This is a genomic window from Burkholderia mayonis (assembly GCF_001523745.2).
GTDB classification, from domain to species: Bacteria; Pseudomonadota; Gammaproteobacteria; order Burkholderiales; family Burkholderiaceae; genus Burkholderia; species Burkholderia mayonis.
The window spans coordinates 1772623-1887965 of sequence record NZ_CP013386.1 but is presented as its reverse complement, the minus strand read 5'-3'; the positions used below and the strand labels follow the sequence as shown (position 1 = coordinate 1887965).

Annotated in this window: 84 protein-coding genes, 3 pseudogenes and 3 riboswitches (2 of these 90 only partly in view); of the genes and pseudogenes, 38 read left to right on the top strand and 49 right to left on the bottom strand. The window is 69.4% G+C overall.

The genetic code is table 11. The features are described 5' to 3' along the window. Together WS70_RS09315 and WS70_RS09310 are read left to right on the top strand one after the other, a co-directional pair. Positions 1 to 1330: the 3' portion of a DUF3772 domain-containing protein gene (locus WS70_RS09315; protein ID WP_059470027.1), read on the top strand. It extends 1100 nt beyond the left edge of the window; only the last 1330 of its 2430 coding nucleotides appear in the window; its start codon lies beyond the left edge, outside the window; its stop codon occupies positions 1328 to 1330. 304 nt (positions 1331 to 1634) lie between these two features. Beyond that, on the top strand, positions 1635 to 1928 hold the full coding sequence (locus WS70_RS09310; RefSeq protein WP_059470156.1) for a hypothetical protein: 294 nt from the start codon (positions 1635 to 1637) through the stop codon (positions 1926 to 1928). A 988-nt stretch (positions 1929 to 2916) separates the two neighbouring features. On the opposite strand, the gene WS70_RS09305 is transcribed toward WS70_RS09310, so the two are convergent. The 5 genes from WS70_RS09305 to WS70_RS09285 form a co-directional block, all read right to left on the bottom strand. Next, on the bottom strand, positions 2917 to 4206 hold the full coding sequence (locus WS70_RS09305; protein ID WP_059597010.1) for an ATP-binding protein: 1290 nt from the start codon (positions 4204 to 4206) through the stop codon (positions 2917 to 2919). Next, the gene (locus WS70_RS09300) at positions 4203 to 4970 is read right to left on the bottom strand and encodes a response regulator (protein WP_059470029.1); all 768 of its coding nucleotides are present in this window, start codon (positions 4968 to 4970) and stop codon (positions 4203 to 4205) included. The genes WS70_RS09305 and WS70_RS09300 overlap by 4 nt, the downstream gene beginning before the upstream one ends. A gap of 54 nt (positions 4971 to 5024) precedes the next feature. Beyond that, positions 5025 to 5297, bottom strand: coding sequence for an EF-hand domain-containing protein (locus WS70_RS09295; protein WP_059470030.1), 273 nt, complete (start codon positions 5295 to 5297; stop codon positions 5025 to 5027). 136 nt (positions 5298 to 5433) lie between these two features. Beyond that, positions 5434 to 6060 (bottom strand): MipA/OmpV family protein, encoded by a 627-nt coding sequence (locus tag WS70_RS09290; RefSeq protein WP_231747084.1) that lies wholly within the window; start codon positions 6058 to 6060, stop codon positions 5434 to 5436. 356 nt (positions 6061 to 6416) lie between these two features. Continuing rightward, positions 6417 to 7211, bottom strand: coding sequence for a hypothetical protein (locus WS70_RS09285; RefSeq protein WP_059597011.1), 795 nt, complete (start codon positions 7209 to 7211; stop codon positions 6417 to 6419). A 214-nt stretch (positions 7212 to 7425) separates the two neighbouring features. Here WS70_RS09285 and WS70_RS09280 point away from each other — a divergent pair, with 214 nt between their 5' ends. Next, entirely contained in the window at positions 7426 to 7728 is a 303-nt protein-coding gene (locus tag WS70_RS09280; RefSeq protein WP_059470033.1) for a hypothetical protein, read from the top strand. 324 nt (positions 7729 to 8052) lie between these two features. Here the strand turns inward: WS70_RS09280 and WS70_RS09275 are convergent, their stop codons facing one another. Further along, positions 8053 to 9000: a LysR family transcriptional regulator gene (locus tag WS70_RS09275; protein ID WP_226382829.1), complete on the bottom strand. Its 948-nt coding sequence runs from the start codon at positions 8998 to 9000 to the stop codon at positions 8053 to 8055. A gap of 151 nt (positions 9001 to 9151) precedes the next feature. Between WS70_RS09275 and WS70_RS09270 the strand changes: the two genes are divergently transcribed. Further along, entirely contained in the window at positions 9152 to 10171 is a 1020-nt protein-coding gene (locus tag WS70_RS09270) for a zinc-dependent alcohol dehydrogenase family protein (protein ID WP_226382828.1), read from the top strand. Positions 10172 to 10203: 32 nt separating this feature from the next. On the opposite strand, the gene WS70_RS09265 is transcribed toward WS70_RS09270, so the two are convergent. The 5 genes from WS70_RS09265 to WS70_RS09250 form a co-directional block, all read right to left on the bottom strand. Continuing rightward, the gene (locus tag WS70_RS09265; protein ID WP_059470035.1) at positions 10204 to 11334 is read right to left on the bottom strand and encodes an oxidoreductase; all 1131 of its coding nucleotides are present in this window, start codon (positions 11332 to 11334) and stop codon (positions 10204 to 10206) included. 107 nt (positions 11335 to 11441) lie between these two features. After that, a complete protein-coding gene (locus WS70_RS09260; protein ID WP_059470036.1) occupies positions 11442 to 12830 on the bottom strand; it encodes a class II 3-deoxy-7-phosphoheptulonate synthase in 1389 nt (462 codons plus the stop codon). Next, entirely contained in the window at positions 12817 to 12996 is a 180-nt protein-coding gene (locus tag WS70_RS31430) for a hypothetical protein (RefSeq protein WP_159082874.1), read from the bottom strand. The genes WS70_RS09260 and WS70_RS31430 overlap by 14 nt, the downstream gene beginning before the upstream one ends. A gap of 202 nt (positions 12997 to 13198) precedes the next feature. Beyond that, complete coding sequence (locus tag WS70_RS09255) at positions 13199 to 14206, bottom strand: EthD domain-containing protein (RefSeq protein WP_226382827.1); 1008 nt, start codon at positions 14204 to 14206, stop codon at positions 13199 to 13201. A gap of 449 nt (positions 14207 to 14655) precedes the next feature. Beyond that, positions 14656 to 15120 (bottom strand): hypothetical protein, encoded by a 465-nt coding sequence (locus WS70_RS09250; RefSeq protein ID WP_059470037.1) that lies wholly within the window; start codon positions 15118 to 15120, stop codon positions 14656 to 14658. A gap of 704 nt (positions 15121 to 15824) precedes the next feature. Here WS70_RS09250 and WS70_RS09240 point away from each other — a divergent pair. The 6 genes from WS70_RS09240 to WS70_RS09210 all read left to right on the top strand — a co-directional run bounded on the left by WS70_RS09240 (position 15825) and on the right by WS70_RS09210 (position 23019). Beyond that, positions 15825 to 16268, top strand: coding sequence for a MarR family transcriptional regulator (locus WS70_RS09240; RefSeq protein WP_226382826.1), 444 nt, complete (start codon positions 15825 to 15827; stop codon positions 16266 to 16268). A gap of 403 nt (positions 16269 to 16671) precedes the next feature. Next, positions 16672 to 18180 (top strand): acyl-CoA carboxylase subunit beta, encoded by a 1509-nt coding sequence (locus WS70_RS09230; RefSeq protein ID WP_059470041.1) that lies wholly within the window; start codon positions 16672 to 16674, stop codon positions 18178 to 18180. An 11-nt stretch (positions 18181 to 18191) separates the two neighbouring features. Further along, on the top strand, positions 18192 to 19418 hold the full coding sequence (locus WS70_RS09225; RefSeq protein ID WP_059470042.1) for a hydroxymethylglutaryl-CoA reductase: 1227 nt from the start codon (positions 18192 to 18194) through the stop codon (positions 19416 to 19418). Then, positions 19415 to 20911, top strand: a complete 1497-nt coding sequence (locus tag WS70_RS09220) for an acetyl-CoA carboxylase biotin carboxylase subunit (RefSeq protein ID WP_059597012.1) — start codon at positions 19415 to 19417, stop codon at positions 20909 to 20911. Before WS70_RS09225 ends, WS70_RS09220 begins: the two co-directional genes overlap by 4 nt. A gap of 47 nt (positions 20912 to 20958) precedes the next feature. Next, on the top strand, positions 20959 to 21531 hold the full coding sequence (locus tag WS70_RS33515; RefSeq protein WP_269434735.1) for an acyl-CoA carboxylase biotin carboxyl carrier protein subunit: 573 nt from the start codon (positions 20959 to 20961) through the stop codon (positions 21529 to 21531). A gap of 87 nt (positions 21532 to 21618) precedes the next feature. Further along, positions 21619 to 23019 (top strand): MmgE/PrpD family protein, encoded by a 1401-nt coding sequence (locus WS70_RS09210; RefSeq protein ID WP_059597013.1) that lies wholly within the window; start codon positions 21619 to 21621, stop codon positions 23017 to 23019. Between the two features lie 120 nt (positions 23020 to 23139). Here the strand turns inward: WS70_RS09210 and WS70_RS09205 are convergent, their stop codons facing one another. The 3 genes from WS70_RS09205 to WS70_RS09195 form a co-directional block, all read right to left on the bottom strand. Then, positions 23140 to 26682: an indolepyruvate ferredoxin oxidoreductase family protein gene (locus WS70_RS09205; RefSeq protein ID WP_059470046.1), complete on the bottom strand. Its 3543-nt coding sequence runs from the start codon at positions 26680 to 26682 to the stop codon at positions 23140 to 23142. A 114-nt stretch (positions 26683 to 26796) separates the two neighbouring features. Then, the gene (locus WS70_RS09200; protein ID WP_059470047.1) at positions 26797 to 27027 is read right to left on the bottom strand and encodes a DUF2783 domain-containing protein; all 231 of its coding nucleotides are present in this window, start codon (positions 27025 to 27027) and stop codon (positions 26797 to 26799) included. After that, a complete protein-coding gene (locus WS70_RS09195; RefSeq protein WP_082722214.1) occupies positions 27024 to 28712 on the bottom strand; it encodes an FAD-dependent monooxygenase in 1689 nt (562 codons plus the stop codon). The genes WS70_RS09200 and WS70_RS09195 overlap by 4 nt, the downstream gene beginning before the upstream one ends. 438 nt (positions 28713 to 29150) lie before the next feature. Here WS70_RS09195 and WS70_RS09190 point away from each other — a divergent pair, with 438 nt between their 5' ends. Beyond that, complete coding sequence (locus WS70_RS09190; protein ID WP_226382825.1) at positions 29151 to 30332, top strand: MFS transporter; 1182 nt, start codon at positions 29151 to 29153, stop codon at positions 30330 to 30332. Between the two features lie 357 nt (positions 30333 to 30689). Beyond that, positions 30690 to 31208, top strand: coding sequence for a nuclear transport factor 2 family protein (locus WS70_RS09185; RefSeq protein ID WP_226382824.1), 519 nt, complete (start codon positions 30690 to 30692; stop codon positions 31206 to 31208). An 86-nt stretch (positions 31209 to 31294) separates the two neighbouring features. On the opposite strand, the gene WS70_RS09180 is transcribed toward WS70_RS09185, so the two are convergent. The 3 genes from WS70_RS09180 to WS70_RS09165 all read right to left on the bottom strand — a co-directional run bounded on the left by WS70_RS09180 (position 31295) and on the right by WS70_RS09165 (position 33023). Continuing rightward, a complete protein-coding gene (locus WS70_RS09180; protein ID WP_059597014.1) occupies positions 31295 to 31807 on the bottom strand; it encodes a chemotaxis protein CheW in 513 nt (170 codons plus the stop codon). Between the two features lie 37 nt (positions 31808 to 31844). Next, positions 31845 to 32036 (bottom strand): hypothetical protein, encoded by a 192-nt coding sequence (locus WS70_RS09175; RefSeq protein WP_059470049.1) that lies wholly within the window; start codon positions 32034 to 32036, stop codon positions 31845 to 31847. A 798-nt stretch (positions 32037 to 32834) separates the two neighbouring features. Further along, positions 32835 to 33023, bottom strand: a complete 189-nt coding sequence (locus WS70_RS09165; RefSeq protein ID WP_059470050.1) for a DUF3562 domain-containing protein — start codon at positions 33021 to 33023, stop codon at positions 32835 to 32837. A gap of 363 nt (positions 33024 to 33386) precedes the next feature. Between WS70_RS09165 and WS70_RS09160 the strand changes: the two genes are divergently transcribed. Both WS70_RS09160 and WS70_RS09155 read left to right on the top strand, forming a co-directional pair. Next, positions 33387 to 35363, top strand: a complete 1977-nt coding sequence (locus WS70_RS09160) for an acyl-CoA synthetase (protein ID WP_059597015.1) — start codon at positions 33387 to 33389, stop codon at positions 35361 to 35363. A 63-nt stretch (positions 35364 to 35426) separates the two neighbouring features. Beyond that, positions 35427 to 35612 carry a hypothetical protein gene (locus tag WS70_RS09155; protein ID WP_059470052.1) on the top strand — a complete coding sequence of 62 codons (186 nt, stop codon included), beginning with the start codon at positions 35427 to 35429 and terminating at the stop codon, positions 35610 to 35612. Positions 35613 to 36058: 446 nt separating this feature from the next. Here WS70_RS09155 and WS70_RS09150 read toward each other — a convergent pair whose 3' ends face one another. Then, positions 36059 to 36829 carry a class I SAM-dependent methyltransferase gene (locus tag WS70_RS09150; RefSeq protein WP_059597016.1) on the bottom strand — a complete coding sequence of 257 codons (771 nt, stop codon included), beginning with the start codon at positions 36827 to 36829 and terminating at the stop codon, positions 36059 to 36061. Positions 36830 to 37159: 330 nt separating this feature from the next. On the opposite strand from WS70_RS09150, the gene osmF reads away from it, so the two are divergent. From osmF to arcC, 9 genes are all read left to right on the top strand, one after another. Continuing rightward, the gene (osmF, locus tag WS70_RS09145; RefSeq protein WP_059470054.1) at positions 37160 to 38098 is read left to right on the top strand and encodes a glycine betaine ABC transporter substrate-binding protein OsmF; all 939 of its coding nucleotides are present in this window, start codon (positions 37160 to 37162) and stop codon (positions 38096 to 38098) included. Next, positions 38095 to 39315, top strand: a complete 1221-nt coding sequence (locus WS70_RS09140; RefSeq protein ID WP_059470055.1) for an ABC transporter permease — start codon at positions 38095 to 38097, stop codon at positions 39313 to 39315. Before osmF ends, WS70_RS09140 begins: the two co-directional genes overlap by 4 nt. Further along, positions 39312 to 40274, top strand: coding sequence for an ABC transporter ATP-binding protein (locus tag WS70_RS09135; protein WP_059470056.1), 963 nt, complete (start codon positions 39312 to 39314; stop codon positions 40272 to 40274). Before WS70_RS09140 ends, WS70_RS09135 begins: the two co-directional genes overlap by 4 nt. Beyond that, a complete protein-coding gene (locus WS70_RS09130; RefSeq protein WP_059470057.1) occupies positions 40271 to 41086 on the top strand; it encodes an ABC transporter permease in 816 nt (271 codons plus the stop codon). The genes WS70_RS09135 and WS70_RS09130 overlap by 4 nt, the downstream gene beginning before the upstream one ends. A gap of 875 nt (positions 41087 to 41961) precedes the next feature. Then, on the top strand, positions 41962 to 42294 hold the full coding sequence (locus tag WS70_RS09120) for a hypothetical protein (protein ID WP_059470059.1): 333 nt from the start codon (positions 41962 to 41964) through the stop codon (positions 42292 to 42294). Positions 42295 to 42451: 157 nt separating this feature from the next. Next, positions 42452 to 43906 (top strand): arginine-ornithine antiporter, encoded by a 1455-nt coding sequence (arcD, locus tag WS70_RS09115; RefSeq protein WP_059470060.1) that lies wholly within the window; start codon positions 42452 to 42454, stop codon positions 43904 to 43906. A gap of 17 nt (positions 43907 to 43923) precedes the next feature. Further along, a complete protein-coding gene (arcA, locus tag WS70_RS09110; protein WP_059470061.1) occupies positions 43924 to 45180 on the top strand; it encodes an arginine deiminase in 1257 nt (418 codons plus the stop codon). A 50-nt stretch (positions 45181 to 45230) separates the two neighbouring features. Continuing rightward, the gene (locus WS70_RS09105; protein WP_059470062.1) at positions 45231 to 46241 is read left to right on the top strand and encodes an ornithine carbamoyltransferase; all 1011 of its coding nucleotides are present in this window, start codon (positions 45231 to 45233) and stop codon (positions 46239 to 46241) included. A gap of 64 nt (positions 46242 to 46305) precedes the next feature. Beyond that, positions 46306 to 47244, top strand: a complete 939-nt coding sequence (gene arcC, locus WS70_RS09100) for a carbamate kinase (protein ID WP_059597017.1) — start codon at positions 46306 to 46308, stop codon at positions 47242 to 47244. A 136-nt stretch (positions 47245 to 47380) separates the two neighbouring features. Here the strand turns inward: arcC and WS70_RS09095 are convergent, their stop codons facing one another. Both WS70_RS09095 and WS70_RS09090 read right to left on the bottom strand, forming a co-directional pair. Next, positions 47381 to 48175 carry an SDR family oxidoreductase gene (locus WS70_RS09095; RefSeq protein ID WP_059470064.1) on the bottom strand — a complete coding sequence of 265 codons (795 nt, stop codon included), beginning with the start codon at positions 48173 to 48175 and terminating at the stop codon, positions 47381 to 47383. Then, positions 48172 to 48621: a GlcG/HbpS family heme-binding protein gene (locus tag WS70_RS09090; protein WP_059470065.1), complete on the bottom strand. Its 450-nt coding sequence runs from the start codon at positions 48619 to 48621 to the stop codon at positions 48172 to 48174. Before WS70_RS09090 ends, WS70_RS09095 begins: the two co-directional genes overlap by 4 nt. Before the next feature lie 95 nt (positions 48622 to 48716). On the opposite strand from WS70_RS09090, the gene WS70_RS09085 reads away from it, so the two are divergent. The 3 genes from WS70_RS09085 to WS70_RS09075 all read left to right on the top strand — a co-directional run bounded on the left by WS70_RS09085 (position 48717) and on the right by WS70_RS09075 (position 52394). Beyond that, on the top strand, positions 48717 to 49637 hold the full coding sequence (locus WS70_RS09085) for a LysR family transcriptional regulator (RefSeq protein WP_059470066.1): 921 nt from the start codon (positions 48717 to 48719) through the stop codon (positions 49635 to 49637). A 171-nt stretch (positions 49638 to 49808) separates the two neighbouring features. Beyond that, complete coding sequence (locus WS70_RS09080) at positions 49809 to 50513, top strand: glutathione S-transferase N-terminal domain-containing protein (RefSeq protein ID WP_059470067.1); 705 nt, start codon at positions 49809 to 49811, stop codon at positions 50511 to 50513. A 315-nt stretch (positions 50514 to 50828) separates the two neighbouring features. After that, a complete protein-coding gene (locus WS70_RS09075; RefSeq protein WP_059597018.1) occupies positions 50829 to 52394 on the top strand; it encodes a glycoside hydrolase family 10-like protein in 1566 nt (521 codons plus the stop codon). A 301-nt stretch (positions 52395 to 52695) separates the two neighbouring features. Here the strand turns inward: WS70_RS09075 and cobM are convergent, their stop codons facing one another. From cobM to WS70_RS09045, 4 genes are all read right to left on the bottom strand, one after another. Then, positions 52696 to 53421, bottom strand: a complete 726-nt coding sequence (gene cobM / locus WS70_RS09065; protein ID WP_059597020.1) for a precorrin-4 C(11)-methyltransferase — start codon at positions 53419 to 53421, stop codon at positions 52696 to 52698. A 329-nt stretch (positions 53422 to 53750) separates the two neighbouring features. Continuing rightward, positions 53751 to 54485, bottom strand: a complete 735-nt coding sequence (locus WS70_RS09055) for a cobalt-precorrin-6A reductase (protein ID WP_059597022.1) — start codon at positions 54483 to 54485, stop codon at positions 53751 to 53753. After that, positions 54482 to 55576: a cobalt-precorrin-5B (C(1))-methyltransferase gene (locus WS70_RS09050; protein WP_059597023.1), complete on the bottom strand. Its 1095-nt coding sequence runs from the start codon at positions 55574 to 55576 to the stop codon at positions 54482 to 54484. The genes WS70_RS09055 and WS70_RS09050 overlap by 4 nt, the downstream gene beginning before the upstream one ends. Next, entirely contained in the window at positions 55573 to 56826 is a 1254-nt protein-coding gene (locus WS70_RS09045) for a bifunctional cobalt-precorrin-7 (C(5))-methyltransferase/cobalt-precorrin-6B (C(15))-methyltransferase (RefSeq protein ID WP_059597024.1), read from the bottom strand. Before WS70_RS09045 ends, WS70_RS09050 begins: the two co-directional genes overlap by 4 nt. A gap of 87 nt (positions 56827 to 56913) precedes the next feature. Continuing rightward, a riboswitch (cobalamin riboswitch) is annotated at positions 56914 to 57121 on the top strand. Positions 57122 to 57228: 107 nt separating this feature from the next. Between WS70_RS09045 and cobG the strand changes: the two genes are divergently transcribed. The 4 genes from cobG to cobJ are packed head-to-tail and all read left to right on the top strand — an operon-like array spanning position 57229 to position 61805. After that, positions 57229 to 58644 (top strand): precorrin-3B synthase, encoded by a 1416-nt coding sequence (cobG, locus tag WS70_RS09040; protein WP_059470074.1) that lies wholly within the window; start codon positions 57229 to 57231, stop codon positions 58642 to 58644. Then, a complete protein-coding gene (locus tag WS70_RS09035; protein WP_059597025.1) occupies positions 58637 to 59263 on the top strand; it encodes a precorrin-8X methylmutase in 627 nt (208 codons plus the stop codon). Before cobG ends, WS70_RS09035 begins: the two co-directional genes overlap by 8 nt. After that, entirely contained in the window at positions 59260 to 59994 is a 735-nt protein-coding gene (locus WS70_RS09030; RefSeq protein ID WP_059470076.1) for a precorrin-2 C(20)-methyltransferase, read from the top strand. Before WS70_RS09035 ends, WS70_RS09030 begins: the two co-directional genes overlap by 4 nt. Then, entirely contained in the window at positions 59991 to 61805 is a 1815-nt protein-coding gene (gene cobJ, locus WS70_RS09025) for a precorrin-3B C(17)-methyltransferase (RefSeq protein WP_059597026.1), read from the top strand. Before WS70_RS09030 ends, cobJ begins: the two co-directional genes overlap by 4 nt. A 142-nt stretch (positions 61806 to 61947) precedes the next feature. On the opposite strand, the gene WS70_RS31425 is transcribed toward cobJ, so the two are convergent. Next, positions 61948 to 62163 (bottom strand): hypothetical protein, encoded by a 216-nt coding sequence (locus WS70_RS31425; RefSeq protein WP_082722216.1) that lies wholly within the window; start codon positions 62161 to 62163, stop codon positions 61948 to 61950. On the opposite strand from WS70_RS31425, the gene WS70_RS09020 reads away from it, so the two are divergent. Both WS70_RS09020 and WS70_RS33580 read left to right on the top strand, forming a co-directional pair. Next, a complete protein-coding gene (locus WS70_RS09020) occupies positions 62150 to 63511 on the top strand; it encodes a T2SS-translocated chitinase (RefSeq protein ID WP_059597027.1) in 1362 nt (453 codons plus the stop codon). The two genes, WS70_RS31425 and WS70_RS09020, sit on opposite strands and share 14 nt — an antisense overlap. Positions 63512 to 63671: 160 nt before the next feature. Next, positions 63672 to 64400, top strand: a complete 729-nt coding sequence (locus tag WS70_RS33580; RefSeq protein WP_335640713.1) for a VOC family protein — start codon at positions 63672 to 63674, stop codon at positions 64398 to 64400. Here the strand turns inward: WS70_RS33580 and WS70_RS09010 are convergent. The 8 genes and pseudogenes from WS70_RS09010 to WS70_RS08975 all read right to left on the bottom strand — a co-directional run. Further along, positions 64361 to 64581: pseudogene (locus tag WS70_RS09010) on the bottom strand (helix-turn-helix domain-containing protein); the annotation flags it as partial. The gene WS70_RS33580 and the pseudogene WS70_RS09010 overlap by 40 nt on opposite strands. 70 nt (positions 64582 to 64651) lie before the next feature. Then, positions 64652 to 64822, bottom strand: a pseudogene (locus WS70_RS09005) (acyl-CoA dehydrogenase family protein); the annotation flags it as partial. Positions 64823 to 65095: 273 nt separating this feature from the next. Beyond that, positions 65096 to 65782: an alpha/beta hydrolase gene (locus WS70_RS09000; RefSeq protein WP_059470163.1), complete on the bottom strand. Its 687-nt coding sequence runs from the start codon at positions 65780 to 65782 to the stop codon at positions 65096 to 65098. A gap of 115 nt (positions 65783 to 65897) precedes the next feature. Further along, the gene (locus WS70_RS08995) at positions 65898 to 66521 is read right to left on the bottom strand and encodes a vWA domain-containing protein (protein WP_059597029.1); all 624 of its coding nucleotides are present in this window, start codon (positions 66519 to 66521) and stop codon (positions 65898 to 65900) included. A gap of 71 nt (positions 66522 to 66592) precedes the next feature. Next, a complete protein-coding gene (locus WS70_RS08990) occupies positions 66593 to 67819 on the bottom strand; it encodes a magnesium chelatase ATPase subunit I (RefSeq protein ID WP_059470082.1) in 1227 nt (408 codons plus the stop codon). Positions 67820 to 67888: 69 nt separating this feature from the next. Further along, positions 67889 to 71905: a cobaltochelatase subunit CobN gene (cobN, locus tag WS70_RS08985; RefSeq protein WP_059597030.1), complete on the bottom strand. Its 4017-nt coding sequence runs from the start codon at positions 71903 to 71905 to the stop codon at positions 67889 to 67891. 24 nt (positions 71906 to 71929) lie between these two features. Beyond that, a complete protein-coding gene (gene cobW, locus WS70_RS08980; protein WP_059597031.1) occupies positions 71930 to 73003 on the bottom strand; it encodes a cobalamin biosynthesis protein CobW in 1074 nt (357 codons plus the stop codon). 57 nt (positions 73004 to 73060) lie between these two features. After that, positions 73061 to 74122, bottom strand: coding sequence for a HoxN/HupN/NixA family nickel/cobalt transporter (locus WS70_RS08975; RefSeq protein ID WP_059470085.1), 1062 nt, complete (start codon positions 74120 to 74122; stop codon positions 73061 to 73063). A gap of 287 nt (positions 74123 to 74409) precedes the next feature. After that, a riboswitch (cobalamin riboswitch) is annotated at positions 74410 to 74668 on the bottom strand. 90 nt (positions 74669 to 74758) lie between these two features. Then, positions 74759 to 74990, top strand: a riboswitch (cobalamin riboswitch). A 157-nt stretch (positions 74991 to 75147) separates the two neighbouring features. Here WS70_RS08975 and WS70_RS08970 point away from each other — a divergent pair. Genes WS70_RS08970 through WS70_RS08960 form a run of 3 tightly spaced genes read left to right on the top strand, consistent with a single transcriptional unit; the run spans position 75148 to position 77744 of the window. Next, positions 75148 to 75558, top strand: a complete 411-nt coding sequence (locus WS70_RS08970; RefSeq protein WP_059597032.1) for a cobalamin biosynthesis protein — start codon at positions 75148 to 75150, stop codon at positions 75556 to 75558. Positions 75559 to 75616: 58 nt separating this feature from the next. Next, positions 75617 to 76219: a cob(I)yrinic acid a,c-diamide adenosyltransferase gene (cobO, locus tag WS70_RS08965; RefSeq protein ID WP_059470087.1), complete on the top strand. Its 603-nt coding sequence runs from the start codon at positions 75617 to 75619 to the stop codon at positions 76217 to 76219. 4 nt (positions 76220 to 76223) lie between these two features. Then, positions 76224 to 77744: a cobyrinate a,c-diamide synthase gene (locus WS70_RS08960; protein ID WP_059597033.1), complete on the top strand. Its 1521-nt coding sequence runs from the start codon at positions 76224 to 76226 to the stop codon at positions 77742 to 77744. A 45-nt stretch (positions 77745 to 77789) separates the two neighbouring features. Here the strand turns inward: WS70_RS08960 and WS70_RS08955 are convergent, their stop codons facing one another. The 5 genes from WS70_RS08955 to mbaJ all read right to left on the bottom strand — a co-directional run bounded on the left by WS70_RS08955 (position 77790) and on the right by mbaJ (position 97510). Next, complete coding sequence (locus WS70_RS08955; protein WP_059470089.1) at positions 77790 to 78629, bottom strand: formyltransferase family protein; 840 nt, start codon at positions 78627 to 78629, stop codon at positions 77790 to 77792. 78 nt (positions 78630 to 78707) lie between these two features. Continuing rightward, positions 78708 to 80927 (bottom strand): TonB-dependent siderophore receptor, encoded by a 2220-nt coding sequence (locus WS70_RS08950; RefSeq protein WP_059597034.1) that lies wholly within the window; start codon positions 80925 to 80927, stop codon positions 78708 to 78710. Between the two features lie 45 nt (positions 80928 to 80972). Continuing rightward, positions 80973 to 82391 carry a lysine N(6)-hydroxylase/L-ornithine N(5)-oxygenase family protein gene (locus WS70_RS08945; protein ID WP_059470091.1) on the bottom strand — a complete coding sequence of 473 codons (1419 nt, stop codon included), beginning with the start codon at positions 82389 to 82391 and terminating at the stop codon, positions 80973 to 80975. 128 nt (positions 82392 to 82519) lie between these two features. Beyond that, a complete protein-coding gene (locus WS70_RS08940; protein WP_059597035.1) occupies positions 82520 to 87673 on the bottom strand; it encodes a non-ribosomal peptide synthetase in 5154 nt (1717 codons plus the stop codon). 9 nt (positions 87674 to 87682) lie between these two features. Beyond that, entirely contained in the window at positions 87683 to 97510 is a 9828-nt protein-coding gene (mbaJ, locus tag WS70_RS08935; protein ID WP_059597036.1) for a siderophore malleobactin non-ribosomal peptide synthetase MbaJ, read from the bottom strand. A 332-nt stretch (positions 97511 to 97842) separates the two neighbouring features. On the opposite strand from mbaJ, the gene WS70_RS08930 reads away from it, so the two are divergent. Continuing rightward, complete coding sequence (locus WS70_RS08930) at positions 97843 to 99588, top strand: cyclic peptide export ABC transporter (protein ID WP_059597037.1); 1746 nt, start codon at positions 97843 to 97845, stop codon at positions 99586 to 99588. 349 nt (positions 99589 to 99937) lie between these two features. Here the strand turns inward: WS70_RS08930 and WS70_RS08925 are convergent. Beyond that, positions 99938 to 100414, bottom strand: a pseudogene (locus WS70_RS08925) (2,4-dienoyl-CoA reductase); the annotation flags it as partial. 871 nt (positions 100415 to 101285) lie between these two features. Here WS70_RS08925 and WS70_RS08920 point away from each other — a divergent pair. Next, complete coding sequence (locus tag WS70_RS08920) at positions 101286 to 103577, top strand: putative bifunctional diguanylate cyclase/phosphodiesterase (RefSeq protein WP_226382823.1); 2292 nt, start codon at positions 101286 to 101288, stop codon at positions 103575 to 103577. A 143-nt stretch (positions 103578 to 103720) separates the two neighbouring features. Here the strand turns inward: WS70_RS08920 and WS70_RS08915 are convergent, their stop codons facing one another. The 7 genes from WS70_RS08915 to WS70_RS08885 all read right to left on the bottom strand — a co-directional run bounded on the left by WS70_RS08915 (position 103721) and on the right by WS70_RS08885 (position 110820). Further along, positions 103721 to 104812: an ABC transporter substrate-binding protein gene (locus WS70_RS08915; protein ID WP_418230151.1), complete on the bottom strand. Its 1092-nt coding sequence runs from the start codon at positions 104810 to 104812 to the stop codon at positions 103721 to 103723. Positions 104813 to 104940: 128 nt separating this feature from the next. Next, on the bottom strand, positions 104941 to 105747 hold the full coding sequence (gene fhuF / locus WS70_RS08910; RefSeq protein WP_059470096.1) for a siderophore-iron reductase FhuF: 807 nt from the start codon (positions 105745 to 105747) through the stop codon (positions 104941 to 104943). Continuing rightward, positions 105744 to 107855, bottom strand: a complete 2112-nt coding sequence (gene fhuB / locus WS70_RS08905) for a Fe(3+)-hydroxamate ABC transporter permease FhuB (RefSeq protein ID WP_059597038.1) — start codon at positions 107853 to 107855, stop codon at positions 105744 to 105746. The genes fhuF and fhuB overlap by 4 nt, the downstream gene beginning before the upstream one ends. Next, positions 107852 to 108760: an ABC transporter ATP-binding protein gene (locus tag WS70_RS08900; protein WP_059470098.1), complete on the bottom strand. Its 909-nt coding sequence runs from the start codon at positions 108758 to 108760 to the stop codon at positions 107852 to 107854. Before WS70_RS08900 ends, fhuB begins: the two co-directional genes overlap by 4 nt. A 7-nt stretch (positions 108761 to 108767) precedes the next feature. Beyond that, positions 108768 to 109796 (bottom strand): TauD/TfdA family dioxygenase, encoded by a 1029-nt coding sequence (locus WS70_RS08895; protein WP_059470099.1) that lies wholly within the window; start codon positions 109794 to 109796, stop codon positions 108768 to 108770. Positions 109797 to 109836: 40 nt separating this feature from the next. Continuing rightward, positions 109837 to 110085 (bottom strand): MbtH family protein, encoded by a 249-nt coding sequence (locus tag WS70_RS08890; protein ID WP_059597039.1) that lies wholly within the window; start codon positions 110083 to 110085, stop codon positions 109837 to 109839. Positions 110086 to 110172: 87 nt separating this feature from the next. Continuing rightward, a complete protein-coding gene (locus WS70_RS08885) occupies positions 110173 to 110820 on the bottom strand; it encodes an RNA polymerase factor sigma-70 (RefSeq protein ID WP_059470101.1) in 648 nt (215 codons plus the stop codon). 154 nt (positions 110821 to 110974) lie between these two features. On the opposite strand from WS70_RS08885, the gene WS70_RS08880 reads away from it, so the two are divergent. Then, positions 110975 to 111673 carry an Asp/Glu racemase gene (locus WS70_RS08880; protein WP_226382821.1) on the top strand — a complete coding sequence of 233 codons (699 nt, stop codon included), beginning with the start codon at positions 110975 to 110977 and terminating at the stop codon, positions 111671 to 111673. A gap of 381 nt (positions 111674 to 112054) precedes the next feature. Here WS70_RS08880 and WS70_RS08875 read toward each other — a convergent pair whose 3' ends face one another. The 3 genes in view from WS70_RS08875 to WS70_RS08865 are tightly spaced (at most 32 nt apart) and all read right to left on the bottom strand, a layout consistent with a single transcriptional unit that may run on beyond the window. After that, on the bottom strand, positions 112055 to 112801 hold the full coding sequence (locus tag WS70_RS08875; RefSeq protein WP_059470102.1) for an SDR family oxidoreductase: 747 nt from the start codon (positions 112799 to 112801) through the stop codon (positions 112055 to 112057). Then, positions 112798 to 114348: an FGGY-family carbohydrate kinase gene (locus WS70_RS08870; protein ID WP_059597040.1), complete on the bottom strand. Its 1551-nt coding sequence runs from the start codon at positions 114346 to 114348 to the stop codon at positions 112798 to 112800. The genes WS70_RS08875 and WS70_RS08870 overlap by 4 nt, the downstream gene beginning before the upstream one ends. Before the next feature lie 32 nt (positions 114349 to 114380). After that, positions 114381 to 115343: the 3' portion of an alcohol dehydrogenase catalytic domain-containing protein gene (locus WS70_RS08865; RefSeq protein WP_059597139.1), read on the bottom strand. It continues 129 nt past the right edge of the window; the window shows 963 of its 1092 coding nt (coding positions 130-1092); its start codon lies off the right edge, out of view; it ends in the stop codon at positions 114381 to 114383.

Genomic DNA, 115343 nt, shown 5'->3' with positions numbered 1-115343 from the left:
GAGCCTGCAGGTCACGCTGTTCGGCCGCGGGATCGTGTCGCTCGTCGTCGCCGTGACGATCGGCGCGTCGCTGCTGCGCGCGAACCGCGTGCGCACCGCGCTCGCCGCGGCGGGCGAGCCCCCCGAGGCGCGCTCGACGCTCGCCGGGCTGATCCACGCGGGCGTCACGCTGACCGTCGTCGCGGCGTTCGTCGCGCTGCTGGTCGGCTACATCTCGGTCGCACGTTTTCTGACCTACGAGCTCGTCTGGTTCGAGATCGTGCTCGGCAGCCTGTATCTGCTGACCCGCCTCACGCGCGATCTGTGCGCGAGCGCGTTCTCCGCGAGCCTGTCGAGCGGCAAGCTGATCAAGCATCTGTTCGGGCTGAACGACAGCCATCTCGACCAGGCGAAGACCGTGCTGTCCGGCATCGGCACAAGCGTGCTGCTCCTCGTCGCCGTCGTCGCGCTGTTGACGGGCGGCTTCGGCACGACGCCCAACGACCTGCTCGTGAGCGTGATCTCGATGTTCGGCGGCGACAGGCTGCAGCGCCTGAACATCGTGCCCGACCGGATACTGAACGCGGCGCTCGCGCTCGGGATCGGCATCTATCTGCTACGCTCGATACGCCGCTGGCTCGACAACGAGCTGCTGCCCTCGACCGGCATGGACCCGGGCATGCGCGCGTCGCTCATCACGCTGTTCAGCAATCTCGGCTACGTCGCGATCGTGCTGCTCACGCTGTCGCTCCTCGGCGTCAAATGGGACAACCTCGCGTGGATCGTGAGCGCGCTGTCCGTCGGCATCGGCTTCGGCCTGCAGGAGATCGTGAAGAACTTCGTGTCCGGGCTGATCCTCCTGACCGAGCGGCCCGTGAAGGTCGGCGACATGATCAGCATCTCGGGCGTCGAAGGCGACATCCGCCGGATCAACGTGCGCGCGACCGAGATCCAGCTCTCCGACCGCTCGACGGTGATCGTGCCGAACTCGCAGTTGATCTCGCAGAACCTGCGCAATGTGACGATGGGCAACAGCACGCAAGGCGTCGCAACGCTGATGCTCACGTTCCCGCTCAACACCGATCCCGAGCAAGTGCGCGACCTGCTGCTCGGCGCGTACCGCGAGCATGCGTCGATCCTCGACAAGCCCGCGCCGTCCGTCACGTTCAGCCAGCTGACGCCGGACGGAATCACGCTCAGCGTGACGGGCTACGTCGGCAGTCCGCGGATCGCCGGAACGACGAAGAGCGATCTGCTGTTCGAGATCCTGAAGCGGCTGCGCGCGGCGGGCATTCCTCTGTCGAATCCGCAGACGCTGATGGTGCAGAACCTGCCGCCGCCGAACGAGTGATGCGGGTGCGCCCGATCGCGTCGCGTCATGCGGCGTCATGCGTTGTGTATGGCGCGGCGCGATCGGGCGGCGACATGGCTGATCGTTGTCGTGAAAACACGGCTGGCGGGAACTGTACGAACGGCACGTCCCGAAATCGTTCGTCCACGGATCGGCTCGACGAACGGCCGCATGGCCTCCCGCGACGCGCCCGGCAGCGGGCATGCGCGGCTACCGTCATATACGGTTGCAATCCATTACACGCCGACGCTCGCCGGCTTTCTATTATTCGGGATACGAACCGACTTCAAAGGACTGCATGGCGATGAAAAAACTGATCTTACTGCCGTTCTTGGCGAGCGCGATGCTTGCGGGATGTGCTGTCTATCCGTCGGAGCCTGCCGTCGGTGTCGGTGTCGGCGTCGATGTCGGCATCGGCTGGCACGGGGACCGCTATTGGGACGGCCACCGCTACTGGGACCGCGGCGAATGGGAGCATGCGCATCCGCAGCAACAATACGATCGGCGCGACGATGACCGGCGCGATAATCGCGGCGGCTACCGAGGCGACGATCGGCGCGACGGCGACCGCCGCGGCGACGACAATCGCCCATACTGAGGACACCGCCTGATCCGCTGCGTCCGGCCGCATGCGTCGATCCGCGGCCGGCTCGTTTACTTCGTCGCGCGATGCTCGGGCTTGGAAAGCCCGGCGCCCCGCGCGATTGTCAAAGATCATTCGACGCAGGCAAACGGAAAGGTACGCGCGCCGCAGTCGCGCTATGCGGGGTCCCCTTGATTTCGATGTCGTTTACCGGGTTAGGCCGGCCTAGCTCCGACAACGGTCAGCGGTCTGCCCCTTAAATAATATTCCATCCAATCAAGCACTTCCTGACTGGTCTTTTGGCGTCGCGCGAAGACCTTCCCCATACGAGTCTAACGTTAGAAAACCGTATTTGTACAGTTCATAGACTCATGATCCACGATAACTGACATTATCGCGGTAAAGCGGCTCCCGAGGGGCCATCGGGAGCCGCAGTCCGCACGGCAATCCCGGGCAAGGAGGTCTTCACGCTAGGCAAAAAGACCAGTCAGGAAGTGCTTGATTTGACGGGATATTATTTAAGGGGCAGACGGATAGGCCTTGTCGGGCCTAGGCCGGTCTACCCCGGTAAACGACATCAAAATCAAGGTGACCCCGTGTAGTGGTCTAATCCGGACACTGATTTAGGCGAGAATGCGCGTCATGAAGAGGTGTCTGATGACCGACTAGCGGCAGCAACTCAGAAAACTACAGGACTCGAATGTAGTTCGCCGTTGAGCATTGTCCACCGCCTGTCATCGGCGAGGCTCGGCGAGAAGATATATGCTTCAAGATGGAAAGACTAATCAGGAAGTGGCTGATTCGATTGATAATTATTTTAGGGTCCGACCGATAAGCCTTGTCACGCCTAGATCGGTCTACCGGGCAAAACGCACCGAGATCAAGGGGAGGCTTGCCGCGTAAGCCATCTGGCCGCCGTTTGTCCGGTGCCGGGTGCATCGATCACTGTGATGAAACGGATAACGATGACGACGCGCGAGCCGGCGCGGCGGCACGCCGCGCATCATGCAATGGGCAGACGCACCGTAGCCGCGAGCCCGCCGCTGTCGCGCAGCGACAGATCGAGCCGGCCGCCGTGCTGACGGGCGATGCGTTCGGCGATCGCGAGCCCAAGGCCCGTGCCACCCGATGGACGATCGGGCCGCTCGACGCGCCGAAACGGTTGCGTGAGAAGCGGCAGCGCGTCTTCCGGCACGCCGGGCCCGGCATCCTCGACGCGGATCACGACCCGCCCATCCTCCACCGAGGTGCGCACCGACAGCCCGACCCGCCCGTGTATCGCCGCGTTGTGCATCAGGTTCATCAGCAGGCGCTGCATGCCGACCGGACGAAACCGCATCGCCGGCAGCGGCGCGAGCCGCATGCCGAACCGATATCCGAGGCCGGTGTAGTCCGCGACGAGTTGCTCGATCAGCGCATTCAGGTCGCCCGGCAACACCGCTTCGCCGTCCCCGCTGCGCGCGAAATCGATGAACTGCTCGACGATCGCGTCGATCTCCGCGACGAAGCGCTCGGCACTCTCTCGCGGCGAATCGAATGCCTCCGGCGCGGCGATCGCCATCCGCAGCTTCGTGAGCGGCGTGCGGATGTCGTGCGAGATACCCGCCAGCATCTCGGCGCGAGTCGTCTCCATGACGGCGAGCGACGCGACCATCCGGTTGAATGCATCGGCGACCATCGCCAGCTCGGCGGGCCCCGTGACGGGCACGGCGTCGGGCCACTCACCGCGTTCGATCGTCGCCGCAGCACGCGACAGGCGTCGCAGCGGCACCGTCGTATCGCGCTGGATCATCCAAGCGCCGAATACCGGAAATGTCGCGAACACCAGCAACAGGCACGCGACACTCCACGGCAGCGCATTTCCGATATACGTCGTGACGGGCAGCGCGACCCAGTAGTTGTCGCGGTCGATCGCGAGCCTGACCCAGAATCGGTGCTGCGGGCCGCCCTCCCACAGCACCAACGTACCCGGCGCGAGCCGCGCGGCGAGCTGTGTCACGAAGCGGCGGATCTGGTAACCGCGCGGCACGGCGGTCAGGTCCCGCTCGGGCGGGCTCTGCAGGCCACCGTTCATCGCGATGACTTCGCGTCGCCGCTCCGGCTCCGGCCGCGTGGCCAGCAGCCGTTCGACGGTTTTCGTCTGCGAAGCGACCACCGACGCGATCTCGTCGACCCTCGGCCGCTGGATCAGCACGAAATAGATCACGACCGTCGTCACTTGACTCGCGACGACGATGCAGACCAGCAACAACAGATTGCGCCCGAGCAGCGTGCGCGGCCGCGGCACTTTCATGATTCCAGCTCCGCGACGAGCATGTAGCCGGTACCCCATACCGTCCGGATATGGCGCGGCGCCGACGCGTCGGCTTCGATGATCTGTCGCAGGCGCAGTACCTGCACGTCGACGCTGCGCGTGTTCGCATCGTAGTTTGGCCCGCGCGCCCGCTCGATCAGGTTCGCACGGCTCACGGGCCGGTTCGGTGTTTGCGCGAGCGCGCACAGGAGACGCATCTCGGCCGACCCGACCTCGACCGCGGCGCCGTTGGGGCCGCCCAGTTCCTGGCGTCCGGTGTCGAGTTGATAGCCGCCGAAACGCAGTATCGCCCCCCCGCTTTCCTGCAGCACGCCATCGCGCAGATCGCGCTGACGCAGCGTGACTTGCTGACGACGCAGCATCGCGCGAACGCGGGCCAGCAACTCGCGCGGCAGGAACGGTTTCGCCAGATAGTCGTCCGCGCCCAGTTCGAGCCCGACGACACGATCGACCGGATCGCCGCGCGCCGTCAGCATGAGGATCGGGATCGTCTGTCCCCGCGCGCGCAGCCGTCGGCAGACGGCCAGCCCGTCCTCGCCGGGCATCATGATGTCGAGAATCAGCAGATCGTATGGCTGACGCTCGAGAAAGACGTCGAGCTGGGTGCTGTTCCTCGCCGACCGAACATCGAAGCCGTGCGACGCCAGAAAGCGCTGCAGTATGTTTCGGATCTCCGCTTCGTCGTCCAGGACGATGATGCGGCCCGACGGGATGTCATTCGGGCAAGAGGTGGCGTTCGGCATCACGATCGGGCGATTTCCTGTGCTGAAAAGATGAACGGGCGCCGTCACGCCCGATCAACGCTGGTTGCGCGCGGCGAACTGCTTGAGATCGGCGAGCGTGATGTAGCCCTTGTGCGCCGTGTCGATCTGGTCGAAATGCTGTGCGACGCGAGGCATTCCGGCCTGCGCTTCCGAGCGTGTCAGCTTGCCGTCGTGATTGACGTCAGCCGCTGCGAAGCGCGCCTCAAGCTTCTGCTGCATTGCGTCATCCTGCTGCGCCATCGCGTTCGACACGAGGACGAAAGACGCGCCGAGAGCGGCTACGAGCATCAGACTAAAACGGTTCATTCTGTTCTCCTTGGTAAAGATGACAAAAAAAGTCGCTTTTCGCCAGTGGCGAATTGCAGAACGCTAAAGTAAGCAAAGATTTCGGTCTGTTACAACTCGATGTCAAGTCATGTCACGGTACGCCGCGACGAACTTATCAGAAGCGGTAAGCGACACCCATCGAGCCGAACACGCTTGCCCGCCGCTCGACGATCGGGCTGTCGGCCGCGTCGCCCACGAGCGTGCCCGCGCCCACGCCCACGCGTGCCGACCAGTGCGCGTCGAGCCTGTGCTCGAGCGTCACTCGCAGATCCGTGCGCTCGAATCCCGACGACGGCGCATAAGTCGGCAGATGGGCGGTACTGGCCGCCGCCTGCGCATCGTCGATTCCGAATTCGGTTTGCGCGGCCGAGCGGTTGGCCCAGACCGTGCTAAGTGACGCGGTCACACGATCACGCGGCCCGTCGAAGATCCGATATGCGAGCACTAACGTTACGTGATTGCCGTAACCTGAATGGGCCGACTGCAGGAAGCGCACGTTGGCGCTCGCCGGGCCCGCTTTCCAGCGAACGAATGCGCCGTAGAGAAAGCTGTCTGCGATGTTGCCGGTGCCGTTCAGGATCGCCGCGTCGTCCTCCTTGCGACCAAGCCCCAGGCCGATGAGCGGACCGATCGAGAGGTTCGGCGTGACCGACCACGCGGCGCCGGCCTCGAGACCGCTCGCGAAGACATGCCAGTCTGACGCGGAATGGCCGGCCAACGCCACCACCGGCAGTGGCAGCACGTGATAGCTGCTTGCGCCCGCGTAGCGCGGCACCGCTGCCAGGTCCAGGCCGACGCTGCCCGTCGCGGAAGACTGGGCGAATGCGTGAGTATTGCCGACGAAGGCCTGAAGCGCGAGCGCGGCCGCGACGGCGCCGCAACGCGCGGCGACGTGCGCCGGCCCGTCGAATCGAGTCGTACGAGTCAACATCGAATGGTGTTCCTTGCAAGGGGTCAGGATGGCTTGCCAGCGGTGTCGCGCATGCCCGGGCTCGGACGCGCACCGTATTCGGCGGTAGTAAAGAATGCGGCGCGACGCTGCCGTGACGGTCCGGGAACGTCAGCCTGCCGCGCCGATCGGATCGGCCGATCCGATGCTCAGGACCAGTGTCCCGTGACCCAGACGCCACCGACCCAATGTTCGGGCACCCAGACGCGCGGACGAACGACGACAGCAGGCGCCGGGGGCGGCACAACTGCAACCGCGGCGGGCGCCGCGACCACGGCGGGCGCGACGACGGCGACAGGGGGCGGTGGCGCGACGACGGCGACGCGCGGGGCGCCCGCGACCACCACACCACCCGTCGCCACTGTCCCGCCGCGCGGTCCCGTCACGCTGCTCGTCGTCGTCACGACGCCGGGGGCGACTCGTGTCGTCGTGTCCGTCCAGCTGACGGAATGGCCGTCGGAGCCGGTGACACTCGCCGAATGCGTACACCCGCCGCCAGCGCAACTCGTGCTGGCCGTACGCGTATAGGTGCCGTTCGGCCCCGTGACCGTATCGGTCGACGAATAGTGACCGGGCGACGACCGCGTGACGCTGCCGGCCGTGTCGATCGTCTGCCCGTGTGGCGTGGTCACGCTGCCGTCGTGCGTGCAAGTGCCGCCGCTGCAGGTCGTTGTCCCGCTGTGCTCATAGCGGCCGCCGCGTGGACCGACGGTTGTTCCCGTGTTGGCGAACTGCCCCGGCCCCGTACGCGTGACCGTGCCGTGATTCGTCGTCAGGCCGCCGCGCGGGCCGACGGACGCGCCACCGTGCGTGCAGCTGCCGCCGCCGCAGGATGCGCCCCGGACCGACGCCTCGCGACCGTATCCGAATGCCCCGGCGAGGGCCGGCTCGATGCCGAGCGCGATCAGCAGCGACGCGCAAGCGGCCAGATAGATCTTCTTCATGTGGACTCTCCCGAGACGGATTGGGTGATTCGATGCCTCGCAATGTAGAGAATCCGGTCCGAAAAAACTGTTAGCAATTCATGTCAGACGATGTCGTGAATCCGTTGAAACGAGATGACATGGTTTCCCAACAGATTTTCATCGGCATTGCTTCTAATGTGGCGATGTCGTCCTGGCCGCGGCCAGCCGATCCCTTTCTGATCAAGGAACTGCCATGAAACTGCATGCATCGTTTGCCGCCGCAAGTGGTGTCGCGCTCGCGCTGATTGCCCCCTCCTCATTCGCCGGCGTTGCCGTCGGCATCACCGTGCCGGTCGCTGTGCCGGTCGTCGCGGCGGCGCCCGCGGTGCCCGTCTACGCCGTGCCGGCCGTGATCGCGCCACCGCCCGTCGTCGTCCCGCCGCCGGCTGTCGTGGTGACGCCCGCGTACGTCGCGCCCGTGCGGCCGGTGGTCGCGGGTCCCGTCGTCACGGTCCATACAGGATATTGGGTGCACGGCCCGGTCGTCGTACGCTAGAGATTTGCGTGCGGCGTTCCTCCCGGCTCCCCTCAGCGCAGTACCGTATGCCGCGCTGCCGGACGTTGCCGCGCTCGCGCAACGAGACGGCTGCACAATATTCCTCGACGCGTTCGGCGATCCGTCGGCGCAACTGCACGATCCGAGGTTGACGAAAGCGTTGCCATCGAACTCGTGTGCTATTCGCATTGAGTGGTAGCGAACCCCAATCGACGCCGCCCCGCCAGTTCGATTTTTTCCGACTGCGGGGCTTTTCTTGGGTTGTTGCGCGGGCTGTCCATGACCGTGACGAAACCTCGGCGCCGCCCCCGCAGAGGACAGATTTCAGACCGGCAGTTCGACACCAGCCGTCTCGGCTTGCCCAAGCCGGTCCCACGGCGGAATCGGCATGAAATAGTCGGTCAGTTCTTCGACAACTGCCCGCACCTTCGGCGAAGGTTCGCGCGCGACCGGCCACAGCACGTGAATGGGCATGCAGCCGCCGGCGAAATCGGGTAGCGCGATGTCGAGCCTGCCCGCGCGCAGATCGTCGGCAACGAGCCACGTCGGCAAGTACGCGAGCCCGTTGCCCGACAACACCGCGTCGCGCAGCGCATCGCCCTGGCCGATCGTATGCTTCGCCCGGATGTCCGCCGTCACCGTCCCGTTCCGTACGTCAGAAAATACCCAAGGTATCGCCCGTCCGTCGCGCGCGAACACGATGCAATCGTGACCGGTCAATTCGTCGATCGTCTCGGGACGCCCTCGCACCGCGAGATACGCGGGCGACGCACACAACACCGACCGCTGAATCCCGAGCGGGCGACGAGCCGTGTTCGCGCTGTCGTGAAGCTCGCCGAGCCGCACGACCACGTCGATGCCTTCGTCGATCAGATCGACGAACCGATCCGTGAACGACACGTCGAGTTGCAGCAACGGATGCCGTTCGGCCAAATCGATCAGGACCGGCAACACCCAACGCCTGCCGAACGAAGTCGACAAGCTCACGCGCAGCGGCCCCGCAACCTCGTGACGCCGCTGCGCGAGCACGGCTTCGACGTGGACGAGCTGATCGAGAATGCGCAGGCAGCTTTCGTGATACAGGCGGCCTTCCGTCGTGAGCGTCAGCGCGCGCGTCGTGCGGTCCAGCAGCCGCACGCCGAGCCGTTGCTCCAGTCGCGCGACGTTCTTGCCGACGGCGGACTTGGACAGGCCCACTCGACAGGCGGCTGCGGTGAAGCTGCCTGCCCCGACCGCGTGCACGAACGCCACCATCGCTTGAAGATGAGTCACTTTGATTCGGTTCATGAAATTGGCGACGAAATGGCGCAGATATGAGGAGCAGATATCGCCACTGCCGAGCGCCGCGCGCTCGTAAAATGAATGACAGGAATTCGCGATGGCGCGGATTCGTTCTCGGACGGGGCGACAGATGGCGCAGACGATGAAGATCTGGGAACTCGACGCATTCGGCATTGACCGCCTCGCACTGGCGCAACGACCCGTGCCGAAACCCGGCGCCGGGGAATTGCTCGTGCGCGTGGCAGCCGTGTCATTGAATTATCGAGACAAGCTCGTGATCGAAGGTCGGTTGATGTCGACGCAGCCTGCGATGCCCTTCACGCCCGTCTCCGACATGTGCGGCGAAGTCGTCGAGACGGGCGCCAACGTCGAGCGCTTCAAATCGGGCGACCGCGTGATGGGCAATTTCTGGACGCCATGGATCGGCGCCACGCTGCCTCCCGAGATGCGTACGTCGGAACGTTCGCTCGGCGGGCCGTTGCCCGGCATGCTCGCCGAATACGTCGTGCTGCCCGAATCGGCGGCCGTCATCGCACCCGCGTCTCTGTCCGACGCCGAGGCATCGACATTGCCCGTCGCCGGCGTGACCGCTTGGGTTGCGCTCGTCGAACGCGGACAGCTCGCGCCGGGACAGGCCGTCGTCGTACAGGGCACCGGCGGCGTCGCACTCTTCGGCCTGCAGATCGCGCGCGCACTCGACGCGAAGGTCGTCGTGCTGTCCCGTCACGATGACAAGCTCGCGCGTGCGCGGACGCTCGACGCATGGGCGGGCATCAACACGACGCGCACGCCGAAATGGGAGGATGCCGTCCTCGCGCTCACCGCTGGCCGAGGTGCGAACGTCATCGTCGAGCTCATCGGCGGCGACAATGTGATGCATTCGGTCGGCGCGGTCGCGGATCATGGTCATATCGTCCAGGTCGGCTTTCTGGGGAGCCCGAAGGTGCACATCGATGCGATTGCGCTGATGCTGACGCGCGCGTCGATCCACGGTGTCTCGGTAGGCAGCCGGCAGTCGTTCGAAGCGTTCGTCCGCGCAATCGATCGGCACGCGATCAAACCGGTCGTCGACTCGATCTATCCGTTCTCCGACGTGCGCGCCGCATTCGAGCACCTCGATCGCGGGCCATTCGGCAAGATTGTCGTCTCCGTTCGCGGCTGACGTCGGCGGCCGCCTGAGCGTCGCGTGCGCCGTCAGGTCAACGTCGAGAACATGTCCTTGCGGTACGGAACGATCCGATCGTACTCGCCCGCCCGCACTTTCGCGGGCCACGCCGGGTCGGCCAGCAAGGCGCGGCCGAGCGCGATGCAATCCGCCCTGCCCGCCTCGACTCGCGCCACCGCGCGATCGAGATTCTCGACGCCGACCGACAGGCCTTCCGCGCCGCGCACCTGCGCCGCCGAGAATGCGTTGTCGATCCCGATGCTGCCGACCATGATCACCGGCTTGCCGGACAGCTTCCGGACGAGCGACGCGAGATCGGTGTCGCTTTCGGACGGAAACGCGGGCTCCCAGAAGCGGCGCGTGCTGACGTCGAAGATGTCGACACCTGCGGCGACGAGCGCATCGAGCATCGTCTCGAGCTCGCCCGACGATTCGACGATGCGCGCGGTGTAGTCCTGCACCTTCCATTGCGAGAATCTGAAGACGATCGGCACGCTCGCGCCGACTGCCTTTCGCACCGCCGCAGCCACTTCGGTCGACAGTCGCAGGCGGTTCTCGAGCAAGCCGCCGTATGCGTCGGCGCGCCTATTCATGCTCGCCCACAGGAATTGGTCGAACAGATAGCCGTGCGCGCCATGCAGTTCGATCGCGTCGAAGCCGGTCTCGACCGCATCGTAGGCGGCGCGCGCGAACGACGCCGCGATGTCGCGCGCGTCGGCGTCCGTCATTTTCTCGACCATGATCACGCCGTCTTCGACGATGCGCTCGGGTCCGATGCTCGGCCATTCCGGATGAGGCGGCGTGCCGCGCCGACGCACGTTGCCGAGGTGCCAGAGCTGCGCCGCGATCGCGCTTCCGGCATCGTGCACGCCTTCCACGACGCGCTTCCAGCCGTCGAGCGCTGACTGGCCGAAGCAATGCGGCACGTCGGCGAATCCGCCCGCGACCGGGTGATCGACGTACGTTCCTTCGGTGATGATGAAGCCGACGCCGCCTTCGGCGCGCTTCGCGTAATAGCGTGCGACTTCGCGGTCGGGAATGCCATTCGGCGATTGCCGCCGGGTCATCGGCGCCATGACGATGCGGTTGGGCGCGCGCAGACTGCCCAGCGAAACCGGTTCAAAAATGATGTCGAAATTCGAGACGTTTGTCGTCGACATGGAGTCCTCGTCGGCTGACTATGTTGGGCGCACGCGATGCACGCCGAACCGGCGCATCGCGTACGGCGGATGGATCGCATGGGCAATCGCGCGACCGGTGAGCCGGATCACGCGGCTTCGTCGTGCTGGAGGCTTTCGCGCGGATCGCGCCTGGCCGACAGTTTTTCCGAAACCAGGAACGCGAGCTCGAGCGCCTGCGATCCGTTCAGGCGCGGATCGCAATGCGTGTGATAGCGTTCGCACAACTGATCGTCTCGAATCTGCTGCCCGCCGCCCGTGCATTCCGTCACGTCGGTTCCCGTCATTTCGAGATGCAGGCCGCCCGCATGCGTGCGTTCCGCCTCGTGGACATCGAAGAAGCGCTCGACCTCGAGCAAAATGCTCTCGAAGCGGCGCGTCTTGTATCCGGATGCCGACTTGATCGTGTTGCCATGCATCGGATCGATCGACCAGATCACTTCGCGCCCTTCGCTCTTCGTCATTCGCACGAGGCGCGGCAGCAACTCGGGGAGCTTTTCCGCGCCCATTCTCGCGATCAGCGTGAGGCGGCCCGGTTCGTTGTCCGGATTGAGCACGTCGATCAGCCGCAACAGATCGTCGGGCTTGATCGTCGGGCCGCATTTGAGCCCGATCGGATTCGAGACGCCGCGCAGGAACTCGATGTGCGCGTCGTCGGCGCCGCGCGTGCGCTCGCCGATCCACAGCATGTGCGCGGAGCAGTCGTACCATTCCGCCGTCAGCGCATCCTGCCGAGTCAACGCCTCTTCGTAATGCAGGAGCAGTGCGTCGTGGCTCGTGTAGAGATCGGTTTCGCGCAGCGAGCGCACCGACTCCGGCGATACGCGGCACGCGTTCATGAACACGAGCGCCTGTTCGATGCGGCACGCGATCTGCCGATAACGCTGCCCCTGCGGCGCGGACGCGACGAAGCCGGCATTCCATTCCTGCACTTGACGCATGTCGGCGAATCCGCCGTGGCTCAACGCGCGCAGCAGGTTGAGCGTTGCCGCTGCCTGGGAATAGGCCTTGAGCACGCGCTCGGGGTCCGGTCGCCTCGCGGCCGCCGTGAATTCGATGCCATTGATGATGTCGCCGCGATAGCTCGGCAGCGTGACGTCGCCGACCGTTTCGTCGGGCGAACTGCGCGGCTTCGCGAACTGCCCTGCGATGCGGCCTACCTTGACGACGGGAAGCCCGGTGCTGAACGCAAGCACCGTCGACATCTGCAGGAACACGCGGAGCAAATCGCGCACCGCATTCGGATGAAACTCGGCGAACGACTCTGCGCAATCTCCCCCTTGCAGAAGGAAGGCCTTGCCGCGCGCGACGTCCGCGAGCTGCGCCTTGAGATCGCGAATTTCTGATGCGAGCACGAGCGGCGGCAACCGCCTCAGTTGCTCCTCCGACGCCGCGAGCTTCGCCGAGTCGGGATAGCTCGGCACCTGGTGGATCGGCCGATCGCGCCAGGAGGATGGGGACCAGTCAGCATGCGTCATGGCGGCCCTCTTGCGCTCCGGCCGGCTCGACATGCGAACCGCGGTCGCCGCTCGACGTGCCGGAGAAGGATCGGCGGCCCGCTTCGGCGTGCAACTCCGCCTCGGGAGATGTCCGGTTCGCGGGAAGCGTTGCGCCAATCAACACATCGAAATCGTAGTGATCCACAGTCAGGCTCCGACAAAGCAGATGATCTCCCGCAGCACATGCCCGCGGGTCCTTGCCTCACTCCAGCCTACTTAACTTATTGCGACCGCCGTCTTTCTCCGCCGGCCCGGCGGCATTATGTCGGCGCGCCGACGCCGTCATGCGCGTCGGAACGCTCGGCCGACGACTCGCGCGCCGCATTCGACGCGCGGGACAGCCGCAATCATCGCGTCGCCGTTTCCGGAAAAATCTGATTGACCACCTGGTATGCGAGCGCCGTCCAGTATTCGCTTGCATCGTCCGCGACGAGTTTTGTTTCTTCTTCGGCAAGCCGCACCACGCCGGGATCGAGCAGGAAATCCTCGAGATCGTTGATCGACGTGAACGCGAGGATCGACACGCCGTCGATCGTGTGCCCGACCGAATGGAAGAACGGCTGCCCTTCCTGCGTCGGACCGATGTTGTGCAACTGAACGTAGCGCTTGACATAGCGGCTCGTCGCCGGCTGGGCGAGCACTTGCTTCGCGTACTGGTTCAACCACGCGTCGTGGAAATCGGCGCGAGACAGCGATGCCTTGCGACGCGCGACCTTGACGAGCAAAAACGACTCGCGCTGCGTTTCGCTCGGCACGATGATGTGCTGTCGAGCGAGCACCGGGCACAGCTCGCGGAAAATCGCCTGATCCTCGGGCAAGACCTTTGCCGCGATTTCCGGCTGACTGAATACCGCCTGCAACCCTTCGACGTTCTCGAAGCCGAGGTATGCGATGCCGTCCCACTGTGGACGGCGGTATTCGGGAATATGGCCGATTACGGTATCGAACAGCTTGCCGTTACGGTCGACGGGCGGCTCGTAAGGCAGCGGCGCGCTGCTCGATGGGCCGGCTGGCAACCGGTGAATCTGGTCGTAGCGCAGCAGATGCTGGATGCCGTTCGCTTCGGGCGGCTGAGCATAGACGAAGCGCGGCCCGTGCACCTTCCGCCAATACTCAGTCCATTTTTCGAACGCAAGGTTCGGGTTGCGCTCGAAGGCGCTCGTTTCGACGGCGGGATCCTTGATCAGCTCGCCCGTGGAGTTCAGCAGCAGGTTCGGATCTCTGCGGCGCTCGTCGAGCGGCGCGTTGTCCGCGCGGGACAGCAGCGAGCAGATGACCGTCAAAGGTTCATCGTACGAACGGTAGATTTTCAGGTAAGGCGAACGAAACTGACTTTCGGCGGAAATACTGGACACGACGGACTCCTGCTCTCCGGAATGGTTGATCGCGCTGCAAACGCTCACCCCGACGCCGTTTGCCGCATGGCCCGCGGCAAACGGCGAGAACGCGCGGGCGATGTCTCGCAACAACTTTGCATTGCTTATCGTCTAATCAACGTGCTGAGCGAAACGAGTCGGCCGCGAACGCAGTGCGCCCATGCATCACAACCGACTGCGCCGACCGAACGGCGCGCCGCATACGGCCTCTCGCTCACACCCTCGGGTTCTGGATGCGACGGAAGGATCGGCGAACCGGGCTCGAGCCGACGGCACGGGCCCGAACGACAGGGCCGGCCACTTCGCTCTGCTCGGCGGAATCGATCCGCGTGTACAATAGTCGCACGAGATTAGATCGCATGCAATCTAATTTGGTTGGTTGTCGATGCACCGAAGCGCAAGCGGTTCCGCGCGTCGGCGTGAGCCGCTCAAGCCGGTGACGCGGGGCGTGGGCGATATCGTTCCTCGTCTTCCGAATCGTCGTCCAGATCGACGCGGCTCGCCGGATGGACGACCGCTCGCGCGGCCCCGGACAGCACGGTCGTTCCATCCGGCAGCCACGCCCTGCCGCTGAAACGTACGACGTCGCCACGAAGCCCGGCATGCGGTTCGACCGCCTCCACTCTCCACGCAAGCAGGCACGTACTGCCGGGCTCAGGCGTGCGCCGGCAGTCGACTGTGAACGACAGCAGCGAACTCGCGTCGTGCTCCGCCGCGAACATGAAGAACAGCTTGGAGAACGCGGACGCGAGCGCCGCCTGATTGGAGAGGCGATGCGTCGGCACGTCGTCTTTCGGCGGCTGAACCGCGCTGTGCACGTCGTGTCGCGCGACCGGGCGCAGCGCGACCCAATCGCTGCGCGTTTCTCCAATCGAGTATCGGAACCGTGCCATTTCTTCTCCCGGAAATGAGGGGGCATCAGCCGGCGTCGCGACGCAAAATCTGCCCCATCATCCAATTTTTGCATCGCGGTGATATTAGTCGTTCGAGATGTATAGTGAGGAATATAGCGGAAATCGACGAGCAATTTCGCGCTCGATGAGGTATCCGGATGGGACGCTTTTCCGTCGAACGGTTCGGCGTAGTCGGCATGGGGCTCGTGAGTGACTCGATTGCGCGCGTGGCCGGGAAACGCCACCCCGGCGTCGAGTCGATCGGGTTCGATGCGATCGACGACGTCCGGCGTTGCGCTCGAAACCGCGTCCGCCGGACGACGCGCCGGCGTTGCTCGAACAGCGGGAGCGCTTCCGGCACAGGCTCGCGGATTGGCGCGATCTGATCGCCGCGTCCCGGAAAACATGCAGGACCGGCTTGCGGGGGCGACTCAATCGGCGTGTGCGTTCGCATCGGCGAAGCATCGCCCTGGCGAAGCCGAAAACGCGTCAACTCGGTAGTTACCAGTACCGGGCCCACGCGAATGGCAATGGCACATATGCTATATTGAAAAAATTGTTCTACAAGCCGTGCGTCTGTCGCAAAGCCCGAGGGCGGCGGCATTCGTGGACGTTGCCCGGCAAGCGCGACGCACTGCGCACCCCGCTATTCGCGGCGGCCCGCATGCGCCGAATACCGTTTATTTTTAAGTTGGTCACGTTGAATGTCTTCCAGTTTGCTCTCTCTTGCCGAAGATACGTTCTGCCTGCGCCTCCAGCGAGCAGCGCGCATGTGGCGCAAGGTCGCCGACGTCGAACTTAGCAAGCTGAATCTCTCCGAAGCAACCTCCACGCCGCTGTGGCTCATCTACAAGCTCGGGGAAGGCTTGCGCCAGCGTACGCTGGCCGAGCATCTCGGCATCGAAGGCCACTCGCTCGTCCGCTTGCTCGATCAGCTCGAGGAAGCCGGACTCGTCGTGCGCCGAGACGACACGTCGGACCGCCGCGCGAAGACGCTGTATCTGACCGAAGCCGGCCGTCGGGTCGGCGAGCAGGTCGATACGATGGTCAAGCACATCAAGGGCAAGCTGTTGCACGGCGTCGCGGCCGATCAGCTCGCGCTCGTCGATTCGGTGTTGAACACCATCGCGACTTCCGCCGAAGAGTAAGGGGTGCGGCGCTGGCCGCCGGCCTCCGCCTCGTCAGAATCGCCCCGCTTCGCTCTCGCCGCTCTTCTCCCGCCTCTCCTGCGGCGCCGACGTCGGCGCCCGTATCCGTTCATCGATTTCCGTCCAGCCGTCCGCCGCCTCGCCAGTGCGACCTTGGCATCGCGTTTTCGCGCTTCCTCGCGCGAGCCGGTCGAGCCGGTTGAGCGCCGGCCGCCGCATGGATCGCACTTTTAGGCGAACAAATTATGGTGTATTGCGATTAAATCGCTCATGATTTATTCTCGCTAGCGGATTGTTCCTGTGTCCAATCCGGTTCCCATTTACCCGAGCATCGCCGTTGACTCGTTGCTGCACCGGGCGAAGTACGGCGATTGCGCCATCGAACCATGTTCAGGGCGATTCGATGAGTGATTTTTCCGGTGTAGAAGAACGTTCCCGCGAACGGCAAGCGCAAGCGGCAGAGCCCCCCGCTCACGTCCGGCGGATTCGGGAACTGCTGGACCCGGGCTCGTTTCGCGAGCTCGACGCCCTCGCCGAGCACGATTGCACCTGGTTCGGCGCGGATCGCCGAAAGCAGCGAGGCGACGGCATCGCGACGGGTCATGGCACGATCGGCCAGCGCCCCGTCCTCGTCTATGCGCACGACGGCGGCTTTCTCGGCGGCAGCTCGAGCCGCGTCCACGCGCTGAAGATCGGCAAGGTGCTGGATCTCGCGCTGCGCATCGGCGTGCCGGTCGTCGCGCTCAATCATTCGTCGGGCCTGCGCATCCATGAAGGCGTCGACGCCGACTCCCAATTCAGCCACGTGTTCTACAAGACGGTGCGCGCATCGGGCGTCGTGCCGCAGGTGTCGCTGATTCTCGGCGACTGCGTCGGCGGCGCGGCCTATACGCCCGCGCTCACCGACTTCATCGTGATGGTCGATCAGGAGTCCGCGCTGTTTCTGACGGGCCCCGCGGTGATTCGACGCGCGACCGGCGAGGAAGTCACGAGGGAGGAAATCGGCGGCGGACATCTGCACGCGGCCGAAACCGGCCTCGCGCACTTTCTCGTCGAATCCGGCGACGAGGCGCTCGCGCTCGCGCGCGAACTGCTTTCGTATCTGCCGCAGAACAACGCGTCGCCCGTTCCGCCGACGCACGGGCCCACAACGCTGCCTCGCACGCTCGACGGCATCGCCGACATCGTTCCCGTGAGCAAGACCGAGCCGTTCGACGTGCGGGAGCTGATCGAGCTGCTGGCCGACGACCGGGCGTTCCTCGAAGTGCACCGGCTCTACGCGCGCAACATCGTGGTGGGCTTCGCGCGCATCGGCGGCCAAAGCGTCGGCATCGTCGCGAACCAGTCGGCGTGGCTTGCCGGCTGCCTCGACATCGACGCATCGGAAAAGGCCGCGCGATTCGTTCGCACCTGCGATGCGTTCGGCATTCCGATCCTCACGCTCGTCGACGTGCCGGGCTACCTGCCCGGCAAGCAGCAGGAGCGCTCGAACGTGATCGGCGCGGGCGCGAAGCTGATGCACGCGTACTGCGAAGCGGTCGTGCCGAAGGTCGCGGTGGTCTTGCGCAAGGCGTACGGCGGTGCTTATCCGACACTCGCGAACCGGTCCGCGACGGACATGATCTATGCGTTTCCGTCTGCGGAGATATCGGTGATGGGGCCCGAGGCCGCGGTCGACGTGATCTTCCGCAAGGCGCTCGCGAACGCGCCGGATGCGGTCGAGCATCGCGGCAGGTTGATCGAGGAATATCGCGACGCGCATGCGAGCGCGCGCTATTCGGCGAGCCGCACCTATATCGAGGGACTCGTCGAGCCTGCCGAGCTGCGCAACACGGTGACGTCGACCTTCGCGCTGCTTCGCGACAAGATTCCGGGCGCGCCGAGCCGCCGCCATTCGAACATTCAACTATAAAGAGAGCGCAAATGGGCATTCCGAGGGATTCGCAAAACGACTACGCCGCCGCGCAGATCGAAGCCCGCTTGCGCTGGGTCGAGAATTTGACGGGCGGGCGCTACCCGCATCTCGGCGGCGAGCCTGTCTCGCCCGAAGCCGTCAAAGGCACGTGCGAGAACTTCACCGGCTTCGTCGGCATCCCGCTCGGACTCGCGGGGCCGCTCAAGATCACCGGCGCGCATGCGAGCGGCGAATTCGTCGTGCCGCTCGCGACGACGGAAGGCGCGCTCGTCGCATCCTTTTCCCGCGGCATGAGTCTCATCTCCGACAGCGGCGGTTGCACGACGACGCTGCTCGACAACGCGCTTCCGGACAGCGAGCGGCCCGCATACCGCTTCCTCGGCGATGCGCTCACAAAAGTCTCGGCGATCGTGCTGCGCTCGGCGAACCACGCGAGCGCGTTCGACGCGTGGCTGCGCGCCCATGTCGCGCGGATCGTCGAGGCCGCGAACGCGACGAGCCGGCATGCGCGTCTGCTCGAAGTCACGCCGCTGCTGCAAGGCGATCTGGTCGGCCTCGCGTTCACATACGAAACAGGCAACGCGATGGGCCTGAACATGGCGACGAAGGCGAACGAGGCGGCCTGCCGATACATCGCCGAGCAATGTCCGCAGTTCGTCGAGGGCTACCTGAACACGCTCGGCGGCGACAAGCGCTTCGTCGGCGATCAGGCGAAGGGCCGCTACGTGTCGGCGAGCGCGCGCATTCCGGCCGAACTGGTCGAAGCGCGATTGCGCACGACGCCTGCGCGCATGCGCCGCTTCCTGCAGGCGTGCAACACGCTGCTCGCGCAGCGCGGCGCGACCGCGCCGAACATCCACGTCGCCAACGCGTTGACCGCGCTGTTCATCGCATGCGGCCAGGATCCGGCGTTCGTCACCGTGTCGTTCAAGAACGCGTGCACGACGTTCGACGTGCTCGACAACGGCGACCTGCTGGCGGCCGTCACGTTGCCGAACGTGATCGTCGGCGTCGTCGGCGGCGGCACGCGCCTGCCCGCGCAGCAGGAATGCCTGCGCATGCTCGGCTGCGAGGACGACGCGCGCAAGCTCGCGGAAATCGCGGCGGCCGTCGCGCTCGCCGGCGAGGTGTCGGTCGCGGGCGCCGTGAGCGCAGGCGAATTCACGCGTGCGCACACGGTGCTCGGCCGAGGTCTCGAGCAAGCGGCGCGCGCGCCGTCGGAGCGCACGACATGAGCATCAAGCGCGTGCTGCTGTGCTGCCGCGGCGAAATCGCGCTGCGCTTCGTCCGTACCTGCCGGCTGCTCGATATCGAGACCGTCGCGATCTACACCGACGACGATCGCAACGCCGGCTTCGTGCTCGCAGCCGATTCGTCGTTTCACATCGACGCATGGAATCCGGCGACGCTGATCGACACGGTCGTTTCGATCGCGCAGGCGGTGCGCGCGGACGCGGTCGCGCCCGGCTACGGGCCGCTTGCCGAAAACGCGGAATTCGCGGCCGCGTGCGCGGCGAAGCGGCTCGTCTTCGTCGGACCGCACGCGGAGGCAATCCGCCGCACCGGCGACAAGATCGAGGCGCGCGTCGCCGCGCAGCGGGCGGCGGTGCCTGTCGTGCCGGGCGCGATCGTGTCGAGCGACGCGCAAGCGGTCCCCGCCGCGCACGAGATCGGCTTTCCGATCCTCATCAAGGCGGCGCTCGGCGGCGGCGGTCGCGGGATCCGCGTCGTCGAGCGCGCCGAGCAGGTCGAGTCGGCGCTCGCCGAGGTTCGCCGCGAGGCCGAGCTCGCGTTCGGCAGCGACGCAATTTACCTGGAGCGCTTCCTCGGCGAGCGGATTCGCCATATCGAAGTGCAGGTGCTCGGCGATCGCCACGGCAATCTGCTGCATCTCGGCACGCGCGAATGCAGCGTGCAGCGACGGCGGCAGAAGATCGTCGAGGAGGCGCCCGCCCCCTCGCTGTCGGACGCGTTGCGCGAGCGGCTGCACGAATCCGCGCTCGCCGTCGCACGCGAGGTCGGCTATGACAGCGCGGGCACCGTCGAATTTCTCGTCGAGGGCGACGAGCGCTTCTACTTCATCGAGATGAACGCGCGGATCCAGGTCGAGCATCCGGTCAGCGAGGCCGTCACCGGCGTCGACGTCGTCGAGCAGATGCTGCGCGCCGCGGCGGGCGAGCCGCTCGGGTTGTCTCAGGGCGACGTGCGCTTTCGCGGTTGCGCGATCGAGTTCCGCGTGTGCGCGGAGGACGCGCATGCGGACTTCCTGCCGACGGGCGGCGTAGTCTCGCACTACCGCGTGCCCGAAGGGCCGGGCGTTCGCATCGACTCGGGCGTCCACGCCGGCGCACGGCAGTCGACGCGCTTCGACAGCCTGTGCCTGAAGCTGATTGTCGACGGCGCGACGCGCGAGATCGCGCTGCGCCGCGCACAGGACGCGTTGAGCGAACTCGCGATCGCGGGCTTCAGCACGAACCTGCCGTTCCATCGCTGGCTGATCGATCATCCGCCTTTCCGGCTCGGGCGCTACGACCTCTCGGTGACGCGCGATTTCCCGTTCGCGCACGGCATGCCGGACGGCACGGTGCGCGTGCTACACGCGCTCGCGGCGCTCGCCGCGCACGTCGGCACGCCGACGCTTGCGCCGAGAACGAGCGAGCCGACTAACCGTGCGTCGGTTCCTTCCGCATGGGTGATCCGGAACGACCGACGCTCGTGGCTGCCGTGACGGCGCCCGTTCGACGAGTCCTGTCAACCACGACGAGGAGCGCTCGCATGAGCATCCCCCTGCTTCGCACAACTTATACGGGCGCGTTGAGCGACGCGCCGGAAGACGAACCGCCCGTGCGGATCGACGTCCAGACCCTCGAGCCCGACGTCTATCGCGCGACGTTCGGCGACGGCTGCGCGCTGCTGCTTCGCCTGATATCCCGCGAATCGCTGCCGGACGGCGTCGTCAGGCTCGTCGCCGAAGCGGACGGCGCGCATCACGATGTGCTGCTGACGCCCGCCGCGCGAGGCGGCATGACGCTCGACTACGCCGGCATTCATCGAACCATCGGCACGCGCGGCGCACCGCGCGGCTCGAACGGAACGCGCCGCGAGCGCGGACGCGCCGCGCACGCGGCGATCACTGCGCCGATGCCCGCGCGCGTTGCCGAAATCCTGGTCGCCGAATCGGACGTCGTCGACGAAGGCGCGCCGGTCGTCCGCATCGAGGCGATGAAGATGCTGATGACGCTGGCTGCGCCGCGTCGCTGCCGAATCGAGACCGTGCACGTCGCGGCGGCGGAGAACGTCGAGGCCGGCGCGTTGCTCGTCAGCGTGGCGGACGCCGATCCCGCCTGACCGCGCTCGCCGAGCGGCCGAACCGCGCGCCATGCCGGCGCGACCGTTTCAATCGATTTCCTGACCTTCCACCATAGCGGAGTTGCCGTGAGTCTCGAATCCAACATCACGCGGTACTGCGACACCCTCACGTATTCGAAGATCGATCCCGCTGCGATCGAAATCGCGAAGCATTCGCTGATCGACATTCTCGGCGTATCGATCGCCGGATCGCGCGACGCCGAGGTCGAGCTGCTCGCCGGCGTCATCGAGCACTGGGGCGGCCTGCCCGAAGCGCGCGCGATCGGCCGCGCGCGCCGCCTGCCCGCGCCGTCCGCCGCGCTCCTGAACGGCGCGGCCGCGCGCGCGCTCGATTTCGACGACGTCGCCGATCCGCTCGGCACGCATCCGAGTGTCGCGATTCTTCCGCCGCTGCTCGCCGTCGCCGATCTGAAGGCCGACGAAATCGATCACCAGGCATTCATCGCCGCCTACGTCGCCGGGCTCGATCTGTCGATCCGGCTGTCGCGCGCGCGCCGCGAGACGCTGCTCGAGAGCGGCCGCTACGATCTGTGCAAGGTGATCGCGGCCACTGCGGCGGCGGGCATCCTGTACGGGCTGAAGGGCGATCGGCTGCGCGATGCGCTCGGGATCGCGTACACGTCGGCGCTCGGCGAGACGCAATGCATGATCGACGGCGCGCCGACCGTGTTCTACCAGCAAGGGCTCGTCGCGGCCAACGCGGTGCGCGCGGTCGTGCTCGCGTCGCACGGCTTCACGGGCGCGCGAGACTTCCTGACGGGCCGCTGGGGCTATTATTCGGCGTTCGAGCCGGGCTCGGCCGTCGAGACGGTCGACGCCGATCTCGGCAAGACGTTCGCGAACGTCGACGGCATCGCGTTCAAGCCGTTCCCGACTTGCCGCCCGAACACGTCGGCCGCCGCGCTCGCGCTCGCGCTGACGAACGGCGAGCGCTTCGACGCAACGCAGATCGAGCGCGTCGACATCCAGACCAATCAGCAGATCTACGATCTCGTCAGCGCGCCGGTGGCGCGCAAGCAGGCGCCGACGAGCGTCGTCGAGGCGCGCTTCAGCATCGCGTACAACGTCGCGACGGTCCTCGCGACCGGCGATCTGTTCATCGGCGACTTCACCGACGACGCGATCCGCCGCCCTAACGTGATCGCCGTGAGCCGCAAGATTCATCCGACCACCGATCCCGATTGCGAGCGCCGTGAGCTCGGCACGCACGGGAAGATCAAGATCGCGATCCAGCTCGTCGACGGGCGCGTGCTGTCCGGCGAAGTTTCGTACGCGAAAGGCAACCCGAAGAACCCGATGACGCTCAACGAACTCGCCGCGAAATTCGACAAGTGCGTCGCCTATTCGCGTCTTCCGCATGCGCAAGCGAATCGCGCCGGCATCGTCGATTGGGTCGTCGATGCATCGAATCGGAATCCGAAGTACGCGCAACTCGCGTCGCTGCTGCACGCGCCAGCCGCTGCCTGACGCCGGCCGAAACCGCCCGGCGGGCGGGGCGGTTTCGCCGCCGCGTGCGAGCGAGCGCGAGACACGAAACCGACGCGCGAGGCCATGGCTCCCGCGCATCGGCCCCGCGCGCCCTTCAACTCATTCGACCGTCTCGGCGCCGCTCTCGTCGTGCGCCCGCACGGCGACGGATGCCGCCGCCGGCTTCGCGTGTCCGCTGAGGATCCGCTCGACGAGCTCGGTTTGCCGTTCGCGCGCCTTCACGATCGCGCCCGCCTTCACGTAGCCGTAGCCGCGAATCGCATCGGGCGTCTTCGCCCATGCGACGATGTCGGCGAGCGTGTCGCGCGTGAGCCGCGGCAGCAGGCGATCGAGCGTCTCTTCGTATTCGCGGACGAGACGGCGCTCGTCGCGACGCTCGGCCGTCCAGCCGAACAGATCGAGCGGCGTGTGCCGAAGCACGCGCCCCGCCGCGAGCACGCGGAACGCCGGGACCATCCAGCGCGAGAAGGCGCGCTTGCGCGGCGGCTGGCCGCCCTGTTTCGAGCGCGCGTCGAGCGTCGGCGGCGCGAGGTGGAAGGTCAGCTTCGCACGGCCGGCGAAATGCGCGCGCAGGCCGTCGAGAAACGCCTTCGACGTATGCAGACGTGCGACCTCGTACTCGTCCTTGCAGGCCATCAGCTTGAACAGCATGCGCGCGACCGCGTCGACGAGCGTGACGTCGCCGAGCGGCGCCGCAGCCGTGCGCACGCGCTCGACCATTCGCCGGTAGCGGGCCGCATAACGCGCGTCCTGGTATTGCGTGAGAAACGCCGTGCGGGACGCGATCAATTCGTCGATGGTTTCCTTCTTGCGCCGCACGAAGCCGACGGGACGCCACGCGCCCGGCGGCGTCGCGCCGGCCGTGCCGAGATGGTGCGCGACGAATGCCGGATTCGCCGCCCACAGCCGTCCCCACGAGAACGCGAGATATTTGGCGTCGGCCTGGCCGCCCTGCAGGCCCAGCGCGTGGCGCAGCGACGCGAGCGACACGGGCACCGCGCCGCGCTGCCATGCGTAGCCGAACAGCAGCATGTTGGCCTGCATCGGATCGAGCAGTTCGGCCGCCAGCGCCTTCGCATCGATCGCGTCGTAGCGCTCGGCGCCGACGACCTTCTCGATCAGCGACTGGATCGCGTCCGTCTCGATGCGCGCGTCGGCATCGCGCAACATCGCGCCCGTCTGTGTCTGCGCGGTATTCGCAATGACGAACGTCTTGCCGCGTTCGAGCGACGCCAGCGCGTCGTCCTCGGTGGCGACGAGCAGATCGGCGGCGAGCAGCGCGTCGGCGCCGCCGCGGTCGATCCGATACTGATGCAGCACCTCCGCCTCGCGCGCGATCCGGATGTGACTGAGCACCGCGCCGCCCTTCTGCGCGAAGCCCGTGAAGTCGAGCACGCTGACCGAGCGTCGGTCCAGATGGGCGGCGAGTCCGATCGCGTTCGCGACGGTGACGACGCCCGTTCCCCCGACGCCCACCAGCATGATTTCGAACGGCTCGTCGAGCGAGCGCGGCTTCGGTTGCGCGAGCGCGTCGGCGCGTGCGATCACGTCGGCGGGATCGGCTTTCGCGGGCCGGCGCTCGCGCGGCGTGCCCGTGACCGTCACGAAACTCGGACAAAAGCCCTTCACGCACGACAGATCGGTGTTGCACGAGTGCGCGTCGATCGTGCGCTTCAGTCCGAACGGCGTGTCGACCGGCACGACGGACAGGCAATTGGACTTCACCTGGCAATCGCCGCACCCTTCGCACACGGCCTCGTTGATCACGACCCGGGTCTGCACCGCAGGCGGCGGCTGCCGTTTCTTCCTGCGCCGCGCTTCGGTCGCGCAGGCTTGATCGAAGATGAGCACGCTCACGCCGCGCGTGTCGCGCAACTGGCGCTGCACGTCGTCGAGCGTGTCGCGATGATGGACTTCGACACCCTTCGGCACGCTGTCGTGCGCCCGGTAGCGGCCGGGATCGTCGGCCACGACGACGACGCGCCGCGCGCCCTCGCTCAGCACGAGCTCGGCCGCCTTGCGGACGGTGAGCTGGCCGTCGACCGGCTGGCCGCCCGTCATCGCGACCGCGTCGTTGTAGAGCAGCTTGTACGTGAGGGTCGCGCCCGCGGCGATCGCCTGCCGAATCGCGAGATAGCCCGAATGGAAGAAGGTGCCGTCGCCGATGTTCTGGAAAATGTGCGGCGTATCGACGAAAGGCGCCTGTCCGAGCCAGTCGACGCCCTCGCCGCCCATCTGCACGCTGCCGCTCGTCGCGCGCTCGGGCATCCGCGCCGCCATCGCATGACAGCCGATGCCGAGACGCGCCTCGCTGCCCGCCGGCACGCGCGTCGACGTATTGTGCGGGCAGCCCGAGCACAGATACGGGGTGCGCCGGATCCATGCCTGCGCGCGGACTGCGGGCGCCGCGCCCCACGCGTGCGGGATGCGCAGCGGCACGTCGAACGCTTTCAGCTGTCGCGCAAGCAGCGGCGCAACGCGCGACGGGCGCAGCTCCTCCAGTTCCGAGACAAGCGGGGCGCCCTTCTCGTCGACTTTCCCGACGATCGTCGCGCGGCGGTCGTGCCGCGCGTTGTAGAGACAGTGCTTGAGCTGCTCCTCGACGACAGGCTGCTTTTCCTCGATGACGAACACCTTGCCCGCGCGATGCGCCCATGTTTCCAGCAACGGCGACAGCGGATAGACGACGTTGATCTTCAGCAGCGCGACGCCTGCCCGCTCGAGCTGGTCGAGCGACACGCCTCCTTGCCGCAGCGCCTCGCGCACGTCGCGATAGGCCTTGCCGACCGCGGCGATCACGAGCACGGGCCGCGCGGGCGTCGTGACGGCCTCGTCGAGCGGATTGGCGCGCATGAACGCGCGCGCCGCCTTGAGCTTGTATGGATGGCGCCGCTCGATCTGCATGCCCGGCAGATCGGGCCACCGCCAATGCAGTCCGTCCGGGCCGGGATCGACGGGCGGCTGCGTGAAATGCGGCGGCTCGAACGTCGGCACCGACGCCGACGCCTCGACCGTCTCGGTGATCGCCTTGAAGCCGACCCACAGGCCCGATGCGCGCGACAGCGCCCAGCCCCACAGTCCGCAGCGCTCGTAGTCGGCGAGTCCCGACGGGTGGATCACGGGCAGGCCCCACGCGATCAGCGTGCGATCCGACTGGTGCGACATCGACGACGACACGCAGCCGTGGTCGTCGCCCGTCACGACGAGCACGCCGCCGTGCGGTGACGAACCGTACGCATTGCCGTGCTTGATCGCGTCGCCCGAGCGATCGACGCCCGGCCCCTTGCCGTACCACATGCCGAATACGCCGTCGTAGCGCCTCGTCGCATCGGTTTCGACGCGCTGCGTGCCGATCAGCGCCGTCGCGGCCAGATCTTCGTTGATCGCCGGCTGGAACCGAATATGCGCGTCCTCGAGTCGCGCTTTCGCGCGCCAGAGCTCGTGGTCGACGCCGCCGAGCGGCGACCCGCGGTATCCGCTCACGAAGCCCGCAGTGTTCAGACCCGCCGCGCGGTCGGCGGCGGCCTGCGCGAGCAGCAGACGCACCAGCGTCTGCTGGCCGCTCACGAAAATGCGTCCGGGCGGATCCTCGAGTCCTTGGCGATAAATGGAGTCGCGCCGGTATTCAGTAGTCTTGAACATGGTTTCGTGCCCTCGATCGCGGAAAGCCCACATTGAAGATGGGCGGCAGCGTCGTCTCGCGCGCTCGCCCGGAAATTCGGCCTCGTGAAGCAGCGGTCGAGGCCGGGCGCCGGATCAGTCGATGCCGGCGCGCGCGATCGCGATGGCGTCGCGCAACACGTCGGAGTCCGCGATGTGATGCATCAGCACGAGCACGAGCTGAGCATGGAACAGATGGCCCTGAGCGTCGTCGAGATCGCGGCACGCATCGGCCAGCATCGCAAAATAGGCATCCGGATCGGCGAGCTCCGGAACGCGCGCCCCCGTCACGGGCGTTGCAAAGCTGTCGCTCACGTTGCCGCTCATGATTGCGTCTCCTCGAACGAAAGGGGAATCGGCGTGCCGACGGCGCGATCGAGGATCGTCCACAGCGCTCTCGAATCGACGCGCTCGAACGAGCCGAGCACGTGCTGATCCGGCCGCAGCAGCACCGCGTTGCCCGGCGCGAGGCCGTAGCGCCGCGCGACGAAGCCTTCGTGATCCCACAGCGTCGAGCATCCCGGCGCATCGTGCTCGTGCGCGGGCCGTGCCGGCGACGCAACGACGATGGCGAGCAGCGCGGCGCGCGGCGCGGCGGCGAGCGCGGAGATCGCCGCGTCGTCGGGATCGCCGTAGACGAGCAGCGTGTACCCCGGGCCGCCCAGGTGCGCGAGCAGCCAGTCGGGCTCGCCGGCGCGCTTGACGGGCGCGTCGACGGCGGGCGAGCCGGGCTTCAGCACGCCGGGGTGCGCGACGGCGCCGGCGAATTGCCCGACGCCCGTCAGCACGGCCGGACGCGACAGCCGCCCGGAATTGACGAGCGCGCGGCCAAACGGCGTCGTGCGCGCGAGCGCGAGCGCCGCGCGCCGCAACACGTCGGCGGCCGGGCTCTCCGGCGAGATGAAGCGCGCGCTGCGCGTCGAGTTGAGGATATTCTCGTCGGCGGCGAATGCGCGCTCATCGCCATACGAATCGATCAGCGATGCCGGCGCGCCGTGGCGAACGATCGCGGCGAGCCGCCAGCCGAGATTGTCGACGTCCTGCAAGCCGCCGTTGCCGCCCCGTCCGCCGAACGGACTGACTTCGTGCGCGCTGTCGCCCGCGAACACGATGCGCGAATGGACGAAGCGCGCGAGGCGCCGGCAGCGAAACGTATAGACGCTCACCCAGTCGATCCGGAACGCCACTTCGTCGCCGAACATCGCGCGCAACCGTCGCTCGACGCGTTCGGGCTCCCGTTCGAGCGCCGGGTCGGCGTCGGCGCCCAGTTGGAAGTCGACGCGCCACAAGTTGTCGGGCTGCTTGTGCAGCAGCACCGACCGTTTCGGATGGAACGGCGGATCGAACCAGAAGCGGCGCTCGGCGCGAAGCGCCGCGCCCTTCATCTCGATGTCGACGATCAGGAAGCGATCGGGAAACATCTCCCCGACGAACGGCAGATCGAGTACCTTTCGCACGGTCGAGCGCGCGCCGTCGCACGCGATCAGCCAGTCGCAATCGAGCCGGTACTCGCCGTCCGGCGTTTCGACCGAGACCGTCGCGCCGTCGTCGCGACCGATCACGTCGGTGACGCGGCTGCGGCTGCGCAGATCCACGAGGCCGCTCTCGGCGCATGCTTGCGCGAGCCATGCTTCGATATAGGACTGCTGGACGTTGATGAACGGGGGCCACTCGAATCCCGGCTCCGGCTGGAAGTCGAAGCTGAACACTTCCCGGGATTGGTGATACAGGCGGCCGACCTTCCAGTTGACGCCTTGTTGGCGCAGCCGGGGGCCGAGCTTCATCCGCGCGAGGATTTCGAGACTGCGTTGTGCGAAGACGATCGCGCGCGAGCCGTCGATCGGCGCGTCGCGCGCCTCGAGCACCACGCTCGCCACGCCGCGCTGGGCGAGATCGCAAGCGAGCGCGAGGCCGATGAGTCCGGCGCCCGCGATCACGACCGGAACGCGCGCGGGCGCGTCGAGGTCGAGTTCGGCGGGCCGGGTATAGGAAAAACGAGATGGGGTATGCATCCGCAGGCACTCCCGAAATGCCGTTTTAGCAAAGAAACGACTGGATGAGTTGTTTCGATTTCAACGCGATGCTGCGCAATATTAGATCGCATACGGTCAATTCGCAACATCAATTAATTTGCCGAATGCCGGCGATTTTTTCGCCCAATTTCCCGCAATTTGGACGCCAAATCCCGCAATAAGACAAATTCGAGTCGATTCGCTTTATCGATATGTTCTTGTCGATTGAATGCGACAGCACAAAAAATATCGCATATGATTTATTTGCATGAGATCATATTCGGCCGCCTAATTGGCGAAAGGGCCGTATCGCAATTCGGCTGGCCGAGCCGGAATCAGCGCTGCGACATTCGCCGGCAGGCGTCGGTGCGCGGCGACATCCGCGCGCCGTTCGCCCATGGGCGTTGTCCATTCATTCTTCGATGCAAGGAGCACATCTTGACGACACCTGCCGCGTTATCGATGGGTCATGAAGCGCTATCGCGACGTCTTGTCCTGCTGCTGGCAATCGGGACCGGGATCGGCGTCGCGAACGTGTACTACATCCAGCCGATACTCAGCCTCGTCCAGCGCGACTTCGACGTTCCGCCGCAGCTCATCGGCTGGGCGCCGACGCTCACGCAAATCGGCTACGCGCTCGGCATTCTGCTGCTCGCCCCGCTCGGCGACATGCTGAGCCGCCGCTCGCTGATCGTCTGCAAGGGGCTGCTGCTCGTTCTCGCGCTCGTTGCCGCGGCGCTGTCGCCGAACTATGCGGCGCTCATCCTGACGAGCGCGGCGATCGGACTCTTCAGCAGCGTCGGCCAGGATTTCATTCCGGTGGCGGCGCAGCTCGCGCCCGATGCGCATCGCGGCCGCATCGTCGGCACCGTGACGACGGGCCTGCTGACGGGCGTATTGCTGTCCCGAACGCTCGGCGGCCTCGTCGCGCAGCAATTCGGCTGGCGCGCGATCTACGCGGTCGCGGCGGCGCTCGAAAGCCTCGTCGTGCTGGCGGTCTGGCGCTTCCTGCCGCCGCTGCCCGTGAGCGCGGGCGGCCGGTATTCGCAACTGATGGCGAGCCTCGTCAAGCTCTGGCGGCAGCATGCGGCGCTGCGACGGGCGGTGTATACGCAAGGACTCCTCGCGATGTCGCTCGGCGCATTCTGGTCGACGCTCGCGCTCGTGCTTGCCGCGTCGCCCTACCATCAGGGCTCGGGCGTCGCCGGCGCGTACGGCGTCGCGGGCGCCGCGGGCGCGCTCGCCGCGCCGCTGTTCGGACGGTTCGCCGACCGCGCGGGGCCGCTGCCAGCGATCCGCCTCGGCTGCCTGCTCGTCATCGGATCGTTTGTCGGCATGTGGATTTTCTCGGGCTCGCTGATTGCGCTCGCGATCGGCGCCGTTCTGTTCGATCTCGGCGTGATGGCCGCGCTCGTGTCGCATCAGACGATCGTCAACACGATCGATCCCATCGCGCGCAGCCGCCTGAACGGCATCCTCATCACGGGCGCGATGTTCGGCGTCGCCGTCGGCGCGGAAGCCGGCAATGTCGCGCTGATCTATGCGGGCTGGCCCGGCATCTGCGCCGTCGGCGCGATCGTCGGCGGCCTGGCGCTCCTGCTGCGACTCGGCAATCGATGACCGCAACGGCGGCGCGATTCGCACCGAGCTGCGCCGCTGTTGCTCGCCGTTGCGCCGTAATCTCGCCGCAATATGGCCGTAATCACGCCGAGATCGCGCCGGCCGGCGCCCGGACGCGACGCAATCGCGCGGGTGCGTCGCGTCCCGCCGGCTTTCGCGTCCGTCGATCGCGGGCGGTCGTGTGCGGCATGCCATGGTCGCTCGTTTCTTTGTCCACCGCATCACAACCGGAACAGGTACTTCATCGTGAATCGAACCTCACTTCGCGCCGGCCGACTGATCGGCGCGCTTGCGCTCGCCGCGCTCTCCTGTGCCAGCGTCGCCCAGACCTCGAACGGTCTGGCGAGGACGAACCCATTGAAAGCGGCCGACGCGATCGAGATCCAGTACCTCATCGCGCAGTACGCGGCAACGCTCGACGCCGATACCGCCGGAGAACCGGCGCAAAGCCGCGTGGATCGATTTACGCGCCTGTTTACGTCGGACGGCGTATGGACCCAGCACGTGTGGAACGCGGGCAAGCCTGCGGACGACGGTCCGGGCTGCTTCGTGCGCGGCCAGGCCCAGCTCGCGCGATTCGCACAGGTTCTGTTCGGCAACGTGACGAACCGGCCCGCCGCGACGACTCGACACAATCTCGTGACGCCGCTCATCGACGTATCGGGGGATCGCGCGGAGGCAGCCGTCAATTGGATGCAGACGCGCGACGCGACGCTTTCCGAGGGGCGCGTCGAACTGCTCGCGACGGGCCGCTATTACCTGACGCTTCGCCGGCAGTCGTCGGGCTGGGCGATCGAAAAGCTCGATCTGATGAGCGATCATCCGCTGTACGGCACGCCGCTCGGGCCGCCGTGCACGCCGACCGGGCCGCGATAGGGGCGACTCGCGGCGCGGCCGGGCGCGCACGTCGGCGATGGTCGCGCCGCGCGACCATTCGAGCGCGCCGAGACGGCGACAACCGCTCAACTGACGAGTCCGATGTCGGCTGCCGCGATCAACCGCTCGATGTCGAGCAGAATCAGCATCCGGTCGCCGTCTTCGCCCGCGATCGAACCGAGGTCGGTGATGAACCCGGTGTCGATCGACGCGCCGAACTCGGGCGCCGGCCGCCGGTCGGCCGCCGCGAGCTGGAGCACGTCGCTCACTGCATCGACGACGACGCCCACCGTGCGCGCCGCGACGTTCAGCACGATGACCACCGTCGACGTGTTGTACTCGGCCGAATCGAGCGCGAACTTCAGCCGCAGGTCGACGATCGGCACGATCACGCCGCGCAGGTTGATCACGCCCTTGATGAACGCCGGCGCGTTCGCGATGCGCGTCGGCTCTTCGTACGAACGGATCTCCTGCACGCGCAGGATGTCGATTCCGTATTCTTCGGCGCCGAGCCGGAACGTGACGAATTCCTGCGCATCGCGCGCCGCGTCGTGTCCGCCCATGCGCGCCGCGTGCGGCGCTTCCATCGTTGCATTCATTGCCTTCTCCTCCAAGCGCGCGAGGCGCGTGTCGCCATCAGAATGTTTGCCAGTCTTCGGTCGCGGCCGCGACCGCCATGGCCGGCGCCGGCTTGCCGAACGTCGGCGCGGCGTGCATCAGATCCTTGATTTCCTTCGCCGCGCTCGACGAGCGCGGCGCGAGGCTGCGGACTTCGCTCGTGAAGCGGTCGTTCGCGTCGCCGAGCGCATGCAGCGCGAGGACTGACACGAGCAGCGCCAGCCCGCACAGTCATTGTCTGAAAATTCATTGTTTCACCTCGATTGATCCGACATCGGAACTCGCGTCGCGCCGCGCGACGCATTGTCGTCTTCTAACGGCCGCGATGAGGAATGCTTGAGATGCCGTTCGGGACGAAAATCGTTTGCATCAGGGTTTACGGCTCGGAAAAATCGCTTCGACGACCGAAGCGTCAGCCAATCGTTAACAAATCGTTAACCAATCGGTGAAAATCTGTCACATAACGGATCGCGGGCGACGATCAAACGGAGATCGATCGATTCGCACAACCGACCGAGGCGAAGAGGGCGATTGCACAGGAGCCGGGTCGCCGGGGAGTCGGCGAACGCGTCGTGACGGCATCGTTCGAGGCCAAAGTGCTCGATCGATGCGCCGCCGCGGATGACGCCGCGGGTGTCGGCGGAAGAGCGGTGCGGGCCGGTCTACCCGGACGGGAAATGCAATCCGGCGGCCAGCCGGGTGCGATCCATCGTTGAAAGCGCACCACGCTCGGGTGATATGCCGGGTTGTCGAAGCCGGATTTTCGTTTCAAATGTACCGGCAGGTACCGGCGGCTCCGACCAATCGCCAGCTTCACGCGTTTCGATGACGGTACCGTGTCAGGCACGGGAGCACTACTCTCGCGGCGCATCGCCCTGCCTTGCTGTCTGCTGTCGTTGTGGCCGTCGCTGCGTCCCGCCGCACGCTCGTGCCGACACGTTCGCTGTACGACGGAATTTCTCCACCGATCGGCAACCGCCGCGCCCGCATCCGGCGCGCCGCCGACGCTCAATGCGTCGGATTGCGCAGCGTCTCCCTCACCCGCTTCGCAACGAGAACAGCCAGATAGTCACGTATCCGCGCGCCTTCGCTGTATTCGGCGAGCGTTTCTTCGTATAGCCGGGATACCGCTTCGGCGGGCATGTGGGTTTCGGACGCGATCGCCTGGACGATCTCGTCGACGCGGTTCTGGACCATGCTTGCTCTCCACCGGGTGGGAAACGGACAAAACGGCTTGCACGCGGACACCTATTGAATGACACCCAAAGCGCCGACGCAAATTGAATCCCTCTATGAGCGCTTTGTTCACGCGATCCCATCTCTATTCGGACAAATCCGGATACGAACCGAGCGGATTGGCGCGTCGCCGAACCGGCGCTGCGATGCCATGGAGGGTCGGATGCCGGTTGTCGGCGGTTCGGGGCGCGGCACGTTACACTCTCATCGCATTCGCGACGTTGCGTCCGGACGTCGCTCGAATGAACCGCGGCCACGCGCAACATCGCCCGCGTGCGGTTCGCCTCCCTTACTCGACTTTCGCAGTCCGACAGGAGTTCATCCATGGCGGTTCGCGACATCCACGACATCGAGCAGATCGAGCGCGTGCCGCTTCGCGCGCACGCGCTGCCCGCCAACACGCTGCAGATCTTCGACGAGCGCGCGGCCAAGACGCCCGACGCGCCCGCCCTCACCTTCTTTCTCGATGCCGACCGGCACGATCGGTCGCACACGTGGACCTTCGCCGAGCTGCGCGCCGACATCGTCAGGACCGCGAACGTACTCGCGAGTCTCGGCGTCGGCGCGGGCGACGTCGCCGCGTTCGTGCTGCCGAACCTGCCCGAGACGCATTTCGCGATCTGGGGCGGCGAAGCGGCCGGCATCGCGATGGCGATCAATCCGCTCCTCGACGGCGCGCAGATCGCTGAGCTCGTCGACGCGGCGCGCGCGAAGGTGCTGCTCTGCGTCGCGCCGACGCCCGGCGTCGACATCTGGCCGAAGCTCGCGCCGCATCTGGACGCGATGCCGACCGTCGAAGCCGTCGTATGGGTCGACCTGCGGCCTTACGTATCGCTGACGAAGCGCGCGGCGCTCGCGTGGATCGAGCGCCGCGAGAAGGCGCGCCCCGGCACGCGGATCCGGATCGTCAATCTGCATGCCGAAATGCGCCGGCAGCCGGGCGACCGGCTGATCAAGCCGCGCACGATCGCGCCCGACGAGCCGTCGTCGTACTTCTGCACGGGCGGCACGACGGGGCGCCCGAAGATCGCGGTGCGCACGCACGGCTGCGAGGTGTTCGACGTGTGGTCGGCAAGCGAGACGCAGGTGCGCGACGGCGACGACGCGCGAACGGTCTTCTGCGGGCTGCCGCTCTTTCACGTGAACGGCCAGCTCGTGACGGGCCTGATGGCGTGGCTGCGCGGCCATCACGTCGTGCTCGGCACGCCGCAAGGCTATCGCGGCAAGAACGTGATCGCGCGGTTCTGGGAGATCGTCGAGGCGTATCGAATCAACGCGTTCTCCGGCGTGCCGACGCTGTACGCGGCGCTCTTGCAGCAGCCGGTCGGCCGGCACGACATCGGCTCGCTCGAATACGCGGCGTGCGGCGCGGCGCCGATGCCCGTCGAGCTCGCGCGCAGCTTCGAGCGGATGACCGGCGTGAAGATCGTCGAAGGCTACGGGCTCACAGAGAGCGCGTGCGTCGCGTCGCTGAATCCGCTCGACGGCGAGCGGCGCATCGGCTCGATCGGCCTGCGCCTGCCGTATCAGCGGATGCGCGCGGTGATCGTCGACGACACGGGCCGCTACGTGCGCGATGCGCTCGCCGACGAGGTCGGACTGATCGCGCTGTCCGGGCCGAACGTGTTTCGCGGCTATCTCGATCCGGCCCACGAGCGCGGACTGTGGATCGACGTCGCGGGCGAACGCTGGCTGAACACGGGCGACCTCGGCCGCCGCGACGCGGACGGCTATTTCTGGCTCGTCGGCCGCAAGAAGGAACTGATCATTCGCGGCGGGCACAACATCGATCCGCGCGTCATCGAGGACGCGCTCGCCGCGCACCCGGCCGTCGCGCTCGCGGCGGCGATCGGCCGGCCGGACGCGCACGCGGGCGAACTGCCCGTCGCGTATGTGCAACTGAAGACGGGCGCGAGCGCCGACGCCGACGCGCTGCTCGCGTTCGCCGCGGGCGCGATCTTCGAGCGCGCGGCGGTGCCGAAGCACGTGCGGATCCTCGATGCCGTGCCGACGACGGCCGTCGGCAAGATCTTCAAGCCGGAATTGCAGCGGCTCGAGATCGCGGACGTCGTCGCCGCATGCGCGCGCGACGCGCAGGCCGCGCTCGAGCGGATCGACGTCGTGCAGGACGCGCGGCGCGGGCTCGTCGCGAAGGTCGCCGTGCGCGGACCGCGCGATGCGCTCGCCGAGCAACTCGCCCGCTATGCGTTTCCAGTCGATTGGGTCGGCGAGCGGGCCGGCGGCGACGTGCTCGCCGCAGCCGCCTTCGACGCGGCCGGCGAGCGCGGGCGCACGTCGTGACCGCCGCCCTTTTCCGCCGCCCGTCCCATCGCCCATCCGTCAATCCGTCATGCCGGCCGAATCTTGAAGCGTTCCGATAATTTCCGCGTGACGGCGGCCGTCGTCGCGAGCGCGCTCTTCATGCAGAACCTCGACAGCACGGTCGTCGCGACCGCGCTCGTCGTGCTCGCATCGGCGCCGATGTTCGCGGCGCTGCCGGCCGATGCCGGCGAAGGGCTCGCGGGGCGGGCGCGGCGATCGCGGGAGTGACGGCGGCGGGTCGCACGAACCACGGCGCGAACGCGGCAAGCCGCGGCGTCGGGCACCGGCGAATCGACGAATCGGCGAATCGCTGGCGCATGCGTGCGCGGCGGCGCTTTGTCCGGCGTTCCCTGCGGATCGGATGACGGCGCTGTCTGGACGGCGCTGTCTGATGCGATGGGTATGGACGATGGTCGATCGGCGGCCGTTAATCGGCGGGCGCACTGACATCGGCTCGAATCCGAGCGGCCCGAGCGGCGATGGGCCGACGAGCGGGCCGCACGACTTCGTCGAATGGCGGTGTCCGTGCGGTCATTGAATCGGATGCCGAACGATCGACGATCGTCCGCCATTTTGGCAAATCGGCCCGCCGGATGTCGGTCAGGTAGCTCTCGTGATGCTTGCCCGACCGGTGCGTGCGACCACCGTTCCATGCGCGCGGCCACAGCCGCCGCTCAACTCGCCGCGCGCGTCGCAGCGAGGAACAGCACCGGCGGCCGCCGGCAGTCCGCTTCGAGATCCGGCCGCACCGCGAGCGCGTCGGGAATCGGCGCGGGCTCGCCGAGGTGCGTGAGCGTGAAGCCCGCCTTCAGCAGCGTGTTCACATAGGTCTCGACCGTCCGGTGGTACTTGGCGACGCCGTCGACGAACCAGCGCGTATCGCGCCGCCCCTCCTGCCGGTAGCGATCGACGGGCCAGTGCTGCTTGTGGCCGTCTTCGTCGCGCACCCAGCCCGCCGGATACGCGGTGCAGATCGGATGCTCGACCGAGAACACGAAGCGGCCGTTCGAGCGCAGCGAGTCGTAGATTCGCGCGACCACGCCCGCGTAATCCTCGACGTAGTGCAGCGCGAGCGACGACACGACGAGATCGAACGCGCGCGTCGCCGCGTGATAGGTCTCGATCGACCGCTGCAGATAGGTGATCGCGCCGTCTTCGGTGCGGGCGCGCGCCTCGTCGAGCATCCGCGACGACACGTCGACGGCCGTCACCGACACGGCGCCGTGCGCACGCGCGTAGCGGGCGAAATCGCCGAAGCCGCAGCCGAGGTCGAGCACGTGCAGGCCCGCGAGATCGGGCAAGAGGCGCTTGAGTGCGGGGAATTCGAGTGCGCCGTTCAGGCCGGTGTCGCCTTGCCGAAGCGTACGGTAGCCTTCGAAGAACGATGCGTCGTCGTAGACGTTCTGCGACGCGGACGGTGGCGCCGTGTTGGGATCGCTGCTCACGATGGACGCTCCTTGACGTAGACGGCAATCGGCGGAAAAGCGGCTCAAAGCGACGAATGACGGTGCAGTGCAATATCCGTTCGGAATGCTGCCTCGTCCGTTGCATTGTATCGCCGCGGTACGGAAATGCGCAGTCCAAAACGATCGTTTACGCTGCGCCTGAATGCTCGCTGAATGCGCGCTCGTTTGCCAAAGCGCGCCTGCTCAAGTACCTTGAACCCCTGCCGCTTGTGATCGGCCCCCGCTTCGCCCCCGGCCGAATCCCGTCGGCCGGGCGCACGGACGCCATCGCATCCGTTCCTCCGCTGTCCGACAGGAGTGCCAGCCTCGATGAAGATTCCCCGTTTCAGCCGCACCCTGCGCGCGGCCGCCGCCGCGGTGGCCGTCTCGCTTGTTTCCGCCGCGCCCGGCGCGCACGCCGCCGACGCGGTGACCGTCGCGTCGAAGATCGACACCGAAGGCAACCTGCTCGGCAACGTGATCGCGCAGGTGCTGAAGGCGCACGGCATCGCCGTCGTCGACAAGATCGGGCTCGGCGCGACGCCGATCGTCCGACGGGCGCTGACGACGGGCGAAATCGACATCTATCCGGAATATACCGGCAACGCCGCATTCTTCTTCAACAAGGCCGACGATCCCGCGTGGAAGAACGCCGCGCAAGGCTACGCGCTCGCGAAGCAGCTCGACTACTCGGCGAACCGGATCATCTGGCTCGCGCCCGCGCCCGCGAACAATACGTGGGGCGTCGCGGTGCTGAGCTCGGTCGCGCAATCGCAGCACCTGAAGACGTTCAGCGACTTCGGCAAGTGGGTCGGCGCGGGCGGCAAGGTGAAGCTCGCCGCATCGGCCGAGTTCGTCAACAGCGCGTCCGCACTGCCGTCGTTCGAGAAGGCGTACGGCTTCAAGCTGAAGCCGGAGCAGATGCTCGTGCTGTCGGGCGGCGACACCGCCGCGACGATCAAGGCCGCCGCGCAGCAGACGGACGGCGTGAACGCCGCGATGGTCTACGGCACCGACGGCGGCATCGCGGCGACGGGGCTTACGGTCCTCGACGACGACAAGCACGTGCAGCCCGTCTACGCGCCGACGCCGATCGTCCGCGAGGCGGTGCTGAAAGCGCATCCGCAGATCGCCGATTACCTGAAACCCGTGTTCGCGAGCCTCGATCTGAAGACGCTGCAGACGCTCAACGCGCGAATCCAGATCAACGGCGAGCCGGCCGCGAGCGTCGCGGCGAGCTATCTGAAAGCGAAGGGCTTCGTCAAATGACGGCGCGCACGGCGGGCGGGGCTCGCGCGCCCGTCCCCGCGCCGCGCCCGGACGCAGCGCCGGCGTGGATCGCGCGCGTCGACAAGGTCGGCGTGCTGATCGCCGCGCTCGTCGCGTACGCGGCATTTTTCGAGCCATTCGTCACGCTGCGCGCGAACCGGATCGCGGGCGGATCGGGGCTTGCGCTCGACGCGGTGTTTCCCGCGCTGCACGCGCATGCGCTCGCCGCGCTGTGGGCGGCTGGCGCGCTGTTCGCGCTCGTCCGCAGCCGCGCCGCTTTGCGCGCTGCGGTCGGCGCCGCGCTCGTCGTCGCGCTGTGCATCGCCGTCGGCGCCGCGCCCGCGCACCTCGTCACGCCCGACACGCCGCTCGCGCGCGTGTCGCCCGCGTCCGGCGCGTGGCTGCTGCTGTTCGCGTTCGCGGTGCTGATCGCCGATGCGCTCGCCCGCGTCGCGCTCGCGCCTGGCGCTCGTCTCGCCGCGCTCGCCGCCGCGGTCGCGGCGCTCGCGGCATTCGTTCACGGCGGCTTCTGGGACGGCTTGTCGGTGATGCAGGAATATGCGGTGCGCGCCGACACGTTCCGCAACGAGGCGATCCGCCATCTTGCGCTCGTCACCGCCTCGGTCGCCGCGGCGGCCGCGGCCGGCGTGCCGCTCGGCATCGGCTGCACGCGCTCGGCCGCGCTGCGCGGCGCGGTGATGCCGCTCCTGAACGTCGTGCAGACGATCCCGAGCATCGCGCTGTACGGCCTGCTGATGGCGCCCCTCGCGATCCTCGCCGCGCGCGTGCCGCTCGCCGCCGCGATCGGCGTGAGCGGGATCGGCGTCGCGCCCGCGCTGATTGCCCTCTTCCTGTATGCGCTGCTGCCGATCGTGTCGAGCGTCGTCGTCGGCTTCGCGCAGGTGCCGGCCGCCGTCATCGAGGCCGCGCAGGCGATGGGGATGACGGGCCGCGAGCGGCTCGTCGCGGTCGAGTTGCCGCTCGCGCTGCCTGTCGTGCTGTCCGGCGTGCGCATCGTGCTCGTGCAGAACATCGGCCTCGCCGCGGTCGCCGCGCTGATCGGCGGCGGCGGTTTCGGCACGTTCATCTTCCAGGGAATCGGGCAGTCGGCGACCGACCTGGTGCTGCTCGGCGCGCTGCCGACGATCGCGTTCGCGCTCGTCACCGCTGTGCTGTTCGAGGCCGCGACCGAGATCGCGAAAGGAGCGCGCCGATGATCGAGATCGAACGCGTGAGCCGGCATTTCGGCGATCTCGTCCCACCGGGACTTCCTCCCGTCGTCGCGGTCGACGACGTGTCGCTCACGGTCGAGCGCGGCACGGTGACGGCGCTCGTCGGCGCATCGGGCAGCGGCAAGTCGACGCTGTTGCGGATGATCAACCGGCTGATCGCGCCGACGAGCGGGACGATTCGCGTCGACGGCGTCGACACCGCGAGCGTGCCCGCCGAGACGCTGCGGCGCGGGATCGGCTACGTGATCCAGGGGCACGGCCTCTTTCCGCACTGGACGGTCGCGCGCAACATCGCGACGGTGCCGCGCCTCCTCGGCTGGCGCGCGGCGCGCATCGACGCGCGGGTGCGCGAGTTGCTCGAGCTGTTCGAGCTCGATTACGCGACGTACGCGCGCAAGCTGCCGCATCAACTGTCGGGCGGCCAGCAGCAGCGCGTCGGCGTCGCGCGCGCACTCGCGGCCGAGCCGGCGATCCTGCTGATGGACGAGCCGTTCGGCGCGCTCGATCCGATCATCCGCGGCAAGGCGCAGGACGATCTCGTCGCGCTGCAGCGTCGGCTCAGGATCACGATCGTGATCGTCACGCACGATATCGACGAGGCGCTGCGGCTCGGCGATCAGATCGCGGTGATGGACGCGGGGCGCATCCTGCAGGCGGGCTCGCCCGCCGAGATTCTCGGACGGCCGCAGCCGGGCGTCGTCGAGCGGCTCGTCGCGGGCCTCGACAGGCCGCTGCGGCTGCTGTCGCTCATGCGCGTCGACGCGCTCGCCGAGCCGGGCGTCGCGCCGGGCGAGCCGATCTCGGGCGCGCTCACGCTGCGCGACGCGATCTCCGAGCTGCTGTGGCGCGGCGTCCCCGCGCTGCCCGTGTCGAGCGCCGACGGCGCCGTGACGACCCGCATCACGCTCGCCGCGATCGTCGCGCAAGCGAAGCAGCCGGCATGACGCGCGCGATGAACGCTGCGAGCACGAAGGCGACGATCGGCGCCGCGAGCCGTCGGGCGGGTGTCGCGCTTGCCCGCGCCGCCGCGCTGGCGGCGCTCGCCGTGCTGGTCGCGCGGCCCGGCTGGCTCGAGCCCCTCTTCGCGCCATTCGCCGACAACGGCGCGCCCGCGATCTACCCGCGCGCGAGCCTCTTCGATCTGACGCTCGCGCATCTCGCGATCGTCGCGACGGCGAGTGCGGCGGGCGCGGCGTTTGCGCTCGCCGCCGGGATCTTCGTCACGCGGCGCGCGGGCGCGGAATTCCTGCCCGTCGCGCGCAGCGTCGTGCACATCGGGCAGACTTTCCCGCCCGTCGCAGTGCTCGCGCTCGCGGTGCCGGCGGTCGGCTTCGGCGTGAAGCCCGTGCTGATCGCGCTGATCCTGTACGGGCTGCTGCCCATCTTCGAGAGCACGATCGCGGGGCTGCAGGACGTGCCCGCCGATGCCGTCGACGCCGCGCGCGGGATGGGAATGAGCGCGCCGCAGCGGCTCGTATGGATCGAGTTGCCGCTCGCGTTTCCGGTGATCCTGAACGGCATCCGGCTCGCGGTCGTCATCAATCTCGGCACCGCGACAATCGGTTCGACCGTCGCGGCGAAGGGGCTCGGCGACGTGATCATCGCCGGATTGCAGACGTCGAACACCGCGTTCGTGCTGCAAGGCGGTCTCATCGTCGCGCTGCTCGCGGTGCTGGTCTACGACGCGCTCGGCGTGATCGGGCGATGGATCGCGCCCGCGGGGGCGGGGGCGATGCGGCGCGAAGGCGGCGAGTAGCTAGCGGGCGCGACGCGCGACAGCGCGGGCTCCCGTCGCGGTGAGCGAGGCGGCTTGCCCGCCGACTGATTCGCCGCACCGCCCGGCGAAGCGCGAGCGATCGCGGATGCGCGCATTCGCATCGCTCAGCGCGCCGATACGCGTGTGAGCGCGCGCCCTTCACCTGCATCGATTGCCATTGCACATTCCGATCGCGCGGCGTCGCGTCATGCTCGCACCGGGACAGGCCGTGCCGCTTCGCGAATCGGCGCACCGGCGCTCGCTCGCGCGCGATGCGCGACACACCAGCAACCGACAGCGGCATCGACCGGCGCGCTCGTCGCATGACGGCACGCGTACATACGCGCAGGCGTCGTCGCGAATTCACTTCCATCCCGTTGCCACGCATGTTTCGCACACGGCACACGGCACACGATCCGAGCACGACGCCGACGCGTCTGTCGCCCGTGCTTCCGAATCACGATAAATCACGGTTTCAGCAAGATGGAATTGCGTCGAACAACGGTAATCGTGATAAGTGCATGTCCGATGAACGTCGATTCGCGCCGCCGATAAAAACGGCTCAGCCGCAAGCACGAACGACAGCAACGTGCATGCCACCCTCAGCGCTGTCCGCACACCGTCCGGCCGCCTTCCCGCGTTTTTTGATCCATGACATAAAGAGTCGTTTAAATTGTTTTCAATTGATGAGCCATCGGGAAGAATTGAATCGACGAAAGCAAATTCAAATCCCAGATTTGACGAATTTGGGATGGGTTCGATCAGCTCGTTTCGCACGCCAGAACCGGGATTTATCGCTCGATTCCACTGCCTGCGGAAATTCGACCGCCAAAAGCGATCGAGAGCGGATTCGAACGAAATTGGCAGGAAGCGTGATGAGAATCTGTATCGAAAACATTCAACCGGGGGTCACACGAGAAGAGCTTCAGGCTTTTCTATTCAAATACACCGGAAAGAAATTCACCGCGATTCAATTCATCGGGCAATCGGGCCCGAGACCGAGCGCGCTGATCGACATCGAAGGCGCCAACTGGGGCGCACTCGCGGAAATCCGCCGCCGCCTGCACGGCATGTACTGGAAGCGACGCCGGATCGGTATCTGGATCTTTTCGTTCTGGGAGCGCAGCGACGCAGCCGAGGCGCGGCGTCAACGCGAAGCCCGGACGCAACCACCACGAGGCGGACCCATGACGACATTCCGCCGATAACGCCCGAATCGGGCAACCACCTTCGGATTTCAAACGACGCGCGTTCCGCCTGACCGCGCGTGCAAGCGGCAGACCGCCGCGCTCATCCGCCCCGGCGGACGCGCGATGGCTGCGTGCACGCCGCGATTTTGCACGAATGCGACTGTGAGGAAACATCATGGCTGAAGTGACTCAAGAAGTCGCGGCGAAAACCGCCACGAACAAGCTGCGACTCGGCGCGCTGACCGCGCTCGTCGTCGGGTCGATGATCGGCGGCGGCATCTTCTCGCTGCCGCAGAACATGGCCGCCACCGCCGAAGCCGGCGCGATCCTGATCGGCTGGGCGATCACCGCGGTCGGCATGCTGACGCTCGCGTTCGTGTTCCAGACGCTCGCGAACCGCAAGCCGCAGCTCGACGGCGGCGTCTACGCCTATGCGCAGGCGGGCTTCGGCGACTACATGGGCTTCTCGTCCGCGTGGGGCTACTGGATCAGCGCGTGGATCGGCAACGTCGGCTACTTCGTGCTGCTCTTCTCGACGCTCGGCTACTTCTTCCCGATATTCGGAGAAGGCAACACGCCCGCCGCGATCGCGGGCGCATCGGTGCTGCTGTGGGCGGTGCACTTCCTCGTGCTGCGCGGCATCCGGCAAGCGGCGTTCATCAATCTCGTCACGACCGTCGCGAAGATCGTCCCGCTCGCGGTGTTCATCCTGATCTGCTTCTTCGCGTTCAAGCTCGACGTGTTCAGTGCCGACATCTGGGGCCGCGCGAATCCGTCGCTCGGCTCGGTGATGAACCAGGTCCGCAACATGATGCTCGTGACGGTCTGGGTCTTCATCGGCATCGAAGGCGCGAGCATCTTCTCGGCGCGCGCGGAAAAGCGCAGCGACGTCGGCCGCGCGACCGTGATCGGCTTCGTCGGCGTGCTGCTCGTGCTCGTGCTCGTCAACGTGCTGTCGCTCGGCATCATGACGCAGCCGCAGCTCGCGAAGCTGCAGAACCCGTCGATGGCGGCCGTGCTCGAGCACGTCGTCGGCCACTGGGGCGCCGTCCTCATCAGCGTCGGCCTCGTCGTGTCGCTCGCCGGCGCGCTGCTGTCGTGGGTGCTGCTTTGCGCGGAGATCATGTTCTCGGCCGCGAAGGACCATACGATGCCCGCGTTCCTGCGCAAGGAGAACGCGAATCACGTGCCCGCGAACGCGCTCTGGCTCACGAATGCGCTCGTCCAGGTGTTCCTGCTCATCACGCTGTTCTCGCAAAGCACCTATCTGTCGCTGATCTATCTCGCGACGTCGATGATCCTGATCCCGTACTTCTGGTCGGCCGCCTATGCGCTCCTCATCGCCGTGCGCGGCGAGACCTACGAGAACGACGCGCGCGCCCGCCGCAAGGACGGCTTCGTCGCCGCGATCGCCGTGCTCTACGCGGTGTGGCTGCTGTACGCGGGCGGCATCAAGTATCTGCTGCTGTCCGCATTGCTCTATGCGCCGGGCGCGCTCTTCTTCGCGAAGGCGAAGCGCGAGCTCGGCAAGCCGGTTTTCACGGCCGCCGAAAAGCTGATCTTCGCGGCGGCCGCCGCCGCCGCGGTCGTCGCGGCCTACGCGCTCCATAGCGGGCTCATCACCCTTTGATCGAAGAGGTAACCAACATGACCAACGCCATCCCTCAAGTCGGAGTCCACTCCGAAGTCGGCAAGCTGCGAAAGGTGCTCGTCTGCTCGCCGGGGCTCGCGCATCAGCGTCTCACGCCGAGCAATTGCGACGCGCTGCTGTTCGACGACGTGATGTGGGTGAACCAGGCGAAGCGCGACCACTTCGACTTCGTGTCGAAGATGCGCGAGCGCGGCGTCGAAGTGTTCGAGATGCACAACCTGCTGACCGAGACCGTCAAGAATCCCGTCGCGCTCAAGTGGATCCTCGACCGGAAGGTCACGCCCGACAACGTCGGCGTCGGCCTCGTCGACGAAGTGCGCGCGTGGCTCGAAAGCCTCGAGCCGCGCACGCTCGCCGAATTCCTGATCGGCGGCGTCGCCGCGAGCGAGATCGCGGGCGGCGAGCGCTCGAAAGTGCTCACGCTTTTTCGCGACTATCTCGGTCAGTCGTCGTTCGTGCTGCCGCCGCTGCCGAACATGATGTTCACCCGCGACACGTCGTGCTGGATTTACGGCGGCGTCACGCTGAATCCGATGCATTGGCCCGCGCGCCGGCAGGAGACGCTCCTCGTCACGGCGATCTACAAGTTCCATCCGCAGTTCGCCGACGCGAAATTCGACATCTGGTACGGCGATCCCGACCGGGATCACGGGATGGCGACGCTCGAAGGCGGCGACGTGATGCCGATCGGCCGCGGCGTCGTGCTCGTCGGGATGGGCGAGCGCACGTCGCGCCAGGCGATCGGCCAGCTCGCGCAGTCGCTGTTCGCGAAGGGCGCGGCCGAGCGCGTGATCGTCGCCGGCCTGCCGAACGCGCGCGCGTCGATGCACCTCGACACCGTGTTCAGCTTCTGCGACCGCGATCTCGTGACGATCTTCCCCGAAGTCGTGAACCGGATCGTCCCGTTCTCGCTGCGCCCGGGCGGCGACGCGCGCTACGGCATCGACATCGAACGCGAAGACAAGCCGTTCGTCGACGTCGTCGCGCAGGCGCTCGGGCTCAAGTCGCTGCGCGTCGTCGAGACGGGCGGCAACGATTTCGCGGCCGAGCGCGAGCAATGGGACGACGGCAACAACATGGTCTGCATCGAGCCGGGCGTCGTGGTCGGCTACGACCGCAACACGTACACGAACACGCTGCTGCGCAAGGCGGGTGTCGAGGTGATCACGATCGGCTCGAGCGAGCTCGGGCGCGGCCGCGGCGGCGGCCACTGCATGACCTGCCCGGTCCTGCGCGATCCCGTCGACTACTGAGGCCCCGATCGGCGCGGCGCCGCCACCCCGACAACCTACGGAGAAACCAGATGAGCTTCAACCTGCACAACCGCAATCTGCTGAGCCTGATGCACCACAACGCGCGCGAGCTGCGCTATCTGCTCGACCTCGCGCGCGACCTGAAGCGCGCGAAGTACAGCGGCACCGAGCAGCCGCGCCTGCTGCGCAAGAACATCGCGCTCATCTTCGAAAAGACGTCGACCCGCACGCGCTGCGCGTTCGAAGTCGCTGCGTACGACCAGGGCGCGAACGTCACGTACATCGATCCGACGTCGTCGCAGATCGGCCACAAGGAAAGCATGAAGGACACGGCGCGCGTGCTCGGCCGGATGTACGACGCGATCGAGTACCGCGGCTTCAGCCAGGAGATCGTCGAGGCGCTCGCGCACCATGCGGGCGTGCCCGTCTTCAACGGGCTCACCGACGAGTACCACCCGACGCAGATGCTCGCCGACGTGATGACGATGCGCGAGCACAGCGACAAGCCGCTGCACGACATCCGCTACGCGTATCTCGGCGACGCGCGCAACAACATGGGCAATTCGCTGCTGCTGATCGGCGCGAAGCTCGGGATGGACGTGCGGATCGGCGCGCCGAAGTCGCTCTGGCCCGCCGCGGACTTCATCGCGCAGTGCGAAGCGTTCGCGGCCGAAAGCGGCGCGCGGATCATGCTGACCGAAGATCCGTGCGAGGCGGTCAAGGGCGTCGACTTCATCCATACCGATGTATGGGTGTCGATGGGCGAGCCCGTCGACGCGTGGGACGAGCGGATCAAGGCGCTGCTGCCGTACCAGGTGAACCGCAAGCTGATCGAATCGACGGGCAACCCGCGCACGCGCTTCATGCACTGCCTGCCGGCGTTCCATAACTGCGAGACGAAGGTCGGCCAAGCGATCGCCGAACGCTATCCGAATTTGAAGGACGGCATCGAAGTCACCGACGAAGTGTTCGAATCGCCCCGCTGCATCGCGTTCGAGCAGGCGGAAAACCGCATGCATACGATCAAGGCGGTCCTCGTGTCGACGCTCGGCGGCATCTGACGATTCGGCGCGCAACAGGACGGCGCCCGAGGCCGCGCCGTCCGCACTTTCAAGGAGAAACACGATGCGTATCGTCATCGCATTGGGCGGCAACGCGCTCTTGCAGCGCAATCAGCCGATGACCGAGGCCCAGCAGCGGCAAAACGTGAAGATCGCGGTCGCGCAGATCGCGCAGATCGCGCCCGGCAACGAGCTCGTGATCGCGCACGGCAACGGGCCGCAGGTCGGGCTCCTCGCGCTGCAGGGCGCGGCCTACCCCGAAGTCGCGCCCTATCCGCTCGACGTGCTCGGCGCGCAGACGGAAGGGATGATCGGCTATCTGATCGAGCAGGAGATGGGCAATCTGCTGCCGCCCGACGCGCCGTTCGCGACGCTCCTGACGCAAGTCGAGGTCGATCCGGCCGATCCGGCGTTCGAGCATCCGACGAAGCCGATCGGCCCCATCTATTCGCGCGACGAAGCCGAGCGGCTCGCGCGGGAAAAAGGCTGGCGCATCGCGCCCGACGGCGACAGGTTCCGCCGCGTCGTGCCGAGCCCGCGGCCGCGGCGCATCTTCGAGATCCGTCCGATCAAGTGGCTGCTCGAGAAAGGCACGATCGTGATCTGCGCGGGCGGCGGCGGCATCCCGACGCGCTACGAAGCGAGCGGCAAGCTCGCGGGCGTCGAAGCGGTGATCGACAAGGATCTGTGCGCGTCGTTGCTTGCGCGCGAGCTGCATGCGGACCTGCTCGTGATCGCGACCGACGTCGACGGCGCGTACGTCGACTGGGGCAAGCCGACGCAGTCGGCGATCGCGGCCGCGCATCCGGACGCGCTCGAACGGCTCGGCTTCGCCGCCGGCTCGATGGGGCCGAAGGTGCAGGCGGCGATGGAATTCGCGAGACAGACGGGGCGCGACGCGGTGATCGGCTCGCTGGCGGACATCGTCGCGATCGCCGAAGGCCGGGCCGGCACGCGCGTCAGCACGAAGGTGGACGGCATCCGCTACCGGAAGCCGCAGTAACGGAAGCCGGCGCGAGCGCCGGCGGGCGAGCCGCTCGCCCGCCGAAGCGATTGCCTTCATGGCGTGCAGAAAGCCGCGCACCATCGGCGGCGGGCGGGGCCCGCGCCGCCCGGCGCCGGCCCCGCCCGCCGGGCGCTCACGCCTGACCGTCGTCGTTCTGGCGGCGCGTCCACGCGTGCGTCTGCTCGTCGCGCACGAACTGCTCGAACGCGGCGGGCAGCAGGTTCCGGAACAGCCCGTCGTCGCTTTCGGTTACTTCGACCATCTTCTCGATCATCTCCTCCGGATCGAACTGCTCGAACGGGAACGTGAGCTTCGCGGGCGTCGCCAAGTCGTGCGACGGATCGAGCCAGCGGCGCGGCGTCTCCATCATCCGATCGTTGAAGCCCGTGCTGTACGGCCCGGGATTGACGACCGCGATCCGGATTCCGTGCGCTGCGAGCTCCGCGTGCATCGCCTCGGCGACCGCTTCGACTGCGTGCTTCGACGCGCAATACGCGCCCGTGTAAGCGCCCGTGATGAGCCCGGCGATCGACGACACGAACACGATCTTGCCGCGCCCGCGCGCGATCATCCCGCGCGCGACCTGCTGCGTCAGCTCGAGCGGCCCGAACACGTTGGTCTCGAACAACTCGCGGACGATGTCGACGGGCAGATCGACGAGTGCGCCCGCCTCGCCCACGCCGGCGTTGTTCAGCAGCACGTCGACGTCCCAATGCGCGGCCTGGGCGCGGTCGCGCGCCGACGTGACGTCGAGCTTCGCGGCGTCGAGCTCGACGCCGCGCCGCGCGGCCTCGGCGTTCAGCTCGGTGATCTGCGGGACGATCTGCACGCCCGCGATCACGTGATGGCCCTTCGCGGCAAGCCGCAGCGCGACTTCGCGGCCGAATCCCGAGCCTGCGCCCGTCACCAGAATGCGTTTCTGTGTCATGTCCTTGCTCCTTGTCCTACGTTCAGAAGGGTTGCGAAAGCGTCGATGCACGCCCGGGCGATGGCTTCGTCGTCGTCGACCGTGCCGCCCGACACGCCGACCGCGCCCACGCAGCGTCCGTGCGCGTCGACGAGCGGCAGGCCGCCGCCGAACGTGACGAGCCCGCCGTTGCTGTGCTCGATCGTCCGGATCGGCCCGTCGCCCGCCGACAGCGCGCCGAGCGACGCGCTCGGCGCCCGGAAGCGCGCGGACGTGCCCGCCTTGCGCGTCGCGAGGTCGATCGCGCCGATGAACGCGTCGTCCATCCGCGCGAACGCGACGAGATGCGCGCCCGCGTCGACGACGGCGATCGCGACCGCGACGCCCGCGGCGTGCAGACGCGTGGCGTTCGCGACGCCTGCGTCGACGATGCGCTGCGCGCGTTCAAGCGTGAGTTCGATGGACATCGGCGGCTCCTTTCGGTTCGACTGCGAGCCAGTGTAGAGATTGACGGTATCTGAGAGAATCGGTATTCCGCTCACAAACGTTTCAAGTTTTTCTAATGACTCTGCGACACGATCCACTCGGCGGCCTGCATGTGTTCATCAGCGTCGTCACGCACGGCAACTTCACGCGCGCGGCGGCGGCGCTCGGCTTGACGCCCGCCGCCGTGAGCCTCGCGATCGGGCAGCTCGAAAGCGAGCTGAAAGTCAAACTGTTCAGCCGCAGCACGCGCGGCGTAAGCCTGACGGAAGCCGGCCAGCGCTATCACGACGCGACGGCGCTGCCGTACCGGCAGGTCGTCGACGCGCGCGACGCGCTGAACGACGCGCACGACGAGCCTGAAGGCCTGCTGCGAATCAGCGCGCTGCATCTCGCGAAATCGGTCGTCACGGCCGACGTGCTCGCCGAATTCTTCCGCCGCTACCCGAAAGTGGGCGTCGAGATTCGCTACGAGGATCATCTCGTCGACATCGTCAAGGAGCGGCTCGACGCCGGGATACGCCTCGCCGACCGGCTGCAGCCCGGGATGGTCGGCGTGAAGATCGCGCCCGCGCTCGCGTGCGCGCTCGTCGCGACGCCCGGCTATCTCGCGCAGCACGGCACGCCGGCGAAGGTCGCCGACCTCGCGCGGCACATGTGCGTCCGTTTCCGCTTCCCGAAGAGCGGCCGTCTGCACAAGTGGCCGCTGCGCGACGGCCGCCGCGACGTCGATCTCGACGTCGCGGGCCGCTTCGTCAGCACCGACACGGGCGCGGTGATCGACGCCGCGCGCGCGGGCGCGGGCATCGCGTTTGTGTTCATGCGCGAACGGATCGAGGACGACCTGCGCCGCGGCACGCTGCGCGAAGTGCTGCCGGGCGCGTGCCGGACGCTGCCGCCGATGTGGCTCTACTACGCGAACCGCAAGCACGTGCCGCCGAAGCTGCGCGCATTCATCTCGGTGCTGCGCGAGCACGCGGCGGCTGAAGGACGGCGCTGACGCCGCCGCGCGCGGCGGCCGCCGGCGACGTCTCGAACGAAATCGCGCGATTTCGCGCCGCCGCCGGCAACAATGCGCGGGATCGGCTACATTGTGCGGACCGCGCCGCCCGCCCGCGCCTGCGGGCGAGCGCGTCGCGCTTTCTTCTCGCTTCAACGACCGAGCCTATCCATGTCCGATCTCTCCGAGTTCCCGATCACGAAGAAATGGCCCGCGCAGCATCCGGACCGCATCCAGCTCTATTCGCTGCCGACGCCGAACGGCGTCAAGGTGTCGATCCTGCTGGAGGAAACAGGGCTGCCGTACGAGCCGCACGTCGTGCGCTTCGACACGAACGACCAGATGTCGCCCGAGTTCCTGTCGCTGAACCCGAACAACAAGATTCCGGCGATCATCGATCCGCACGGCCCGGGCGGCCGGCCGCTCGCGCTGTTCGAATCGGGCGCGATCCTGCTCTATCTCGCCGACAAGACCGGTCAGTTCATTCCGGCCGATCCCGCGCGCCGCTACGAGACGATCCAGTGGCTGATGTTCCAGATGGGCGGCATCGGGCCGATGTTCGGCCAGCTCGGCTTCTTCCACAAGTTCGCGGGCCGCGAGTACGAGGACAAGCGTCCGCGCGACCGCTACGTCGGCGAGGCGAAGCGCCTGCTCGCGGTGCTCGACGGCCGCCTCGCGGACCGTCAGTGGATCATGGGCGACGCCTATACGATCGCCGACATCGCGACCTTCCCGTGGGTGCGCAACCTGATCGGTTTCTATGAGGCGCGCGAGCTCGTCGAGTTCGACCGCTATCCGAACGTCGCGCGCGCGCTCGACGCGTTTCTCGCGCGGCCCGCGGTCGCGCGCGGGTTGAACATTCCCGCGCGGTCGTAGCCGCGTCTCGTATTGCATCCGTCCCTCACTTCCGTGAACTACTCTGGCGACATGCGTCGATGCGAACTTGTCGCGTCAGACGGCACGTTCTCGCGTCGTCGGATCGCGAGCCAGCTGACGCTTGCGAGGCGCGATCCCGGAATCCACTGCGAAGCGCGTTTTCCTCCACGCGCCGCATTTCGCGAGCAAACCTTCGCACATCGGCGTATCGCCCATGCGCACCGCCCCCTGGTCCGATCCGGAACTCGTCCGGTGCGTGACGGTCCCTATCGAACTTCATGCCCCTCTCGAACCGAACCGGCCAAGGAAATGCCCATGATGTCGACTCGACTCCGTCATCTCGTCGCGGCTGCGCTCGTGCTGTCCGCCGGCGCATTCGCGGCCCCGGCCGGCGCGGCGTCCGACGTCGCGTGCCGGCCGGACGAGACGATGCCGAAGCGGCAGTTCCGCGGCACGTGGATCGCGTCGGTGATCAACATCGACTGGCCGTCCCGCCCGGGCCTCGCCGTCGCCGATCAGCAGGCCGAGCTGCGCGCGTGGCTCGACGACGCGGTCCGTATGAACCGCAACGCGGTGATCCTGCAGATCCGTCCGACCGCGGACGCATTCTGGCCGTCGCCGTTCGAGCCGTGGTCGAAGTATCTGACGGGCACGCAAGGCGGCGACCCCGGCTACGATCCGCTCGCGTTCGCCGTGGCCGAAGCGCATCGGCGCAATCTCGAGCTGCATGCGTGGTTCAATCCGTATCGCATCGCGATGGACGACCGCATCGACGCGCTCGTTCCCACGCACCCGGCCCGCCAGCATCCGGACTGGGTCGTCCGCTACGGCGGCAAGCTGTACTACAACCCGGGCGTCCCGGCCGTGCGCGCGTTCGTCGTCGACGCGATCATGGACGCGGTCGGCCGCTACGATGTCGACGGCGTTCATCTCGACGACTACTTCTATCCGTATCCGGTCAAAGGCGCGGCGTTCGACGATGCGTCGGCCTACGCGCAATACGGCGCGGGCTTCGCGACGCTCGCCGACTGGCGGCGCGACAACGTCGACCGCCTCGTCGAAGCGCTCGCGCGGCGCATCAAGGCCGCGAAGCCGTGGGTGAAATTCGGCATCTCGCCGTTCGCGGTCTGGCGCAATGCGGCGACCGATCCGCAGGGCTCGCAGACCTCGGCAGCCGTGCAGACCTACGACGACCTGTATGCGGACACACGCCGATGGCTGCGCGAGCGCTGGATCGATTACGTCGTCCCGCAAGTGTACTGGGCGCAAGGCTTCGCGCCCGCCGATTACGACAAGGTCGTGTCGTGGTGGGCGAACGAGGCGCGCGGCAGCGACGTGCACCTGTACATCGGGCAGGCGGCGTACAAGGTCGGCACGTCGAATCAATCGCCGGGCTGGTCGGATCCCGCCGAATTGAGCAACCACCTGGCGTTCAATCGCACCGTCCCCGAGGTGAAGGGCGACATCTACTTTTCCGCGAAGGACGTGCGCGCGGACCGTCTCGGCGCGACGACGCTCGTCAATCGCACGTGGTATTCGCGTCCCGCGCTCGTGCCGGCGATGCGCGCGATCGGCGCGTCTTCGTCGCCGCCCGCGAAGGATCTCCGCGCGGAGCGGACGCCCGACGGCGTGCGGCTCCGTTGGAAGCCGCGCTCGAACGGCTCGACGTCCTACGCGATCTATCGCCACGAGCCGGGACGGCACGACATGTGCGCCGACCACGACGCGCGCCATTTGCTCGCGACGGTTCGGGGAACCGATTATGTCGACATCACCGCGCGCGCCGATCGCGAATACCGTTATGCGGTCACCGCGCTCGATCGTCTGTCGAACGAAAGCGAGCCGATCGACATCGTCACGCCGGCTGCGGCGACGCACTGACGCGACCGTTCGGACGCATCGACGACGAAGCGCCGCTCAGGCGGGCGCGAGCGGCGCGGAGCATCCGCGTCGGACGTGAAGTGCGGAGGCGGGCGGCGGCATGGATCGACGGAAGGCGCCGCGCATCGCCCCGCTCCGCCGACGCTCCGTCCAACGCTCCTCGAATGTCGGACACCGACATCGACGCGCCCGCCCGCGCATGCACGCCGCTGGAGAAACCTCCAATCCCTTCGCCGTTCGCACGCGTCCGCGACGCACCCGCATCGACGCATACGCCGGCACGCATCGACCGAAGCGACCTTCACCCTTTCGCGTAGAGCGTCGACTCGTCGAAGCCCTCCGCGTCGAGCACGCGCCCGATCAGGATCAGCGCGGTGCGCTCGATCGACGTGCCGGCGACCTTGTCGACGATATCGGCGAGCGTGCCCGTCACGCGCGCCTCGTCGGGCCAGCTCGCGCGGTAGATCACCGCGATCGGGCAATCGGCGCCGTAATGCGGCAGCACATCGTCGACGATCCGCGCGAGATGCCGCACGCCGAGATGGATCGCGAGCGTCGCGCGGTGCGCGGCGAGGCTCGTCAGCGTCTCGCCTTCGGGCATCGTCGTCTTGCCCGCGTAGCGCGTGAGGATCACGGTCTGCGCGACGCCCGGCAGCGTCAGCTCGACGCCGAGCGCCGCCGCGCACGCGGCCGCCGCGGTCACGCCGGGCACGATCTCGTAAGGAATCCCGAGTGCGACGAGCCGGCGGATCTGCTCGCCGATCGCGCCGTACAGCGACGGGTCGCCGGAATGCACGCGCGCGACGTCCTGCCCTTTCGCGTGCGCGTGCGCGAGCAGCGCGACGATCGCGTCGAGATCGAGCTCCGCCGTGTTCACGACCTGTTCGGCGCGATGGCCGTCGAGCACCGCGGCCGGCACGAGCGAGCCCGCGTACAGGATCACCGGGCAGCTGCGCACGAGGCGCTGGCCCTTCACCGTGATCAGCTCGGGGTCGCCCGGACCCGCGCCGATGAAGTACACCGTCATTCAATGCTCCGTCATTCGATGATTCGTTTCGAGGATGCGATGGGCGCGTCGTGCGTCGTGCGCGGCGGCGAGCGCATCGGATTTCGCGCGCAACGCCATGCGCATTCGCCGGACGCGGCGGCATCGGTGCGCATCGCGGCGCGTGCTACGGATCGGCCCGCGGCGCGAGGCCGTTCGCGTCCGGTCGTCGTCCCGGCGTCGCGCGCCGATACGGCCGCGCCGAACACGCGATTCGTCGCGGCGCGTGAAGCGCGCGGCGCGTGGTCGCTCGCGCCCGGTTGCCGATCCGGCATGCGGCGCCGGCGCACGCGCGTCGCACACGCGATTCATCACGACGCGCGAAACGCGCACAGCGCGTCGGCGAGCGCGGCCGTGTCGCCGAAGGCACGATCCGCATCGGGCAGCGCCGGCCGCTCGACCATCACGACCGGAATGCGACGCTCGCGCGCGACGTCGAGCTTCGCTTCCGTCGCCGCGCCGCCGCTGTTCTTGCTGACGACGACGTCGATTCCGGCTGTCGCGAAAAGCGCGCGCTCGCCGTCGGCCGTAAACGGCCCGCGTGCGGCGAGCACGTGCGCGCGTGCGTTGCCCGGATGCGCGTCGAGGCACCGCACGATCCAGTGCTGATGCGGCGGGATGTCGTCGAGATGCGCGAGCGGCTCGCGCCCGAGCGTGAAAAGCGGCCGCGCGAACGGCGCGATCGCGGCGGCGACGCCGTTCCAATCGGCGACGCCGCGCCAGTCGTCGCCCGGCTGCGGCCGCCATGGCGTGCGGCGCAGCGCCCAGTAGCGCACGCCGGCCGCGCGGCACGCGGCGGCCGCGTTCGCGCTGATCCGCGCGGCGAACGGATGCGTCGCGTCGACGACGAGCGCGATCGCGTGCTCGCGCAGATAGCGTGCGAGCCCGTCGGCGCCGCCGAAGCCGCCGACGCGCACGCCGCATGCGAGATCGTCCGGCACCTTGCCGAGTCCTGCAAGGCTGTATACGTCGCTCGGCGCGAGCGTGTGCGCGACGCGCAGCGCGTCGCCCGTGCCGCCAAGCAGCAGCACGCGGCGCGCGTTCATGGCGCGACGCCGACGATGCGGCCCCCGCGGTCGATCGCGAGCGCCTCGACCTCGACCTCGTTCGGCACGATGTCGCGCGCCACGCGACGCACGTGCGCGCAGACAACGTCGCCGAGCGGCACGCGGTGCGCGAGCGCCAGCGCCAGCGCTTGCTGGCTCGTGTTCGCCGCGCGGATCTCGTACTGCAGCACGGCGCTCGCGCCGGCTTCGCCCGCCCACTCGGCGAGCAGCGGCAAGTCGATGTTCGAATGGCGGCTGTGCAGATCGAGATGGCCCGCCGCGAGCTTGCTCAGCTTGCCGAAGCCGCCGCACAGCGTGAGCCGCGCGACGGGCGCGCGGCGCAGGTACTTGAGCACCGCGCCCGCGAAGTCGCCCATTTCGATCAGCGCGATGTCGGGAAGGCCATAGCGCGCGCGCACCGCGTCCTCGCTCGCGTTGCCGGTGCACGCGGCGATGTGCTGCACACCGTTCGCGCGCGCGACGTCGATCCCCTGATGAATCGACGCGATGTACGCGGAGCACGAGAACGGCCGCACGATGCCCGTCGTGCCGAGGATCGACAATCCGCCGACGATCCCGAGACGCGGATTCATCGTCTTCAGTGCGAGCGCTTCGCCGCCCTCGACGCCGATCTCTACGTCGAAGCCGCCCGCGTAGCCATGCTCGGCCGCGAGCGCGACGAGGTGCTCAGTCATCATCCGGCGCGGCACCGGGTTGATCGCCGGCTCGCCGACCGGGATCGTGAGCCCAGCCCGCGTGACCGTGCCGACGCCCGGCCCCGCGCAAAAACGCACGCCCGGTTCATGAACGAGCCGCACGCGCGCGAACACGAGCGCGCCGTGCGTGACGTCGGGATCGTCGCCCGCGTCCTTGATCGTGCCCGCCTCGGCGCCATCGCCGTCGGTCGCGCGGCAGAACTCGAGCCGCATCGCGACGTGCTGTCCCTTCGGCAGCACGATCTCGACCATGTCGCTCGCCTGCCCGCTCAGCAGCAGGCGCGCGGCCGCGAGCGACGTCGCGGTCGCGCAGCTGCCCGTCGTGTAGCCGAAGCGCAGCGGCGCCGGCTGCTCAGGCGTTTCGTCGCGCATCATCCGCACTCCGGCTGCCTATCGTCCGGCTCGTCCGGCTCGTCCGGCTCGCGCGGCTTGCGCGCGTCGTACAGCGTGACGGGCAGCGCCTGCCGCCACGCGTCGAAACCGCCGAGCGGCTGCGCGTGCGCGACCGACACGCGCGTGAGCGTGCCGCCATGCCGCTCGCGCCACGCAACGAGCGCGGCTTCGCCTTGCAGCGTGACCGCGTGCGCGACGAAGCGGCCGCCCGGCTTCAGGCCCGCCCAGCATGCGTCGAGCATGCCGTCGCGGCTCACGCCGCCGCCGACGAACACCGCGTCGGGCGCGGGCAGGCCCGCGAGCGCGTCGGGCGCGCGGCCCGCGACGAGCTCGAGCGCGGGCACGCCGAGCGCGTCGCGGTTGTGCTCGATGAAGCGCTGCCGGTCCGGATGCGCTTCGATCGCGATCGTCTTGCAGCTCGGATGCGCGCGCATCCATTCGATGCCGATCGACCCGGAGCCCGCGCCGACGTCCCACAGCAATTCGCCCGGCGCGGGCGCGAGCCGCGCGAGCGCGAGCGCGCGCAGATCGCGTTTCGTCAACTGCCCGTCGTGGCGGTACGCGTCGTCGGGCAAGCCGGGCGTGAGCGCGAGACGCGGCGCATCGACGCACGCGCGGCATTCGATCGCGACGAGATTGAGCGCCGCCGTGCGCGCGTCGCCCCACGCGTGCGCGCGCGCGTCGATGCGCCGCTCGAGCCGGCCGCCGAGATGCTCGAACACGCTGAGCGCGCTCGGCCCGAAGCCGCGTGCGACCAGCGCGCCCGCGATCGCGGCAGGCGTCGCGCCGTCGGCGCTCAGCACGAGCAGACGCCGGCCCGGATACAGATGCCGGTGGAGCGACGCGAGCGGCCGGCCGACGAGCGACACCGCGTCGACGTCCTGCAGCGCCCAGCCGATGCGCGCGGCCGCGAGCGACAGCGACGACGGCGCGGGCAGCACGCGCCATTCGTGCGGCGCGAGCGTGCGTGCGAGCGTCGCGCCGATGCCGAACAGCATCGGGTCGCCGCTCGCGAGCACGCACGCGCGCGCGGGACGGCGCGCGAGAAGCGGCGCGAGATCGAACGGCTTCGGCCACGGTGCGCGCTCGGCCCCGTGCCGCGCCGGCAGCATCGCGAGGTGACGCTCGCCGCCCATCACCACCGCCGCCTCGGCGAGCGCGCGCCGCGCGCGCTTGCCGAGGCCCGCGTATCCGTCGTCGCCGATGCCCACCACCGTCAACCACGCGGTCATCCGTCGTACTCCATCGTGTTCCCGTCGATCCTGAAAGCGTCGCCTGCGCGCCGCGCATCCTGCGCTCTGGCGTGGCGAAAAAAGGCATAATACAGCGTCCGTCGACCGGCGCCCCACGGGGCCCAAGAGGGAACGCAGGGCGCGCCGCGCCGCTGCGGCTGCCCCCGCAACTGTGAGTAGCGAGTCCGCATCCGATCCACGCCACTGGCCACGCCGCCCACTCGCGGCCGCCGGGAAGGCCCGCTGCGGATGACGACCTGCCAGCCAGGAGACCTGCCGGGACGTTTCGTTCGTGCCAGCCAACATCGGGCGGGGTGTACCGATGCCGTAGCTCGCCGCTCGCGCGCATTCGCGCGGAACGGCCGGCTCGGGCCGTCGCGCGACGCCTGATCCGGAGCGCCGTTGAATCCTTCCGCCGCCGTTTTTTCATCCGACGCCGCCCGCGCCGCGAGCGCGTGCCCGGGGCTCGTGCGCATCGTCGCCGCGCGCGACGGCGGCCTGTGCCGGATCAAGCTGCCGGGCGGCGCGCTCGCCGCCGCGCAGGCGCGCGCGGTCGCGGCCGTCGCGCGTGCGTTCGGCTCGGGCGTGATCGAAGCGACCAATCGCGCGAACCTGCAATTGCGCGGCGTGACGGCCGGCAGCGAGGCGCACGTCAGCCGCGCCCTGATCGATGCGGGGCTCGGACCGCTGACGGAAGGCTTGCCGGCGGCGTCGCTCGACGCATGCGTCGCCGCGCGCGACGACGTGCGCAACCTGATGCTGAGCCCGACGGCCGGCCGCGATCCGCACGCGCTCGTCGACGGCGCCGCGCTCGCGGCCCGCCTCCTCGACATGCTGCAGACGGAGCCATGCTGCGCCGCGCTGTCGCCGAAATTCTCCGTGCTGCTCGACGGCGGCGAGCGGCTCGCCGCGCTCGATCATCCGCACGACATCTGGCTGTCCGCGCTGCGCGACGCGCGAGGCGACACGTGGCTCGCGATCGGCCTGGCCGGCTGCCCGCCCGTCGAGGGCGAGCCGGCCGCGCCGCATGCCGGCGCGCTCGCGGCCGTCGCGCCGGCGCAGGCGGTCGAATGCGTGCGCGCGCTCGTGACGAGTTTCGTCGAGCGCGCGCCGGCCGGCGCGACGCGCATGCGCGATCTGCTCGCGACATGCACGCCCGATGCATTCCTTTCGCATGCCGAAGCACGGCTGCCGTTCGCACTGCGGCGCGGCGCGGATCTCGCCGGCTGGCGGCGCGCGCGCGGCGATACGGCGCTGCGTTTCGGCATCCGGCCCGAGCGGGACCCGGCGCGCTGCGTCGTCGGCGCGCAGCCGCCGCTCGGCCGGCTCGACGCCGCGACGCTCGAAGCGCTCGCCGCGCTCGCCGATACGCACGGCGACGGCACGCTGCGGATCACGCCTTGGCAAGGCGTGATGCTGCCGGGCGTCGCGCGCGATGCCGCGCGCGATGTCCTCGCGCGCGTCGCTGCGCTCGGCTTCGTGTGCGATGCGTCGGCGCCGCTCGCGCACGTCGTCGCATGCGCGGGCTCGACGGGCTGCGCACGTTCGCCCGCCGACACGAAAGCCGACGCGCGCGCGCTCGCCGCGCAGCTTGCCGCGCCCATCGACGTGCACTTGAGCGGCTGCGCGCGCTCGTGCGCATTGCCGCACGCGGCCGCGCACACGCTCGTCGCGACCGCGGCGGGCCGCTACGACCTCTATCGGCGCGACGGCGCGACGGGCTTCGGCCACGCCGTCGCGCGCCAACTGACGATCGACCAGGCCGCCGCCGCGCTCTCGCGCGACACGCGGCCCATTCAGGATGACATTGATGCTTGACTACCTTCGCGACGGCGACGCGATCTACCGCGAATCGTTCGCGACGATCCGTGCGGAAGCCGATCTGACGAACGTGCCGCCCGACCTCGAAAAACTCGCTGTGCGCGTGATCCATGCGTGCGGGATGGTCGACATCGTTCGCGACCTGCGGTTTTCCGAGGGCGCGGGCGCGGCGGGCCGCGCGGCGCTGAAAGCCGGCGCGCCGATCCTCTGTGACGCACGGATGGTCGCCGAAGGCGTCACGCGCGCGCGGCTGCCCGCCGCGAACCCCGTGCTCTGCACGCTCGGCGAGCCCGACGTGCCGCAGCTCGCGCGCGAGATCGGCAATACGCGCTCGGCGGCGGCGCTCGAGCTGTGGCGTCCGCACCTCGCGGGCAGCGTCGTCGCGATCGGCAACGCGCCGACCGCGCTCTTCCATCTGCTCGACATGATCGACGCGGGCGCGCCCCGCCCCGCGCTGATCCTCGGCTTTCCGGTCGGCTTCGTCGGCGCGGCCGAATCGAAGGCGCTCCTCGCGGCCGACAGCCGCGGCGTGCCGTTCGTCGCGATCGCCGGCCGCCGCGGCGGCAGCGCGATGGCCGCCGCCGCCGTCAACGCGCTCGCTTCGGAGGCCGAATGACGCGCAAGACCGGCCGCCTCTACGGGCTCGGCGTCGGGCCGGGCGACCCCGAGCTCCTGACGCTGAAGGCGCTGCGCGTGCTGCAGGCGGCGCCCGTCGTCGCGTATTTCGTCGCGAAGGGCAAGAAAGGCAACGCGTTCAGCATCGTCGAAGCGCATCTGAGCGACGCGCAGACGCACATGCCGCTCGTCTACCCGGTGACGACCGAAGCGCTGCCGCCGCCGCTCTGCTACGAAGCCGTGATCGCGGACTTCTACGACACGGCCGCCGAACACGTCGCCGCACATCTCGACGCGGGCCGCGACGTCGCGGTGATCTGCGAAGGCGATCCGTTCTTCTACGGCTCGTACATGTACCTGCACGACCGGCTCGCGCCGCGCTACGACGCGCAAGTCGTGCCGGGCGTGTGCTCGATGCTGGGCGGCGCGGCGGTGCTCGGCGTGCCGCTCGTCTACCGGAATCAGAGCCTCTCGGTGCTGTCCGGCGTGCTGCCCGAGGACGAGCTGCGCGCGCGTCTCGCGAAGGCCGATGCGGCCGTCGTGATGAAGCTCGGCCGCAACTTCGACAAGGTGCGCCGCGTGCTCGACGAGCTCGGGCTCGCGCACCGCGCGCACTACATCGAGCGCGCGACGATGCAGGCGCAGCGAATCGTGCCGCTCGCGGAAGTCGATCCGATGGCGTCGCCGTATTTTTCGTTGCTCGTCGTGCCGGGGGAAAAATGGCAAGGATGACGACCGCGCCCTCGATCGTGATACTCGGGCCCGGCGCGCTCGCAACCGCGCGCCGGATCCAGGCGCGCTACGACGGCGCGCACGTGCATGCGCTCGCGGGTCGCGCCGATGCGGATGTTTCGTTCACCGAACTCGGCCCGCATCTGCGCGAGCTGTACGCGCGCGGCGCGCCGATCGTCGCGCTCTTCGCGGCCGGCATCGTGATCCGTTGCGTCGCGCCGTGCCTCGCCGACAAGGGCGCGGAGCCGCCGGTGCTCGCGGTCGCCGAGGACGGCAGCGCGGTCGTGCCGCTGTTGGGCGGGCTCGCGGGCGCGAACGTGCTCGCGCGCGAAATCGCCGATGCGCTCGGCGTCACGGCCGCGATCACGACGAGCGGCGAGCTGCGCTTCGGCGCATGCGTGCTGAATCCGCCCGAGGGCTACGCGCTCGCCGATCTCGACGCGGGCAAGCGCTTCGTGTCCGATCTGCTTGCGGGCGAAAGCACGCGGATCGAAGGCAATGCACGGTGGCTCGACGACGTCGCGCTGCCGCGCGACGCGCACGCGGCGCGCGCGATCCGCGTCACGCCTTACGCGTCGCGCGGCGATGCGCACGCATTACTGATTCATCCGCGAAGCGTCGTCATTGCGTTCGGCGATGAAGATCGCGTCGACGATCGCGCGCGGAATGCTTCGGATCACGATGCAATCGCGAGCCGGAACTCGAATGACGCCGCGAACGCAAGCGGAAGCGGCGCCACACCGAACCTGCCGCCGCTCGCCGCACGCATCGCCGCCCGGCTCGCCGCGCACGATCTCGCGCCGCTCGCGCTCGCGGCCGTCGTCGCGCCGGCGCGTCGCATCGCCGATCACGCGCTGACCGAAGCGGCGCGCGCGCTGCGCGTGCCGCTGCGTTTCGTCGATACCGACGCACATGACGCGTCCGGCGTGCTCGACGCCGCGATCCCCGCCACGCTCGCGCGGCGCGTCGGCACGAAGCACGCGGAGGCGACGCCGCACGATCTCGCGATCGCCGTTTCCGATTCGCCCGTCGATCCCGTCACGCTCGGCGCGACGCGCGGCCGCCTGACGGTGCTCGGCCTCGGTCCCGGCCGCGCCGACCTGATGACGCCTGCCGCGCGCGCGGCGCTCGCCGGCGCGACCGACATTGTCGGCTACGCGACCTACGTGAACATGGCGGGCCCGTTCCGCGCGGACCAAGCGCTGCACGTCTCCGACAATCGCGAAGAATTGCAGCGCGCGCGTCACGCGTTCGAGCTCGCGGCGCAAGGCCGGCGCGTCGCGGTCGTGTCGTCGGGCGATCCCGGCGTGTTCGCGATGGCGGCGGCCGTGCTCGAAGCGCTCGACGGCGCCGACGACGCGCGCTGGGCGGCCGTCGAGCTCGACGTCGTGCCCGGCGTGTCGGCCGCGCTCGCGACGGCCGCCGAAGCGGGCGCGCCGCTCGGCCACGACTTCTGCATGATCTCGCTGTCCGACAACCTGAAGCCGTGGGCGATCATCGAAAAGCGCATCGATCACGCAGCCGCCGCCGATCTCGCGCTCGCGTTCTACAACCCGGTGTCGCGCGCGCGGCCCGTGCAGTTCGATCGCGCGCTCGACGTCGTGCGCCGGCACCGCACGCCGGACACGATCGTCGTGCTCGGCCGCGACATCGGCCGCCCCGGCGCTGCGCTCGTCACGACGACGCTCGGCGCGCTGTTCGCGCAGCAGGTCGACATGCGCACGATGGTGATCGTCGGCTCGTCGACGACACGCCGCGTCGTTCGCGACGGCGCGCGCGAATGGGTATACACACCGCGCTGGTATCGCTGATCTCGAAGCGAAGCGAAACGAAGCGAAACGAAGCGAAACGAAGCGATGCGCGACGTGCAATGCGCCGCGCCTCGCGTTTCGCTTCGCACGCCGGACCGTGCGTGAGCCGCACGCGTCTCGCGCTGCGAGCGCATCCTTGCGATCAATGCGCGCGATCGTTTCGGATCGCAAATCGAATCACGCATCGAACCTTGAATCCGAATAATAAAAAGAACGACTCACGATTCCATAATGCGAGCGATTCCTCCATGATGTGAACGCCGAAACGTCGACCGCCCATCGAGCGCGGCGACGCAACGGTGATATGCAGGCCAGCATATCCACCCATCAACATGGAGAGAACAATGAACTTCAGCATGTTGTCCCGCTTCGTCCCGCGCGCGATCGCGGCGGGCTGTCTGTTGGCGGCGGCAGGCGCGTCGCAGGCGGCTGGCGCCTACGCGCCGTACGTCGACGTGACGCTCTATCCGACGCCGCTCGTCGATCAGATCGGCGTGCAGCAAGGCATTCAGCAATTCATGCTCGCGTTCGTCGTGTCGGGCGGCAACCAGTGCGCGCCGTCGTGGGGCGGCGTGCAGCCGATCGGCAACGGCGCGACGGGCGATCTGCTCAACACGATCGAGACGTCGGTGACGAACTATCGCGCGAAAGGCGGCGACGTCGCGGTGTCGTTCGGCGGCGCGGCCGGGCTGCCGCTGATGCAGGCGTGCTCGAGCGTGGCCGCGCTGAAGGGCGCGTATCAAACCGTGATCGACACGTACAGCCTCACGCATGTCGACTTCGACATCGAAGGCGCGTCGCAACAGGATTCGGCGGCCGTCACGCGCAACTTCCAGGCGGTCGCGCAACTGCAGGCCGACTACGCGGCGAAGGGCAAGCCGCTGCACGTGACGCTGACACTGCCGGCCATGCCGACGGGTCTGGTTCAGGACGGCCTGAACGTGCTGAACGCGGCGCTCGCGAACAACGTGACGCTCGACGCGGTGAACATCATGACGATGGATTACGGCCCCGCCGGCATCGACATGGGCGCGGCCGCGATCAGCGCCGCGCAGGGACTCTATTCGCAGCTCGACACCGCGTACAAGTCGGTCGGCAAGCCGCAGACCGACGCGCAGCTCAAGCAGCTCGTCGGCGTCACGCCGATGATCGGCGTGAACGACGTGCAAGGCGAAACGTTCACGCTCGCGAACGCGCAGAGCGTGCAGACAACGGCTGCGAACAACAACTACGGCTTCGTCGGCATCTGGTCGATCACGCGCGACAAGGCGTGCGACGGCGGCTCGCAGTACGCATCTCCGATCTGCTCGGGCGTCGCGCAGCAGCCGTACGCGTTCTCGTCGATCTTCAAGCAGCTGGGCGGCCAGTGGGGCTCGGGCGTGACGCAGGACCCGAACTACGGCGGCGGCTCGGACGGCGGCGGCAAGCCGCAGCCGGGCGCGCCGTGGTCGGCGACGCAGGTCTACACGGCGGGCGCGACGGTCACGTACCAGGGCACGACCTATCAGGCGCAATGGTGGACGCAAGGCGACATTCCGGGCCAGTCGTCGGTGTGGAAGCCAGTCGGCGGCAATGCGCCGGCGTGGTCGTCGACGACCGCGTATCCGGCCGGCGCGTGCGTGATGTACCAGGGCGCGAAGTACTGTGCGAAATGGTGGACGCAGGGCGACACGCCGAGCGCGGGCGGACCGTGGGCGAAGGCCTGACGGCGGCGGCCGGGCCGCGCAGCGACGCGCGGTAGCCGGCCGTCGCGCGGGATCGGCGCTCGTGCGGGCCAGTCCCGCCTGCCTGGCGATGCGCGTCGCCGGGCAGGATTTCGACGCGGATTCGCGTGACCGATGTGCGATGTGACGCGTAAGACGTTCGATGCGCGCGCGGACCGCATCGCATGGCGAGAATTCACCGGCATCCCCCAAGCCCCGTTCCTTGTCGGCTGAGCGATGCCCTCTCATGCCAAGGCTTTCGCACACGATCGCCAACATGACAGCGCATGAAAAAACGCGCGCATGCGGCTCAGCGCGGAAATCGCACGGTTGTCCGCCGTCGCGGAGGAGATGCTCGCCGAAAAACACGGATCATCCCAACCCCATTCCTGCCGCGGCACCGGCTTTACTCAACCCACTGGAGTCTATCTTGTCCGAGCTTTCCGCCACGATTGCCGCGATGCGCCCGTTCATTGCCGCCCGGGACTTCGAACTGAGCAAACGCTTTTATCTCGACCTCGGGTTCACGTTGTCGAACGACAGTCAGGATGCCGCCGTCCTGACCTTCGGATCGCACAGCATCCTGTTGCAGAACTATTACGAAGTCAACTGGGCGGAAAATACCATGCTGCAGATCGTCGTCACCGATCTCGACATCTGGTGGCAACACATCGTGTCGCTGAAACTCGACGATACCTACGCGGTAAAAGCGCCGATCGCGCCGAAGGTGCAGCCCTGGGGGCTTCGGGTCGCGTACGTATACGATCCGTCCGGCGTCCTGTGGCATTCGCCGAGTCCAAATCCGCCTGATCGTCGGGCCAACGGAAATGCCGCATGCCGGCGGCCGCCGCCGAGCGCGGCCGCGATCTGCGCGGGACGCGGCGCCGAATAATAGCCGCCGCCGCGCACTTCGCACAGATGGCCGCGATTGACGAGCGTGCGCGCTAGCGCGAGGCAGCTCGACATCGCGGCGCGTCGAGCCGCTGCGCGAGTTTGGTCAGCGACAGCGGGCGCCTCGCGGCGGCGAACACCTCGAACAGATCGAGCGTGCGGGAAACGAGCTTGACGTCCATATCAGGCAGAAAAAATGGTCGGCCGCGCGCGTCGGCGCACCGCATCGGCGCGCGGCGGCGGCATTCGATGTCAATACGGCTTCGGCAGGCCGCCGAGCACTTTCTCCGCGATGAAGCGCAGGATCATCTGCGGACTGACGGGCGCGCCCCGCGGAATCACGCATTCGCGCAGATGGCACTCGACGCGGTACCCCTTCGCTTGACACATGCCGCCGAGGGTCGCCATCGCGGCCTGACGCGCGCTCGAGCTCGAACGTCTCGCGCAGGAGCGCGGCGCGTCGAATGTCATCGACGCGCTCGGCTGTGCGAGCTCCGGCGGCTTGCTCGCGATCTTGCTGTTGCGCCGGACGTTTGGCGATTCGCCCGAGCCCGACCTCGCAAACGCCGGCCGCCGACGCGATGCGTCGCGCGGCGACACGCGTCGCCGCGCCAAACGTCGGCGACAGTTGCATGACGTCGACGGCCGTGTCATGCCGCTTGCTGCCGCACATGCTTCGCAGCGGAAAAGGAGCGTTTACGCCGCGTGCAACGCCGCGATCCGCGCGTGCAGCCATTGGCGCAACGCGTCGATCTCTTCGATGCACACCGAATGCGGCATCGGATACGCGTGCCAGTCGACGCTCGCGCCCTTCTCGCGCGCAAAGTCGCGCGCGGCCTCGCCGAGCGCAATCGGCAGGATGTCGTCGTCGGTGCCGTGCGCGGCGAAGATCGGCGTCGCGCGATTTGCATCGGCGAGCCGCTCGTCGATGAAGCGCGGCGACGGAACGTAGCCGGACAGCACGATCAGGCCCGCGAGCGCGTCCCGATGCGTGAGCCCCGCCGTGTAGGTCATCGCGCCGCCCTGCGAGAAGCCCGCGACGAAGATTCGTGACGTCGGAATGCCGCGCCGGTTCTGTTCGTCGATCAGGCGGCGCACGGTCGCGCACGATGCGGCGATCCCCGCTTCGTCGACCTGCCGGTTCACACCCTCGAACGACAGGATGTCGTACCATGCGCGCATCACGCAGCCGTTGTTCGCGGTGACCGCGATCTCGGGCGCGTTCGGGAACACGAAGCGCACGGCCGGGTCGTTCGCGATCCGCAGCTCGGGGACGAGCGGCACGAAGTCGTTCGCGTCGGCGCCGAGGCCGTGCATCAGGATCACCGCGAACGCGGGGTTGGGGCCGGTTTCGATTTCGATCGTCGGCTGGTCGTCGAGCATGCTGAGGCTCCGCGAGATGAAATGGATGGGAAAAAGCGCGTCGATGATCGCATATCGCTGCGGCAATCGACTGCCGTGCGCGGTATGGACGGCCGGCGCCGCGATCGCCCGAGCGTCACGCGACCCCGCACGCGAGCTCGTCGGGCGTGACGAGCGTCGCGCCCCACGCGTGCGCGAGCCGCTCGCAGCGACCGAGCCTCACGGCCGCGTCGTCGAAGTCGACGACGACGATCCGGTCGGCGAGCGCCGGCCGCGCGGGCGCTTCGGCCGTGCGCCCGTCCGACAGCAGCCATACCCAGCGCTGCTGCTGCGGGCGCCGGCGCGCCGCGCGCGCGAGCAGCCGCGCCGCGGCGTCGATTCCATGCGCGAGCGGCGTGCCGCCGCCTCCGCCGACGGGCGCGAGCCAGCGCTCGTTCCACCAGCGCGGCACGGCCGGACCGAAGCGCACGTCGGCCGAGCCGCCGCCGAAGCAGACGAGCGCCGCATCGGCGCGCTCGCGCGCGATGCGATCGAAGCGCGCGACGACAAGCCCCTTCGCGCGTGCGAGCCGCCCGGCCGTCAGCATCGACGCCGAGCAGTCGAGCACGAAGCAATGCAGCGCGCCGGGCGCACCGGTCTGCGGCCGGTAGCGCAGATGATCGGCGCGCAGTGCGCCGCCGCGCTTCGCCGCGAGCGTCGCTCGCCAAGCGACGCGCGTACCGGGTCGGCCCCGAGCGTCGCTCGCGTCGTCCGCGCGCATGCCTCGTTCGAGCCATCGAAGTCCGCTGTCCGGCGCGTTCGCGGCGGCAGCGGCGGCATCCGTCCGATGGCTCAGCGTTTTTTTAGCGGCAGCGGAATCACGCGTTTGACGGGCGTCATGCCAGCAGGCTCGGGCGGCAGATAGCCCCAGTCGCTGTCGTCAGTCTGCGGGGGGCGGCCGCTTTCGTGCGCCGCGTCGCGATTGCCGGCTGCGTGCCGCGCCGTGCCGGATGCCGCGGGCGATCGCTCGCGCGGCGAACCGGCCCCGCTTGCGCGCCGCATGTCGTCGGCGTGAGCGTCAGCCGCGGCGTCGAGCCGCGCCGAATCGATCGCGCCGTCGTTTTCGCCGGCGTGCGCGGACTCGCGCCGCCCGGCCTGCGCGCCCGCCTCGGCATCGGGCCGCGTGCGCCGATGGCGCAGCGCGTCGGCGGCGACGCGCTCGACGTGCGCCGCATCGACGATCGTCGCCCCTTCGAGCGCCGCCAGCGCCCGCGCCGCGCGCAGCATCACGAGGTCGCCGCGCAAGCCGTCGACTTGCGCGCCGATGCAAAGCGCGGAGACGCGCGCGTGTGCGGCGTCGTCGAACGCGAGCGCCGGCAGCGCGGCGCGCGCCGTGCGAATTTGCGCGACGAGCGCCGCCTGCGCGTCGCGATACTGCGCGCGGAACGCATGCGGGTCGAGATCGAACGCGAGCCGCGCCTTGACGATCCGTTGCCGCGTCGCCGCGTCGTAGCAGTTCGCGAGCTCGACCATCAATCCGAAGCGGTCGAGCAGTTGCGGCCGCAGCTCGCCCTCCTCCGGATTCATCGTGCCGACGAGCGCGAAGCGCGCCGCGTGGCTGTGCGAGATGCCGTCGCGCTCGACGGTGTTGACGCCGCTTGCGGCCGCGTCGAGCAGCGCGTCGACGAGCGCGTCCGGCAGCAGGTTGATCTCGTCGACGTACAGCACGCCGAGATGCGCGCGCGCGATGAGGCCGGGCGAGAAGCGCACGGCGTTGTCGGCGAGCGCGCTCGCGAGATCGAGCGAGCCCGTCACCTGCTCGTCGGTCGCCGACAGCGGCAGCGTGACGAAGCGCCCTTCGGGCAGCAGTTCGGCGAGCGCGCGCGCGGCAGTCGACTTCGCGGTGCCGCGCGGGCCGCTGACGAGCACGCCGCCCAGGCCCGGATCGACGGCAACGAGCAGCAGCGCGCGTTGCAGTGCGTCCTGGCCGATCAGCGCGGCAAATGGATACGCGGCCGGCAGCGCGCGGGCGTCGGATGCGGCGCCGCTCGGCGTGTGCGCTTCGTTCGTTTTGTTCACGTGGCTTCCGATGGAGATGAAAGTGGCATCGCTTGCGTCATGCGCGGCGTTCGGTTATCGCCCGGTCGCTCATCGCCGCGCCCCTTCGAGACGCTGTTCGCTCGCGAGCAGATAGCCTTCGATCGCGTCGCGGTGCGCGCCCGGCTCCTGCCACAAGCCGCGCTGCATCGCCTCGACGAGCCGCTCGCAGATCCCGTGCAGCGCGTGCGGATTGTGCCGCTCGAGGAACGCGCGGGTGTCGGAGTCGTGCAGGTACGCGTCGGCGACGAGCGCATATTGGTGATCGGCGATCACGCGCGCGGTCGCGTCGTAGCCGTACAGATAGTCGACGGTCGCCGCGATCTCCGCCGCCCCCTTGTAGCCGTGCCGCTTCACGCCGTCGATCCATTTCGGATTGACGACCCGCGAGCGGATCACGCGCGCGATCTCCTCGCGCAGCGTGTTCATCCGTGGCGCGGCCGGGTTGCTGTGGTCGCCGTGATAAAGACTCGGCTGCCGGCCCGACGCATGGCGGACCGCGGCCGCCATGCCGCCGTGGAACTGGTAGTAGTCGTTCGAATCGAGGATGTCGTGCTCGCGGTTGTCCTGGTTCTGCACGACGGCGTTGATCGTCGCGAGGCGCGCGCCGAACGCGTCGTGCGCGGCTTCGCCCGCGCTGTTCTGCGCGTACGCGTAGCCGCCCCAGGTCCGGTACGCATCCGCGAGATCGGCGTCGGTCTGCCAGTGGCGGCCGTCGATCAGCGCCTGCAGCCCCGCGCCGTAGCCGCCCGGCCGTGCGCCGAACACGCGCCAGCCCGCGCGCCGGCGCGCTTCGCCGGCGGGCACGCCGCGCGCGACGAGTGCGTCCGTCTCGCGCCGCACGCGCGCGCGGACGGGATTCAGGTGCTCGGGCTCGTCGAGCTCGGCGACCGCCTGCACTGCCGCGTCGAACAGATGCATCACGTTCGCGAACGCGTCGCGGAAGAAGCCCGACACGCGCAGCGTCACGTCGATCCGCGGCCGGTCGAAGATCTCGATCGGCAGGATCTCGAAATCGGTCACGCGGTGGCTGCCGGGCGCCCATTTCGGCCGCACGCCGAGGAGCGCGAGCGCTTGCGCGACGTCGTCGCCGCCCGTGCGCATCGTCGCCGTCCCCCAGACCGACAGGCCGACCGCGCGCGGGTAGTCGCCGTGCTCCTGCAGATGGCGCTCGATCAACTGCTGCGCCGATTTGAGGCCGATCGTCCACGCGGCCTGCGTCGGCACCGCGCGCGTGTCGACCGAATAGAAGTTGCGGCCCGTCGGCAGCACATCCGGCCGGCCGCGCGACGGCGAGCCGCTCGGCCCCGGCGGCACGAAGCGGCCTTCGAGGCCGCGCCGCAATTGGCGCAGCTCTTCGTCGCCGCACGCGTCGAGGCGCGGCAGCACGTCGCGCGCGATGCGCTCGAGCACCGCGTGTGCGTGCGGCCAGTGCGCGGCGACGGATGCAGGATCGACGCAGTCCGATGCGTTCGGCCGCGACGCATCCTTTGGCGTCTCCGCTTCGCGTGCCGTGTCGCGTGGGACACACGCGGCACACGCGAGGCTTCCGGTGAAACCGTCATGTGCCGCGTGTGCGGACGGCCACGGCTCGGCGCGCGATTCGACGCTTGTCGGCGCTTCGCCGTCTGCCGCCGTCGGGCGCTCCGCCGCGTGATCGGGCAATGCGCCGTCGCCGCCTTCCCCGCACACCTGCTCGATCAATCGGCCCGCGAGCAGCTCGAGCCGCTCGCGCGTGTCGCCCGCATGCCGCCACGGCGCGTCGCTGACCGCGCAGAGCGCGTCGGGCCGCGGCCCCGTCCACGGCGCGGCCCAGTCGGACGCGAGCGGATCGAAATCGTCGCCGAGCGCGAGATCGCGCGCGAGCGCGCCGATCAGCCCCGCGTGCCCGCCGCGTCCGTCGCCCGCCGGAAAGCGCGCGAGCGCGACGAGCGTGTCGCGCCGCTGCCGGCCGCGCGGCGAGCTGCCGAACGTGTGCAGCCCGTCGCGGATCTGCGCCTCCTTCAGCTCGCAGAGCCACGCGTCGACGCGCGTGAGCAGCGCATCCTCGGCGTCGCGGCCGTCGGGCCGCGCGATGCTCAGCTCCTCGTGCAGCCGGTGCTCGACGATCGTCGCGAGGATCGTCTCGCGCAGCACCTTCGCGCGCCGCGCGTCGACCATCAGCGCGTCGTAGTATTCGTCGACCTGCCGCTCGAGGTCCTGCAGCGGCCCGTAGTTTTCGGCGCGCGTGAGGGGCGGCATCAGGTGGTCGACGATCACCGCCTGTGCGCGCCGCTTCGCCTGGCTGCCCTCGCCCGGATCGTTGACGATGAACGGGTACAGGTGCGGCATCGGCCCGAGGATCAGGTCCGGCCAGCACGCGTCCGACAGCGCGACGCTCTTGCCCGGCAGCCATTCGAGATTGCCGTGCTTGCCGACGTGGACGATCGCGTCGATGCCGAATGCGTCGCGCAGCCAGAAGTAGAACGCGAGATACGCGTGCGGCGGCACGAGATCGGCGTCGTGATAGTTCGCGTAGTCGTCGCCGCCGCGCGAGCGCGACGGCTGCACGCCGACGAACACCTGGCCCGCACGCCAGCCGGCGATCGTAAAGCGCCGCTGCCGCAGCGTCGGGTCCGCTTCGGGCGGCCCCCAGCGCTCGTTCAGCGCGCTGCGCACCGCGTCCGGCAATCGCGCGAAGCGGCGCAGATAATCGTCGAGCGGATAGCTCTGGAACGCCGGACGCAGCGCGCGCGTCGACGGATCGTTCGTCACGCCTTCGCTGATCCTCGCGAGCAGCGCGTCGCCGTCTTCGGGCAGCTCGGCCACGCGATAGCCCGCGTCGCGCAGCATCGCGAGCACCGCGAGCGCCGACGCCGGCGTATCGAGCCCGACGCCGTTGCCGATCCGCCCTTCGCTCGCCGGATAGTTCGCGAGCACGAGCGCGACGCGCTTCTCGGCATTGTCGAGCGTGCGCAGCCGGCACCAGCGGCGGCTCAGCTCGGCGACGAACGCGATCCGCTCGTCGTCCGGCTGGTAGCGGACGACGTCGACCTCGGTGTGCGGGCAGCGGTACGCGAGCCCCTTGAAGCTCACCGCGCGCGTGACGATCCGGCCGTCGACTTCCGGCAGCGCGACGTGCATCGCGATGTCGCGCGCGTTGAGGCCGTGCGGATCGGCGAGCCAGGCGTCGCGGTTGCCGCCCGACAGAATCACCTGCAGCACCGGCGCGTCGCCCGCGAGCACCTCCGGCTCGCAAGCGCCCGGCGCGCCCGCGGCGAACGCGGTCGTGTTCAGCACGAGGGCGACATTCGCATCGGCGCACAGCGTGTCGACGACCGCGCGGCTCATCGCGTCCTTGAGCGACGTCACCGCGATCGGCAGCGCATTGAGCCCGACGCGCGCGAGCGCGTCGGCGAGCGCGTCGAACACCGCGGTGTTCGCGGCCTGCCAGTGCGCCTTGTAGAACAGGATCGCGACGACGCTCGCGTTCTCGCGCCAGCGCGCGCGCCAGTCGTCGAGACTCGGGCTCGCGTGCGCCGGATGATAGAGCGCGGCGGCGGGCAGCGGACGCGGCGGCTCGGGCTCGTCGCCGACGCCGAGCGCGTGATGCGCGATGCTGCGCAGCAGCCCTTCGGCGTTCGCGGGCCCGCCCTCGCGCAGATAGCGCCACCAAAGCCGGCACAGCCCGGGCGCGACGGTGCTCTTCGCGATCAGGTTCGGATCTTCCTGCAAGTCGCCCGAGAACATCGCGAGCCTTTGGCCCGCGCGATCCGCGAGCGCGATCGCCTGCTCGATCCCGTACGGCCAGTACGCCTCGCCGCCGAGATGGTCGATCACGACGACGCGCGCGTGGCGCAGCACGTCGTCGACGTAGAAATCGACCGACGCCGGCTGCCGCAGGAACGTCACGTTCGCGAGCCGCACGCTCGGAAAGCCGTCGCCCAACGTCGGCACGACGCTCGCGAGCAGCGACAGCGTCGTGTCGGCCGAGCTCAGGATGACGATGTCGGCCGGACGCTGGTCGATGCGGACGACGCCCGCCGTATCGTCGACGAAGCCGCCCGGCGTCGTGCGCAACAGATGCATCGCTCTATGCCGCCTTTCGCAACGTCACGCGGCCTGCGCGCGGGCCGCGAGCGCCGCGTCGAACGCGCGCTGCAGCACGGCCGCGTCGAGGGCCTCGCCGATCAGCACGAAGCGGCTCACGTCCGCCTCGCCGTCGCGCCAGCGGCGGTCGAAATAGCTGTCGAAGCGCCGCCCGACGCCTTGGACGACGAGCCGCATCGGCGCGTCCGGCAGTGCGGCGAAGCCCTTCACGCGATAGATCGCGTGCGCCTCGACGAGCGCCGCGAGCGCGTCGAGCGCGGCCTCGCGCGAGCCCACGCGCGCCTCGACGACGACCGAATCGAACTCGTCGTGGTGATGATCGGGATCGTCGGTCGAGCCGTGATGATCGTGGCGCAGGTGGATCGTCTCCTCGGATGCGGCGTTCAGGCCGAGCAGCGCCGCGAGATCGAGCTCGCCGCGCCGCGCGCGCACGATCTTCACCTGCTGCGGAATCTCTTCGCGGATCGCCGTCTCGACGCGCGCGAGCGCGCCGTCGTCGAGCAGATCGGTCTTGTTGACGATCACGAGGTCGGCGGACGCAAGCTGATCGGCGAACAGCTCGTGCAGCGGCGATTCGTGATCGAGGTTCGGGTCGGCGCGGCGCTGCGCGTCGACGGCGACCGGATTCTCGGCGAACTGGCCGAGCGCCGTGGCCGGCCCGTCGACGACGGTCAGCACCGCATCGACCGTGAAGCTGTTCTTGATCGACGGCCAGTTGAACGCCTGCACGAGCGGCTTCGGCAGCGCGAGGCCGGACGTCTCGATCAGCACGTGGTCGATGTCCGCGCGGCGCTCGACGAGCTTTTCCATCACCGGATAGAACGCTTCCTGCACGGTGCAGCACAGGCACCCGTTCGCCAGCTCGTAGAGCTGGCCGTCGGCTTCGCGGCCCGCGTCGTCGCAGCCGATCCCGCAGCCCTTGAGGATCTCGCCGTCGATGCCGAGCTCGCCGAACTCGTTGACGATCACGACGATCCGGCGGCCGCCCGCGTTCTGGATGATGTGGCGCAAGAGCGTCGTCTTGCCGCTGCCGAGGAAGCCCGTGACGATCGTCACGGGGATTTTGCGCATTTGCATGGGTATTCCGTTGGTCGGTGTCGGGTCAATGGGGAAGCGGTCACGGATGCGCGCGGCTCACGCGGAGATCGTCACGTCGATGTCGTCGTAGCGCTTGATCCGGTAGATGAGCGCCGACACGGCCCAGCTCGCGACGAACAGGCCGATCACGAAATAGCCGAGGATGCCGAAATGCTCGGCCGCCATCGCGGCGAAGTCCCACAGGCCGCCCTTGAGCGCGAGCTTGTCGCCGATCAGCGCGAGCGCCTCGATTCCGCCGATCACGACGGCGACGAGCACCGACACGAACGTGATCGTCATGTTGTAGTAGATCTTGCGGATCGGCCGCACGAACGCCCAGCGGTACGCGCCCATCATCATGATGCCGTCCGTCGTGTCGACGAGCGTCATCCCCGCGGTGAAGAGGATCGGCAGCGCCATCACGGACCAGAACGACAGGCCGCCGTGCGCCTGCGTGGCCGAGATGCCGAACAGCGCGATCTCGGTCGCGGTGTCGAAGCCCAGGCCGAACAGAAAGCCGATCGGATACAGATGCCAGCTGCGCGACACGATCGCGAACAGCGGCCGGAAGATCCGCGCGAAGAAACCGCGCTGGTTGAGCAGGATGTCGAGATCCTGCTCGACGAGCGGCTCGCCGCGCCGCACCGCGCGGAACGTCCGGTATACGGAGATCAGGATCAGCAGGTTCGCGAACGCGAGCACGAGCAGGAAGAACGCCGACACGCTCGTGCCGATCACGCCGCCCCACGCCTTCATCCCTTCGAAGCGCGCGGCGAGCGTCGCCGCCGTCAGCGCGACCGCGACCGTCATCAGGATCACGACCGTCGAATGGCCGAGCGAGAAGAAGAGCCCCGCGCCGAGCGGATTCTTGCGCTCGTGCATCAGCTTGCGCGTGACGTTGTCGATCGCGGCGATGTGGTCGGCGTCGACCGCGTGGCGCAGCCCGAACGTGTACGCGAGCAGCGCGGTGCCGAGCAGCACCGGCTGGCCGTGGAACGCGGCGAACGCCCAGATCCATGCGCCGACGTTGAATGCGATCAGCAGCGCGTAGATGCCGACGATCTTCCCGCGCAGCTCGGCGGGACTGTCGTTGAAGAGGCGGAGAAACGATTTGAGCATGGCGCTCCCTTTGCGAACGGTCGACAAACAAGAAGAATGCCAACACGCGCGACATCGCGCGCGATGCGCATGCTGCCCGCCCGGCCCGTCGTTCGCCCATGCGTGCGGCGCGCCGGCGCGCGCTCGCGACATGCGCGCGACGCGGGCCGAAGCACGCGGCATCGGACGGGGACGAGCCACACAGCGGCGGCAAGCGACGCGATGAAGCCGTGGACGACACGCCGCATCCCCGCGGCGCTGAACCCCGGGACCGCTCGCTGTCGCGCGGCGCATGCGCTCGATCGGCGAACAGACCCTGCGTCTCGGCCGGTATCCGGGCTGACGAAAACGCCGCTTCACCTTCCCGGACACAATGCGTCCAGTGGTTGGCCGCGCATGCCGGCGGGCATGCGGAGAAGCCGGCGCCGCATCGCTCGCGCGATGCATTCGCTTACCGTTGCGGGGGCAGCGCAGGTTGGCGGACCGCGACGCGGCGACGCTCCCTGCTTCCCGTTTAACTGCGTGCGACAGAACCCGCACGCGAGCACCAAAACGCGAGCGAGTGTAGGCGCGCGGGCGCAGCGCGTCAAGGCGGACAAAAGGCGGCGCGGGCGCGGCGCGCCCTCCGCATGCCGCCCTCGCGCGGTCGGCGCTGTGCTATCGTATGCGCGCGTTCGGTGCCCGAGCGCGCGATCGCGCGCTCAGTCAAACGGGAAACAGGAAGCGGCCAGCCCGCGCAGCCTGTGCTGTCCTCGCAACGGTACGCCGCCTGCGACGCGCACGCCGCGTTCGCGCATTCCGCCATTGCGCCACTGTCCTCGCCACGGACGGGAAGGCGGCGGGATGGCAAGCGGTCAGCCCGGATACCGGCCGACGCAGGGGGCGAGCCGCGCTCGCCGAACGCCCGGTCCCGCGAGGGACGGAACCGGGCGCGCAACGCATGGCGCACCGGCTGGCAAGCCGGACGTCGACTGCCGAGACCACATGATTCCATCCGACTCACGCCGCCGGAACCCGCGCGCCCGCCCCTCTCGCGCGGCCGCCCGATGATGCGCGTCGCGCTCGGCATCGGCTGCCGCGCGGGACGGCCCGCCGATGCGATCGAGGCCGCGATCCGCGCCGCGCTCGCGCATCTGCCGCATGCGTCGCTCGCCGACGTCGGCGTCGTCGCGACGCTCGACGCGAAAGCGCACGAGCCGGGCCTCGTCGAATGCTGCGCGCGCCACGGCTGGCCGCTCGCCGCGTTCTCGCGCGACGAGATCGCCGCGCAGATCGCGCGCGCAGCGCGCGCAACGCCGTTTGCGGCCGGCACGCCGCCTTCGGCCGCCGCGCGCGGGCGGTTCGGCGTCGACGGCGTCTGCGAGCCGTGCGCGCTCCTCGCCGCGCCGAACGGCGCGCTCGTCGTGCGCAAGCTCGCGCTCGACGGCGTGACGGCGGCGCTCGCCGGTCCGCTGTGACGCGCGCCGCGCCCCGTCTTCCGATCCACGAACCACACGACTCACAGGACGCCAGTCGATGAAAACCGATTCCGAATCGCATCAACGCATGGCCGAGCGCCGCCGCGCGGGCCACGAGAAGAAACAGGCGGCCGCGACCGTCGAGAAAGGCTTGCTGATCGTCAACACCGGCAACGGCAAGGGCAAGAGCACGGCCGCGTTCGGGATGGCCGTGCGGATGCTCGGCCACGGGATGCGGGTCGGCGTCGTGCAGTTCATCAAGGGCGCGCTGCACACGTCCGAGCGCGATTTCCTCGGCGCGAACGCGCAATGCGACTTCGTCACGATGGGCGACGGCTACACGTGGAACACGCAGAACCGCGACGCCGACGTCGCGACCGCCCGCAAGGGCTGGGACGAGGCGCGCCGGATGATCGAGAGCGGCGACTACCGGATGGTGATCCTCGACGAGCTGAACACGGTGCTCAAATACGAATATCTGCCGCTCGACGAGGTGCTCGCGACGATCGCCGCGCGCGCGCCGATGCTGCACGTCGTCGTGACGGGCCGGCACGCGCCCGACGCGCTCGTCGACGCGGCCGACCTCGTCACCGAGATGCGGATCGTCAAGCATCCGTACAAGGAGCAAGGGGTGAAGGCGCAGCGCGGCGTGGAGTTCTGACGCGATGCCCGCCTGCCCCGCGCTCTTCGTGAGCGCCGCCGCGTCCGGCCAGGGCAAGACGTCGGTGACGGCGGCGCTCGCGCGCCATCACCGGCGGCTCGGCCGGCGCGTGCGCGTGTTCAAGACCGGCCCGGATTTCCTGGACCCGATGCTGCTCGCGCGCGCGAGCGGCGCGAGCGTCTATTCGCTCGATCTCGGGATGGTCGGCGAACGCGGCTGCCGCGCGCTCCTCGCGCGCGCCGCGGCCGAAGCGGACGTGATCCTGATCGAAGGCGTGATGGGGCTCTTCGACGGCACGCCGTCGAGCGCCGATCTCGCGCAGGCGTTTCGCGTGCCGGTCGCCGCGGTGATCTCCGCGCAGTCGATGGCGCAGACCTTCGCCGCGCTCGCGTTCGGGCTCGCGCATTTTCGGCCCGGCGTGCCGTTTCACGGCGTGCTCGCGAACCGCGTCGGCTCCGATCGTCACGCGCAGTTGCTGCGCGGCGCGCTGCCCGAATCGATCCGCTGGCTCGGCCATCTGCCGCGCGACGCGCGGATCGCGCTGCCGGAGCGGCATCTCGGACTCCATCAGCCGGACGACGTCGCCGATCTCGATGCGCGCGTCGACCGCGCGGCTGACGCGATCGCGCGCACCGCGCTCGCCGAGCTGCCGCCCGTCGTCGAGTTCGCGCTCGTTGACGCCGACGGCCACGGGATGGTTGCGACACCGGGCCCCACGGGCGGCCGCCATGACACGCCGGCGGCGGCAAGCATTGCCGAGGACGACGGCGTGATCACAACGACGAGCGTAGTCGAAGACGACGACGTGACCGCAGCGACGAACGCCGTCGATGGCGACCACGAAACGATTGCCTCCGCGGCTCCCGCCAGCGACCGCAGTCGCGCATCGGTCGCATCGGTCGCATCGGCGGCTGCGCCGCGCCTCGCCGGCAAGCGGATCGCGATCGCGCGCGACGCGGCGTTCTCGTTCATCTATCCGGCGAATCTCGATCAACTGGAAGCGCTCGGCGCCGAGCTCGCGTTCTTCTCGCCGCTCGCCGACGCGCCGCTGCCCGACGGCTGCGACGCGCTGTACCTGCCGGGCGGCTATCCGGAACTGCATGCGGCGCGGCTCGCGGCGAACGCGACCACCGCGCGCGCGATCGCCGCGCACGTCGCGGCGGACAAGCCGGTGGTCGCCGAATGCGGCGGGATGCTGTATCTGGGCGATTCGCTGACCGACGTCGACGGCGCGAGAACGCCGATGCTCGGCCTCGTGCCCGGCGACGCGACGATGCAGCGCCGCTTCGCCGCGCTCGGGATGCAGACGCTCGCGACGCGCTTCGGCGCGATGACGGGCCACACGTTCCACTATTCGCGGTTCGCGACGCCGCTTGCGCCCGTCGCGGCCGCGACGCGGCCGGACGACGGCGCGGCGGGCGAAGCGGTCTACCGGCACGGGCCGATCGTCGCCACGTATTTGCATGCGTATTGGCCGTCGAATCCGCGCGCGGCGGCCGCGCTTTTCACGGGCGACGCGCCGTAGCCGTCGTGCGACGCGGCTACGCCGCCCGCCATCGGCCCTGCCCCCTCATTCCACGCGCGCGTCGAGCCCCGCCATGATCGCAAGCCCTTCGTGGAGCGCCGGAAAGAGGCTGCGGTTGAAATTGTTCCAGCGCAGCTCGAGGATCGTGTCGCGCTCCCCGATCTCGGTGTTCAGCACGTCATGGATCACCTCGCCGGAATCGACGCCGTTGTCGACGTAATGGAACGACGCGCCCGTCATCCGGACCGGCTCGACGGGCACGGTCGCCCTCGTCGCCCAGTCGACGACCTTCCGCCCGCGCGCGCCGTATAGCGCATCGAGCGTCGCGTATGCGCCGCGCCGCTCGTACGGCGACTCCGCGCGCGTGATGCCCGGATGGATGTTGACGATCCGCCGGCAATACGGCGCGCCCGGCCGTACGAGCTCGTCGAGGATCACGAGCAGCCCGTCGAGCACGACGAGATCGGCTTCGAGTTCGTCGAGCGCTTCGCGCAGGCGGTGCTCGAACACGTGCTTGCCCGCCGTCCGCGCGGGCGAATCGAACGGCTCGCGCCGGTACTCGGACGGAATCGCGAGCAGCAGATCGTTGACGAGCCTGCCCTGCACGCGCAGCTCGGGCGGGTAGAACCAGCGCTTGCCGGGCTGGTACGCGAAGCCGTATTCGGCGAGCTTCTCGCGGTCGAGCGGCGAGCCCGCGTCGTCGTCATAGATCACGCGCTCGAGCGAGTACGCGTCGCCGAGCCCGGTGTCGTTCAGCGCGTCGACGAGCGATTCGAGCACCGACTTCATGTAGCGCGTGCCGCCCTGATAATCGACCTGCTGCCCCGCCTTGTCGGCGGCGGCGTTTCTCAGCGACCAGATGTAGACGAGTTTCTTCTTTGCCATCGCAGTGTTGTCCTCTCGTTCGGGCGGCGCGGCGCGCCGCCGCGCCGCCCTTTGGGGTGATCAGGCGATGAGCCGCGCTCACCAGTTGTATTTCGCCGATGCGATCACGGTGCGCTCGTTGCCGTACATGCACACCGCATCCGACTGGCAGCCGCTCACGTAGCGGCGGTTGAACAGGTTCGTCGCGTTGATCGCGAAGCGCCAGTTGCGCAGCTCGTAGTGCAGCGCCGCATCGAACAGCGTGTAGCTCGGCACCGTCAGAGAGTTGTCGGCCGCGCCCGCCGCCGCGCTCATGTAGCGCACGCCCGTGCCGACCCCGAAGCCCGTCAGCGGCCCCGTGCGCCACGTCCAGTCGGCCCACAGCGACGCGATCTGGCGCGGACGCGGCACGTCGACGGGCCACCTGTTCAGCGTGTTGTCGTTCGCCTTCACGTTCTTCACGTCCTGGTAGACGTAAGCGGCGATCACCGACAGCTCGCGCGACAGATTGCCGACCGCGCTCAGCTCGATCCCGCGCGAGCGCACCTCGCCCACCTGCACGGACGTGGTGCTCGTCGGGTCGTTCGGGTCGCTCATCGCGACGTTGGTCTGGTTGATCTGGTACACCGCCGCATTCAGCATCAGGTTCTTGCCGGGCGGCTGCCAGCGCAGGCCCGCCTCGATCTGACGCCCTTTGGTCGGCGTCGCGAGCCCGCCGCCCGTGAGCTTCAGGCCGATCTGCGGATTGAACGACGTCGAATAGCTGATGTACGGCGCCAACCCGTAGTCGCCGAGATAAGTGAGGCCGACGCGCCCGCTGAACGCGTGATCGTTCTGCTTGAAGCTCGCCGCGTTCGCGATGTCGTCCTGCGTCGTGTTCGTCCAGTCGTGCCGGCCGCCCAGCGTCAGCACCCAACGCTGCCATTTGATCTGATCCTGCACGTACACGCCGAACGCGTTCAGCGTCGTCTTCGTGTCGGTGCGCGGATACGCGGTCGGCCCGCTGAAGATGTCAGTCGTGATCGGCGCGTAGACCGGGCGGTACAGGTTCAGGCTGGGCGCCTTCGCGAGCCACTCGCTGTCCGTCGTCGTCTGGCGGTTGTAGTCGAAGCCGAACAGCAGCGTGTGCGCGAGCGGGCCCGTCGTGAATTTCGCCTGCGCCTGGTTGTCGACGTCGAAACGGCTGTAGTTGAACTGGAACAGGCCCGCGTAGCGGGTCATCGTCGCCATCGACGGATCGGCGTCGTCGAGGCCGCCGCCGTAGACGGACGCGTCGTCGAGCGACAGGTGCATCCAGCGCACGTTCTGCCGGAACGTCCACACCGGGTTCAGCTTGTGCTCGAACTGATAGCCGAGCGACCATTGCTTCTTCCGGTAGTGGTCGAAGTTCGCGTCCGCGGTGTACAGGTCGTTCGAGATCGTGCCGTTCGGATTCGGCAGCACCGTCCCCTGCGCGGGCAGGAAGTTGGTCGACGTGCCGCTCCAGTCCTGCAGGTACGTCGCGGACAGCGTGAGCGACGTGTCCGCGCTCGGCTGCCACTTGACCGACGGCGCGAACGACACGCGCTGATCGGCGAGCGGCCCCGACTGCGAGTTGCCGTCGCGGCCGACGCCGACGATCCGGTACGACAGCGTGCCGTCCTTGTCGATCTTGTCGCCGATATCGAACATCAGCTGCTTGCGCGCGTAGTTGCCGACCTGCACGCCGACCTCGCGAATCCGCTCGCCGTTCGCGAGCTTGCTCTGCACGTCGACGATCGCGCCCGGATCGCCCTGCCCGTACAGCACCGACGTCGGCCCGCGCAGCACGGTGATGCTGTCGATCATGTACGGATCGACGCGCCAGCTCGACAGGTTCAGCGTGTTCGGCACCTGCAGCCCGTCGACGAACACCGTCGGCGTGAAGCCGCGCAGCGCCGCGTACCAGTCCGACCGGTTGTCCGACCCGTAGCTCGAGAAGCCCGGAATGTAGCGGAATGCCTGATTGATGTCGGTCGCGCCCGTCGCCTCGATCTGCTGCGCGGTCACGACGTTGATCGTCTGCGGAATCTCGACGATCGGCGTATCCGTCTTCGTGCCGGTCGTGCTGCGCCGCGCGACGAGACCGACAGTCGCGTCGCGCTCCGCATCCGCCGACACCGAGATCGCGGGCAACGTGCCGCCCGACGCGGTGTCCTGCTTCACCTGACTGCCCGGCAGCTTCCCGTCCCCCGCCGGCTGCACCGCCTGTGCCTGCGCATGATTCGCCGCCGCCGCGTAAAACGCCACGCCCGCCGCGGCCGCGATCGCACGCATGCGCGTGCTGGTTGCCCACTCCATCTTCCGTTGCTCCAAGTTGCCAAGCGGCCGAAAGGCCGCACCTCATCAAAGAGCGAAGGCCAGCCGGCCGCCGCTCACCCCGTTGTCGTGTCGTGGCCGTGCGCGGCCTTCGGGCCGGACGGCTTCTTCGTGTTCCGCCGCATGCCCGCGCTTCCCGAGCGATGCGGCGATTTCGTCGGCGCGTCGCGCGAGCACCGACAGCAACGTGTCGGACAGCCCGTGGCTGTCCTCGCAGCAACCTTGCAGATAGATCCGCGGCTTGAAGTGCGCGGGCGTCGCGAGCCGGTAGTCACGCGCGACGTCGCCCGCCGCGAGCGCGTCGCCGAGATGCGGCGCGAGCCCGTCGAGCAGTGCGAGATGCGTGTCGCGGCGGTAGCCCGTCGCGAGCACGAGCGCGTCGAAGCGCTCGGTGTGCGCATCGCCCGTCAAGCGGTCGCGCAGCGCGAGCTCGACCTGTCCGTTCGCCGTGCGCACGGCCGACTCGATCGCGGTGTTCGCAAGCAGCCGATGGCCGGGCGTGCCGCCTGTTGCGCCCGATACGCGCTGCAGATAGAGCATTTCGTAGATCTGCTCGATGAGCGGGCGGTCGACGACCGCGTAGTTCGTGTCGCGAAAGCGCTCGATCAGCGTGCGCCGGCCGCTCGCCGGCTGCGCGTAGACGACGTCGGTGAACGCCGGATTGAAGATCTCGTTGACGAACGGGCTGTCGTCCGCGGGCTTCAGCGCGCCCGAGCGGATCACGAGACTCGCGTCGACGTGCGGGAAGCGGCGCGCGAGATCGACGAACACCTCGGCCGCGCTCTGCCCCGCGCCGATTACCGCGACGCGTTTTTTCGCACCGGCGTCGGGCGCGCCGGATGCAGGCGTGCCGACGATCCGGTCGATCGACGTCAGATAGTTCGACGAGTGGACGACGAGGTCCGGCCCGAGCGAGGCGAACGCATCGGGCACGCTCGGCGCGCCGCCGACGCCGACCGACAGCGCGCGGGCGACGCGCTGCCGCTCGCGGCCTTCGCCGTCTTTCGACAACACGCGCAACGCGTCGATCTCGCCGCTTCCGCCCGTCGCCGCGACGGGCTCGATCGCCGTTACCGTCTCGCCGTAGTGGACGCGCTCGTCGAACGCGTCCGCGACCCAGCTCAGGTAATCATGGAACTCGACGCGCGTCGGATAGAAGTTCTTCAGGTTGACGAATTCGCTCAAGCGCCCGTGCTCGTACAGGTAATTGACGAACGTGAAGCGGCTCTTCGGATCGCGCAGCGTGACGAGATCCTTCAGGAAGGAGATCTGCATCCGGCAGTCGTCGAGCAGCATTCCGCGGTGCCAGCCGAATGCCGGCTGGCGCTCGACGTAGCAATGCGCGAACGCGGCCGCGTCTCCCGCTTCCGCGAGACGCACGGCGAGCGCGAGGTTCGACGGTCCGAAACCGATGCCGATTAGGTCGAATACGGTATCTCTCTGCATGTCCCTGATTCCCTTAACGGTGTGACCGGCGCGCTGAAGGCGCCGGCCGGAGAAAAACGTGACGCGGATCGCGTGCATCGTCGACGCGGCCGATCCGGTCCTTGTGGGGCCGACGCGCAAGGCCGCGCTCAATCGGCATCGCGCGCCTCCGTGGCCGGCTGGCCGGCCGCGTGCGCCGGGCGCACGACGAGCGCGCCGAGCGCCGCGAAGCTCGGCGCGGCGAACACGTCGGCGAGCGCGAGCGCGAAGCCGGCCGCCCGCGCCGCGTCGACGAAGCGCACGACGTCGAACGACGTCGCGCCTGCTTCGAACAGGTCGTCGTCCGACGCGGGCGCGGCGCGATCGAAGCACGCACGCCACACGCCGGCGAGCGCGTGCGCGCAGCGGCCGGCCGCGTTTGCGTGCGCGTTTGCGGTGCGCGAAGGCGGCGGCGACATCGTGGCGAGCGCATCGTGGGCATCGTGGGCATCGAGCGGAAAGCGCGCGGCGGACGCGCCGAGCGCGCGCGCCGGCGCATCGACGAAGCCGCGCACGACGTCGAGATAGTCGGCCGCGAGCGCGGCGACGAACGCGCCGTCGACGCGTTCCGTCGCATACGAGAACGCGCCCGTCACGCGGCCGTCCGGATGCTCGACGATATCGAGCTCCAGTTCGAACACGACGCGATGCCGGACGTCGTTGAATTCGTCGACGGCGAGCCCCGCCCAGTCGCGCGCGGCGGCGCCCGCCGGCCGCAGGTAGTTGAACATCACCTGGAACAGCGGATTGCCGTTGACCACGCGCGGCGCGCGCAGCGCGGCGACGACGTCGGAAAACGGCGCGTCCGCGTGCGCGTAGGCGGCGAGCGCCGCGTCGCGCACGGCGGCGACGAGCGTCGCCGGCGTATCGGCGCTCGTCAACCGCGTGCGCACGACGACCGCGTTGATGAAGAGCCCGAGCGAGCGGTCGGCGGCGTTGCCCGTCAGCTCGCGCGTCGACGCGAGCACGCCGACCGGCTGGTCGGTCGCGCCCGTCGCGCGGTAGAACGCCGCGTTGAGCGCCGCGTGCAGCAGCATCGGCAGCGTCGCGTGCGCGTCGAGCGCCATCGCGCGCGCTCGGCGCACGAGCGCATCGTCGAGCTCGAACGCGAGACGGCCCGCGTCCCAGCGCGGCGCGACGGCGCGGCCCGCGCGCGGCGGCGGCAGCGCGTGCGACGGCGCGCCCGCGAGCGCTTCGCGCCAGAACGACAGACGCGCGTGCGGCGCGGCGGCCGGCAGCACGAGCGCGTCGGCCGCCGGCGCTTGGGGTGCTTCGGTTGCTTCTAACGGCTCGGCCACGTGGCCGCCCGCCAGCCGCGCGACGTAGGCCTCGTGGACCGCGTCGAGCCACAGATCGATCGACTGGCCGTCCGACACGATGTGATGAACGACGAGCGACAGCACGTGATCGGTCGCGCCGAGCCGGATCACGCGCACGCGCCACAGCGGCGCGTCGGCGGCGAGATCGAACGGCGAGAGCGCGTCGGCGTCGGCCAGGGCCGCGGCGGCGGCGAGCCGCGCGGGCTCGTCGGCCAGCTCCGGCTTCGCGCCGAGATCAACGATCGGCAATCCGGCGTCCCGCGCCGGCGCGATCCGCTGGCCCGGCGCGCCGTCCGCCCGCGCGATGATCCGCGTGCGCAGCGCCGGATGACGGGCCGCCGCGTGCGCGAACGCGGCGGCGAGCGCGTCGACGTCGAGCGCGCCCCGAAGCCGCAGCGCGACCGGAATGTTGTACGCGGCGCTGTCCGGCTGGGCGCGCCACAGGAACCACAGGCCGCGCTGCGCGGCGGACAGCGGCAGCACGCCGTCGGCGTCCGGTGCGTACGATGTCGCAGGCGCGTCGCCCGCGCCGTGCGCCGCTTCCGCGCGCGCGGCGGCGGCGACGCGCTGCGCGTAAGGCGCGAGAATCGGCGCTTCGAACAGCGCGCGCACCGGCACGTCGCGCGCGAGCCGCTCGGCGACGCGAGTCGCGACGCGCACCGCGGCGAGCGAATGGCCGCCCAGCTCGAAGAAATGATCGGCGCGGCCGACTCGCTCGACGCCGAGCACGTCGCGCCAGATGTCCGCGAGCACCGTTTCGACGTCGTCCACGGGCGCTTCGTACGCACGCGCGACGTGCGCGGGCTCGGGGAGCGCCGCGCGGTCGACCTTGCTGTTCGCGTTGCGCGGCAGCGCGTCGAGCACGACGATGTGCGCGGGCACCATGTAGTCGGGCAGCGTGCGGCGCAGGTGTGCGTCGAGCCCGGCCGCGTCGGCGCGCCGTGCGCGCTCGCGCGCGTCGCCCGTCAGCTCGACGTACGCGACGAGCCGCGCCTCGCCGCCCTTGCCGAACACGACCGCGACCGCCTCGCGCACGTCGTCGTGCGCGGCGAGCTGCGCCTCGATCTCGCCCAGCTCGATCCGCAGCCCGCGCAGCTTCACCTGATGGTCGATGCGGCCGATGAAGTCGAACACGCCGTCCGCGCGGCGGCGCACGAGATCGCCCGTGCGATAGAGCCGCGCGCCCGGCGCGCCGTACGGATCAGGCACGAAGCGCTCGGCCGTGAGCGCCGCGCGGCCCAGATAGCCGCGCGCGACGCCGATCCCCTCGCCGCCCAGGTACAGCTCGCCGATCACGCCGACGGGCAGCGGGTTGAGGCGCGCGTCGAGCACGTGCGCGGTGCGCGCGCCGACGAGCGTGCCGATCGGCAGATACGCGGCATCCGCGAGCCTCGCCGGATCGTCGCCCGGCTCGAACATCCACAGCATCGGCGTGATCACGGTCTCGGTCGGCCCGTAGCCGTTGACGACGCGTGCGTTCGGAAACGCGCGGCGCATCAGCGCGAACGCTTCGCGCGACGTCGCCTCGCCGCCGACCGTGATCGAGCGCAGCGTCGGCGGCGCGCCGTGCTCGAGCGCCCATTCGGCGAGCTGCGTCGCGCAGCCGGGCGGCACGTAGGTCATCGTCACGCCTTCGCGCGCGATCAGCGCGCAGGTCCGCGCGGGCGGCCACAGCGTGTCGGCCGTCACCGCGACCGCCGCGCCCGACAGGTATTGCGAGAACCAGCCTTCGTGCGCGCCGTCGAAATTGACCGACTGGAACAGCATGAACACGTCGCGCTCGGTCGCGCCGTAGCGCGCGGCAATCGCGTCGCAATGGCGCGCGAACGCGCCGTGATCGACGACGACGCCCTTCGGCTTGCCGGTCGAGCCCGACGTGTAGATCACGTACGCGGCCTGATGCGGCGATACGTCCGGCAGCGCGACGCCGTCGATCTCGGCGTCGGGGATCTCGTCGTCGACGAGCCACGCGTGCGCGGCGCCCGTCAGCGGCAGCGCGTCGACGCTGCCTCGCTCGGTGATCACGTGTGCGATCTGCGCGTCGTCGAGCATCTGCGCGAGGCGCTCGCGCGGATGGCCCGGATCGAGCGGCACGAACGCGCCGCCCGACTTGAGCGCGGCGATCAGGCCGACGAGCAGGTCGACGGACCGCGACAGCGCGACGCCGACGCGCATTTCCGCGCGCACGCCCGCCGCGACGAGCCGTTTCGCGAGCCGCGTCGCGCGCTGCTCGACCTCGCCGCGTGTGAGCGCCCGCTCGACGTCGGCGACGCCGCGCGCATCGGGACGGCGGCGCGCGTGCCAGGTGATCCGGTCGTGGACCGAGACGAACGGCTCGTCGAATGGCTTGCCGGAAGATTTGCCCGAAGACTCGCCGGAAAGTTCGCCGACAGGCGATCGCCCCGAGAACGCCTCGCCGCGCTCGCGATCCGCGAAGTCGTGCGTCTCGCCGTTCCACGCGGCGAGCTCGCGACGCTCCGAATCGGGCAGCCATTGCAGGTCGCCTATCGCCGTGCCGGGCGCATCGACCGCGTGCGCGAGCAGCTCGACAAAGCGTGCGGCAAGCCGCTCGATCGCATCGGCGTCGAAGATGTCGGTCGCATAGACGAAGCGCGCGTCGAGCCCGCCGTCGTCGCGCTCGTCGAAGCTCAGCGCCAGGTCGAATTTCGCGTACGGCATGCCCGACGGCAGCTCGGTCGCGCGCACATCGGCGAACGACGGCAGCGCGCGGTGCGCGCCATACGCGGCCATCACCTGAAAGAGCGGATGGTGGCTCGCGCTGCGCGTGACGCCGAGCGCGTCGATCACCTGGTCGAACGGCACGTCCTGATGCGATTGCGCGTCGACGAGGCTGTGCTGTGTCGCGTCGACGAGCGTTTCGAACGCGCGCGTCGCGCCCGTTTGCGCCGCGAGCGTCAGCGTGTTCACGAAAAAGCCGATCAGCCCGACGGTCTCTCCGCGCTCGCGATTCGCCGACGGCACGCCGATCCGGATCTCCGGCTCGCCCGACGCGCGCGCGAGCAGCGTCGCGAGCGCGGCGAGCAGCACCGCGAAAGGCGTCGCGCGGCGCGTCTGCGCGAGCGCGCGCGTGCGCCGCGCGAGCGCGGCCGGCACGTCGAACGTGTGGCGCGCGCCGCCCGGGCTGCGCTGCGCGGGCCGCGTCGCCGCGCCGGGCAGCAGCAGCACGTCGCGGCTCGCGTCGAGCGTCGCGCGCCAGTAAGCGAGCTGACGCTCGCACTCGCCCGCGTCGAGCCAGCGGCGCTGCCAGAGCGCGTAGTCGGCGTACTGGATCGGCAGCGGCGCGAGCGACACCGCGTCGCCCGTCGCGAACGACCGATAGAACGACGACAGCTCCGCGAGCATCACGTCGGCCGACCAGCCGTCCGACACGATGTGATGCGTCGTGAGCACGAGCCAGTGAACCGACGCGTCGAGCCGGATCAGATGCGCGCGCAGCAGCGGGCCGTGCGCGAGATCGAACGGCTCGGCCTCGTCGCGTGCGGCGACGTCCGCCGCGCGCGCGTCGCGCGCCTCGGCGGGCACGCCGGCGAAATCCGTGAAGCGCCACGGGCAGCGCGTCGGCGCGTGCACCGTCTGCAGCACGCCGTCGGCGCCTTCGGCGAACGTCGTGCGCAGCGCTTCGTGGCGCGCAATCAGCGCGTCGCACGCCAGCCGCAGCGCGTTTGCGTCGAGCGCGCCGTCGAGGCGCAGCCGCTCGGTGATGTGGTAGGCGGCCGATTCGCCGAGCAAGCGCGCGTGCAGCCAGAGACGCGTCTGCGCGAACGACGCCGGCACGCTCGCCGCGCGGTTCTCGCGCGGGGGGATCGGCAGCATCCGGAAATCGATCCCCGCGTCGCCGAGCTTGGCGAGGAACTGCTTGCGCTGCGTGTCGGGCAGCCGCGCGAAACGCGCGGCGAGCGACAGCAGATCGGGAGTGGCGGTCATGCGGGCTCCTTACTGGGCTTCGAGCTCGCCGAGCAGCGCGTCGATCGCGCTCGCGGCGTCGTGGTCGCGGCCGGCGTCGTGTGCGCGGTCGATCGCCGCCGCGCAGCGCGCGAGCGTGCGCTCGTCGAAAATCGTGCGCAGCGGCAGCGTCAGCGCCCACTGCAGGTTCGCCTGCGCGTTCGCTTGCGCGGCGAGCAGCGAATGGCCGCCGAGCATGAAGAAATCGTCGTCGCGGCCGATTTCCTGCAGCTTCAGCACGCGCTGCCAGATCGCCGCGAGCGCGCGCTCGGTGTCGGTGCGCGGCGTGTCGATGACCCGCTCGTCGAACACGGGCGCGGGCAGTGCGCGGCGATCGCACTTGCCGTTCGGCGTGACGGGCAGCGCGTCGAGCGCGACGAGCTGCGCGGGCACCATGTATGCGGGCAGTTGCGCGCGCAGCCGTTCGATCTGCGCGGCGCCGTCGAACTCGGCGGCCGCCGTGCAGGCGACGTAGCCGACGAGCCGCTCGTCGCGCACGATCACGACGGCGTCATGGACGCCTTCGGCCGCGCGCAGCAGCGCCTCGATCTCGCCCAGCTCGATCCGCTGGCCGCGCAGCTTCACCTGCGTGTCGATCCGGCCGAGATAGTCGAGCGCACCGTCCGCGCGCCGTCGCGCGAGGTCGCCCGTCCGGTAGAGCCGCGCGCCCGCCGCGAACGGGTCGGGCACGAAGCGCTCGGCCGTCAGCGCCGCGCGGCCGACGTAGCCGCGCGCGAGCCCCGCGCCGCCCAGGTACAGCTCGCCCGTCGCGCCGGCCGGCACCGGATGCAGCGCCGCGTCGAGCACGTGCAGTTGCACGTTCGCGATCGGATGGCCGATCGGCACGGCGGCGCCGGCCGCGTCGCCGGCCGTGCAGGTCCAGTGCGACACGTCGATCGCCGCTTCGGTCGGCCCGTACAGGTTGTGGAGCGTCGCGTGCGGCAGCAGCGCGGCGACGCGCGCAACGAGCTCGGGCGCGAGCGCCTCGCCGCTCGCGACGATCGTTTTCACGCTCGCGCAGCGCGCGGCGGCGCCGAAATCGTCCAGATGCGCGACGAACGCGGCAAGCATCGACGGCACGAAATGCAGCGTCGTCACGCGATGCGCTTCGATCGCGGCGACGAGCCGCGCCGGATCGCGATGGTCGCCGGGCGCCGCGATCGCGAGCTTCGCGCCGACGGAAAGCGGCCACACGAACTCCCACACGGACACGTCGAAGCCGAACGGCGTCTTGTGCAGCACGACATCGTCGGGCGTCAGGCGATACGCGTGCTGCATCCACGCGATCCGGTTCGCGAGCGCGCCGTGCGTGTTGCCCGCGCCCTTCGGCTTGCCGGTCGAGCCCGACGTGTAGATCAGGTACGCGAGCTGGTCGGGTGCCACGGCAGCGGCGGCAGCGGTGTCGGCCGTCGCGGCGGGGAGCGCCGCCGGCGCGCGCTCGATCAACTCGTCGACAGTGACGACGACCGCGTCGGCGCCCGCGAGCGCCGCGTCGACGTGCGCACGCAGATGCGCTTGCGTGATCACGACGGGCGGCTTCGCGTCGCCGAGCAGATACGCGATCCGCTCGGCCGGATAGTCCGGATCGACGGGCAGATACGCAGCGCCCGCCTTCATCGCGCCGACGAGCGCGACGACCATGTCGAACGAGCGCTCGACGCACAGCGCGACGACCGAGTCGGGCCGCACGCCGGACGCGGCGAGCGCCGCCGCGACGCGGCCGGCCTTGTCGTCGAGCTCGGCGTAGCGCATCCGCTCGATCGCGCCGTTGCCGCTTGGGTCGGCGAATTCGAGCGCGATCGCGTCGGGCCGCGCGCGCGCGGCCGCCTCGAATTGCGCGAAAAGCGGCGCGCGCTGCGCGTCGGGCCAGCTCGCACCGGTCGCGTTGCAGCGTGCGATCAACGCGAGATCGTCTGTACCGGCGCACGAGATCGCGCCGAGCGGCGCATCCGGATTCGCGCTCAGACCGTCGATGCACGCGGCGAACGCGCGGTGCAGCGCTTCGACGCGCGCCTGTCCGATCCGCGCGGGATCGTAGCCGTAGTCGATCGACAGCGTCTCGCCCGCTTCGATCACGAGCGTCACCGCGAAATCGGTCGCCTCGATGTTGCGCAGGTCGCGCTTTTGCAGCGCGCGCGGATCGCGCCCCTGCCACGCTTCGTCAACCGGATAGTTTTCGAACACGACGAGCGTGTCGAAGAGCGCGCCGCCCGCGCCCGCCCATTGCTGGATCTCGTAGAGCGGCGTGTGCGCGTGCTCGAGCGCCGCCGCGTTGTCGCGTTGCAGGCTCGCGAGCCAGTCGCGCGCGGCGAGGCGGGGCTCGGGTGCGGTGATCACCGGCAGCGTGTTGATGAAGAGGCCGAGCACCGTGTCGACGTCGGGCAGCGCGTCCGGGCGCCCGGCGACCGTCGCGCCGAACGCGACAGCCGCATGGTGCGTCGTGCGCTGCAGCGCGAGCGCCCATGCGCCCTGCACGATCGTGTTGACGGTCACCTTGAGCCGGCGCGCGACGTTGGCAATGCGCGCGGTGTCGGCGGCGGACAGCGCGGCGCGCCAGTTCGCGCGGCCGGCCGTCTCGTGCGCGGCTGCGCCGTTGCCGGACGCGTCGTTCGCGCCGCGCTCGCGTTCGGCGACGTGCGTCGGCTCGTCGAGCCGCGCGAGCCGATCGAGCCAGAACGCGCGGTCGGCGTCGGCGTCGCGCCGCGCGAGCCATGCGATGAAATCGCGATAGCGCGTGCGCGCCGGCGCGGCGAACGGATTCGCGCGCGGCGGCTCGATGTAGTCGCGCAGCACGTCCGCGAAGAGGCGCGCAGTGCTCCAGCCGTCGAGCAGCAAGTGATGGCGGGTCCAGACGAGACGCCATGCGGTCTCGCCCGTCCGGATCAGCGTCACGCGCATCAGCGGCGGCGTCGCGAGATCGAAGCCGCGCGCGCGGTCGTCGGCGAGCCACGCATCGAGCGCCGCTTCGAGGTGCGCAGCGTCCGGATGCGCGCCGCGCCAGTCGATGGTCTCGACCGGCATCCGCGCATGACGATGGACGACCTGCATCGGCGCCGCTTCGTGCGCGGCGAAGCCGGTGCGCAGGATGTCGTGGCGCGGGACGGCTGCATCGAACGCGGCGCGCAGCCGCTCGACGTCCGGATCGACGAGCGTCGCGACGAGCTGGTTCACGTACGTCGCCCGCTCCGGCGCGAACAGCGAATGGAACAGGATGCCCTGCTGCATCGGCGACAGCGGATAGATGTCGTCGATCGCGCGCGCATCGAACGGCAACCGATCGAGCGCCGCCTGCGTGAGTCCGGCTGCGCGCGCGAGCGGATAGTCGCCCGGCGTGGCGCCCGCGCCGCGCTCGGCGATGCGCGTCGCGCATGCCGCCGCGAGCGCGCGCAGCGCGGCGTCGAATTGCGCGGCGAGCGCGTCGATCGTCGCGCGGTCGAACTGCGTCGCGCCGTACACCCAGTGCACTTTCAGCGCGCGGCCGTCGTTCGCGTCGACGTACGCGTGGATCGCGAGCGCGTTGCCGATCGGACCCGCCGGGTCGCGCTCGCGGCCCGCGCCGCCGAAGCGCGGCACGAGCGCGGCGTCGCGCGGCGCGTCGAACTGGCCGAGGTAGTTGAAGGTCACGCGCGGACGCGTGACCGCGGCGAGCGCGGCGCGCGTCGCGTCGTCGCCGTAATGGCGCAGCACGCCGAAGCCGAGCCCCTTGTTCGGCACCGCGCGCAGCGCGTCCTTCACGCCGGCGAGCGTCGCGGCGGGCGTCGCCTCGACCGCGAACGCGACCGGATAGTGGCTCGTCAGCCAGCCGAGCGTGCGGCTCGCGTCGATGTCGTCGAACAGCGCCTCGCGGCCGTGCCCTTCGAGCTCGATCCGGCACGACGCCGCGCCCGCATGACGGCCGAGCGCGGCGACGAGCGCCGCGATCAGCAGTTCGACCGCGTGGGTCCGGTACGCGGCGTTCGCGTCGGTCAGCACGTCGCGCGTGAGCGCCGCATCGAGCGTCTGGATCACGACGTCGGCGTCGGCGTTGGTCGCCGGGGCGTCCGGATGGTCGAGCCGCAGGTCGTCGTGCGGCGCGGCGAGCGTCGCCCAGTACGGCAGCTCGGCGGCGAACGGCCCGGCCGGATCGCGGGCCGCGCGTGCGAGCCGGGCCGCCCATTCGGGCGCGCTCGCGCCCGTCGGCCCGAGCCGCACCGCGCGGCGCTCGCACGCGGCGCGGTACGCGGAATCGAGATCGTCGAGCAGCACGCGCCACGACACGCCGTCGACGATCACGTGATGGATCGCCAGATACAGCTTCGTCGCGCCCGCCGCTGTCCCATTCGGCAGCGCCGCCGCGAACGCGCACGCGAGCGGGCCGCGCGTCACGTCGAGCGTGCTTTGCAGCGCGTCGAACTGTGCGAGCGCGTCTGCTTCGTCGCGCGCGGCGGCGGCCGCGAGCGGCAGCGCGTCGAATGCGCGCGGCGCGTCGGCGAGCCGCCACGCGCCGTTCGCGCCCGTCGGCGCGAAACGCTGGCGGAACACGGGATGATGCGTCAGCCACGCGTCGAACGCGCGCGCGAACGCGTCGAAGTCGAACACGCCGGCGACGTCGAGCTCGATCGACTGGTTCCAGTGGCCGCGGCGCGGGATGTCGAGGTCGAAGAACCGAAGCTGCGCGGGCGTGAGCCGCGTTTCGTCCGATCGCGCGGCGGACGACGGCTGCGCGGCAGCGGCGCTCGCGTTGGCCGCCGCGCCGTCCTTCGGCGCGACGGCTTCGATCGCAACCGCGACGCGCGCGAGTTCGGCGATCGTCGGGCCGTCGAACAATTGCTTCGGCGTGAACTTGACGCCGCGCTTGCGCGAGCGCGCGATCACCTGCAGCACGAGGATCGAATCGCCGCCGAGCTCGAAGAAGTTGTCGTGGCGGCCGACGCGCGGCGCTTTCAGCACGTCGCGCCAGACGGTCGCGAGCGTCTCTTCGATCGGGCCTTGCGGCGCGTCCTCGTCGGCGGCCGGCGCGTTCGCGGGCGTCGCCGCGAGCGCGCGCAGCGCCGCGCGGTCGATCTTGCCGTTCGCGGTCACGGGCAGCGCGTCGAGCACGACGAGCGCGGCGGGCACCATGTAATCGGGCAGGCGCGCGGCGAGCGCGTCGCGCAGCGCATCGCCCGAAAGACACGCGCCGGCTTCGGGCGTCGCGAACGCGACGAGGCGCAGCCGGGCGTCCTGCTCGACCGCGAGCGTCTCGGCTTGCGCGACGCCGGACAGCGCGCGCAGCGCGGCGCTCACCTCGCCCGGCTCGACACGATAGCCGCGGATCTTCACCTGATCGTCGAGACGCCCGAGGAAGTCCAACCGGCCGTCCGCGCGCAGCCGCACGCGGTCGCCCGTCCGGTAGACGCGCGCGCCCGCTTCGTGCGGATGCGGGACGAAGCGCTCGGCGGTCGCGCCCGCGCGGCCCAGATAGCCGCGCGCGACGCCGGGGCCGCCGAGATACAGCTCGCCGATCGCGCCGACGGGCACGCTCGCGCCTTGCGCGTCGAGCACGCACGCGTGCGCGTTCGGCAGCGGCCGGCCGAGCGGCACGCCGCCTGCGCCGGCCGCCGCCGCGCGCAGGTTTGCCTGAGCGGGCGCGGACGTGTCGCAGACGAGCGCGCCGACGGTCGCTTCGGTCGGCCCGTAGTGATTGATCACGCGGCAGCCGGGCTTGAGCGCGGCGATCCGCTCGACGAGCGCCCACGGCAGCGCCTCGCCGCCCGTCACCAGCGCGTGCGCGGGCAGCGCGTCGGCCGCGCGCTGCGCGTCGAGCAGCGCGTGCAGGTGGCTCGGCACGATCTTCAGCACGCCGACGTCGCGCGTCGCCATCTCGTGCGCGAAGCCGTCCGGATCGAAGGCCGCGTGCGCGGGCAACAGATGCAGCGTGCGGCCCGAGCACAGCGCGCCGAACAGCGTCGTATGCCCGAGGTCGGCCGCGACCGTCGACACCATCGCCATCGATGCGTCCGGTGCGAACGCGAGCTCGCCGAGCATCCCGGAGACGTAGTCGGCGAGCGCCCGATGCGAGACGACGACGCCCTTCGGCGCCCCCGTCGAGCCGGACGTGAAGATCAGATACGCGGCCTGTTCGGGCAACGGCGGCACGCGCGGCGCAGCGGCGTTCGCGAGCGACGCGTCGTGCGCGCACGCATCGACGTCCTGCACGGCGACGCCGTCGAAATCGCCGAGCGCGCCGAGATCGCCCGCCACGAGCATCCGGCGCGCGCCGCACGCGGCGAGCGCGGTCGCGATCCGCTCGCGCGGCGACGCCGGATCGAGCGGCACCGCGACCGCGCCCGACTTCAGCACGCCGACGAACGCGAGCGCGAAGCGCACCGAGCGCTCGATGCAGATCGCGACGGGCGTCTCCGCGCGCACGCCGCCACGGCGCAGCGCGAGCGCGACGCGGTTCGACGCGTCGTCGAGCTCGGCGAACGTGAGCTGCGCGTCCGCGTCCGCGAGCGCGATCCGGTGCGGATGCTCGGCCGCTTCGCGCGCGAACAGCGCGAGGACGTCAGACTCGGTCGCGAGCGGCCGGCCGGCGAGCAGCGCGCGCGGCGCGCCGCCCTCCGCGACCGCCAGCTCGGCGATCGCGCGATGCGGATGGCGCACCGCGTCTTCGACGAGCGCCGCGAAGCTGTCGAGCCACGCTTGCGCGGTCGCTTCGTCGAGCCCGTCGAGCACATATGCGGCGACGAATTCGATGCCGCGCGGGTCGTCGGTGAAATCGAGCGCGAAATCGAAGCGCGCGGCCGGATCGAGCCCCGGCGCCATCCGCACCGACGCGCCCGGCAGCGACGCGGACAATTCGAGATCGAACTGCTGGGCGAACTTGACGCGCAGCCACTCGTCGCCGCGGCGCACGGGCGGCTTCACCGCGTCGACCACCTTGTCGAACGGCACGTCCTGATGCGCGAACGCGCCGAACGCGGCGTCGCGCACCGAGGCGACGAGCAATTCGAACGACTGCGCGGGCGACACGTGCGCGCGCAGCGCGAGCGTGTTGAGGAACAGGCCGACGAGCGGCGCGGTCTCCGGACGCGCGCGCTGCGCGATCGGCGCGGCGACGGCGAGGTCGCGCTCGCCCGTCAGGCGAAACAGCCACGCGTCGAACGCGGCGAGCAGCACGGTGAACGGCGACGCGTGCAGCCGGCGCGCGGCATCGCGCACCGCCCGAGACACGGCGGACGAAAGACGCCGCGCGAGCCGGCCGCCGCGATAGTCGCGCTCGGTCGCGCGCGGCCGGTCGAGCGGCAGCGCGAGCGGCGCGGGCGCGTCGGCGAGCGCGGCGCGCCAGTAGGCGAGCTGGCGCGCGGTTTCGCTCGCATCGAGCGCGTCGCGCTGCCATTGCGCGTAATCGGCGTACTGGATCGGCAGCGCCGGCAGCACGGGCTCGCGGCCTTCGGCGAACGCCGCGTACGCGGTCGTCAGCTCGTCGAACGCGCAGCGCGAGCTCCAGCCGTCGCTGACCGCGTGGTGCGTCGTCAACAGGAAGCGCTGCGCGCCGTCGGCGAGCGTCACGAGCAGCGCGCGCACGAGCGGGCCGTCGGACAGATCGAACGGCGCGCCCGCGTGGCGCTCGGTCAATTCGGCCAGGCGCGCGGCGCGCGACGAATCGAACTCGCCGCGCAGATCGACGGCCGCGATCCGCACCGGCAGTGTCGCATGGATCCGCTGCACGACGATTCCGTCGTCGTTCTCGACGAGCGTCGTGCGCCACGCCTCGTGACGCGCGATCAGCGCATCGAGCGCGCGCTGCAGCGTGTCGAGGTCGAGCCCGCCGTCGACGTCCCAATGGAACGACACGTGATAGGCAGCGCCCGCATCCTGCGTGCGCGCGAGCACCCAGAAGCGCTGCTGCGCGAACGACGCGGGACGCTCAACGGCGCCGGCCGCGTTGTCCGCATCGGCGCGCGCCGTCGGCGCGGCGGCCACGACCGGCCGATCCGCTTCCGGCTGCGCGCCGTCGATCCGCGCGGCGAGCTCGGCAAGCGGCGCGTCGTCGAAAATCGCATCGAGCCGCAGATCGACGCGCCATTCGAGCCGGATCGCGGCCTGCAACTGCATGGCCGCGAGCGAATCGCCGCCGCGCACGAAGAAGCGGTCGACGCGGCCGATCGGCGCCCGATCGTTCAGCAGGCGCTGCCACAGCGCGGCGACGCGGCGCTCCGTGTCGGTGCGCGGCGCGTCGAAATCGGCGGCGGCCTCGACGGGCTGCGCCGCGACCGCGTTGCGCAGCGCGGCGCGGTCGAGCTTGCCGTTCAGCGTGTAAGGCAGCTTGTCGAAACGCACGAACCGATGCGGCAGCCATGCGGCCGGCAGATGCGCGGCGACGTGGGCGCGCAGCGCATCGTCATCCGGCTGTCGTTCGAACGCAGGATGGCCGGCGAGCGTCTCGGTTCGCGGCGCGGCGAGCGCGACGCACGCGATCAACTGCGTGCGCCCGCCCGCCGTCTCGGCGAGCACGCCCGCGTCGCGCACGCCGGGATGCGTGAGCAGGCACGCGGCGATCTCGCCCGGCTCGACGCGCACGCCGCGCACCTGGACCTGATCGTCGATCCGGCCCAGATAGTCGAACGAGCCGTCGGCGCGCTCGCGCGCGAGGTCCCCCGTCCGGTAGATCCGCGCGCCGGGCTCGCCCGTCGGGTCCGGCGCGAAGCGCTCGGCGGTCAGCGCCGGGCGGCCGTGATAGCCGCGCGCGAGACACGCGCCGCCGAGCAGCAGTTCGCCTGCGTCACCGTGCGCGATCGATCCGTCCGCCCGCTCGACGCGCGCGACGCGCCAGCCGATCGGCCAGCCGATCGGCAGCGACGCGTAGCCGTTGCCGTCGTCGAGCGCGGGCGTCGTGCCCGGATCGACCGGCCAGAGCATCGGCGAGATCACGGTCTCGGTCGGCCCGTAGCCGTTGACGAGGCGGATCGAAGGAAACACGCGGCGGATCTCGTCGAACGCGTCCTGCGACATCGCCTCGCCGCCGAACAGCAGCACGCGCAGCGACGGCGGCACGCCTTCGCGCGCGCACACCGCCGCGAACTCGCGCAGGTACGCGGGCGGCAGCGTCGTGTTCGTCACGCGCTCGCGCGCGATCAGCGCGTGCGCGGCGTCGGGCGGGAACGGCGGCGGATCGCTGACGACGACGCTGCCGCCGACCGCGAGCGGCACGAGCCACGCCTCGATCGCGACGTCGAAATTCACCGACGCGAAATGCAGCACGCGATCGTCGGGCCCGATCGGCAGCGATTCCGCGAGCGCGTCGCCGTGCGCGGCGAGCGGACCGTGCTCGACGACGACCGCCTTCGGCGTGCCCGTCGAGCCGGACGTATAGATCATGTAGGCGGCCGCGCGCGGATGCACCGCATCGCCCGCGTCGTCGCCGTGCACGCGCGGCGCGGCCGGGTCCGGCTGCGCGACGCTCGCGACGTCGAGGCACTGCGCGAAGCGCGCGCGCATCGCGGCGTCGGCCGACGCGTCGACGATCCCGTGCGCGAGCCCCGCGTCCTGCGCGACCCAGTCGAGCCGCGCGGCCGGATGGCGCGGATCGAGCGCGACGAACACGCCGCCCGCCTTCATCACCGCGAGGAGCGCGACGAACAGGTCGCACGAGCGTGCGACGCACACGCCGACCCGCACTTCCGCCGTCACGCCCACTGCGCGCAGTTGCGCGGCGAGGCGCGCCGCGCGGTCGTCGAGTTCGCCGCGCGACAGGCGCACGGTGTCGGGCGTGAACGACGCAAGCGCGGGCGCGTCGGGATCGCGCCGCGCGAGCGCGTGGATTCGTTGATGCAGCGCAATCGGAAAGCTCGTCATAGGGCGTGAAGTCCGTTGGATCCGGCCGCTTGGGCCGATTCGTTCATGTCGCCGGCCGCGAAAGGAAAGGGCCGCTTCAACAGTGAGACGAATCACGCGTGAAATTTTTTACCGCGCTGTTTACCCGGCGCGGCGGCGGGCGTGTGGCCGGCGCGCGCCGTGACGGCTGGGCAGGCGCGCCCGGACGCCATCGACGCCTGCCAAAGCGAACGCCGCGGGTAAAGATTCCGCCCGCCCGTTCGTCTAGCAGGCAGAGGGCGCGCACGCGCCTCGCCGTCCGCTTCGCCGCGTCGAAGCGCCGTCCCGATCTTCATTCGACTCGTAACCTGCCGATGACCGCTGCCACCGGGCGCCTCGACGCCCCGCCCCCGACCGATTCCGGACCCGCCGCGAAGTACGCGCGGCGCCTGATCCTCGCGCTCCTGAAGCGCTCACGCGGCGCGTTCGCGATCGCGCTCGCCGCATGCGTGCTGAACGGGGCGTCGAGCGTGCTGCTCGTCGCGACGTTGAGCCGGGCGCTGTCGCAGCCTGGGGCGGCCGACGCCACGCTCGCGTGGCGCTTCGGGCTGTGCGCGGTGATCGCGCTCGTGACCCGGATCGTCACCGGCGTGCTGTTCGCCCGCCTGTCGCAGGACACGATGGCGCAACTGCGCGAGCACGTCGCGCGGCGCGTCGCGGCGGCCGAGCTGCAGGACGTCGAACGGATCGGCGCGGCGCCCGTCCAGTCGGTGCTGACCGACGACGCGACCAACGTGTCGATGCTGTTCTTCGCGCTGCCGAACCTCGTGATGCACGGCTCGATCGTGTTCGGCTGCCTGGGCTATCTCGCGTGGCTGTCATGGCCCGTGTGCCTGCTCGCGGTCGCGGCGATCCTCGTCGGCTCGCTCGGCTACCACGCGGGCGACAAGCGCGCGATCGCCTGGCTCGAGGACGCCGGTCGCTCGCAGGACAAGCTGTTCGGCTACCTCGGCGCGCTTTTTTCGGGCGCGAAGGAGCTGAAGCTGCATCAGGCGCGCTCGCGCCAGTTCGTCGACGGCCAGTTGGGCGCCGCGATCGCCGAAGTGCGCGACCATCGCCGCCGCGCGTTCAGCGCGTACGCGATCGGCGTCGGCTGGATCGTGTTCCTGTTCTACGTGTTCCTCGGCGTCGCGGCGTTCTGGCCCGCGCTCGGCGTGCGCGGCAACGGCCCCGCCGCATCCGGCTACGTGGTCGTGTTCCTGTTCATGCTGCTGCCGCTCGACGGCCTCCTGAACAACGTGCCGACGCTGAACGCGGCGCGCGTGTCGCTCGAGCGGATCGAGAAGCTGATGGCGCAGTTCGGCGCGCTGCGCACGGCGCCGCCGCCCGACGAGCGCGCATCGCACGTGCCGTTCGACACGCTCGCGCTGCGCGGCGTCACGCATTCGTACTTCCACGAGCGCGACGAGCGGATGTTCCGCGTCGGCCCGATCGACCTGACGCTGAAGCCGGGCGAGCTCGTGTTCATCGTCGGCGGCAACGGCAGCGGCAAGACGACGCTCGCGAAGGTGCTGACGGGCCTCTACGAGCCCGAGAGCGGCGCGATCGAGCTCGACGGCAAGCCGATCGGCCTCGCCGAGCGCGCCGCGTACCGCGAGCGCTTTTCGGCGGTGTTCAACGACTTCCATCTGTTCGACGCGCTGCTCGGCATCGTCGATCCGAGCGACGCGGCGCGCGCGCAGGCCGACGCGCGCGCGAACGCGCTCGTCGCGAAGCTCTCGCTCGATCACAAGGTGCAGGTCGTCGACGGCGCGTTCTCGACGCGCGCGCTGTCGACGGGGCAGCGCAAGCGGCTTGCGCTCGTCGTCGCGTATCTCGAGGATCGGCCGCTGTATCTGTTCGACGAGTGGGCGGCGGATCAGGACCCGGCGTTCAAGGCGGTGTTCTACGAGCAACTGCTGCCGGAGCTGCGCGCGCGCGGCAAGACGGCGATCGTGATCAGCCACGACGACCGGTACTTCCCGATCGCGGATCGGGTGCTCAAGCTCGATAACGGGAAGATCGTCAGCGAGACCTACGGGGCCGAGCGGGCAGTGTTGGCGAATGGGACGGCGGGCTGATTCGGAACGGAATCGTCGTGCGCGGGGCGGTCATGGACGGCCCCGCGGTCGCGTCCGCGCGGACGTGTCGCTCGTTCGAGCGGGAGCGCGCGCACGCATTGCCGCTCGAGGGCTTTCTCTTCGCGATCTCGCGGGCATGCGTCTTCCCGACAATCAAGGCGAGACGCGGAATTGCGCCCGACCGACGTCAGCCCGCAGCGCTCTCGCAATCTGCCGCCTGGCGCCGAGATAGCGACGCATGCTGTTTGGGTCCGGCGTCGCCTGGGTAGTCGCGGAGCGGATTCAAATACCATCGTTCTGCTGACGCCGCAGCCGCTTGACCACCGAAAACGGCACGACGCCCATGACGTTAACGGGGCGTTCTGCGGACCACCCATCGGCGGTAACGCCGTGTCTGGCATGCGGCGGCGAGTTGCTGAAACACCAGGGCCTTGAGCGGCGAGACGTCCGGATCGACCGCACGTCCCTCGCTGAGCCGCTTGAGCTGAAACTTGAGGACCGCCATATTGGCCAGCGAGCCCAGCGCCTTGTTCTTCCAGGCAATCGGACGCAGCGTCGGCGCGTTGTCCTTGCCGTCCTGCCAGTCGCGCGGCAGGTTCGGATCGATCGATAGCGCCATTGCGATGCCAACCATCGCGATGCCGCTGTCGATCACCGCCTCGGCCACCGCGCGGCGGCGAATGCCGCCCGTGACCATCAAGGGCATGCGCGCAACCGCCACGATATCGCGCGCGCATTCAAGGAAGTACGCTTCGCGCGCAAGCGTGCGGCCGTCGCGGGCTTGTCCCTGCATGGCCGGAACCTCATAGCTTCCCCCGGAACGCTCCGTCGGATAACGGCACGGTCAACTGCGTGGCCCATGTCACCGCGCAAACAGTCAGGATGACTGCGCGAATCCGAGTGGCTGAAACGGGGCGGCCGCGGAGTGATCGCGTCGTGCGGATGTCGGCCGAAGTCCGGAACCCAGAACCCAGAACCCAGAACCCAGAACCCAGAACCCAGAACCCGGAACCCGGAACCCGGGGCCGGATCGTGGACATTCGAGCGTCGATCGTGCCCCGGCTGCGGACCGTCAAGCGCCGATCGTCCACGCGATCGCCCCACAACCTGACTACACCACGTCGGATCCTCAATTCGCCGCCGGGCGCGAGAACCGTTCTCGACGACCGAAGTTTGTCAGAGGGATATGCGCGACTATACTTTTATCGTCTGACGAGATTGGCCCGATCTATGGTCGCAACCTGACCACGACGCATGCGCAACTCGACGCATGAGGCGACCCGGCAAGCCGACGTCGACACCTTGAACCCCAAGTCGCCGCCAGCGCGGAGCAACCTGAAAACGTCCAACCCGTACAGAGCAATCGAATGTCTGCGGCCTGATCCGTCGCCGCGAAGTCTGCGAGCGACCTCGTGCAGCCGGTTGGTTCGGTACGGCTGCGATCACGATGGGCGAGATCGATGCGCCCCCTTCATGTGTTCGGCGCCCGTTTTTTTCCGGCGACGCGCCCAAGGGTCGGTTCGTAGCAGCGCCAACCGATAGCGGGATCAGGCTTGCGGGGAGAACCTGGCATGCGCTTTCAATCGAGGCTTCATCACGAACAGGGCGGATCCGGGCCTTCCGCCGAACCGCACTGGCCGCCGAGGGGGACACGGCCCGCCAGACGCGCGGCGACTGCCTCGGCCGGCGCGTGGCATTTGTCCAGGAACCACCACGGGGCCGCTGAAAGGCATCGCGCGAACGAACAGATCGCGACGGTCAATCGCCGCGTGCTGGTGATCGACGGCGATGATGCGACTCACCAGGATTTCCGCAAGATTCTCGTGGGCAAAGCAACCGTGCGGGCCACCACCCAGCCGCCCTTTTCCGGCGAGGCTCCAGCCGCTCGCGAAGCGTTTCAGGTCGATTCCGCGTATCAGGGCCAGGAAGCGCTCGAACGGGTCGTGCGCGCGCTGGCGAAAAACAAACCCTATGCGATGGCCTTTATCGACATGCATATGCGGCCCGGCCGGGACAGCCTTCGGACCATCGAACGACTCTGGCAAGTGGACCCGCAGTTGCAATTCGCGCTGTGCAGCTCGCAGTCCGATTACCCGCGAGGGACGTTGACGAGGCGCCTCGGCGCAGACCACCGCGTGCTCATCCTCAAGAAGCCGTTGGACAACATCGAGATCCGCCAGGCGGCGTGCGTGCTGACCACGAAGTGGCAGACGACCCAGGAAGCGGCCTTCAAGACGAGCGGCCTGGAAGAGGCTGTCGAGGAAAGAGCCAAAGCGCTTGCCGAAGCCGACATCTTCGTCCGGAACAGTCCGGTCATCCTTTACCGTCTGCGTGGCGAGCCTTCGTTTCCGCTCGTCTACATATCGCATGACATCACCCGATTCGGCCACGACCGCGCTGCGTTGCTGGCCTCGCCGGCGTGGGCCCACGAGCTCGTCGATCCGGACGATCAGGCCAAGATCGACGCGGCGCTCGCGCGCATCATGGAAAAGGACGTCGATGGCGTTTCGATCGAGATCCGCCTGCGCACCGGCGACGGCGCTTGCCGTTGTGTCGAGAATCGCTACGTGCCGGTCCGCGACGAGAGTGGACGGCTGATCGAGGTCGAAGGGATCATCATCGACATCACCGAGCGCAAGGCAGCGGAGGAAAAGATCGCGCAGCTCGCTCGCACCGACGCGCTCACGGGTTTGGCGAATCGGGCCAGCTTCGTCGCGCGGCTGTGGCAGGCTTTTGCCGCAGCCCAGCATGGCGGCACGGCGTTTGCGATCTTCCTCGTCGATCTCGACCGCTTCCAGCAGGTCAACGACAGACTGGGCTACCCGATCGGCGACCTGCTGCTCCGAGAGGCGGCAGAGCGTCTCGGGAACTGCATGCGCGCGAGCGACCTGGTTGCCCGGCTGGGCGGCGACACGTTTGCCGTGCTGCAAGGCGAGATGGACGAGCCGGCGAACGCCGGGGTGCTGGCGGCGAAACTTCAGACGGCGCTGGCATCTCCCTACCGGCTCGACGGCAACGATGTGCGTATCACGGCGAGCATTGGCGTTCGTCCATACGTCCAGGGCGACGAGGGGGCGGAGGCCATGCTGGCGCAGGCCGAATTAGCGCTCCTCCGCGCGCGGCACATGGGCGGCGGCCGGCATCGCTTTCATTCCGACGGGCTCGATCGGGCGGTGCTCGAACGTGTCGCACTCGCCGAAGACTTGAGGGGAGCGCTTGATCGCGGCGAGTTGGAGCTTCAGTACCAGCCCGAGATCGAGTTGTCCTCCGGAAATATTTTGGGAATGGAAGGCTTGGTTCGCTGGCATCATCCGGCGCGGGGCCTCGTTTCCCCCGGTGTTTTCATTCCGATCGCCGAGCGGAACGGCACCATGGCGGCGCTCGGACACTGGGTGCTGGACCAGGCGTGCCGCCAAATGAGCGCATGGCGCGACGAGGGGGTGGCCCCGCTGATGATCGCGATCAATCTGTCCCTGTTCGAGCTCAAGAGCGCTCGGGCGTTCGTGCGCGATGTCGCTGAAACCGCCGCGAAGTGGCGTCTCGCACCCTCCGATCTGGAGTTCGACGTGACCGAGACGACGCTCGCCAGGCTCGCGTGGGCGCAGTCCGACGTGCTCGCGCGGCTACATGAACTCGGCGCGAAGATCGCCATCGACGATTTTGGCAGCGAGTTCGCGTCATTCGACTACGTCAACGCATATCGCGTGAACCATCTCAAGATCGCGCAATCCCTGGTCCGGCGGTCCACCATCGATCCCGAAAGTGCGGCGACGATCCGCGCCATCGTCACCTTGGCGCGCGATATCGGGATCGGGGTCATCGCCCAGGGTGTGGAAACCGAGCAGCAGCGCGCATTGCTGGCTGCAACGAATCGGGCGACGAACGCGCAAGGCTTCCGTTTCAGCGAGGCGGTGGGGGCCGCTCGAGCCAGCGAGCTGCTGCGCCAAGGGCACATCGCGCCATGCGCGGGGGCCTGTTCGGAGGAGTAGGCGTTCAATCTCGATCGTCGCGGCGGCCAGTTCCGCCCGGCCTATCGCGCTGCCGACTCGTTTCGGTATGCGGTGGATGTCGAACCCGATGAGCTCGGCCGGGACGAAGGGATGATTGGCCGCGACCGCCGGCGCTTCCGAGGCTATCGGCGCAAGCCCGGCTCCGGCAGCGCCAGCAACCGCTCGGTCATCTCGTCAGCCAGCCTCAGCGCGGACATCGGCCCGCCGAATCCCCAGATATTCCGCTCGACGAGCGCGACCCGCCCGGCTCGCCGCGCCGGCACGAACCGCCAGATCTTCGAATCGAGCTTCGCGTCGAGCGGCACGCCCGGCTCCGTCGCGCTGACGAACAGCACCGCCACGTCAGGCTGCTTCAGCAGATCCTCCGACGTCACATACGCCGTGCCTTCGCGCGTCGGCTCGCCCGGCCACGGTTCGAGGCCGAGCGCGCGCGCGATGCCCGCCGACGCGCTGTTGCCCGTAAACGCCCAGTAGCGATCCGGCAACCCCAGCTCCTGCAGCCACGCGACGCGCTCGCCCGAGCGCCCCGCCGCCGCGATCCGCCGCGCGTCGCGCGCGAGTCCCGCGTCGACCCGCGCGTCAACCGCACGCGCCTGTTGCTCGCGCCCCGTCAGACAGCCGATCGTGCGCAGGATCGCCCGCGCCCAGTCGAACTGCGTGACCTGCCGCCCGTCCTGCACGTAGTTCGGGCTGTACTTGAACAGCACCGTCGGCGCGATCCGCGACAGCGCATCGAAGATCGGCGCATGTCGCAGCCCGACACCCAGAATCAGATCCGGTTTCGCGGCCGCGATCGCCTCGAGGCTCGGCTCCTGCCGCGTGCCGACGTCCGGCACGCCCGCGAGCCGCGCGTCGTCATAGCCGATCCAGACCGGGTAGTACGCGGGATCGGTCATGCCGGCCGGCGTGATGCCGAGCGCGGCGAGATCTTCGGCGAACATGAATTCGAGCACGACGATCCGCACCGGTCGCGCGGGCAGCGTGCGGCTGAATTGGGACACGGTCGGATCGTCGGCGAGCGCACGGCAGGCGGCGGGCGGCTCGCTTGCGCGCGCCGGTTGCGCCGTGCACGCGATGCCGGCGACGAACGCGGCTATGGCGGCCGACGACCGTGCGCGCCACGCGAGGCCCCGCGCGTGCGCCGGCCGCGTCGCGCATGCGCCGACCGACAGCCGCAGCCATCGCGCAAAGTGCGCCGTTCGCGTCGGCAGCATCCCGACCGTCTCGATCGGCAGCCGCAGGAACCTCGCGAACCACAAGCGAGAGATTGCTCTCGCCATCGCCGCGACGCTGGCATCGACCGGCATCGACATGAATCGCGGACGGCGCGACACGCGCGCCATCAATGCGCGGCGTCCTGCTTCGCGAGCTCGTCGTCGCACATCGTCAACAACAGCGGACAGCTTCCACACAGTTGGTCTTCCCCAGGAATTTCATTGCGCAGGCAGCACACGCGGCGCGCGCGGAACGGATCAGGCAGCCGTGCCGAGCACGGCTTCACGCGGCGCACCGGCAGCCGCAGCGGATTCGCGTCGCCGTGCGCGTCGACGGGACCGAACAGCCATGCGGCGTCGGCCGCCGCGCGCGGCATGTGCGCGCATTGCTCGAACAGATAGTCGAGCAGATTGCCCGCGTTGGCCCACAGCACGCGCGGCGACAGCTTCGCGAGCGCGGCGAGCGAATCGATCGTCGCGCGCAGATGATCGACGAGCGCCGCGTAACGCGGTGCGGGCTCGGATTGCGCGGGCCGCAGCGCATCGGGCTCGAAGATCAGCGCGATCGGCATCCCGGCGCGCAGCGCGACGCGCATCCGCGACGGCGTCATGTCGAGCGGCCGGCCGAGCAGCAGCGCGGCGGCGAAGCCCGCCGACGCGGCCAGGTTGAAGTAATACTTGCTCCATTGCGACAGCAGCGCGCGCGTGTGCGCTCCGGCATCGCCGCCGTACAGCGCGACCATCGCGCCGACGAGCGCATCGCGCCGGCTCGCGAGCGCCGCGGCCGGGATCACGTCCGGCGGCTCGCCGCCATCGACGGCGAACGCAGGCTCGTCGTGCGCATCGGGCGCGCCGAGCCACACGTGCTCGAGGTAATGCGCGATCGATGCCGGCGCGAGCGTCGAAAAGCGCGTCGCGCGAACGCACGCCGTCACCGCCCGCCCCGCCGCTCGCGTCGCGCTTCGGCAATCAAGAGCGCGAGCAGGTACGGCGCGCCGATCAGCGCGGTCAGCACGCCCGCCGGAATCTCGCGCGGCGCGAGCAGCGTACGCGCGGCGACGTCGGCGGCGGCGAGCACGAGCGCGCCGCACGCGGCGGCGACCCAGAGGCGCGTCGCATGCGTGCGCGCGCCGAGCATCGCCGCGAGATGCGGCGCCATCAGCCCGATGAAGCCGACCGGACCGACCGCCGCGACCGCCGCGCACGCGGCGAGCGTCGCGATCGTCAGCACGAGCGGGCGCAGCGCCGCGATCGGCAGGCCGAGCGCGGCCGCCTGATCGTCGCCGAGCGCGAGCAGATCGAGCGGCTTCGCGAGCAGCGCGAGCGTCGGCAGCGCGAGCGCGCACCACGGCAGCAGCGCGACGAGCTCGCCCCAACTGCGCCCATACGTGCCGCCGACGAGCCAGACGACGAAGCGCGCGGGCTGCACGCTCTCCTGCGTGATCAGCCATTGCGCGAGCGTCGTCCACAGCGTGCCGATCACGATGCCCGTCAGCGCGACGGCGAGCGGCGCGTAGCGATGCCGGCGATTGAGCAGGAGCGTCAGCGCGAGCGTCGCGCCGCCGCCCGCGAGCGATGCGGCGACGAGCGTCCCGTGCGCGGCGAGCGGCCATGCGACGAGCGTCGCAAGCGTCGCGAATCCCGCGCCTTGCGTGACGCCGAGCACTTCAGGCCCGGCGAGCGGATTGCGTACGATGCTCTGCATCAGCACGCCGGCGGCGCCGAGCAGCGCGCCCGCCAGCAGCGCGCACAGCAGCCGCGGCACGCGCAGGTCGAGCACCATCCGCGCGAGGTCGTCGCGCTGCGCGAGCGCGGCGAGCCAGCGTCCGGGGCCGAGCCACGCCGGGCCGAACGATGCGCCGATCACGAGCACCGCGCCCCCCATCAAGAACAGCAGCGACGCGACTGCCGGCCACGGCAGCACGGCGAGCGCCCGGACGACGCGAGCGCCGACGCGCGTGCTCGCCTGCGCATGCGTCGCCTGCTGCGCCGCGCCGGACCACGCGGCGCCCCGACGGATCATCGCGAGCATCAGCGGCGTGCCGACGAACGCGATCGCGACGCCCGTCGACAGCGTCGCATCGAGTCCGAGCGCGAGCACCGCGCTGTCGGTGACGAGCACGAGCGCGCCGCCCGCCAGCGCGGCGAGCGGCACGAGCGCGCCGAGCTTCGACGCTTTCGCGCCGCGCACCTGCCGCATCAGGTTCGGCGCGATCAGTCCGACGTACGACAGCGGCCCCGCGATGCTGACCGCGACGCTCGCGAAGCCCACCGCGGCGAGCGTCGCGGCAAGCCGCGCCGCGTCGACGCGCACGCCGGCCGCCGCCGCCGCATCGTCGCCGAGCGCGAGCGGATCGAGCGGCCGGATCACGAGCGGCAGCGCGACGACCGGCGCGACGAGCCAAAGGAGCGCGTCGCGCAGCCCGGCCGCGCCCGGTTGATAGAGGCTGCCGCTCGCCCACAACGACGCGCCGACGACCGTCTCTTCGAAGAACGCGAGCAAGAGCGTCGTGATCGCCGAGAACAGCAGCATGCAGACGCTGCCCGCGAGAATCAGCCGCAACGGCGTCGCGCGCCAGCCGCCCGCTGCAGCCGACACGCAGCCGGCGGCGACGAGCCCGCAGACGAACAGGAGCGGCACCGACGCATGGCCGGCGAACGCCGGCACGAGCATCGCGGCGATCAGGCCGAGTTGCGCGCCGCCCGTGATGCCGAGCAGATCGGGCGCGGCGAGCGGATTGCGCGTGAGCGCCTGAAACAGCGCGCCCGCGACCGCAAGGCAGCCGCCCGCGACGAGCGCCGCGGCGACGCGCGGCGCGGCGAGATCGAACAGCATGATGTGCGCGAGCTGGGCGGCGTCGCTGCCCGCCGGCGCGGCGAGCCACGTGCGCAATTCGGGCGCGAGCCGCATCGCGGCGACGACGACGATCAGCGCGACGAGCGCACCGGCGATCGTGCCGACACGGCTCGTCGCAACCGCGCGCGACACTCCCGATACGAGTGCGCCGCGACGCAGGCGCTTGCGGACGGCGAGCGTCGTCATGCGGCGAGATTCCGCTGCGCGCCAGCGCCCGCGCGACGCACGGCGGACTCGTCGGCTTCGCCGCTCACGTCGCCTTCGGCGCCGCCCGCCGTCGATTCGGCATCGAGCACGCCCTCATACGCGGGCACGCACATCGGCGCGCCGGTGAGCGGATGCGCGGTCTTCAGCATCGCGACGCCGAACGTCGCCAGCAGAGGGTGCGGTTCGAGCATTGCGTCGGGTGTGCCCTGCGCGACGATCCGGCCCGCGCGCATCAGTACGATTTCGTCGCTGTACGCGGCCGCCTGGTTGAGGTCGTGCAGCACCCAGACGATCGTCAGGCCGCGCTCGCGGTTGAGCCGCCGCAGTTCGCGCAGGATGTCGAGCTGGTGATGGATGTCGAGATACGTGGTCGGCTCGTCGAGCAGCACGATGGGCGCCTGCTGCGCGAGCGCCATCGCGATCCACGCGCGCTGCCGCTCGCCGCCCGACAGCGCCGCGACGTCGCGCGCCGCGTCGTCGGCGAGGCCCGTCGTCGCAAGCGCTTCGTCGATCGCGTCGCGATCGGCGCGCGACAGCCCGCGCAGCCAGCCGCCGTGCGCGTAGCGGCCGTATGCGACGAGCTCGCGCACCGTGAGCCCCGAGGGAATCTGGTTGAACTGCGCGAGCATCGTCAGCGTGCGCGCGAGCGCGCGCCGCCGGTACGAACCGAGCGGCACGCCGTCGATTTCGACGGCGCCCGACAGCGCGGGCTGCAGCCCGGCGAGCGTGCGCAACAGCGTGCTCTTGCCGCAGCCGTTCGGACCGCACAGCGCGGTCACCCGCCCCGCCGCGATCGTCAGATCGAGGCCGTCGAGCACCCGATGATCCCGGTAGCCGACGCTCAACGCGCGCGCCGCGAGCGCCGCCACCGTTTCGTTCTTCATCGTTTCTTCATCCGCTAACTGCCCTTCCTTCTTCTTTTTCACGGTGGCTCTGCGCCATCGCGACCACCACCTTGCGCGCCCCTTCGAACGGATCGCGCGCGTGCGCGGTCAGCATGTTGTCGAGCATCAGCACGTCGCCCGTTCGCCACGGGAACACGATTCGCTGCCGGTCGAGCACGCCGCGGATCTCCGCGAGCGCGTCGGCTTCGAGCGGCGCGCCGTCGCCGTAATAGACGTTGCGCGGCACGTTCTCGATGCCGACCGCGTCGACGAGCGCTTCCTGCATGTCCTCGTCGAGCGCCGACAGGTGAAAGAGATGCGCCTGGTTGAACCACACGGGTTCGCCCGTGCGCGGATGGCGTGCGACCGCCTGGCAGCGTTCGCGCGTGCGCAGCAGCGGTTCGTCGTCGCTTTCGCGCCATTCGCAGTCGATCCCGCGCGTCGCGCAGATCCGCTCGACTTCGCGCGGATCGTCGGTGCCGAACGCCTGCCGCCACGGCAAATCGAGTCCCTGCCCGAAGTTGCGCACATACAGCAGCTCGCGCTCGGCGAAGCGCGCGACGAGCGCCGGATCGAGCGCGCGATGGATCGCGCGGCTGTCGGCGATCGGCGTCGCGCCGCCCGTGCGCGCGGCGAGCGCGCAGTGGAACCAGATCCGCAGCGGCCACTCGCGCGTGTACGACTGCTCGTTGTGCAGCGGGATCGAGCGATGCGGCGGGTATTCGGTCGACGTGTAGACCGCGCCCTCGACCTGGCTGCGCGGCGTCGATGCGAACTCGTAGCCGATCAGCGGATCGCCGAAATCAGCCGCGAAGCGCTGGAACGTCTCGATCGACGCGACGTGAAAGCCGGTGAAAAGCACGCCGCCCGCGCGCTCGACGACGTCGTCGGCGATCTCGCGCAACAGCGGCGTGGCCGCGTCGAGCGCGATGTCCGCGCCCTCGCGCGGCGACACGACGGTCGGCAAACCAGGCTCGACGCGCAGGTCGTCGAGCGTCGGGCGGGCCGCAACGGCCGGCATCGAGAGCTGAGTCATCCGGGAATCCTCTTGCGATACGGACGCGATACGCGCCGGATTACGACGCGTTCGCCGCGTCCAGATGACGGCGCAGGCTCGCGGGACGCATGTCGGTCCATACGGTTTCGATGTGCGCGAGGCAGTCGGCCTTCGCGCCGCGCACGCCGGTTTCGCGCCAGCCGGCCGGCACCGCGCGGAACGTCGGCCAGATCGAGTACTGCGCTTCGTCGTTGACGACGACCGTGTAGACGACGTCGTCGTCGGCGGCGGCGGCCGGCGGGTTCGAGGGTTGCTGGGCTTGCGTCATGATCGAAGAAGCTCGCTAGAAAAGTTGGGAAGGCGGCGCACGGCGCACGCCGCGTCTACTCGATAGACGAATCGCGCGCGCATTTTTTTACCGGTTGCGCGCGCGGCCGCCGCAGAACACCGGGCACGCGAGCCCGCGCGCGGCTGCGTCGACGCACGCGACGCAGTGCCGCTCGGCGTCGCGGACCATGAAATGCACGAGCGTCTGCGACACGTTCAGCGCGCGCGCCGCGCTCTGCAGCGTCTCCTCGCGCAGCCGCACCATCTCGAACGCGGCGCGGCTGCGCGCCGGCAGCTGCGCGAGCGCGTCGTAGACGTGGCGCAGCGTGTCGCGCACGACGAGCGCCGCCTCGGGCGACAGTTCCGGCGACGGCACGTCGAGGCCGTCGTCCTCGTCCGCGTGATAGGTGTTCTCGAGCGTCTGGCGGCGGCATGCGTCGATCGACGCGTTGCGCACCATCCGCGTCACGTACGCGACGGGCTGCCGGATTGCATCCTGGTTCGGGAAATCGACGAGCTTGACGAGCACGTCGTGCACGACGTCCTCGGCCCGGCTCACGCAGCCAACGAAGCCGCGCGCGAGCTTCACGAGCATCGGCCGGTTCGCGACGAGCACCTCGACGAGCGCGCCGTGCGCGGGATCGGACGCCGCTCGCAGGTCCGGCGAGCGCGCGGCGTTCGAATCGAGGATCGGTAACGGTTTTGCCGGCGCCGGCCGAGCGAGCATTTCCGCCATGGATTCTCCAGATGTTTTCCCAATGACGGCAATCTAACGCAAACGCGAATCGTTCTCAATATTATTTATTTATAACCTGATAATCTCGCGGGGTTTGTCGTTTTTCGGAATGTCGCCGGTCAATCGTTGCCGAAAATGAAACGATGACGCTACGATGGAGCCTCCGCCCCATCCGCGGCGCTCGTCGCGCCTCTTTTCGATGCCGCTCATCGCCTGCCTGCATACCGCCGACAGCAACGTGCCGCGCTTCGAGTGCGCGGCCGCCGCGCTCGGTCTCGCGCCCGGATCGCTCACGCATCGCGTGCGGCCCGGGCTGCTCGCCGCCGCGGAGCGCGCGGCCGCGACCGGTTCCGGCCTGCCCGCTCCGATTGCCGAGCAAACCCGGGCGGCGCTCGTCGCGCTCGCGCGCGATGCCGATGCGGCGCTGCTCAATTGCTCGACGCTCGGACCGAGCGTCGACGCGCTCGCCGCGCATGCGAAGCCGATCGTGCGCGCGGACGCGGCGCTCGCCCGCGCGTGCGCGCAGGTCGGACGGCGCGTCGCCGTGCTGTGCGCGGCGCCGAGCACCGAGCGACCGACTCGCCAGTTATTCGAAGAGGAAGCGCGCGCCGTGGGCGCGCGGGTGGAGGTGCGGATCGTCCCGGGTGCGTGGGCGCGCTTTCACGCGGGCGATGCGGCCGGCTACCGCGCGTTGCTCGCGCAGGCGGCCGACGGCGCGTATGCGCTGGGCTTCGACATCGTTGCGTTCGCGCAGACGTCGATGGCGATCGCCGCGCCGGACGTGACGCTCGGACCGCCGCCTTTGACGGTGCCGGAGGCCGCGCTCGCGAGCGTCGTCGCGCGGTTGCGTTGACCGGCGCGAAGCGCATTCGGCGCGGCGGCGGCGGGCGATGCGCGAAGCACAAACGGCGATATGCGCCGATTCCGCGTCTCCGACGGCACGGGAGCCCCGCCGTTCGAATTTGGACACGCGCCGCCGTCGCGTCGAAACCGGCCTTTCCCGCGTGTGCGGACCGGTCGATACCGACGACCTGAGCATGTCTGCCGGCCGCGAAAGAACGGACACGACGGCCAGCCTGACGACGCACGCCGCCGCCCCGGCAAGTCCGCCTGCTCTCGCCAGGCTTCGCCTGCCGCGCGGTGCGCGCACCGCGCGCGGCGCATGACTCACCGCTCGATACGCGCCCGCATGTTGCGCAATGCCCGCCGTACAGCACGCCGTCCGCGCGCCGCGCTAACGCGCCGTATACCCCCCGTCGACGGGCAACGCCACCCCGCTCACCATCGCCGCCGCATCGCTCAGCAGGAACAGGATCGGCGCGACGACGTCCGCGACGCTCGCGAAGCGTCCGAGCGGAATCGCCGCGAGCATCGGCCGGCTCAGCTCGGGATCGCGCCACGCGTGCTCGGCCATCGGCGTCAGCGTGACGGTCGGATTGACACTGTTCACGCGAATCCCGTGCGGTCCGAGCTCGACGCACAGCACGCGCGTCATCGCATCGAGCGCCGCCTTCGACGCGCAATAGCTCAGATGCGATGGCAGCGCGACGAGCGCCGCCTGACTCGACACGTTGACGATGCTGCCGCCGCGCCCCGCGTCGATCATCGCGCGTGCGACGTGCCGCGCGACCAGCATCGCGCCGCGCGCGTTGACGGCCATCACGCGATCGAAGTCGTCGCCCTTCGTGTCGATCGCTGCGGCGAGGCGCGTCACGCCCGCGCAGTTGACGAGCCCGTCGAACGCGTCGCGCATCCGCTCGCCGCCGAGCGCCGCGCTCACCGACGCTTCGTCGCCGACGTCGAGCGCGAGCGGCTCGCAGCCCGTCTCGTGCGAAAGCCGCTCGAGCTCGCACACGTTGCGCGCGGCGGCGACGACGCGCGCGCCGCAGCCGCGCAGCGCGACGGCCGCCGCGCGGCCGATCCCGCTCGATGCGCCCGTCACGAGAATCGATCGGCCGTTGAAATCGAATGCGACGCTCATGATGTCTGCAGTCCGTGCATGAAGGGTTGGAGCGCCGGATAAAGCCCGGCGTAGAGCGAAAAGCGCGCGTCGTGGAGCGCCGCGCGCCGCGCATCGGGACGCGCGCGCTCGGCGAGCGTGACCCAGCCTCGCCGCGCGGCGTCGCGCGACACGAGCCCCGCGCCGACCGCCGCGAGGAGCGCCGCGCCCATCGCGGCTTCGACGTCCTCGGCGATCGTCCATACGGGGTAGCCGGTGATGTCGGCGACGCTCTGCATCCACAGGTCCGAATGCGCGGCGCCGCCGACCACGACGAGCCGGTCGTCGAGCGCGAGCGCGCCCGTGCCCGCCGCGCTCGCCGCGATGTTGTGCCGCAGTGCGTAAGTGACGCCTTCGAGCACCGCGCGATACAGATGCGCGCGCGTGTGATAGAGCGACAGGCCGACGAACGCGCCGCTCGCCTTCGCGTCCCACACCGGGCTGCGCTCGCCCATCAGATACGGCAGGAACATCACGCCGTCGCTGCCCGCCGGCACTTGCGCGGCGGCCGCCTCCAGCAGGCGATGCGCGTCGCCGTTGGGCGTCGCGCGCGCGGCTTCGACCTCCGCATGGCAGAACTGCTCGCGAAACCACGACACCGACGCGCCCGCCGTGATCGCGCCGCCGAACACGTACAGATCGCGCCGGCCGTCGAACACGTGCGGCATGCTGACGAGCCCGTGCCGCGCATCGGTCGTCTCCGCGATGTAGCCCCAGCACATGCTCGTGCCGATCATCGCGACATGCTGGCCGCGCCGCGTCGCGCCCGCCGCGAACGTCGCGACCGCCGCATCGACGCCGCCCGCGATGACGGGCGTGCCGGCCGGCAGGCCAAGCGCGTCCGCCCATTGCGCGAGGAGCCCGCCCACTGCCGCGTCGGAATCGACGAGCCGCTCCGGCATCATCGTCGCCGGGATGCCGAGCATGTCGAGCGCTTCGTCGGACCAGTCGCGTCGATCCAGGTCGTACACGCCGCCGATGTTGCCTGCGGCGCTGTGGTCGACCGCGAGCTCGCCCGTCAGCAGATACGCGACGTATGCGTTCGGCGGCACGAAATAGCGGATGTTCGCCCACACGTCGGGCCGCTTGCCGCGCAGCCACAGCATCTTCGTATAGCCGTAGTAGCTGTCGACGCCATTGCCCGTGATCGCGGACAGTCGCTCGACGTCGACGTTCGCGCGCACCCAGTCGACTTCGTCGGTCGCGCGCCGGTCCATCCAGATGAGGCACGGATGGAGCGGCCGCATCTCGCGATCGACGGGAATGCCCGAGCCGCCGTACAGGCTGCTCACGCAAAGCGCCTCGATCGACGCGGCGTCGACGCCCGCCGCGCGCGCATCGGCGACGCAACGCGCGATGCACTCGCACACTGCGTTGAACCACACGGCCGGCCACTGCTCGGCCCATAACGGCTTCGGCGTATCCGGCCGGTATGCCGCCGCGTGCTGCGCGATGATCGCGCCGTTCACGCCGACGACGATCGCCTTCGTGCTCTGGGTGCCGATGTCGACACCAATCACGCATTCCATGTCGCCTCCGCGATTCGGTTAGCGGCGCGCGGTCAGCGGCGCGGCTTCATCAGCACCTTGATCGAGTCGAGCGAATTCGCGACCCGGATCGCGTCGTCCCATTCGTCGAGCGAGAAGCCGTGCGTGACGATTCCCTTCGACGTGACGCGCCCGCGCGCGAGCAGATCGATCGCGACAGGATAGCAATACGGGCCGAGATGCGCGCCGCGCACGTCGAGCTCCTTGCGATCGCCGATGATCGACCAGTCGACCGTCGTGTCCTTGCCGAACACCGAGAACTCGACGAAGCGGCCGAGCTTGCGGATCAGGTCCATCCCTTGCGTGACGCCCGCCGGCACGCCGGTCGTCTCGATGTAGACGTCGCAGCCGTAGCCGCCCGTCAGATCGCGGACGATCGCGAGCGCATCGTCGCGCGTCGGATCAATCGTCACGTCCGCGCCGTATTCGCGCGCGAGCGCGAGCCGCGCTTCGACGAGATCGATCACGACGAGCCGCTTCGGCGTCTTCAGCTTCGCGACCTGCGTCATCATGAGGCCGAGCGGCCCCGCGCCCGCGATCACGACGACGTCGTCGAGCTGGATGTCGCCGCGGTTGACCGTATGGATCGCGCAGGCGAGCGGCTCGATGATCGCCGCGTCCTCGAGCGAGATGCCGAGCGGGATCTTATGGACGATCGCGGTCGGCGGAATCCGCATGTATTCGGCCATCCCGCCGTCGGCGACCTCGCGCTGGAAGCCGAAGATGTTGTGGACCTCGCACATCCAGTACTGGCCCGACTTGCAGTAGCGGCACTTGCCGCACGGCACGATCTGCTCGGCGATCACGCGGTCGCCGGGCGAGACGCCGAAGTGCTCGGCCGCGCCTTCGCCCAGTTCCTCGACGTAGCCGAAGAACTCGTGGCCGGGAATCACGGGCGCCTTGACCCACGGGCTCGGGCCGCCCCAGAACATCTTCGCGCCGGAATGGCACTTGCAGTCGCTCGCGCAGATCCCGCA

Coding starts and splice junctions, on each gene's coding strand:
- WS70_RS09075 (WP_059597018.1), top strand. CDS start 50,829: ATGATGTCGACTCGACTCCGTCATCTCGTCGCGGCTGCGCTCGTGCTG.
- mbaJ (WP_059597036.1), bottom strand. CDS start 97,510: ATGACGAGCTTTCCGATTGCGCTGCATCAACGAATCCACGCGCTCGCG.
- WS70_RS08995 (WP_059597029.1), bottom strand. CDS start 66,521: ATGCGCGCGGACGACGCGAGCGACGCTCGGGGCCGACCCGGTACGCGC.
- WS70_RS08950 (WP_059597034.1), bottom strand. CDS start 80,927: ATGGAGTGGGCAACCAGCACGCGCATGCGTGCGATCGCGGCCGCGGCG.
- WS70_RS09195 (WP_082722214.1), bottom strand. CDS start 28,712: ATGCATACCCCATCTCGTTTTTCCTATACCCGGCCCGCCGAACTCGAC.
- WS70_RS08870 (WP_059597040.1), bottom strand. CDS start 114,348: ATGGAATGCGTGATTGGTGTCGACATCGGCACCCAGAGCACGAAGGCG.
- WS70_RS08970 (WP_059597032.1), top strand. CDS start 75,148: ATGATGCGCGTCGCGCTCGGCATCGGCTGCCGCGCGGGACGGCCCGCC.
- WS70_RS09205 (WP_059470046.1), bottom strand. CDS start 26,682: ATGTTCAAGACTACTGAATACCGGCGCGACTCCATTTATCGCCAAGGA.
- WS70_RS09180 (WP_059597014.1), bottom strand. CDS start 31,807: ATGAATGCAACGATGGAAGCGCCGCACGCGGCGCGCATGGGCGGACAC.
- WS70_RS09050 (WP_059597023.1), bottom strand. CDS start 55,576: ATGATGCGCGACGAAACGCCTGAGCAGCCGGCGCCGCTGCGCTTCGGC.
- WS70_RS09105 (WP_059470062.1), top strand. CDS start 45,231: ATGAGCTTCAACCTGCACAACCGCAATCTGCTGAGCCTGATGCACCAC.
- WS70_RS08975 (WP_059470085.1), bottom strand. CDS start 74,122: ATGCTCAAATCGTTTCTCCGCCTCTTCAACGACAGTCCCGCCGAGCTG.
- WS70_RS09120 (WP_059470059.1), top strand. CDS start 41,962: ATGAGAATCTGTATCGAAAACATTCAACCGGGGGTCACACGAGAAGAG.
- WS70_RS09160 (WP_059597015.1), top strand. CDS start 33,387: ATGGCGGTTCGCGACATCCACGACATCGAGCAGATCGAGCGCGTGCCG.
- osmF (WP_059470054.1), top strand. CDS start 37,160: ATGAAGATTCCCCGTTTCAGCCGCACCCTGCGCGCGGCCGCCGCCGCG.
- WS70_RS09240 (WP_226382826.1), top strand. CDS start 15,825: ATGTCTTCCAGTTTGCTCTCTCTTGCCGAAGATACGTTCTGCCTGCGC.
- WS70_RS09030 (WP_059470076.1), top strand. CDS start 59,260: ATGACGCGCAAGACCGGCCGCCTCTACGGGCTCGGCGTCGGGCCGGGC.
- WS70_RS08885 (WP_059470101.1), bottom strand. CDS start 110,820: ATGGCGGAAATGCTCGCTCGGCCGGCGCCGGCAAAACCGTTACCGATC.
- WS70_RS08955 (WP_059470089.1), bottom strand. CDS start 78,629: ATGGCAAAGAAGAAACTCGTCTACATCTGGTCGCTGAGAAACGCCGCC.
- WS70_RS08895 (WP_059470099.1), bottom strand. CDS start 109,796: ATGACTCAGCTCTCGATGCCGGCCGTTGCGGCCCGCCCGACGCTCGAC.
- fhuB (WP_059597038.1), bottom strand. CDS start 107,855: ATGACGACGCTCGCCGTCCGCAAGCGCCTGCGTCGCGGCGCACTCGTA.
- WS70_RS09280 (WP_059470033.1), top strand. CDS start 7,426: ATGAAACTGCATGCATCGTTTGCCGCCGCAAGTGGTGTCGCGCTCGCG.
- arcC (WP_059597017.1), top strand. CDS start 46,306: ATGCGTATCGTCATCGCATTGGGCGGCAACGCGCTCTTGCAGCGCAAT.
- WS70_RS33515 (WP_269434735.1), top strand. CDS start 20,959: ATGAGCATCCCCCTGCTTCGCACAACTTATACGGGCGCGTTGAGCGAC.
- WS70_RS08875 (WP_059470102.1), bottom strand. CDS start 112,801: ATGAGCGTCGCATTCGATTTCAACGGCCGATCGATTCTCGTGACGGGC.
- cobN (WP_059597030.1), bottom strand. CDS start 71,905: ATGCATCTGTTGCGCACGACGCCGGGCGGCTTCGTCGACGATACGGCG.
- WS70_RS09270 (WP_226382828.1), top strand. CDS start 9,152: ATGAAGATCTGGGAACTCGACGCATTCGGCATTGACCGCCTCGCACTG.
- WS70_RS09300 (WP_059470029.1), bottom strand. CDS start 4,970: ATGCCGAACGCCACCTCTTGCCCGAATGACATCCCGTCGGGCCGCATC.
- WS70_RS08930 (WP_059597037.1), top strand. CDS start 97,843: ATGACCGCTGCCACCGGGCGCCTCGACGCCCCGCCCCCGACCGATTCC.
- WS70_RS09080 (WP_059470067.1), top strand. CDS start 49,809: ATGTCCGATCTCTCCGAGTTCCCGATCACGAAGAAATGGCCCGCGCAG.
- WS70_RS09260 (WP_059470036.1), bottom strand. CDS start 12,830: ATGACGCATGCTGACTGGTCCCCATCCTCCTGGCGCGATCGGCCGATC.
- WS70_RS08960 (WP_059597033.1), top strand. CDS start 76,224: ATGCCCGCCTGCCCCGCGCTCTTCGTGAGCGCCGCCGCGTCCGGCCAG.
- cobO (WP_059470087.1), top strand. CDS start 75,617: ATGAAAACCGATTCCGAATCGCATCAACGCATGGCCGAGCGCCGCCGC.
- WS70_RS09035 (WP_059597025.1), top strand. CDS start 58,637: ATGCTTGACTACCTTCGCGACGGCGACGCGATCTACCGCGAATCGTTC.
- WS70_RS09310 (WP_059470156.1), top strand. CDS start 1,635: ATGAAAAAACTGATCTTACTGCCGTTCTTGGCGAGCGCGATGCTTGCG.
- WS70_RS09130 (WP_059470057.1), top strand. CDS start 40,271: ATGACGCGCGCGATGAACGCTGCGAGCACGAAGGCGACGATCGGCGCC.
- WS70_RS09225 (WP_059470042.1), top strand. CDS start 18,192: ATGGGCATTCCGAGGGATTCGCAAAACGACTACGCCGCCGCGCAGATC.
- WS70_RS09045 (WP_059597024.1), bottom strand. CDS start 56,826: ATGACCGCGTGGTTGACGGTGGTGGGCATCGGCGACGACGGATACGCG.
- WS70_RS09230 (WP_059470041.1), top strand. CDS start 16,672: ATGAGTGATTTTTCCGGTGTAGAAGAACGTTCCCGCGAACGGCAAGCG.
- WS70_RS09135 (WP_059470056.1), top strand. CDS start 39,312: ATGATCGAGATCGAACGCGTGAGCCGGCATTTCGGCGATCTCGTCCCA.
- arcD (WP_059470060.1), top strand. CDS start 42,452: ATGGCTGAAGTGACTCAAGAAGTCGCGGCGAAAACCGCCACGAACAAG.
- WS70_RS09295 (WP_059470030.1), bottom strand. CDS start 5,297: ATGAACCGTTTTAGTCTGATGCTCGTAGCCGCTCTCGGCGCGTCTTTC.
- WS70_RS09085 (WP_059470066.1), top strand. CDS start 48,717: ATGACTCTGCGACACGATCCACTCGGCGGCCTGCATGTGTTCATCAGC.
- WS70_RS08900 (WP_059470098.1), bottom strand. CDS start 108,760: ATGAAGAACGAAACGGTGGCGGCGCTCGCGGCGCGCGCGTTGAGCGTC.
- cobJ (WP_059597026.1), top strand. CDS start 59,991: ATGACGACCGCGCCCTCGATCGTGATACTCGGGCCCGGCGCGCTCGCA.
- WS70_RS09200 (WP_059470047.1), bottom strand. CDS start 27,027: ATGAGCGGCAACGTGAGCGACAGCTTTGCAACGCCCGTGACGGGGGCG.
- WS70_RS08945 (WP_059470091.1), bottom strand. CDS start 82,391: ATGCAGAGAGATACCGTATTCGACCTAATCGGCATCGGTTTCGGACCG.
- WS70_RS09220 (WP_059597012.1), top strand. CDS start 19,415: ATGAGCATCAAGCGCGTGCTGCTGTGCTGCCGCGGCGAAATCGCGCTG.
- cobW (WP_059597031.1), bottom strand. CDS start 73,003: ATGCAAATGCGCAAAATCCCCGTGACGATCGTCACGGGCTTCCTCGGC.
- WS70_RS08890 (WP_059597039.1), bottom strand. CDS start 110,085: ATGACGCAAGCCCAGCAACCCTCGAACCCGCCGGCCGCCGCCGCCGAC.
- WS70_RS09165 (WP_059470050.1), bottom strand. CDS start 33,023: ATGGTCCAGAACCGCGTCGACGAGATCGTCCAGGCGATCGCGTCCGAA.
- WS70_RS09140 (WP_059470055.1), top strand. CDS start 38,095: ATGACGGCGCGCACGGCGGGCGGGGCTCGCGCGCCCGTCCCCGCGCCG.
- WS70_RS31425 (WP_082722216.1), bottom strand. CDS start 62,163: ATGCTGAAGTTCATTGTTCTCTCCATGTTGATGGGTGGATATGCTGGC.
- cobM (WP_059597020.1), bottom strand. CDS start 53,421: ATGACGGTGTACTTCATCGGCGCGGGTCCGGGCGACCCCGAGCTGATC.
- WS70_RS08880 (WP_226382821.1), top strand. CDS start 110,975: ATGGAGCCTCCGCCCCATCCGCGGCGCTCGTCGCGCCTCTTTTCGATG.
- WS70_RS09305 (WP_059597010.1), bottom strand. CDS start 4,206: ATGAAAGTGCCGCGGCCGCGCACGCTGCTCGGGCGCAATCTGTTGTTG.
- WS70_RS09285 (WP_059597011.1), bottom strand. CDS start 7,211: ATGAAGAAGATCTATCTGGCCGCTTGCGCGTCGCTGCTGATCGCGCTC.
- WS70_RS33580 (WP_335640713.1), top strand. CDS start 63,672: ATGCGCGCGCGGACCGCATCGCATGGCGAGAATTCACCGGCATCCCCC.
- WS70_RS09265 (WP_059470035.1), bottom strand. CDS start 11,334: ATGTCGACGACAAACGTCTCGAATTTCGACATCATTTTTGAACCGGTT.
- WS70_RS08940 (WP_059597035.1), bottom strand. CDS start 87,673: ATGACCGCCACTCCCGATCTGCTGTCGCTCGCCGCGCGTTTCGCGCGG.
- WS70_RS08915 (WP_418230151.1), bottom strand. CDS start 104,812: ATGCTGCCGACGCGAACGGCGCACTTTGCGCGATGGCTGCGGCTGTCG.
- WS70_RS09020 (WP_059597027.1), top strand. CDS start 62,150: ATGAACTTCAGCATGTTGTCCCGCTTCGTCCCGCGCGCGATCGCGGCG.
- WS70_RS09055 (WP_059597022.1), bottom strand. CDS start 54,485: ATGAACGCGCGCCGCGTGCTGCTGCTTGGCGGCACGGGCGACGCGCTG.
- WS70_RS09090 (WP_059470065.1), bottom strand. CDS start 48,621: ATGTCCATCGAACTCACGCTTGAACGCGCGCAGCGCATCGTCGACGCA.
- arcA (WP_059470061.1), top strand. CDS start 43,924: ATGACCAACGCCATCCCTCAAGTCGGAGTCCACTCCGAAGTCGGCAAG.
- WS70_RS09000 (WP_059470163.1), bottom strand. CDS start 65,782: ATGCTCGACGACCAGCCGACGATCGAAATCGAAACCGGCCCCAACCCC.
- WS70_RS09250 (WP_059470037.1), bottom strand. CDS start 15,120: ATGGCACGGTTCCGATACTCGATTGGAGAAACGCGCAGCGATTGGGTC.
- WS70_RS09095 (WP_059470064.1), bottom strand. CDS start 48,175: ATGACACAGAAACGCATTCTGGTGACGGGCGCAGGCTCGGGATTCGGC.